This window comes from Planktotalea sp. (assembly GCF_050633725.1).
Taxonomy (GTDB): Bacteria; Pseudomonadota; Alphaproteobacteria; order Rhodobacterales; family Rhodobacteraceae; genus Planktotalea.
The window spans coordinates 114,020-205,658 of record NZ_JBOEHB010000009.1; the positions used below are offsets into that span (position 1 = coordinate 114,020).

Consider the following 91,639-nt stretch of genomic DNA (forward strand, 5'->3'; position numbering starts at 1 on the left):
CTTAGATATTTTAAAATTTGATCCCGCGAGCGATTTGGAATTTAATTTCGGCCCTAATCTTCCGGGCCACGCAAACGGAATGATTTTGATGGCGACAGATGCGCAAGGCGATGTGATCTTGCAAGAAACCTATTATTCTATCGGCGGTGGCTTTGTGATGACCGAGGCCGAATTGGCAAGCGGCAAAGACACGGACGAAGGTGCCCCCGTGCCGTTTCCATTTAAAACTGCGGCAGAAATGTTGGAAATGGCCCACGTTTCGGGCAAGACCATCGCACAAATGAAACGCGCCAACGAGATATCGCGCTCGGGGCAAGAAAACCTGCGCTCTGGAACCGCGCGGATATGGCAAGTAATGCGCGACTGCATTGATCGCGGACTTTCTATCGACGGCACTTTGCCGGGCGGTCTTAATGTAAAGCGTCGCGCCAAAGCCATTCACGATGCACTGCTCGCTGAGCGCGGTATGAACCTAAGCGCGCCGCACACGATCAATGATTGGATGAGCGTTTATGCAATGGCGGTCAACGAGGAGAATGCAGCGGGCGGTCAGGTTGTTACGGCACCGACAAATGGCGCAGCTGGCGTCGTTCCAGCAACCATCCGCTACTTTCTGGATCACGTGCCGGGAGCCTCAGAGACCAAAGTCGAGGAATTCCTCCTAACGGCAGCTGCAATCGGTGGCCTTGTCAAATTCAACGCATCTATTTCTGGTGCCGAAGCGGGGTGCCAAGCGGAAGTCGGTAGCGCCGCGGCAATGGCCGCCGCGGGTCTGTGTGCGGTCATGGGTGGCAGCGCGGAGCAAGTCGAAAACGCCGCTGAAATCGCGCTGGAACATCACCTCGGTATGACATGCGATCCGGTGAAAGGGCTGGTGCAAGTGCCGTGCATCGAGCGCAATGGTTTAGGCGCGATAAAAGCAGTGAGCGCTGCATCTCTCGCGCTACGCGGGGATGGCACGCATCTTGTGCCCCTCGATGCCTGTATCGAGACAATGCGGCAAACGGGGGCCGACATGAGCGAAAAGTACAAAGAAACATCCCTTGGTGGCTTGGCTGTAAACATTCCCAATTGCTAACGCGCTTACGGCCTCGTGCACGCAATTTGTGATTGTATTTTTCTAAAAACAGCCAATTTGCTTGAAATCTAAGGGCGCTTTTGATTGTTGTACCCTCAGCAGGGAATTCTTTTTTGAGCAACGACATTTGACCCAAAACTAAAACGAACTCCCCTGAACTAGTAACAATTTTGAACAAGAGCGGAGTTTTTCATGCCAACCTACACCTACAATGGCGTTTCAGGCGATTTGATTTTAGATGCGGCTTCTGGATTTGATGTTTTTGACCCGGACGGGAATACTAATTTTTGGGGCTTTTCATACGGTATAACCGTTGATGTATCTGGCATTACCAGCTTTTTGTCCCCATTTGAATTTTCGCTCGGCGGCGGCGACAACACTTTTATCGGTTCAGGGCTCGCGGACAACGTAAGCGCATATGACGGCGACGACACGATATCAACCGGCGGTGGAAACGACACTATTGATGCCGGTGGCGGACGCGATGTCATCGATGCCGGCAGCGGTGATGATCTTATTCTGATTGGCGATTGGGATGGCCAGATCAACACGATACAAGGCGGGCTAGGCACTGACACCGTATTCGTTGGGTTTAATAGCTTAGAGGGACTAAACCTTGGCGCCGGAACGGGTGTTGAGCAACTGGATAGCGAAGAAGGCTGGGAGCCAGGTACTGGGTATATTTCAGGCACTTCTGGTCACGACGAATTCGACGTTTCAGGTGTTCTGACCTACCTCAAAGAGATCGAGTTTCATCTTTATTATGGAGATGACAGTTTTCTTGGATCAAACAACGTCGATTTTGTTAGCGGTGGCAGCGGTGACGACACAATAGATGGTGGTCGTGGAAACGATGTTCTTTTTGGCGGCAATGGCGACGATATGTTGTTCGGTGGTCGCGGCGATGACGAACTGCACGGCGAAGATGGCAATGACTTTATTGATGCGGGGCGCGGCGACGACACAATCCATTCAAGCAACGATCCTGCGTCAGACACTATTTTAGGCGGATCAGGCACCGACACGTTGTACATAAGCGGAAGCCAATTTGAGAACCTGATCTTAGATGCGGCTGCAAGTGTCGAAATTATCGAGTCTTACGGCTACATCTCCGGCACGAGCGACGCCAACACGATTGATTTTTCTGGCGTGCAAACATTCGATATGCTTGATGAATTTAGCTTTGACATGCAAGTTTCCTTGGAACTTGGCGCGGATACATTCGTAGGATCGCAAAATGCGGAAGAGGTACATGGCGGCGCGCAAGCTGATACGCTTTCTGGTAATGACGGTGCCGATACGCTCTATGGAGGTACTGGTCGCGACCTATTAAATGGCGGCGCTGGCAAGGATAACTTGGAAGGCGAATCTGGTCGCGATACGATAAATGGCGGCAAAGGCGACGACTGGCTCTTTGGCGGGACTGGTAGAGACAACCTAAGCGGTGACAAAGGTGACGACATCCTAAATGGCGGATTGGGAAAAGATATCCTGACAGGTGGTGGTGGCAAAGACACCTTCGAGTTCTGGGATCAATTCGGCAATGACACGATCACTGACTTCAGTGACTTGGACGGTGAAAAAATTGATCTATCTTTCCTCTTCGACATTTCGGACTTTAACGATCTTATCACCAACCATCTGAGCGATAGTGGTGGAAATGCACTGATTTCCTCATATGGCGGAACAATCTTGTTGCAAGGAATTACCGTTGCCGAAATTGGTGTCGGGCTTGATTACTCTGGCAGCGATTTCATCCTTTAAGTCCAACGATGAACCTAACTGTGAACGCCCGCTGAAATTTTCGGCGGGCGTTTTTTTTGCGATCTCTAACGCCCGCGACGCCTGTTAGGCTCACAGAGTCAATTTCGCCAATTGCAATTCCTTTGCGCCCTGCCTAGCCTCGCTCAATGGCAGCTGATCGTCCCCTTCTTGGCATCCTTTTAATGCTTGGTTTTTGTGTACTTGCCCCAGTCGGCGACGCACTTGCCAAGATTATCGGGCAGACCGTGCCGCTCGGGATTCTTTTGCTGGTCCGTTTTGCGGTTCAGGCACTAATTTTGATACCAATTGTCCTTGTCGCTAAGCGAAAGTGGCGCATGTCAAAACGGGTTCAACGGCTCGCGTGGCTTCGAACATTGCTTCATATCATTGGAATTGGTGCAATGTTTACAGCGTTGCGTTTTCTTCCGCTTGCCGACGCAGTGGCCATCGCCTTTGTTATGCCCTTTATCATGCTCGTGTTGGGGCACTATGTTCTTGGCGAAGAAATTGGCATCCGCCGTATCATCGCCTGCGCGGTGGGGTTTGCCGGCACGCTGTTGGTCATTCAACCTGCCTTTGACACTGTCGGCTGGCCTGCACTGTTGCCATTGGTCGTTGCAGTGGTGTTTTCACTGTTCATGCTGGTCACGCGCCAGATCGCCAAAGAGACGGACCCGATAACCTTACAGGCCGTAAACGGCGTCATGGCTGTGATCATTTTGACCCCGCTAATGGTGCTTTTTGGCAAGACCGGCCTTGATCTATTTGCACTGGCAATACCGAATGGAACGGAAGCGTTTATGCTATTCTCTATCGGCGTGCTTGGCACTCTGGCCCATTTGCTTATGACATGGTCATTGCGCTTTGCCCCGTCAGCGACACTTGCGCCAATGCAATATCTGGAAATTCCCTTTGCCACCTTTATTGGCTGGTTGATCTTTTCCGAATTGCCCAACGGCTTGGCCTCAGTCGGAATTGCAATCACGATATCGGCTGGTCTCTACATCATTCTTCGTGAGCGGGCCATAAATGCGAAGTCTCCGACAGCGCACTAAACACGCTTTCAAATGTGCTCTTTGGCAGGATGCACAGCATGCCAGCGGCGCTCATTTCAAGGGTCACAGTCCCCATTGCCATATTCGATGTACCGATCCGCTGGCCCGGCGCAAAATCCAGCGAAGGAAATGACCACTGCAAACCTGTGGCAGCCCCCGTCACCGAAGCAAGAGGGAACAAGGATAGCGGTGTTTCGGCGTTTAAGCGCAAAGTGATTTCGGGCGGGCACAGAAACACCAGTTCCTCTGCCCCCAACAAAACACAAGGCTGATGCGCAAAGCGCAAAAGCGCATGGAATGCCGCCAGTTGATGATCTAAGCGACCACCGAGAAAGCCTAGGCCCACGATCAACGGCGACTCTATTCGAAGCAGACACTTTTCAAAATCTGTGCTGTCTTGCTCACGTATATGATGAATGGTCTCTCGGTTCAGGCTTGCCATTAATTCGCCCGAAAGCGAGTCCATATCTCCGATTACGGCATCTATTGAATGCCCAAATCGTTGCGCATGAACCGCGCCGCCATCTGCTGCGACACAGGCAGGCGCCAGTGAAATCGCTCTTTCAAACTCTTCCCGACGGACTTCAGCCCCGCCCAGCAAAGTAATAGGTTCCGATTTGAGGACAATTTTATCAATCACTCTAGATTAACACCTTTTTGGGAAACAGATCACATTTGAGCCATGAAATGATACGCTCTTAGTCACAGATTCGGGCCTCTTTGGTCTCTACATGGAAGTTATTAACGGCGCAGTAACGAAGTAAAGCGAGTAGATCATGGTAAATACTAGCAAAGTCCTCACCGTCTCATACGGTACTTTCTCCTGCACGTTAGAGGGGTTTGACGACTCGTTTGAAACGATGAAGGCGATTGCAGAATATTTTCGCGATCTCGCGTCGGACGATCGCTATTTTGGTGCCGAGCCCCCCACTCCAGATGCAGAAATGTTAGCACGCATCGCCGAGCGTGAAGTCGCGCGCCGTGTTGAGGCCCATAATGATGGTGGCAACATTGTCCTGCGCACCACGTTGCCTGAAGAAAATGCTAAAGCCGCCCCTGCTGCTCTACTAACTGAGACAGACACTTCTGAAGCAGACGCCAAGGCGCAAGCCGAAGCAGACGCGGTGAAAGCTGCGCAAGAAGCAAAAGCCGCTGAGCAAGCACGCCTCGCGCAAGAGCAAGCCGAAGAAGACGCGCGCCTGGAAGCAGAGCGCATCGCAAGCGAACAAGAAGCGGCAACCCGCGCAAAACAGCGCGCCGCACGACGCGCCCGTATTGCCGAGCAGAAAGCCGCGGAAGAAGCAAAAATGGAAGCTGAGCGCGCTGCCAAATTGGCATCGCAAGAAGCGGAAAAAGAGGCCGAAGCCAAGCGTGAAGCAGAGGCGCGCGCTGAAGCGGAAGCAAAAGCCGCAGCGGAGGCAAAGGCCGATGCAGAAGCAAAGGCCGCAGCGGAGGCGAAAGCTGCGGCGGAAGCTGAAGCAGAAGCAGCGCGGATTGCGGCGCAAGAGAAAGCAGAAGCGGAAGCCAAGCTCGACGCCGAGCAAAAGGCGCTGGCAGAGCAACAAAAAGCCGAAGAAGACAGCGATTCCGTTGCAGCAAAGCTTGCACGCATTCGCGCGGTTGTTGGTCAACCGAAAGAAACAGGAAAAACACCTGATTTTTCCGAAGATGAACACGCAGAAGATATCATGCAAGGTCGCCCCGGCGATACAGATCTGGAAGATTTGATCGAAACGGACGCCTCTGCTGAAAACGCTTCAGAAGACACAATTTCGGGCGTCATGTCGCGACTTGCACAAGACACCGTAGAGCCGAACACAGCGGCTGAAATGCCCGAAGCCGAAGCTGCGCCGAAGGCCCCTATTCGTGCGCGCGTTATCAAAATGAAACGCGAAGAATTCGAAGCGGCCATCGCCAGCGGTGACATTGAAGAAGATATCGAAGGCGACGCCGATCCTGCAGGGCAAACGGCAAGTGACGATAGCAGCCTGTCTGATCAACAAGAGGATGAGCTTGCGCGCGAACTAGCGGCAGTCGAAGCCGAACTTGCGAGTCTTCCAGCTGAAACTGTGGACGCGGTTGAGACCATCGACGAGGATCAATTCGAAGACGAGATCTCAGAAGTTGTTCAACCCGCGGCAAACGCGCGTCAGGTCGACGAATTGGCAAGCGCTCCAGACGTTGAAATGGATCGCTTGATGGATCAAGCCAGCTCCGAACTGGAAGAACCTGATGGTAAGAAACGCCGCAATGCTCTTGGACATCTGCGCGCAGCGGTTGCCTCCGCCCGCGCCGACAAAAAATCGTCCAAGAACCAAGAGCCCGTTGATGAAACGTTAGAATATCGCGGTGACCTTGATAGCGCCGTTCAGCCACGTCGCCCTGTGCGCAGATTGACAACGCAAAACGACGCGCCGCAAGACTCTGCCGCTCGCCCACCACTTAAACTGGTCGCAGAGCAGCGCGTCGATGCTCCTGAAGCCGCTGCGCTCGATACCGCTGCTTCGGCAAGCGCAGCCCCACAACCTGTGCGCCCACGCCGGGTAAAGGCGGGCGAAACGCCGCCCCCTGCCCCAGCTCCGGCGGCACAACCAGTGCTGGACAGCGCCGTTGCGCCAGAAGGCGGCGATTTTAACGAATTCGCTGAGGAAATGGGTGCAACTGAACTCCCAGATTTGCTCGAAGCTGCGGCTGCCTACATGGCTTATGTTGAAGGCAGGGACCAGTTCTCGCGCCCTCAACTAATGACCAAGGTGCGCATGGTTCAAGAAGAAAACTTTTCGCGGGAGGATGGTCTGCGCTCGTTCGGCCAACTTCTGCGACAGGGCAAAATTGAAAAGATCAGCGGTGGACGTTTCACCGTATCAGATCGGATCAGTTTCAAGCCCGACACGCGAGCCGCCGGCTAAGTTTGGTGCAGTAGCGAGTGATGCGGCGGCTCTCTGTCAGGAGCCGCCGTTTTTATTTAGACATCGTCGTTTGCGTCTGGGTCGGCTTGACCGATCCCCATAAACACGCGTTTGAATGGGAAAATCCAGATAACCCCGAGCAAGACATAAATCGCGAACTCAACCCAGATTGGGGGGCGTCCCAAATAGGTAAAGGCGATCGCGACCGCCCCAATCATAAAGATGATATAGAGCGGCATCCCCACCAACAAAATGAGCAAGGCCCAGCGCCGACGTGCTTTATGGGAAAGTGCCATCAGTCTTCAAACGGGTCGGTGACAAGGATTGTGTCTTCACGCTCTGGCGAAGTTGAGAGCATTGCGACAGGGCAACCAATCAATTCTTCAATCCGGCGCACATATTTGATCGCATTCGCAGGCAGTTCCGCCCAAGAGCGCGCGCCTTCGGTGCTATCTGACCAACCGGGCATTTCTTCGTAAACTGGCGTGCAGCGCGCTTGGTGATCTGCGGCAGTTGGCAAATAGTCGATCAACTCACCATCAAGCATATAGCCCGTACAAATTTTAAGTGTCTCAAACCCGTCCAAAACATCTAGTTTTGTCAAAGAAATACCAGTGACTCCAGAGGTCGCACAGGTTTGACGAACCAACGCCGCATCGAACCAACCGCAGCGGCGCTTGCGCCCTGTTGTCGTTCCGAATTCATGCCCACGCTCGCCAAGGCGTTGGCCATCTGCATCGTCAAGCTCGGTCGGGAATGGCCCTTCGCCGACGCGGGTCGTGTAAGCCTTCACAATACCAAGCACATAGTCAATCGAGCCCGGCCCAACGCCAACACCTGTCGCCGCTTGCCCTGCAATCACATTGGATGAAGTCACGAATGGGTAGGTGCCGAAATCAATATCCAAAAGAGCGCCCTGCGCGCCTTCAAACAAAATGCGCTCGCCCTTTTTCTTGCGCTCGTTCAGAACTTTCCAAACTGGCGCTGCATATTGAAGGATCTGCGGTGCGATCTCACGCAGTTTGGCAATAAGCGCATCGCGGTCCACAGCTTCGATGCCAAGACCTTTGCGCAGTGGATCATGGTGCTGCAAGGCACGATCAACGCGCGCTTCCAATGTCGCCTCATCCGCCAAATCAGCAACCCGCACCGAGCGACGCCCAACTTTGTCTTCGTAAGCGGGACCGATACCACGCCCAGTTGTTCCGATTTTCGTGCCTTTAGATGCCGCTTCCTCGCGCGCGCGATCAAGCTCGCCGTGAATTGGCAGAATAAGCGGGGTGTTTTCTGCAATCATCAGGCTTTCGGCCGTGATGCTGACGCCCTGCGCACGGATAGTTTCGATTTCACTGACGAGGTGCCAAGGGTCCAAAACCACGCCATTGCCGATCACGGATAGCTTGCCACCGCGCACAACGCCCGAGGGCAGCGCATGTAATTTGTAAACCTTGCCGTCAATGACAAGCGTATGGCCTGCGTTATGGCCACCTTGAAAACGAGCAATGACATCCGCCCGCTCTGACAACCAATCGACAATCTTGCCTTTACCTTCGTCGCCCCACTGAGCGCCAACGACTACTACATTTGCCATACGAGGGACCTTTTCCATTGCGTCAAACCCGCGCCCGTATAGTGCGCGCAGGGCCTAAGCGAAACACCTATTTCGCCGCAGCAAAGCTTAATTCCCGCGCAATCTGCAAAATCACCTCATCTTACCGATCTGCACGCACCCGCAGCGCAATCGCTGGACAAGCCAAGCGCCTTGAGCAAAACCTATGCTTTAAAGGAGTGCTCATTATGATCCGTATCGCCATTCGCTGGCTCATTGCCTTCATTTTATTGACTGCGACGTACAATCCAACAGATTACAATTGGATTCGCTGGTCGCTGCAAAACGCAGGTGAGCAACTGCCCCTCATCGTTCTGAGCGGACTAATTCTGCTTATCGGCTACATAATTTTCCTACGCGCAACTCTTAGATCAATTGGCCCGTTTGGCATGGGATTGGTGCTGGCACTGGTCGCAGCATTGCTCTGGGTGCTTTATGACTTCGGATGGCTGTCGCTTACGAATCAAGCGATGAATCTTTGGTTGGGCCTTATTGCGCTAAGCTTTGTATTGGGAATTGGCCTCAGTTGGTCGCACATTCGACGCGCAATTTCCGGCCAAGCGGATATGGATGACGTTGACGAATAAGCTGGCGCATTCACGTACAAATTTTCTGCGAACGCTCAGCCAAATTCGCCTAAGCAATCAGCGCCCGTCGATTTGAAAAGGATCGCGAAGATTGACGGGTTGCACGAAGCGCTTTGATTGCCTAGATAGCACGCTGTACCACTAACGCGCAGGCACCCATGGAAAACGTCGTTCTGATCATTCACCTCCTTTTGGCTTTGTCATTGATCGGCGTCGTTCTGATGCAACGTTCCGAAGGGGGCGGCCTTGGCATGGGCGGCGGTGGCGGTGGCGGCGCTATGACAGGGCGCGCAGCGGCGACAGCGCTTGGCAAGGTGACTTGGATTTTGGCGATCGCCTTTATTATCACGTCGATCACGCTAACAATCATTGCCGCGCAAAAATCTGCGGGTAGCTCGGTTCTGGACCGTTTGGGCGACGCCCCGGCGGCAGCAGAAGAAAGCGCACCAGCAAGCGATCTTGGAACGGGTAGCGATCTTTTGCCACCTTCAGCGGACGACAACGCGCCACTGGTTCCACGCGCCGACTAACTTTACCACCTTTTGAGACATCACAGGCTTCCGCAACATCATGTAGCGGTTGCCTTGCGAATCTCACACGAATCCTGTAACGCTCAAATCCCGTGAGTATCGGCATTTGAACGATGACGATCACTTGGAATTTGACCTCTTTAGCAGCCCAAAGTCGGCGCAAATTGGTCCTCACGGGGGAGGCGCAAGCCACATGGCCAGATTTATTTTCATTACAGGCGGCGTTGTTTCTTCGCTCGGAAAAGGTCTCGCATCTGCTGCATTGGGCTCGTTGCTACAAGCACGCGGTTTTTCGGTTCGCCTTCGCAAGCTTGATCCCTACCTCAATGTTGATCCCGGCACGATGAGCCCATTTGAACACGGCGAAGTCTTTGTGACCGACGATGGCGCAGAGACCGATCTCGACTTAGGTCACTATGAACGATTCACTGGCGTGCCCGCACGCAAGACCGATTCCATTTCATCCGGGCGCATCTACACAAACGTCTTGGAAAAGGAACGTCGCGGCGACTACCTCGGCAAAACCATCCAAGTCATTCCGCATGTGACAAATGAAATTAAAGATTTCATCGCCATTGGCGAAGATGAAGTTGATTTCATGCTATGCGAAATTGGCGGTACCGTGGGCGATATCGAGGGTCTGCCCTTCTTTGAAGCGATCCGTCAATTCAGTCATGACCGCCCGCGCGGACAATGCATCTACATGCACCTCACGCTGTTGCCCTACCTTGCCGCATCTGGCGAGCTGAAAACCAAACCGACGCAACACTCGGTTAAAGAAATGCAGAGCATCGGCCTTGCGCCCGATATTCTGGTCTGCCGCTCGGAACAGCCGATCCCAGAAAAAGAGCGCGAGAAAATTGCACTTTTCTGTAACGTACGCAAAGAAAGCGTTGTTGCGGCCTACGATTTGCAGTCCATCTATGAAGCCCCCCTCGCCTATCATAACCAAGGTTTGGATCAGGCCGTTCTGGACGCGTTTGAGATCAACCCAGCGCCAAAGCCAGATTTGCGTGTTTGGGAAGATGTGGCCGATCGCATTCACAACACCGACGGCGAAGTGAACGTCGCAATTGTTGGCAAATACACTCAACTTGAGGATGCGTATAAATCCTTCAAGGAAGCTCTGACACATGGCGGCATGGCAAATCGGGTGCGTGTGAATGTCTCTTGGGTCGATGCCGAAGTCTTTGATAGCGAAGACGCAGCGCCCCATCTTGAAGGCTACCACGCGATCCTTGTTCCCGGCGGCTTTGGCGAGCGTGGCACAGAAGGCAAAATTCGCGCAGCGCAATATGCGCGTGAAAACAAAATCCCGTACTTTGGGATTTGCCTTGGCATGCAAATGGCTGTGATCGAAGCGGCTCGTAACGTGGCAGGTGTGACGGCAGCAGGGTCGGAAGAATTCGACCACGAATCTGGCAAAAAGCGCTTTGAGCCTGTCGTGTATCACCTGAAAGAATGGGTGCAGGGCAATGCCAAAGTCAGCCGCTCAGCGGATGACAATAAAGGCGGAACCATGCGTCTGGGTGCCTATGACGCGGCCCTTCAAAGCGGGTCAAAAGTCGCGGAAATTTACGGCTCTAACGCAATCGAAGAACGTCACCGCCATCGCTATGAAGTAGATATCGCCTACAAAGACAAGCTAGAGAACGCAGGCATGAGATTTTCTGGCATGTCACCAGATGGACGTTTGCCAGAAATTGTTGAATGGTCCGATCACCCTTGGTTCATCGGCGTTCAGTTCCATCCCGAGCTGAAATCCAAGCCATTTGATCCGCATCCACTGTTCAAAGATTTCGTGCGCGCGGCGAAAGAAAACTCTCGTCTCGTTTAAGCGCTATCGCCGCGCGTTACACAATCTGCGTTAGTTTTTGCCGCAAATTGGAAAACGTGCTATACACGCGACATGCAGCGTTTTGTTTGGCCTTTGGTTCTATTCTTCGCATCGCCTCTCGCGGCGCAAGAAACCTGCAGCCGAGCAATCTGCCAAGTGCCCCATGACAGCCTGAATTTCACGAAGCTGATTGATTTTGACGACGTGATGTCTTCTATCGGAATTGGCAGCCGCATTGATGATGTTCTGGTAAAAGACGGTGCCGTATTTGGCGAACGATTTGCAGGGCAGCAGCGCAAGGCCAGCGGTGATTATGATGTCATTAGCGGCGCGCCCCTGCTCCCCCTGACCATCCTTGATGGTGGGCCGGGTCAAACGCTCGGGGCGATGCATTTGCCTGGCACAATTGTGCTCCACGGCCACGGCCATCGCACGTACCCGCGCGTTGAAGCAATTGGCGAAGGCTCTGTTGCTGTGCTCTTTGATCGTGACCAACCCGCGCTTTCGTTTGACATCAGAGGCGGCGAGCAAGGCTATGCCTCTGTTCAATTCATCCGCCGCAACGGCACGGTGATCGACACGCTCACCCTTGGCCCGTTAGCTGAAGATAGTTTCGGTTTTATGCGCCAGGACATGGAACCTGACATTGCAGGTTTCTTGTTACTGAATACCGATCCTCAGGGCGTCGCTTTAGATAATTTGCGCTTTGAAAGCTTCGATTTGATGGGATAGCCTTCGACCGAAACAAGGGAGAAATCTATGCCCAAGGGTTATTGGATTGGCCATGTCACTATTGATGACGCGGAAACATACAAGCTTTACCAGCAGGCAAACGCTGGCCCGTTTAAAGAATATGGCGCCAAATTCCTTGTAAGAGGTGGCGCACAGACTGTGCGCGAGGGCGAGGCTCGTCCGCGCTCGGTCGTTCTAGAGTTTCCAACCCTTGAAGCCGCTATTGCCTGCTATGAAAGCGATGGCTATCAAACGGCGAAAGCCATCCGTAGCGCGGTCAGCACTGGTGATATGGTGATCGTTGAGGGTTACGAGGGCTAGAACATCCCAGTTTAGAACCTTATATCACGTCTCATGTTCGCAGAATTTCTCAAACGGCTGACGCAGCCCGAGCCCGACCCGCTAGACGATGGCGATGCCCGCCTCGCCTTGACCGCCCTTCTTGTGCGCATTGCGCGCTCGGATGGAGAGTTTGCTCCTGAAGAACGTCGCCAGATCGAAGCCGTCATCACGACGCGGTATATTTTGGATGCAGAGGGTGCCGCGCAGCTTATCGCAGATGCCTCGGCTTTAGAAACCGAAGCGCCTGACACCGTGCGCTTTACCCGCGCAATCAAAGACGCTGTTCCTTACGAAGACAGGCTCAGTGTGATCGAAGCGCTTTGGTCTGTGGTGCTTGCAGACGGGGTGCGAGAGCAAGAAGAAGATGCGCTTTTGCGATTGGTGTCGAACCTGCTTGGTGTGAATGACAAAGACAGCGCGATGGCCCGTCAGCGCGTCGCAGCGGCGCTTTAATCACCTTACCCGCCGTCACCTATGACGCAAACCACGTTTGAATGCCGCTTTGGCGATTGCCAAAGCGCTGAATTTCCGCCCTACTAGGCAGCGGGGACAAACTAGAGACGCTCACGTGAATCAAACAGATACTGTTATTGAACTGCGTAACCTTCACAAAGCTTATGGTGATTTGGAGGTTATCAAAGGCGTTTCCATTTCAGCCAAGCGCGGCGATGTGGTTTCCCTAATTGGCTCATCAGGATCGGGAAAATCTACGCTGCTGCGGTGCGCAAACCTGCTCGAAGACAGTCAGCAAGGCGACGTTCTGTTTAAGGGCGAGCCGGTGAAATGGGCTGGCAGTGGTCACGGGCGTCGCCCCGCCGACGCCGCGCAAGTCATCCGTATTCGCACCAACCTGTCGATGGTTTTCCAGCAATTCAATCTGTGGTCCCATATGACAATCTTGCAGAATGTCATGGAAGCCCCCGTTACAGTTCTCGGACGCGATAAGGCGGAGGTTGAAAAATCAGCGCGCGCTTATCTAGATAAAGTTGGCATTGGCGACAAGTGCGACGTCTACCCTGCCCAGCTATCAGGCGGGCAACAGCAGCGCGCTGCGATCGCGCGGGGACTGTGCATGGAGCCCGAAGCGCTTTTGTTTGATGAACCAACCTCTGCCCTTGATCCAGAGCTTGAGCAAGAAGTCGTGAAGGTTATCAAAGACCTCGCTACCGAAGGTCGCACGATGCTTATCGTCACCCACGACATGAAATTGGCCGCCGATGTTTCGGATCACGTTGTGTTCCTGCATCAAGGTCTCATCGAAGAAGAAGGCGCGCCAGCGACGCTCTTTGGCGCGCCCAAATCGACCCGCCTACAGCAGTTCCTATCAAGTACTGCCTAGGCATACATCAAAACCAAAAAACCATTCTTGGGAGATACCAAAATGAAAAATCTAATCCTGACAGCTTCCGCATTGGCGCTTACAGCAGGCTTTGCAATGGCCGACACAGTTCGTCTTGGCACCGAAGGCGCCTACCCTCCCTACAACTTCCTCAATGATAACGGTGAAGTTGACGGGTTTGAGCGCGAAGTCGGCGACGAACTCTGCAAGCGCGCGGAGCTGACCTGCGAGTGGGTCACCAACGAGTGGGACAGCATCATCCCGAACCTCGTGTCTGGCAACTATGACGTGATTATCGCGGGCATGTCGATCACAGCAGAGCGCGATGAAGTCATTGATTTCACACAGAACTACACTCAACCTGATCCATCTGGTTATATCGCGATGAGCGCCGATGTGGATCTGGCAGGCGGCGTGATCGCCGCACAAACAGGCACCATTCAAGCGTCTCACATTGCTTCAACTGGTGCGACATTGGTAGAATTCGCAACGCCAGAAGAAACAGTCGCAGCCGTGCGCAACGGCGAGGCGGACGCGGTTTTGGCGGATAAAACCTATCTCAAGCCAATCGCAGACGAAGATGACAGCCTGATGCTGATCGAGCAGGAAGAACTCCTTGGTGGCGGCATCGGTCTTGGCCTTCGTGAAAGCGATGGTGAGTTGAAAGCAAAGCTAGACGCAGCGATTCAGTCTATGAAGGACGATGGCTCGCTAAACGCGTTGATCGCAAAATGGGAAATCGGCGCTGGCTTCTAAGCCATTCGTCAATGAAAATTGAAACGGCGGCCTACGATGTGGGCCGCCGTTTTCATCTATGCGTTTAGGTGGAAAAGCGAGTTGGCCTAAAGGGCGAAAGCCAGCAGTTGCTTGCCGCGCTAGGTCCGCCTGTCATTTCCTGGGCGATCAGCTCGCCAATGAGCGGTGCCAAAGTAATCCCTGAATGCAACGTCGCAACGAACAGCCCGTCAGCAACAGCCCCAACAGCCGGGAAACCATCCTGTGGGACAGGGCGATGGGCCAGTTTCATGCTTGCCAAATCTATCGACAATTGCGGAAACAACGCGCGCAATCGCGACATTGCAGTTTCCGCCGCCGCGAGTGGGTCAGCCCCGATATCTTCAGAGGTATCGCCTTGATGACCGATCGCAGCAGGCGTCAAAAGCGCACCGCAGGGCAACTGGCGAACCTCGCCAAAGTCTGTCGCCAACACATGCGAAAGCTGCGCGCGAATGGGCCGTGTTTTTAACACCAGCGCAGGGCGATGCAACATTGGTAACGCAATGCCCAACGTCGCGAGCAAAGCCTGTGTTCCCGTCCCAGCAGCAAGTAAAACCTGATCTGCCTGAAAGACGCCGTCCTTTGTTTGTACGCCTTTGATCGCACCGCCGCTCTGCACGAAATTTGTCACCTGAAACCCTTGCGCGACTCGCGCACCCAACGATTGCGCTCTGCCGAGCAAACGTTCGGTCAGCTCTGATGATTCTACCGCCGCCTCAGATGTGAAATGGATTGCGCGTGCAGGAGGCGTGCCGAGCGCAGGCTCTAGCGCTGCAATCTCGGCTCGGGTCAGGATGCGGCTGGGATAGCCCTGCGCCTGCAACCCATTGAAATACGTGTCAAACTCATCGCCTTTGAATTCCCAACTTAAACTGCCATTCCACGAGATCGGTACGTCAATACGCTTCTGCAAACGTTTATAGGCCTTGATCCCCTCGACGCGCAGCGCGAAATACGCTTGCGTTTCAAAGAAAGAAGCGTTGACCCATCCGAAACTCGCGTCCGTCGCGCGTGCGCGACCAGCATCCAGAACAAGCACATCCGCGCCCGCTGATTGCAATTCATACGCAGCAATAGCACCGATGATGCCAGCGCCGACAACGATGATCTTTTGCTTGGCGATGCTCATGCTCTTATGTCCCGCAATGGTTCCTTGACTGACACGCAGTTTGCCCCAATACGCCGCAATCACAACGATGAACTTCCTCGCTTTCAAAGCTTCCGCCAAGGAAACGAGGCGCAATTTCCACAAAAAGTGACGTTTCAGCCTTGGCCTCGCCCGCGTATTCCTGCAACATTTCAGAGACCTGAAAGAAAGCCCGATGTTCAGTTTTTGCACCGACCCTTCAACTCTAGACGGCCTGAGCTGGCTGTCATGCTACCTGACAACGGGCAAGCACATGGGGTTTTATGTCTCTTTTGGGACCGTTTTGTTGCTGCTTGCAATTACTGCGCCAACGGCACTGGCCTTCGGCTTCTTTGGAGCCTCGGCTGCGCGCTCACACATCGCGCCGCTGCGCTGGGTCGGAAAAGGCTATATTGCGGTCGTTCGCGGCGTCCCTGACATCGCATTCTTTTTGTTCTTTATCATCGCCTTGGATCAAGGCATCGAATATCTGCGCCACAAGGTAAAATGCCCAGATTGGGATCAAGCCATCAGGCAAGGCAACGACTTTCTCGTCTGCGACGCTGCCAAAATGCCCCTCGGCTCAGCGCCGCAATGGGTCCATGAAAGTTATGGCTTTACCCTCGCCGTACTAACTTTCGCGATCGTGTTTGGCGCATTTGCCGCCAATGTGCTCTTTGGCGCGATGCGCGCCGTTCCGCATGCACAAATCGAAACCGCTGAGGCCTACGGCATGACCCGCCGCCAAAGCTTTTGGCGTATCCTCGTGCCGCAAATGTGGGTCTACGCCCTGCCCGGGCTGTCCAACCTCTGGATGGTCTTGATCAAAGCGACGCCACTCTTGTTCCTACTTGGCGTGGAGGACATCGTTTATTGGGCGCGCGAACTTGGCGGCACAAAAACACCGCGTTTTACAGACTATCCGCACGGCGACTGGCGCATGTGGTATTTCCTGTTTTTACTGGTGTTTTATCTAGCCTTCACCAAGTTTTCCGAGATCGCACTTGAGCGGCTCATGTCCCGCCTCACCTATGGCCAAGCCACGACTGGCGGCGAAGCACAAAGGAAGCAGGCATGAGTTGTTGGGACACGATTGCAGACTATGGGCTGCGTTCTATCGGTATTGGTCAGCGCCTTTTGCCCAAAGAAGATTTCACTCTATGCCAGCAGATCACGTTGATCGGATCGGGTATGATCTGGAACGTGTATTTTGGGATTTTAGCGCTCGCTTTCGGCTTTCTCGCCGCGACTGGGCTGGCTGTTTCAAAGGCCGCGAAGAATCCACTGATCCGAAAACCTGCGGAGTGGTTTATCTTCCTCTTTCGCGGCTCACCTCTCTTCATACAGTTCTTCTTTGCTTATTTCCTGTTCCTATCGCTCAAAAACGTCAGCCCGATCTTTAGCCCTTTCACCGCAGCATGGCTTGGTGCCCTTATCGTTCTATTTTGCAACACCGCAGCCTATTCAGGAGAAATTTTCTATGGCGCGCTGCGATCTATTCCAAAAGGCGATGTCGAGGCAGCAGATGCATATGGGCTAACGGGCTGGCCGCGCTTCAAACGCATCATTTGGCCGACAATGTTGCGCCTGGCATGGCCCGCGTACACCAACGAAGCGATCTTCCTTTTTCACGCAACGACGCTTGTCTTTTTCACTGGGTTTCCTGCCTGGCAACAGCGTGGCGATGCGCTCTATTATGCGAACTACTTCGCAGATAAGACATTCAATCCGTTCATTCCCTACCCAATTCTGGCAGGCTTCTTCATCCTTTTGACCTTGGTGGTCATAGGATTTTTTGGGCTGGTCAATCGCCACCTAAACAAGCATCTTCCACAACAACAAAGACGCAAATTTCGTCTTCGACCAAACCTTATTCGGTAGGAAGATATCCTTGTGGAAAACTGGCTTTCTCAACACCCAGACGTGCGCTCTATCCGCGTTGCAGCTTGTGACCTAAACGGGCAAGCACGGGGCAAGCGTGTCCCGACCCGATTTGCAGGCAAAGTTACTGATGAGGGCGGACGATTTCCTTTCTCGGTTTTGAACCTCGATATTTGGGGCGAGGACATTGCTGACAGCCCATTGGTGTTTGACAGCGGCGACGCGGACGGCGTTGTTTTACCCACAGAGCGCGGGTATTTGCCAATGCCTTGGCTTGGGACGCCAACGGCGCTTTTGCCAGTATGGATGTTCCATGAAGACGGCCGCCCCTTTGACGGTGATCCACGACAAGCCCTTGCCCGCGTGAAAGAGCGTTATTCTGCGATGGGATTGAACGCGGTTGTTGCGACCGAGATGGAGTTTTATCTGATTGACGACAGTGGTCGTATGCCGCGGATGGTTCCTTCCCCGCATACGGGCAAACGGCGCACCGGCTCAGAAACACTGGGGCTGCGGGCCTTAGATGCGTTCGATGAATTTTTCACGGATCTCTACGACGCCTGCGAGGAAATGGATATTCCCGCAGACGCTGCGATCTCTGAAGCGGGCCTTGGACAGTTTGAAATAAACTTGATGCATGTGGATGACATGCTGAAAGCGGCGGATGACGCGTGGCTGTTCAAGCTGCTGGTACGCGGCCTTGCGCGCAAACATGGCTTTGCGGCGAGCTTTATGGCCAAACCCTATGCCGATTATTCGGGCAATGGTATGCATATGCATTTCTCTGTTTTGGATCGCGATGGAAACAACATCTTTGACGATGGCGGCCCGAAGGGATCGGAGCGGTTACAAAACGCCATAGCGGGATGTTTGAACGCAATGCCTGGATCGATGCTGGTACTTGCACCTCACGCAAATAGTTATGATCGCCTTGTCCCCGGCGCGCATGCCCCAACGAAACTGTGCTGGGGCTATGAAAACCGCACGGTTGCCATTCGCGTTCCGGGTGGAAATCACAAGGCACGCCGTATCGAGCATCGCGTTGCGGGCGGTGATGTGAACCCCTATCTGTTGCTAACAGCGGTTCTCGGCGCTGCGCTTGATGGGATCGAGCAAGGTATGACGCCGCCCGCCCCCGTGAGCGGCAATGCATATGAACTGGATACGCCAGAATTGCCTGCGACATGGCAAGACGCGCTTGAGCGTTTTGAAACAGATGACTCCATTGCGCGCATTTTTCCCAAAGCGCTGATCCAGAATTTCGCTCTGACAAAACGACAAGAAATTGGCGAGGTAGCAACCCTCTCCGAAGAAGAGCGGATTGCGCTCTATTTGGAGTTCCTCTAGCGTTTCTCGAAACCCAAAGGTGAGACATGAAGATCGGTATTCTACAAGCTGGCCACATCGCCCCAGCCGTAAAGGACGCAGTGGGCGACTATCCAGCGATGTATGCGGAAATGCTCGCGGGCAATGAATTTACGTTTCAGACGTGGAACGTTGTAGACATGGAATTTCCGAGCGACCCTGATGATGCTGATGGCTGGCTCATTTCAGGCTCTAAACACGGAGCCTACGAAGATCTGCCATTTATCGCCCCTCTGGAAGCTCTTGTTCGCGACATAACCGCTTCGGGCAAGCCATTGGTTGGTGTTTGTTTTGGCCATCAAATCATTGCCCAAGCTCTCGGCGGAACGGTTGAAAAATTTGACGGCGGCTGGGCTGTTGGACATCATGAATACACATTGCAGGGCAAAAACTATCACTTGAATGCGTGGCACCAAGATCAGGTCACACAGCTGCCAGATGGTGCCCAGAATATCGGCTCTAGCCCGTTTTGCGAAAATGCGATGCTTTACTATGAGGGCAAGGCGCTGACGATCCAGCCGCATCCCGAATTTGGGCCCCGTGCAGTGGACATACTTCTGGACACACGGGCCAAAGGCGTCGTGCCAGATGATTTGCAAGAGGCCGCGCGCGCGCGTCTGTCGCTACCAGATGATAACAACGCGATGGGCACGCAGCTCGCGCATTTCCTGAAAACAAAGAGTTTGTCATGAGTGATTGGAAGAGCGCCCTACCTGAAACGGCCAACGCCTATATCGACGGGCGCAAACTCGATGAGGTCGAGTGCATAATCTCTGACTTGCCAGGCATCGCGCGCGGTAAAGCGGTCCCTGCCACCAAGTTCGCCAAGCAAACTCAATTTTTTCTCCCTGATTCAATCTTTTATCAAACGATAACGGGCGATTGGGGCGAGGCTGCCGGTGATGAAGGTTTTATTGAAAAGGACATGATCCTAAGACCTGATATGAGCACGGCAACCGCAGCGCCTTGGACCGCCGACTGGACGCTCCAGATCATCCACGACGCATATGATCGCAAAGATGAGCCGGTGATGTTCAGCCCGCGCAACGTGTTAAAACACGTGGTGCAACAATATCGCGATCGCGGACTCGAACCTGTCGTTGCTCCGGAAATGGAGTTCTTTCTCGTCGCGCGCAACATTGATCCAGCCAAACCGATTGAGCCCATGATGGGGCGCTCGGGGCGCCCTGCAGCTGCGCGGCAGGCCTATTCTATGACCGCAGTTGATGAATTTGGCCCTGTCATCGACGACATTTACGATTTTGCCGAGGCGCAAGGATTTGAGATAGATGGCATCACACAGGAGGGCGGCGCAGGGCAACTTGAGATCAATCTCCAACATGGTGATCCCGTAAAGCTTGCTGACGAGGTGTTCTTTTTCAAAAGAATGATCCGTGAAGCTGCATTGCGCCATGACTGCTTTGCGACCTTTATGGCAAAACCAATCGAGGATGAGCCAGGCAGTGCTATGCACATCCATCACTCGGTTTTGGACATCGAGACGGGCCAGAATATCTTTTCCGGTCCTCAGGGCGGTGAAACAGACGCATTTTTCCACTACATTGCTGGCCTGCAAAACCACTTGCCGTCTGCGATTGCTGTTCTTGCCCCATACGTGAACAGCTACCGTCGATACGTCAAAGATCACGCTGCGCCGATAAATCTGGAATGGGCGCGTGACAACCGCACAACAGGCATCCGCATTCCGCTTTCCGATCCAAACGCGCGGCGCGTAGAGAACCGTCTCGCGGGCATGGATTGCAATCCCTATCTCGGTATCGCGGCCTCTTTGGCCTGCGGATTGCTTGGGCTGATCGAAGAAGAACGCCCCGACAAGCAATTCAAAGGCGACGCTTATGATGGGGACGAAGGCATTCCGCGCACGCTCGGCGAGGCTTTAAACCTGTTTGAAGACGCGACAGATCTGCATGGAATCCTTCACCCTGAGTTCGCACGCGTCTACGCCATTGTTAAACGCGCAGAGTATGACGAATTTTTGCAGGTCATCTCTCCTTGGGAGCGCGAGCATCTGCTTTTAAACGTATGAACCTTCTGTTTTCAAACGATAAACGCGGCGTTTATCCACCAAGTTGGTATGCCGCAACGGCCAAGCCCTTAGAGCCCTTCGCTCCGCTACGCGGCGAAAGACACGCTGATGTGTGCATCATTGGAGGCGGGTACACTGGTTTATCCGCCGCCTTGCATCTGGCTGAGCTTGGTTTTGATGTTGCGCTACTCGAAGCACATCGCGTTGGCTTTGGAGCATCAGGGCGCAACGGTGGCCAGCTCGGGTCAGGGCAGCGCATGGATCAAGATGGCTTGCACAGCCTACTTGGCCGCGACATGGCGCATCAGCTTTGGGACATGGCCGAGGAGGCAAAAGCTCTTGTCAAAGGGCTAATCGCAAAGCATCAAATCGATTGTCACCTAAAACCAGGTGTTGCCGAGTTAGGGTTTGGCAACCGCGATGTCGCCGAACTGCAAGAATATGCGCATATGTTGCAGGACGATTATGGCTATGAACAGGCCGAAGCGCTTGATCACGAAGGCGCGCAGGCGCTGTGCCCTTCCCCCGCGTATAAAGGCGGAATGATGGATTGGGGCGCGGCCCATTTGCATCCTTTGTCTTTTGCCTTTGGGCTGGCAAAAGCCGCAAGTCACGCAGGCGCGCAACTCTATGAAATGAGCCACGTGCATCATATCTCCGAAGGCCCAAAAGCGGTGGTTCAAACGGACAAGGGCCGTGTTCTCGCGGATCATGTGATCCTCGCCGCCAACGGATATCTTGGAAACCTGAACCGCAAAGTCTCGGCCCGGGTCATGCCGATTAACAACTACATCGTTGCAACCGAACCTCTAGGCGATGCTGCCGCGCAGGTATTGCGTGAAGATATCGCCGTGGCTGACACCAAATTTGTCGTGAATTATTTCAGGCTCAGCCACGACAATCGCCTGCTGTTTGGCGGCGGAGAAAGCTATGGGTATCGCTTTCCAGATGACATCCGCGCCAAAGTACGCAAGCCAATGAGCGCAATTTTCCCCCATTTGAAAGACGTAAAACTTGACTATGCTTGGGGCGGAACGCTGGGAATTACGATGAAACGAATGCCCTATGTGGCGAGGGTAGCGCCGAACGTTCTGAGCGCGTCAGGTTATTCAGGCCATGGCGTTGGCAATGCCGTTCAAGCGGGCAAACTCATGGCCGATGCGATCAATGGGCAAACGCAAGGCTTTGATACAATGAGCGCTGTTCCTACCCCCAACTTCCCCGGCTCAGGCGCGCTTCGCACCCCGTTACTCGGCCTTGCGATGAGCTGGTATGCCTTGCGCGACAAGCTCGGCATATAACCACCGCGCAGCTGACAAAACTTAGCTAATTCAGAGATGTCACATTTTGTTTTCGCGCGCCATGCAGTATGAGCAAGCAAACTTTCGAGGAAGAGATCATGCCAGCGTCAAGCATCCCAAATGTCTACCATGCCGAAGCGATTCCAGATGCGGCGCGTGAGGAAATTGACCGCCTTTTACAAACAGGTGACTTGTTTCGATATACGGCGGCTCAAGACGCGCCTGTAACACTGCTGGAAAGCGAGTTTGCAGAGATGCTCGGCAGCAAATACGCACTCGCCGTTTCAAGCTGTTCAGCCGCTCTGTTTTTGTCACTCAAAGCACTGGGTTTACCACGCGATTCAAAAGTTTTGATTCCCGCGTTTACCTTTGCAGCGGTGCCTTCTTCCATCGTTCACGCAGATTGCATACCCGTCCTTTGCGAAGTGGGTGACAACTATCGCATTGATATGGAAGACTTTGCATCCCAATTGGATGATACAATTGGCGCAGTGATTATCAGTCACATGCGAGGCCACACCTCTGACATGGATGCAATTCTTCAGCTTTGCGATGCAAAAAACGTACCCGTTATTGAGGATGCAGCCCACTCGCTTGGGACAACTTGGCACGGCAAGAACATCGGAACGCTTGGCAAGATCGGATGTTTTTCGTTTCAGTCTTACAAATTGCTCAATGGTGGCGAAGGCGGGATATTGGTTTCGGACGATCCTGACTTGATCGCGCAGGCCGTCATTATGTCGGGCGCATACGAGCATAACTGGAACAAACACACCGTTCTCAAGGATGCATTTGCAAAGTGGCAAAACAAGCTGCCTCTTTATAATCTTCGAATGAGCAACTTGTCTGCCGCAGTTGTGCGCCCTCAGATTGGCGAAATCTCAAGACGTGTAGAGAATGGTCGCGCCAACCATGATCATGCTGCTGCCCTTTTGAATGCTCAGCCATGGTTTGAAGTTCCCGAAAAGCTTGAACCCGAATTACGCGCACCGGATTCTCTTCAATTCAACCTTGTCGATATGAGCGACGAACAGGTTGCAAGCTTTTCCAAAGCTGCTGCGGAACTGGGGATGCCTGTTCAGATATTTGGGTTGTCAAAAGACAATGCGCGCGCGTTTTGGAACTGGCAGTTCCTCGGCGACGTTCCTGAACTACCACAAACGCGCAAGATGCTGATGCGTGCATGTGACGTGCGTTTGCCTGCGCGCCTTACTCGCGAAGACGTAGAGAAAATTACCCAAATCTTGATCGACGCCGCAAAATCCGTGATGCCTGTTCGTTCATAGCGAACAGGTTATTTCCCTAATTTAGAGAGCTTGTCCTGAAGGTCAGCAAGCTGAGACTTGATCGCGTCCAGATCTTCTTTTGGCTCATTAACCTCTGGCTCTGGCTCAGATGCTGCGGTTGGCTGTGCCCATGTGCCACCTGTCATCGCTTTGAAGAACGCCTCTTGCTGAGAGCGAAACGCTTCCATTCCCGGCATTTGAGCCATGGGATTGGCCTTGGCCATGTTATCCACAACTGTGTTTTGGCTTTCACGCAGCATCTCAAAGGACATTGATAAAAACTGCGGTACAACACTGCTCGCTTGGCTGGTGTAGCTGCGCACAAGGTCGGTTAAAACGGCGACGGGCAAAACGCTTTCGCCTTTGCTTTCGCGCTCGGCAACGATTTGCAAGAGATACTGACGAGTTAGATCATCGCCTGTCTTAAGGTCGATGATCTTCACATCACGACCCTCGCTGATGAAGCCAGAGATATCCTCAAGCGTAACGTAATCGCTTGTCTCCGTATTATACAGCCGACGGCTCGCGTAGCGCTTGATTAGCAAGGGTGTCTTTGCGTCGGTCACTTTACGGTCCTTCCCAATATGCAGCAGTGCAGAAAACCCTATGCGAGTGCAAAAGAAATGGGAAGCCATAAAGAAAGGGGCCGATCCGAAGATCAGCCCCGTCATTTAGCACTAGTTTGGGAGGAGTCAGTGCAAATGTTCTTGTTCGCTTAAGCGAAGCTTACTTTGCAGCAGCTTTTTTCACAGAAGCTGTTGCTTCGGATGTCGCTTTTTGTACAGCAGCTGTTGCTTCAGATGTTGCTTTCTGAACAGCAGCTTGTGCTTCTTCAGATGCGTCTTTGCCAGCAGCCATCAGCAACTCGGCTGTGTCCATCTGAACTTTTTTCGCGATCTCTGCGAAAGAAGCAACATTTTCGGAAGCCGCTTCAGCTGATGCTGTTGCGATGTCGGAAAGCGCTTTTGCGTAGTCTGCTGGCTCTGCTTTCGCTTTCGCGAAGTCAGCGAATTTCGCCAATACGTCTTTTGTCCAAGCTGCAGAAAGCTCTGCAGATTTTTCAGCAGCTGTAACGGAAACTGCAGCGAGCTTCTCGTTCAGTGTTGCTGTTGTTTTGAACGCGTTGTCCATTGCAGTTGTGTCAACTGGGAATGCGCCCATCATGTCTTTCATGATCGCGGAGAAATCTTGTGTTTTAGCCATTGTGATAATCCTTTTGCCTATCTCGCGGGCCAGCCCCGCTGTCTTCGACAAGAGAATATATAGGTGCTGCACTGCAGCAAAGCAAGGAATTTTTTGCTGCAGTGCAGCACATTGCTTTTATAGATTAAAATCAACCCCTTGCATTGAGTTTCACATAAGTACCCGGCGCATCACACAACTCTGGGTGGGTGGAATCTCCTGGGTTTCTTGCAGGAACTTGCTTGCCAGAGCGCTTTTTCAACCATGATTCCCAGCGCGGCCACCATGACCCATTTGTGAATTCAGCTTCCTCCAACCACTTCTCGGGATCGAGGCTTAGGTCTTCATTGGTATAGTGTCCGTATTTATCGCGGCTTGGAGGATTTACAATTCCAGCGATATGCCCCGATTGCGTCACAATAAACGTTTTGGAACGGCTCCCCATTTGCTGCACTCCGCGATAGCAGTTTTTCCAAGCCGCGATATGATCTGTCTCACAGGCAATAGAGCAAAGCGGAACATCAACATCTTTCAGATTGAGCGTTTCGCCCATCAATTCAAAACCGCCTTCTGCAAACTCGTTTCGCTGGCACAGGCCGCGCAAATACTGAACGGCCATTTTACCCGGCAAGTTTGCACCGTCACCGTTCCAAAACAGCAAATCAAATGCAGGAGGCGCTTCTCCCATCATGTAGCTCTTGATGGCAGGCGTGTAGACCAGATCGTTGGAACGCAAAAAGCTAAACGTGCGCGCCATGATGTAGGATTGCAGATAGCCCTTTTTGTTCACCTCATCTTCAATTCCATCGATGAAGTCGTTTTGTAAGAACGGAGTAAATTCGCCCTGATCAGAGAAATCGGTAAGCGCTGTAAAGAATGTTGCGGACTTGATGCTCTTGTCACCGCGCTTCTTTAACAAAGAGAGCGTCAGGCTTAGGGTCGTGCCAGCAATGCAATAGCCAATACAGTTCACCTGCTTTTGATTGGTGATCTCTTTGACTTCGCGAATAGACGCCAAATACCCGTCTTCTATATAGCGCTCTAGTCCCACATCAGCGTAGCTCGCATCCGGGTTAATCCAAGAGACGACGAACAACGTGTACCCTTGCTCTGTGATCCACTTGATCAGACTGTTTTGCTTTTTCAGGTCAAGAATGTAGAATTTGTTGATCCATGGTGGAAACATTATAATTGGCGTTTCGTGTACAGTATCCGTCGTTGGCGCATACTGGATAAGCTCAATCATATCGTTGCGATAAATAACTTTTCCCGGCGTTGTCGCGATGTTCTCGCCAAGCTGGAAGGCTTTTTCATCTGCCAGCTTTACAATCAACTCGCCTTCATTCGCTTCAAGATCGGAAACCAGGTTTTCCAGACCATCGAGCAAACTTTGCCCTTCGGTAGCCACTGCTTTTTCCAACGCATCAGGGTTAGTGCCTAAAAAGTTGGTCGGTGCCATCATATCAATGATCTGTTGAGAGAAATAGCGCAGCCGCGTCTTTTCAATCGGCTCCAGATCTTCAACGTCTTCAACAGCCTGAGAAATCGCTTCAGCATTGATCAAATATTGCTGTTTCACATAGTTAAAGTATGGGTTCGTATTCCAAAGAGGATTTGAAAAACGCCGGTCCTTGGTAAACGAGTCCGCTGGCGCTTCGAGCTTTCCTTTGGCGAGCACCTGCTGCGCTTCAACATAGTGCTTTACCGACTTCCCCCAAAAAGCCGTTTGGTGCTCAAACACTTTGGCAGGGTTATCCATCATAGCCTTCCAATAGGAAGATACTGCGTTTGCGAACAACTCCTGATTCGGTGCGCTAATGGCCGGATTCGCAGCTGGTTTTCCCGAGACAACCTTTATCAAGCGTTCTGACAATGCTTCGATTTTCGCTAAATTTTCTTCCATCAGTTGAGAATTCGAGCCTGCGGCATTGTCGTTTGTTGTCATCTTAAGAATTCCACCCTATCTTCGCTGCTGCGCAGCATTTCGCCGTGCATCGTAATACGATTTACTATAGCCTCGCATTTACCTAGGGGCAAAGCGACGATTTGAACCGCCCGAATAGATGGCTCGAACTGGTAAGGATAACCGATGAAATACATGGCGACCTATGACTTGATGGAGTCTATGCGGAACACCAATCAGTGGCTTGGTGCGACAGCTAAATCCTTGGCGGCATATCCTATGTTTTCGCTTGTACCAAACCCTGCGCTTCAGTGGCTTGGCGCTTGGGGCGAAGTGACCGAACGCAGCTTTGAGCGCATGGTTGCGAAACCAGATTGGGGCCTGGATAGCTTTACGTGCGAAGATGGCCGCGATCACCTGATCAATGTAAAGACAGTCGTCGAGCGCCCGTTTGGCGATCTTATCCATTTTGAAGTTCAGGGCCGCGAAACCAAAAAACGCCAGATCCTGCTGGTGGCACCTATGTCTGGCCACTACGCAACGCTGCTGCGCTCAACTGTTAAATCGCTTGTAAGCGATGCAGAAGTCTACATCACGGACTGGCACAACGCGCGCGACATTCCTGTGTCCGAAGGCAAATTCGATATCGAAGACTACACGTTGTATCTGGTTGATTTCATGCGTGAACTTGGCCCCGACACGCATGTTATTGCGGTCTGCCAGCCCGCGCCTCTCACGCTCGCAGCGACTGCGTATTTGGCAGAGCAAGACCCCGACGCGCAACCTCGATCGTTGACGCTTATCGGTGGTCCGATTGATCCAGATGCAACGCCAACAGATGTTACCGATTTCGGCAACCGCGTTACAATGAGCCAATTGGCAGAAACCGCGATCCAACAGGTCGGATTTAAATTCAAAGGCGTAGGCCGCATGGTTTACCCGGGCCTGTTGCAGCTTACCTCATTCATGTCGATGAACCAAGAACGCCACTCCCAAGCGTTTAGCGATCAGATCGTTCGCGCAAGCAAAGGCGAAGCCTCTGATCATGATGCGCACAACCGCTTTTATGATGAATATCTCGCCGTTATGGACATGCCCGCGGAATTCTACCTCTCCACCGTTGAGCGCATCTTTAAGAATGGTGAAATCGCTAAGAACGAATTCGTTGTTGATGGCCACAAAGTCGATATTGGAGCGATCACAACTGTTGCGGTGAAAACCGTGGAAGGCGAAAAGGACGATATTTCTGCCCCCGGCCAGTGTGTCGCTGCGCTAGATCTTTGCACAGGTCTTCCAGATTCGAAGAAAGCCAATCACCTTGAGCCAGGTGCAGGTCACTACGGCATCTTTGCTGGCAGCAGCTGGCGCAACAACATCCGCCCATTGGTTCTTGAATTCATCGATTCAAACAGCGGCGCACCCAAAAGCAAAGACAAGAAAGCAGCGGCGTCAAAGCCAGCAAACAAGAACGCAGCTGCGAAATAATTAGCGAAACTTACTCCTAAACAAAATAGGCCGCGCCTCAGATAGAGACGCGGCCTTTTTATTGTCACTGCGAAATCGACTATGCGCTTTCGAGCATGCCTTTTTCGCTGGCAATCGCGCGCATGCGTTCTTGTAATTTCTCAAACGCGCGTACCTCGATTTGACGGATGCGCTCACGGCTCACGTCATATTGCGAACTCAACTCCTCTAATGTGACCGGCTTGTCTGACAACCTACGCTGCACGAGAATGTCCTTCTCACGATCATTGAGAACCTCCATCGCCTCGCTCAGCATTTCGCGGCGCGCTTCGAGTTCATCCCGCGCCTCATAGTCTCCCGCTTGATCAGCGTCTTCGTCCTCTAGCCAATCCTGCCATTGCATCGTTCCTTCGCCTTCAGAACCGACCTGAGCATTGAGTGACGCATCCCCACCCGACATACGGCGGTTCATCGAAATGACTTCCGTTTCGGTCACGCCAAGGTCATGGGCGATGCGCGCTACGTTTTCAGGACGCAAATCGCCCTCTTCCAAGGCGCCAATACGCGACTTTGCTTTACGCAGATTGAAGAACAGCTTCTTTTGAGCAGACGTCGTTCCGAGCTTCACCAAAGACCAGCTACGAAGGATGTATTCCTGAATAGCCGCACGTATCCACCACATCGCATAGGTCGAAAGACGGAAACCCTTGTCCGGGTCGAACCGCTTGACCGCCTGCATCAGGCCAACGTTGGCTTCTGAAATGACTTCTGCTTGGGGCAACCCATAGCCGCGATATCCCATGGCGATTTTCGCCGCGAGACGCAGGTGAGATGTGACCATTTTATGCGCTGCAGAGGTGTCTTGCTTCTCCACCCAGCGCTTGGCCAGCATGAACTCTTCTTCTTTTTCCAACAAAGGAAACTTGCGGATTTCCTGCATATAGCGGTTTAATCCGCCTTCCGGCGTTGGTGCGGGTAAATTTGCGTAGTTGGCCATGTCCCTGCCCCTTTATGTTTATTCAATTAACATTCAGTTAAGCACCCCGATGTGGAGTTTCAAGCACCTCAGAACGCTATCGTGTTGCTACATACTTGGGCCCATCGTGCGATGGCTTCCAGTTTTATGACAGCGCGCTCACGCGCATGTGCTGTGCGCTGGGTTAAGAACGCAAATTTTGTAACAATTGAGCCATATCTTGAGGCAGATCAGCCTCAAATCGCAACATTTCTCCGCTCACCGGATGCTCAAACCCAAGCAATGCAGCGTGCAATGCTTGTCGCCCAAATGTCTTTGCTGCGTCTAAGCCGACCTCACTAAGTGCTTTTGCAGGCAGTTTACGACGCCCGCCGTAAGTCGGATCACCGAGCAAGCCATGCCCGACATGGGCCATATGCACACGAATTTGATGGGTGCGCCCTGTTTCAAGGCGGCATTCAACAAGGGCCAAACACTGAGGGTTTCCAAAGCGTTCCAAAGTTTTTGCCCGCGTCACTGCATGACGCCCGTTGTCAAAAAGCACCGCTTGGCGCTGACGATCATGTTTATGCCGCGCGAGTTGCGTTGTTATCTTGAGAACGCCCCCCGTCTCGAAACTAACACCGCGAACGCCACGAATACGAGGATCCGAAGCCTCTGGCACACCCTGCGTTACCGCCAAATAGGCACGCTCTGCAGTGTGGGCCGCGAATTGTGCTGCTAGGCCGTGATGGGCCGCGTCAGATTTCGCGACGACGAGCAATCCGCTGGTTTCTTTGTCGATCCGATGGACAATGCCGGGGCGCTTAGAACCACCAACGCCCGACAGCTCACCGCCAAAGTGATGCAATAAAGCGTTCACCAAAGTCCCTGACGGCGTACCTGGCGCGGGATGCACAACCATCCCCGCAGGCTTGTTCACCACGATCAGATCATCATCCTCGAAAATGACGTCTAGCGGTATATCCTCGGGCAGTATGTGGCTATCAACCGCCTCTTCCACCGTGATCTCAACCTGAACGCCGGCAGTGACCTTTGCCTTCGGATCGCGCTGCACGCTGCCATCAATCGTGACGGCCCCCGCTTCGAGCAGTTTGGCGATACGAGTACGAGAGAGCGACGCGCTCTCTGGAACATCACGCGAAAGCGCCTTATCAAGACGCTGCGGAGGATCTTCCTGAACCGCGAAAGTAATAATGGACGCGCTCATGCTGCCCCCTGAACAAGAAATTGAAGAACCCGCCCAATTGCGGTTCCTACGCCGTCTGGTAAGTGTTCTGACAGCGGTTATGATTGGCGGCGTTGTACTGATCATCGCCCTGCTTGTCATCCGCTTGAATGATAAACCTGCTTTGCTGCCTGAAATGGTTGTTCTCCCCGAAGGCGTAGAGGCAAAAGCCGTAACGTTAGGCGAGAGCTGGTATGCGGTGGTCACCGAAGGTGACGAGATCTTGATATTCAATCGCTTGAGCGGCAAGCTTCAACAACGGTTGCAGATCACACTTGAGCAGTGACGCCTTTGTTGAAGATGTTGCCCTCAATCCTCCATCTCTCTAATTGGTTGAAATTTAACTCGGTTCCATTTGATCCAGCCGTCTTTAACCGTTTAATGCGGTAGAGAACTCAAGCGGGATATAGGTATGACAACGTACACGTTAACTGGTTTTTCACTACTCTGGACAGACACTAACGGTGATGGCGAAGACGATCACGTCGCCGTCGGCAGCTCTCAGCTAGATATTGTCCTGCGCGACAATGACACAAGCTTTACTTACGATATTTTGGTCGTACCAGAAGACCCGAACGAGCTACCCAGCATCCAGATGCAGGACCATAACCCCTATCATGTCTTGATTAACGGCGTTCAATTGGGGCAAAACGCGCCTGCCTCTATCGGTGAAATCCATTGGAACCCGGACAATATCGGTCAGTTCCTATCCTTCTTCACACCAGATGGTTTGAACCATGTTTTCCACATGAATGGCGACGATCTGGATATTTCCACGCCAGAAGATCTTTTAGCGTTTGACGCCGTCGACACCTATCTTGGTGTTGTTCTTGAGGACGGATGGACAGAGGGAGATGAGATTGAATTCGCCGACCTTGCCGATGTATCGATCACCGAAGCTGATATGATCAATGGCGACGCGATCAACGACACTTTCTATGGTGGGCTTGGCAAGGATACAATTTCCGGCGGCAAGGGCAAAGACAAGCTATACGGCGGCAAGAAAGACGACATCTTGGCGGGCAACAAAGGCTACGACAAGCTATACGGCCAGAAAGGTGACGACCTGCTGGAAGGCGGCAAAGGTAAAGACACGCTTGACGGCGGCTTTGGCGATGACGTGATGACGGGCGGCACTGGGGATGACACGTTTATCTTCCGTGCCGAATACGGAAGTGACACGATCACCGACTTTGACAACAACAATGACACTCTACGCCTTGAAGCTGCGCTTTGGACTGGTGATTTGAGTGTCGCGGATGTGCTCAGCACTTTCGCAACGGATGTTACCGATGGCGACTTCGACGGTGTTTTGTTCGATTTCGGTGATGAACAGCTTTACGTCAACGGCATTGGCGTAAACGGTCTAAACAACGATCTGGAAATTATCTGATAGACTAAGCGTCTCGCAGTTTCTAAAGGCCGCGCAGGGTTCTTGCGTGGCCTTTTTCAGTCTACTTGCATTAACCATTTCACGATCTATTCATTGATTAACGAAAGTAAATCTAAGATGAATTAGGCATCCTAAAAGGCCTGCGGCAGAAGTCGCAACATTCCTCTCTCGCCTTCCTGCGCCCAATACTTGGCTATCGAAGGCACCCTATGAGACCCATTTTCTTAATCTTTTTGTCTAGTTCGATTCTGTCTGGATGCTCACATGACAAAGACCTGCATTTTGTCGCAGGCACCGCGACATACAACTATGTCGCAAACCACTCAAACAGCCCACTCAAAGGCTGCGCTGCGGCGCTCGCAAGCGGACTTGCCAAAGAGATTTACGACAGCCAATTCGGCGGAATAGTTGATCGTTATGATGCCTTCGCAACAGGTGCAGGCTGCATGTATACCATCCGGTTTTAGAGGCTCAGCCTTGGGTAGGAACGCGGCGCACCTAGAGATTCGCGTATCTTCAAGTGGCTTTTCAACTCAACGGACTCGCCCTCTTTGCGCTCTTCAACCAACGCGGTCAGCTTGATCGCAGCCAAGCGCCCCATCTCGCGGTGGGGAACGTGCATAGTCGTTATGGAAGGTGATACGATTTGCGCCAGTTCCATATCGTCAAACCCCGTAATCGAAACGTCCTCTGGAACCTGTAACCCCAATTCCTTTGCTCGAAGCAACGCACCCACGGCCAAAACGTCATTTCCGCAGATGAGTGCCGTGGTCTCAGGCGCTCTGGTTAGGAGCGTTTCGCAAGCGCGTTTTCCGCTTTCAATTTCGTTCGAGGTCTCTTCGATAGCCAGGCAAGAAATGTCGTGGCCAGCGTTCCTAAGTACGTCTTTCACCCCTTCGACACGCTGAAACGCCCGATCATTGTCCGCCGTGATACTCGCAATCATCCCGATCTTTGTATGCCCTTGGTTTAAAACTTCCTGAGCTATGCACCGCATTGAAGCGCGGTTATCAAAACCAACGGATGGATGTCTCTCGGCCTCTGAATAGGCCCAAGACACAAGGAACGGGACGTTCTGGCGCTCAAGATATTCGTGAATTGTTGGATCTCTTTCATACCCGATCAACAGCAATCCATCAGCGCCGCGCCCCACCAAGGTTCGAATTTGGTCTTTCTCCATCTCCGGCTTGTAGCCGGTGCTGGATACCAAAAGCGTGTAGCCGCGCGCATTTAGTTCTTCCTGAAAAGCCTGCAAACCTCTGGCAAATATAGCATTTTCCATTGTCGGAATAAGCGCGCCAATCGTGAACGTCCGCTTAGCTGCCATGACACGTGCGCCAAAGTTTGGTGTGTATCCAAGATCTTCAACAGCGACCAAGACCCGCTTTCTGGTCTTTTCCACGACAAGGTCGGGTGAATTCAAACACCGCGACACCGTTGCGGTGGATACACCAGCAAGTTTGGCGACGTCATCCAAAGTCGGGCTAGATTGTCTTGAACTCATATTGTGCCCTGCACCTAGAATAGCCCAACCAATAACACGCGGCGTCATGCGCGCAAAGAGCGGGGTAGTCCCCGGCCGTACTTACACGACGTCGCACGCAAACTGGCAGTGTCAAATACTAGGTTTCAAATGTAGGGAAATGGTACCGCCTCCCCGGCTCGAACGGGGGACCCCTGGTTCCACAAACCAGTGCTCTAACCAACTGAGCTAAGGCGGCACACTACGGGGATTTAGCTTTTGACTCGTTTGATTGCAAGGCTCTTTTCGTGACTAAAACGCGATTTCCCATTGTTGCTCAATCAGATCCACACCGAAGGACTTGACGGGCTTGGATGAAACACAAGACCAGCCAAATTTTGCGTAAAGCGCGCAGGCAGAGATGTGGCTCGCATGGGTCCAGAGCGTCATTCGTGCATAGCCTGCCTTCTTCGCATAGCTCATACATTCACGGAGCAATAACCTACCAACCCCCTGCCCTCTGGCCTCAGGAACCAGTAAAAACATCCTAAGCTTTGCGGTTTGCTCATCCAATCGGACACAAAAGATACTACCTAGTCGCCTGCTTCCCTTGCGAGCGATCCAACCTCTTTGCCCTTGACCTTCAGACGTGTTTTCAAACTCAGTCAATATTTGATCAACGAGCGGGCCAAATGTTTCATCAAATCCCTCATCTTGCGCATAAAGGGTCTGGTGCGCCTCAACGAGCCAACCATGATCCCCTGCGCAATATGGCGTTAATTCAATCGTGTTCATTGGCAAAGTCAAAGACACATCGCCTTGCAGAGCAAGCCGTTTTTCAGTAGCCGAGACAGACAACCGGCAAAGGATCTCAGCGATGGGCATTAACACAGAACGCGATATCGAAGCGAATATGCAAATCGGCCCAACAGATGCGGGCATGGTTCGTATCTTTATCGAAGGCGATGGCATCGAAATTCCGATGGATTTTGATCCAGAGGAAGCCGAAGAAATCGCAGAAGAAATTCGCGCAGCGGCCTCACGCGCACGAAATATCGCGGCAAAATAAACCGTTAGAGCCAGATCTTTTTGCGCGGATCGCGATAAGACTGCAATCTGCGGGCGGCATCTGTCGCAAACTTCTGGATCATCACCTTGCGCCGCGCAGGCGCGAGCTTGTCCTCTGGGGCCATGCGGATGATTTCCGCGTCATATGCGTCAGCGATAAGTAGGCCAGTTTCATCTGGCAATAGCTCTGTCGGGAACTCGGAATCGACCGCCCAAAAATAGCGATCGCACCACTCCAAATAGCCCTGCCATTTTTTGTCGGTTTGAAAGTCGGCAATGCTGGACTTGCACTCAATCACCCACAACTCGCCCTTGGGTCCCAACGCCAACACATCCACGCGCAGGCCGCGCTTTGGCACGAATTCCTCAAGCGTTACAAAGCCATGACTGGCCATATGCCGAGAAACGCCACGCGCCAAAAGCTGACCGGGCATCAGCTCTGTCTTTGGAAGTATGCTGGTATCGTTCATGCAGATGATTTATGAACAAAATGAGAACAAAATCAAGGGCGCTTAAATTTCTGCGCCCCTTGTAGCGCCACCGCAGACGCATTAGGTTAGTCCACGGCGGTTTCTGCCCTTCTTGTTTGTCGGTAGCATTCCAGTGGCCTTAAGCATTTCCTTGGGAGCTGGCTCTGTCTGGACCCTGGTTCATTTACCTGGCGCCCACCTGTACATACAGGTCCTCGGGAATCAAAACCAGAACGGTTGCGCGCGGTTCCGCCACTTTCCACCCTTTGTGATTGGGATTAGCGCTTGGCGCTGAACGGATCACGCGGGCGCGCTTCAACGCGAATTGGAATCAACTGGGGCTCACGCTGCAAGAGCCTCTGACGATGCCCGCCGCGTGGTTCATCGTCATCGTCATCTTTCATTCGCATGATCGAAATTGCGAACTGAACGCCTGCGAACACGATCCCATTGAACAGCCAGAGCATGAAGACTGCAAGAATGCCATCGGCCGAGTGAGTCACAAGATACCAAAGGTTCATCACGTTGAAATAGAGCAAGCCAGCCACGAAAACGCCAGAAATCATGAACCCAATCAACACCTGCGTGATGTAGTGTTTTATCAACTTTTCCATGAATCCCATCCCACTTTCTTACTCGTGACAAAGCGTAAGCTTCTGACGACCAGAGGCAAGGCGAATCTTAGAAAAACAGCGCAAAGACCGCAAATCGAGCGCTACAAACAGTTCATTGACTTAAATGGCGAAGCGCCTAGGCTGTTTGAACATATTTTGAAAGGGAATTTATGAAACATATCGTCTTAGCGGCTACTGCAATCGCCTTGTTCGTTGCCTCCCCATCGTATGCTCAGAACTTCAAACGCGTCACCAAAGAGGCCGATTTCCGTGCCATCTTTGTCGGCAAAAACCTGAGCTTTCCGGGAGGAACGGCAGTCATCCATGCCAATGGAAAAACCGACGGGAAACTGGACAAAAAGGGCAAGTACCACGGCGTTTGGGCATGGCAAAAACGTTTCTATTGCCGAAACCTTGTTATCGGCGGCAAAGAAACTGGCACCAATTGTCAGAAAATCGAGATCGACGGAAACACCGCGCGCTTTACACGCGACCAGGGAAAAGGCCGCGTAAGCGTTATCACGATAAACTAAGCGCGTGGTCTAAAACTGATCCGGTCGCGCCTCGCGCGCAATGTGATCCAGAACCGCGTTTACAAAGCGCGGTTCTTTTCCGTCAGGGAAGAATGCAGAGGCAATATCCACAAATTCCTTGATCACCACCTTTGGCGGCGTATCGCTCTGGGTCAGCTCCGCGCCAGCTGCGCGAAATAGGCCACGAAGGGTTGGATCAATACGGGCAATCGGCCATTTGGCGACCAAAGCACGGTCCGTCATTTGATCGATTTGCGCTTGGTGGTTCACCGCATCTTTGACAAGTGCGCGGAACAAATCGACATCGCCTTCTACAAATTCCATATCTTCATAGATCGCGCCAAAACGGTGATCCAGAAACTCGACGATCACCGAATCCGTCGTTTGACCTGACACTTCCATTTGATAGAGCGCCTGAACCGCGTAAAAACGCGACGCGGATTTCATCTTGCGCTTGGCATTGCCAGAAAGGGGTGTGTCGGTAGTCATGCGAGGTCTTTTCCTTTGCCAAACCCTGCCAGCTGATATTCATCCGACGCAGGTTTAAACCCTACCCCTTTACGCTGGCCGCCCCACTTACGAGCGAGCGCGATAAGATGCAAGGCCGCAGCCGCCGCACCGCCACCTTTGTTTTGATCCTTGGGATCAGCACGCACTTCCGCTTGAGTGCGATTTTCGACCGTAAGAATACCATTGCCAATGCAAAGCCCTTGCAAGCCAAGCAATTGCAGCGCGCGAGAGCTGTCGTTGCAAACCGTGTCGTAATGCGTTGTCTCGCCGCGAATAACGCAACCAAGCGCGACATACCCATCAAAGTTGCTGAGACGCTCTGCGATTCCCACAGCCGTTGGAATCTCCAAAGCTCCGGGCACTTCGGTTATCTCGTAAGTCCCGCCCGCCGCTTCGATTTCGGCCACAGCACCTGCGAGCATATTGTCTGCGATGTCTTTGTAATAAGGCGAAACAACGATCAGCAATTTCACGGGGCGATCGAACTCTGCACGCGGCAGAACATAATGCTTTTCACTTCCAGCCATGGTTTTTCCTCGCCTTACTCAGCAGTCTTTTGGGCATTGATCGGACGGGTACCAACAATGTTGAGACCATAGGCGTCCAAGCCAACGTAACGTGTTTGCGGGCTGTCGCTCAAAAGCTCCATGTCCGTTAAACCTAAACTCGACAGAATTTGAGCACCAAGGCCAATATTGCGAACAATACGTGGGCCTTCTTCGTCGTCATCGTCATTAAGTGATTTCCGCGGCTCGCGGAAGAGGCACACGACACCGCGCCCTTCATCAGCGATGATTTGCATTGCGCGCGGCAACTCATTCGCCGGTTTAGGCCCAAGCCCCAACACATCTTGCGCCTCTTTGAGCGCATGGGTTCGTACAAGAACGGGCGCATCGGAAGAGATATCACCTTTGATCAAGCACACATGGTCAATCCCATGTGTAAGATCGGTGAAAATGCGCATTTCCCAATCTCCGCCAAATTCTGAGGTGATTTTCTCTACGCTCGTTTCGCGCACCAAATTATCGTGACGACGACGATAAGCAATCAAGTCGCTTATCGTGCCGATTTTTAGCCCATGTTTTTTGCCAATCTCAACCAGTTCAGGCAAACGTGCCATGGTGCCATCTTCGTTCATGATCTCACAAATTACGCCCGATGGGTTTCGCCCAGCCAAGCGTGAAATATCGACAGCAGCTTCCGTGTGCCCCGCACGCACCAAGACCCCGCCATTGCGCGCGCGCAGCGGAAAAACATGCCCCGGCGTCGCAATCTCTGCAGGGCCATTGTTCGGATCAATGGCAGCCGCGACCGTAAGCGCGCGATCGCCTGCCGAAATCCCAGTACTCACGCCTTCGCGCGCTTCGATTGATACGGTAAAAGCAGTTTCATGACGCGAACTGTTGTGCATCGCCATCATGGGCAAGCCTAGCTGCTCGATGCGGCTCGCTTCCATAGGCAAACAAATCAAACCCCGGCCATATGTCGCCATGAAATTGATCGCGCTGGGATCACAGGCATCCGCCGGGATTACGAAATCACCCTCATTCTCGCGATCTTCATGATCGACAAGGATAAACATACGTCCGTTGCGCGCATCTTCAATGATGTCTTGCACAGGAGAGATCGCATCTCGCCAATTTTCCTCAACGGGACCGGGTTTTTCAAAACTCATGGCTATCGCCTTTTACTTGTGTTGCTTTGCAAATAGCCCATGGGGCGTGCCATTGCTAGCGCAGTGCGAGGGCAAACTAGCGCGGCAAGCTCGCATAAAGCGCAACTGCCGCCGCGTTAGAAACGTTGAGAGAGCCAAACGCACCGGCAAATTCAATCTTGACCAAAGCATCGACAGTTTCTTTTGTTTTGTCGCGCAAGCCCGGGCCTTCAGCACCAAGAACCAAAGCAATCGGGCGATCCCTCCTGCCTTCCAGAGCGGTTTCAATTGTTTGCTCTGCTTCACCATCAAGGCCCAGCACAAAGTAACCCATCTTTTGCAGCGCCTCGATGCTTTCCGCGAGGTTTCGTATCCGCAAATAGGGTTGTCGCTCTAGCGCGCCGCTCGCTGTCTTCGCCAAAGCCCCTGTTTCTGGAGCCGAACCACGGTGCGTGCCGATAACGGCGCTCGCGCCAAACACTTCAGCAGATCGAAGAATCGCCCCGACGTTATGCGGATCAGTCACGCGATCGAGCAAGATAGCGCGCGGAACTGCGGCGCTGCCGCCAACACAAACATCTTCCAAGCGCCCCCACTTAAGCGGCTTAACTTCTAAAGCTGCGCCTTGATGAACCGATTGCGGATCAAGCGGCGCGTTGAATTTGCGCGGCTCGCACATTTCTGGCTCCATACCAGAAAACGCTATCGCTTCGGCCAACTTATCCATCGCATTTCGGGTTACGACCAATTTTAGCTTTTGGCGCTCAGGATTCATCAGCGCATCACGCACCGCATGCAGACCAAAAAGCCACAAAGTCTCAGCATTGGACGCTTTTTTGTCCTGCTCTTTTTTCACGACCCACTTAGGTTTTTTCATCTTTGGCTCCTTTGGCGCGTGGCCTCGCAACGCATTGCCTTGAATGAGTTGGCTTCGCAAGAGTTTTTCGGGTTGACGGCTATTTGCCCCGCTTGTAATCACCCGCTCACGCACTGGGTTTCGGCCCATGCAGTGGGCGACAGGCCGCAAGGTGTGGCAGGGGACTGTAACTCCCTCGCGGAGACGCACGCCTGGTTCGATTCCAGGGTCGCCCACCACTCTAAACCAAGCTTACCTTTATACCAACGCAGACCGCATTCTTGGGCGTTTCCACGCATCCAGCTTCGATACATCATTCCAAATCTACGAAGGCGCGTCGCACCGCTCAAACTACTCGCACCGTGAATTTGCGGCTCGCAGCTAGCGCTTCACACTTCTGTTGTGTACGAATTAACAAACATTGCTGGCGAGGCCGAAATGAACATTCTTTTCATTATGTACGACCAATTGCGTTTTGATTACCTGAGTTGTGCAGGGCATCCGCATCTACACACGCCTAACTTTGATCGCGTGGCGAACATGGGTGTGCGCTTTACCAATGCGTACGTACAATCGCCTGTCTGTGGCGGATCTCGCATGTGTTATTATACGGGACGATATGCTTCATCACATGGGGCGCACTGGAACGGATTTCCACTGCGTGTTGGCGAAATGACTTTAGGTGATCATTTGCGCGATGCGGGCATGGAGAGCTGGCTCATAGGCAAGACCCATATGAAAGCCGACGCGGCCGGAATGGCGCGCTTGGGCCTCTCGCCTGACAGTGAAATCGGCGCACGCCAAGCCGAGTGCGGCTTTGACACATGGATCAGAGACGATGGTCTTTGGGGGCAAGGGCCAGATGGGTTTTATGATGAAAAACGCTCGCCTTATAACGAGTATCTCAAAGGCAAGGGCTACCCCTCTGAAAACCCTTGGGCGGATTTCGCCAATGCGGGCATTGACGAAGGCGGCGACATGGCGTCGGGTTGGATATTCAAGAATGCGGACAAGGCCGCCAACGTGCGCGAACAAGATAGCGAAACGCCTTGGTTGACCACCAAAACCATCGAATTCATTGAGGAAAAGAAAGGGCCGTGGATGGCCCATGTCAGCTATATCAAACCTCATTGGCCCTACATCGTCCCTGCCCCTTATCACAATATGTTCGGAGCAAATCATGTGCCCGCAGCCACGCGCCACGAGGTAGAGCGGGACGATCCACAGCCTGTCTTTGGCGCGTATATGGAAAACAAAATCGCGACCGCGTTTCAGCAAGACGAAGTACGTCAAAAAGTTATCCCCGCTTATATGGGGTTGATCAAGCAATGCGATGACCAACTGGGCCGCTTGCTGGATCACCTCGAAAAGACCGATGCGTTAAAAGAGACGATGATCGTGCTGACATCGGACCACGGTGATTATCTTGGGGATCATTGGCTTGGCGAAAAAGACCTCTTTCATGAGCAATCGGTAAAAGTCCCGATGATCATTTACGATCCGCGCAAAGAGGCGAGCGCAACGCGCGGTACGACGTGTGACGCGCTGGTGGAAAGCATTGATCTCGCGCCAACCTTTGTCGAAGCCGCAGGGGGAAAGATCGCCGATCATATTCTAGAAGGCCGCGCCCTTACGCCTTGGCTGCATGGAGAAACGCCAGAATGGCGCGAATTCGCGATTAGCGAATATGATTACTCTGTCACACCGCAAGCCGCGCGTCTCGGGTTGGAGCCACGCGATGCGCGGCTCTTTATGGTATTTGATGGTCGCTTTAAACTAATGCACGCTGAAGGCGGGTTCCGCCCGATGTTGTTCGATCTTGAAACCGACCCAGAAGAATTTCACGATCTTGCGAAAGGCGACGAACATAAGGATGAGATCGACCGACTTTATGGCTATCTCTTCCAATGGGCACGCCGTATGTCGCAGCGCGTAACCAAATCAGAGGATGATATCAAAGCCATGCGCGGCAAGTCTATCAGACGCGGGATTTTGCCTTTCCTTGCCGATGGGAGCGAAGTGCCCGAAGAGCTCACGCAGCACTATCGCGGGAAAGCCCCGGAAGACTTCCGCGATAGCTAGGCGATTAAACCCTCGTTACAGAATGAAGTCGCTCTGATCTAGCCCAAGCGTATTTGTCACAAAGATGCGCATCTCGGCGGAGCCGTTGCCATCGATATCGACATACGCCAGCGTATTGCCTGCGGCCGTCTCGTTTAGGCGCAGTTCTGCCGTACCCGTGCCGCTAAATGAACCAGTGCCAATGAAATCAAGCGTACCTGCAAAGACCTGAGAGACATCAATCAAATCGGATTGATCGAACTGTTGAATCTCATCGCGGTTTGATGAGTTCGGGCTTGCTCCGGTAGAGCCAAATACAAACACATCTGCGCCAGAGCCACCAATCAACAGATCCTGGCCCAAGCCTCCATTCAGCGTGTCATCGCCGGACCCGCCGATGAGCGTGTCATTGCCTGCGTTGCCTTCCAGCAGATCATCGCCCGCCTTGCCGAGCAGCATATCAGCGCCGTCGCCCCCCGCGAGCGTATCACTGCCCTCACCGCCGCGCAGCGTATCATCACCGCCGCCGCCGTCCAGATCATCGCTGCCAGTGCCGCCACGCAAAAGATCAGCGCCCTTGCCGCCCTCCAACGTGTCAGCCCCCTCGCCGCCGCGCAACGTATCGCCACCCGCGCCGCCAAACAGTTGATCGTCGTCGTTGCCGCCTTTTAGCACATCGTTATCTTCATCGCCGCTCAACGTGTCTTCACCCGCGCCGCCAAGCAGTGTGTCATTGCCAAGCCCCCCTTCAAAACGGTCCTCATAGAGGGCGCCGACAATCAAATCACCGCTTAACCCGCCAAAAAGCGTACCAGTGATGTGGCCTTCGCCGCGCGCCTTGTAGATGTCACCGTAATCGCCAAGAATGACATTGCCGAGCACCTCGCCCGAATTGGTAAAGCTATTGGCGTCATCACCAGCCAAATTGACGCCCCCGCTCAGCGTGCCAGAGTTCGTAAGGAAGGTTGCACCAAGGCCGCCATCATAAGCCCAAACGCTCCCGACAATGAGACCTGTATTCACGATCGTTGCCGTCTCTGCGACGCCTAGCCCCGAAGCGTCAATACCAACATCGTCGCCATCCAGTGTTCCAGAATTCTCAATGTTCCCTGATCCCGACATCTCAATCGCGCTGGTAGAGTTTGAAAAAATCACCCCAGCGTTGTTGATCTGCGCGCCTTCACCGTCCAAGTTCAACGCGCCTTGACCTGTACCGACAAAGGGAACCCCAATATATCCGAAATTACTGATAACAGTGCCAGCCCCGTCGGAATCTATCGGGCCGCCTGTAATCGTGCCATAGTTAACGATAACATTGTCATCGCCAAAGCCTGAAAAAGCAAAATATTCGTCGTGGCTCGTGACGCTGCCACCTTGGGAGATCGTGACGTAGATGTCATCGTTTCCACCAAATTCAATCGCCCTGTAGGTGAGTGAAGCAAGGTGTCCCGATATAAGAATCTGGGATCCGGAGTTCGCGTTCACGGCAGTGCCAGATTGTGAATAATGAGAAATGCCCGGAAGCAGAAAGTAATCCTCTCCGCTTATTAGCGTGATGTTTCCCGATAAATTGGTGTCAACGATCTGGACCATTTTGAATTTCCTTGCGTGAAATTACGCCGACTGGCGCGAAAAACGAAAGCCTACTCAAAAAGGTTGCTCGAGATCAAGCCTCACGCTTCGCGGAAGGCCTTATTAAAGTAATCCATCAAAGGCTTCATCAAATAGCTAAGCGGAGAGCGATCTGCTGTTTTGATGAAAGCTTCCACCGGCATACCAGGCACCAATTGCTGGCCTTCAAGTTTGACCAGCTCGCCCTCATTCGGCAAAAGCTCGGCCTGGTAAAAGGAAATGCCAGACACCTCATCGGTAAACACATCCGCCGATAGACGCGTCACAGAGCCGAAAATTTCGGGCGTTGTACGCTGATCGAACGCGACGAAACGCAGCGTTGCCGCCTGCCCCTCATGGACTTGGTCAATATGGATTGCTTCGACGCGTGCGGAAACGATCAGGGCTTGATCCTGAGGGATCACATACATGATCGGCGCGGCGGGTGAGATCACCGATTGCAAAGCAAACACCGTGTTACCATAGATCACACCAGACACAGGCGAGCGCACTTCCATTTTTGACAGCGTATCGCGAGCAGACAAAGCCCGTTCCACCAGCTCGTTCTCTTGGAACTGTAAGTCGCGCAGAGTGCTGATCGCCTCTTCGCGGCGCAATGTGCTTAGGCGCAAAATTTCGATATTGAGACGCGCAATGTCACCTTTGAGCTGAGCAACACCAGCAGTGTATTGACCAATCGCACCGTTAAGGCGCGCTTCTTCTCGGCGCAAAGCGGATACGCGCGACGCCTGAGCCAGCCCTTTATCAAGCAGCGTTTTTGCGTCTTCGAGCTCAGAGATAATGAGCTTTGCTTGCCCCTCACTTGCGAGAAGTTGCGCTTCGCCTCCTCTGATCTGATCGTGCGTTTGCTCGATCTGGTTCTTAAGCTGCTCCGTCTCTTGCTCAAGCGCGATCAAGCGTGTTTGGAATAGACGTTTTTGTCCCTCGATGAGGGAAGCAACATCAGGGTCTTGCGCAGCAATTGCGAGGATCTCGTCACCAAAAACAATCTCTTTTGCGTCGTCACGTTCAGCGCTCAACCGGCCTTTTCGAGCGCGAATTTCATTCAGTTGGGCGTTGATGATTGCCAGCTCAGAGCGCAGCAGAGTGTCATCAAGACGCAAAACCACGTCTCCTGCTTTGACGCGATCACCGTCGCGCACAAAGAGTTCACCGACAACGCCGCCTTGAGGGTGTTGCACCACTTGGCGGTTGTTCTCGACTTGGATCATGCCCGACGCAATGACTGCGCCAGCGATGCGTGCTTGCACACTCCAAACACCAATCACGCCAAGCAGTACTGCAAGCGCGGCATACCCAACAAACAAGGGCTTTCCAGCTTTGGCAATCGACTTTCGGGGGGCGTTATTTTCAGGCGTCATTAGGCTTATCCCCTGTAATCTCACGCGTTACTTGACCCGAGTTTTGAACCATCGCTTTTAGCACCTCATCGCGTGGCCCATTGGCCTTTACCCGCCCTTTGTCCATAACGATAAGGCGGTCGCATTCTGAAATGGCTTGGGGGCGGTGGGTCATAATTACAACTGCACGCTCAGAGCCTTTGAATTCGCGAACAGTGCGGTTCAATGCATCCGTCCCAACGCTATCGAGCGCCGAATTTGGCTCGTCCAGCACCAACATGACAGGGTCTTGATACAGCGCGCGCGCCAGAGCGAGACGTTGCTTTTGGCCTCCTGACAGGAGGTTATCGTTGCCATGAAGAACCGTTTTATATCCATCAGGTAGCGCCAAAATCATGTCATGCGCGTTTGCGCGTTTGGCGGCATCAAAGACTTTCTCTTCATCCACATCAATTGACATGCGGGCAATGTTTTCAGCGACGGTGCCACTAAATAGCGTCACGTTTTGCGGCAGATATCCAATGAGAGAGCCTAGTTGATCAGGATCATACTGATCTAACGTCGCGCCGCCAAATCGGATCTCACCCGCCGCTGCTGGCATCAACCCCACAAGAGCTTTGGCTAAGGTCGATTTTCCCGTACCACTGTTACCGATGACGCCAAGCACCTGCCCCGGCTCAATCGTGAAACTTACGCCCGCAAGGATCGGCGTGCGCGTAACTGGCGCAACAACCGCGACCCCTTGGAAAGACATATGCGCAGGAGGCGTCGGCAGCTTGATGGTTTCGTCATCTTCCGGGATCGCTTGCAACAAACGAGCGATGCCGCGCCACCCTTCTACGGCGCGCTGAATCAAGGCCCATTGACCAACCGATTGCTCAATCGGAGCAAGCGCACGTCCTAGCAGGATAGAACCCGCGATCATCGCGCCTGCCGTTAATTCCCCCTCAAGCGTCAACCATGCGCCCAGAGCCAGCATCGCGGATTGCAAGAAGAGTCGAAACGCTTTGGTGAGCGCGGTAAAACTGCCCGTCCAATCGCTCGCACCAACGGTTTGTACCAAGGCTTCATTCTGAACGCCCTGCCAGCGCGCTTGCATGGCTTTACTCATACCTTGCGAGCGAACGATTTCGCTCGAATTACGAGTCTGATCCGCAAATCCATGCGCTGCGGTAGATTTTTGCTGTGCCTCAAGCGTTTTGCGATTGGTCAGCAGGCTGTTTAGGACCGCGACCAAGATCAATATCGCGCCGCCAGCTACGGCAAGCCAGCCCAGAAGCGGGTGGAAGATAAAAATCGCAGCGATGAACAGCGGAGTCCAGGGGATGTCGAAAATCGCGAGCATCACAGGAGAGATGAAAAAGGTCTGCACTGCATCAAGCTGGCGCAGCCCAACCGCAGGCTGCGAGCGCGCATCGGGCATCAGCGAGTGGCGCAGGCTTGCATCAAAGACGCGCGCATCCAGCTTCTCGCGAAACCGAACGGCAAAACGCGCAAGTAAGCGACCACGTGCGTAATCTAACAGACCCATCAACAAATAGAGAGCGGCAACAAGCGCGAATAAAGCCACCAGCGTTTCTTCAGAACGCGATCCAAGCACACGGTCATAGACCTGCAACATGAACAGCGGGCCAGTCAGCATCAAAAGGTTTACAAAAATTGAAAACGTGAAAACGGAGCCAAGCAAGCTAGCCCCAGCGCGGCGCGCGGCGCGGAGTTCAGCTTTTCCTGTGGGTCGTTGTTTGGCCATATTAGGGTCGCCCTAAACATTTGTTAAAAATCAAAAGAAATCCAACGCGCAATCTGCGTTGCGCGTTAGTAAACTTGACAAGACAATATGTTACAACCGTTTAAACACCCTTGAGTGATTTGGTTTACTGTTTTGGCACCAGCGCCATAGCCCGAATAGGTGATCCCGTGCCGTTTTCAATTTTTAACGGCGCGGCAATCAGGATGGCACCCTTTGGCGGCAGTTGATCAAGATTGCACAAGCTGGCCAGACCGAAACAATTGTCGCGGTGCAAATAATTATGCGCAGGATATGGCGGGCTGAATTTTCCAGCCATGCCAGCGTCCGTTCCAATACACTGCGTGCCCCAGCCGACGATGCCTTTACCGAGCAAATAGTCGATGCAATCGGTTGTCGGGCCCGGACTATGACTGCCGTCTTCATGCGGATCAGGGTCATCATTCAAAAACAACGCAACATCATGGGCACGTTTATCCCAATCAGTGCGCATAACCACCCACTCCCCCGGATTGATGTCACCATGCTCGCGCTCCCACGCTTTCACATGTTCTGCGGTCAGCAAGAAATCGTTGTCAGCCTCAGACTCGGCCGAGCAATCGATCACGTTTACGGGCGCGATTGTACGCTGCATATCGAGAGTATCGGTATAACCGTCTTCATGGTCTTTGCCTGAAATCCAATGATGCGGCGCATCGAAATGCGTGCCAGAATGCTCGCCTAGCTTTAGCCAATTCCATGCAAAGAACGGACCATCTGCATCGTACTCGCTGATTTTATGAATTTCGACCTGAGGTGTGTTGACCGCGAAATCTTCTGGCAAATGTATAATCGGCGTTTCTGGGCCAAGCTGCGCGGTGCAATCGACAATTTTGATATCACCGCTCAAGAGCATACCGCCCAAAGCACCAAGAACATCGCTTGAAGACATTTCGCTTCCCTTCATTGTCACATTGGATAAATTGCTCCGCCCCGCAAAACGGCGACGGCGGCGAGTCATGACTTCTTCCGTAAGATCAAAAACATCATCAATCGTTTCTTTCGCGGTTACATTTCCGGGGGAAAGACGCAACAACTGGCCCCTGAAATCGACCGATAACCCTTCAACACCAAGCGCCCCAGTGACCGCCGCGGCCTCAGCTTTGTCAGGGAAACGCAGCATAACAGAGCCGCCACGCCGATCGACTTCGCGCGGGGAATGCAGCGGCAAGTTCAAAGCATCGGCCCTCTTTATTATCAAGTCGACAAGTTCGCGGTTCCAAGAGGCAAGTTCAAAGTGGTTTTGCGCTGCGTGCCATTTAAGGGCAGGAAGCGAGGCAAGCGCAGCAACAGATCCAGGCGTGCCGCTGTCAAACCGCCTTATGTCGGGCGCGTATTCGAATTTATCCAAATCCCAAGAAAACGGGTTGTTCTGCGAAAACCAGCCCCGCGCTTCAGGCTGCAACTCAAGTGCGAGCGCTTTATCAACGTAGAGAATTCCTGCCCCTGGCGTTCCGCACATCCACTTAAGCGAGGTCGAGAGGGTAAAATCCACCTTTGGGTTCATCGCATCAAACGGGATCAGGCCAGCGGCTTGTGTGATATCAACACCGATCATGCTGCCCATCTCGCGCCCATGGGCAACGAGCGGTTCGAGATCAACACGGGCTGAGGCAGTGGAGGTCACCCAAGTGAGCAGAGCAAGGCCAACATCCCTGCCCCAGCTTTCCATGAAGTCGTCAGGCTCAACCCACGATGCCCCGTCGCGCTTTGGCACTGTGTCCAGCGTGAAACCCATCTTCGGAGCAAGGCCAGCCAGCAAGAAATGCATCGACGGAAAGCAATCCTCTGACACCAGCACACGCTTGCCGCGCAATTGCCCGTCTGGCAACGCGCGCATGAGCTTGTGCATCCCGTCCGTCACGCTCTCGCAAGTGGTCAACGAGCCTTTGGGCACATTGATAATACGTCGCCAATAATCAATGAAGTCCTGCCGCTTGAGCAAAACATAGCCCCATTGCTTGTCATCAGGGGCTGCCCAGATTTGCGCGAACTCTGCCGTCGCAGCTGCGAGTTCTTCTTCTTTGCCAGGATACATCCCGATTGAATGGTACAAAAAGTAACCAGCATGAGGTGAATTGGGGCGCATCGAATTGATCCAATCTCGTCCTGAAAAGGAAAAAAAGCCCCAGCAATGCCGGGGCTTTTCCAAGTCCAAATAACGCGTTTAGCGGTACTGAACTGTTTCGAACTTTTCGTCTTTAACGATGATCTGACGGTAGTTGCCCGCAGATTCGCCGTTACCGATCATTTCAACCGAAGACGCGCCAACATAGTCGATCTCACCGCCGTCTTTGAGGATCTGAAGGCCCTTTGCCAACTCGCCAGGGTAGATTTTCTCACCTGGTGCGTTTGCTACGTCAAAGATTTTGTCTTTGATGTCCGCGCTTGCGGAAGAACCTGCTGCCTGCATTGCAAACATCAAAAGCGCCGCGGCGTCATAGCTTTCTGGCGTGTAAGGCGATGTTCCGTCAAAGCCAGCTTCGGTTGCCATTGCCGAGAACGTCTCGATGCCTGTGCCTTCTGTACCCGCGATTTGACCGATAGAACCGTTAAGGCCATCACCAATTGTCAGAATATTGTCACCGATCATGCCGCCTGGAAGGACGAAACGATCCCAAGCACCTGAGTCAAGCGAACCTTCGATGATGCCGCGTCCACCTTGGTCAAGGTAACCTGCAACAACCAGAATATCGCCGCCCGCAGAGGCAAGTGTACCAACCTCGGAAGAGTAGTCCGCTTTGCCATCTTCGTGGCTGATGTTGACTGTGATAGAACCGCCCGCTGCTTCAAATGCAGAAACGAACGCGTCAGCCAAACCTTTGCCGTAGTCGTTGTTTGTATAGGTCAAAGCAACAGACTTGATGCCTTCTTCCATGAGGATATCGGTCATTACCTGACCTTCACGTGCATCAGATGGGGATGTACGGAAGAAGAGACCATCGTCTTCAGCAGTTGAAAGCGCCGGGGACGTCGCGGAGGGTGAAATCATCACAACACCGTTCGCACGAGCAACGTTCTGCAAAATCGCACCTGTTACGCCAGAGCAGTCTGCGCCAACGATTGCGTTTACTTTGTCAGCCGTCACAAGACGCTCTGCTGCCGCTGTCGCCGCCGCAGAATCGATGCATGTTGAGTCAGCGCGCACGGATGTAACCGAAGAGCCATCCAGAAGAAGGCCAGAATCGGTGACTTCTTTCATTGCAAGCTCTGCGCCTGAGGCCATTGGACCTGTCAGCGATTCAATCGGTCCAGTGAAGCCGAAAATCACGCCAAGTTTGATGTCTTCTGCAAAAGCCGCAGAACACATGAGCGCGGATACAGCCGTTGCTGTCATTAGTTTTTTCATTTTTTTCTCCCTAGGTAGTCGTTGTAACCGCACCATGCCCTCAGCTTTGATAAGTGGCAAGCATTCTCACTAAATCTGCTGCGCACCCGGGAAAAATAGCAAAACAAAAGCAACTCCAGCGAGAACTCCGTGGCTTGTAATTGTAGCCGACAATCAAGCCAGAAAGGTTCAGATTAGACAAACGACGCGACCAAAAGCGTCAATGCCCATTCGAAAACCATGGGACCGGATCAATGAGCAGCAGTTACACAAGTCACATTTCTTTACGCAATCGCAGGGATAACCCCCTAATCTGCGTTGACTTTTCCTGAGCCAGCATCGAATTTACGGCCAATTCCTTAGAAGGCTCTGAATATGACTCGTTTTTTAGTTTGTTGTGCCATTCTCATGAGCTTATCGGCCTGTGGTGGCGATGGAACGAATCCTTTCGACGATGAGACCGAAGAGGAAACAACGGCAACCACAACTACGACGACGGATGCTGGTGACGACACCGGAACCGACACTCAAACCGACGATACCAGCGCTGTAAGCGATACAGATACTAGCGCAGATGAAGAAGATGAGGACGACGGCGAGCCAATTGATTCAGACAGCGCGGTTTTGCCCGGTACGGTGAACCCGACCGCTGGAAATGCGATCTTTCGCCGTGAAGCAACTTCTGACGGGTCTGGCAACGGATATGCGGAAGGCTTTAGCTACGACAGCGAAAACGACACGTTCACCGTAGACAACCTCGCGTTTGACGGGGACAGCCCATACACCGTTGTTCTCGATGAGAACGGCGATCGTTTTGGCATGGGCCCCTTCAGCGTGTTTGAAGCCGAAGCGATTGCAGTGGACAACCTGACCTCTGCCGAGATCGAACAATTGACCTACCGCGCGCTCTATGCGGTTGCTCCTGATGGCAATTCTTCCATCGCGATTGTGCGCACGGCGGCTTACGTCAATTACGGATTTGGCGGGTTCATCTATCAAAGAGAGGGCGGTGTAACGCTACCGACGACCGGTCAGGCTTTCTATACAGGCACAAACAACTACGGCGGTTTGCGTGATTTCGAAGGCCAAGGCGGCCTTGAATATGTACGTGGAGACGCAGAAGTTTCGATTGATTTCGACGATTTCAACTCTGGAGATGCCGTTCGCGGAACTATCAGCAACCGCCGCATTTTTGATCTGGCCGGTGACGAAGTGACCGCAGATATTATTGATGCATTTGACAACGACGAGCTGACTGTCCTTCCCGAACTTCGCTTCTTGATCAACGGCGGTGGCGTCATTGATGCCAATGGCGAGCTCACAGGCCAAGTTGGTTCACAACTCGGTGGTAATTTCTCTGGTAACTACTATGCGGTCCTGTCGGGCGAAAATGCTCAAACGATCACAGGGATTATCGTTGTCACAGGTGCAGACCCGCGCGGTGATTTTACAGTGCGCGAAACCGGTGGATTTTTTGCTGTAAGGCAGTAGGTTTTGAAGGCAGCGGATGTGTTGCTTGGGAGCAAACGTATGACGCGACTAGTCTTGATTTGTCAGATTGTTTTGGTGTGTTTTGCTCTTTTCAGCGCGGCGCAACCAGCTTTGGCTCAGAGCAACTCAAAAGTTCAACTTACACCGAATGAAATGCGCGTGTTTGCGGCGGACGCTGTTATCAAAGGTCAGCCAAAGCTTGGGTATCAGATTGCCAGCGCCCTCCTTCAACGCAATCCAAATGACACAGAAGCTCTGATTATTCGCGCGCGCGCAGCTCGCGACTTGGGGCTTTTGCCCGAAGCCGTCGCGACAGCGCGGCGCGCCTGGGGATTGGCCCGCACTTCCTCCGAGAGATTTGGTGCGTCAATGGTTATGGCTCAATCTCTGTCGACGTCTGGTGCGAAAACACGCGCTCAAAACTGGCTACGCCGCGCGGCACAAAACGCACCTAGCGAAGAGTTTAAAAACGTTGCAATCCGAGATTTCCGCTATGTTCGGCGCACCAATCCATGGGCAACAGAATTTAGCTTTTCCGTTTCTCCGAATTCAAACATCAACAACGGCAGCAAACATAGCTCGACCCGTCTATTTGATCTTCCTCTCGAATTTGAACTAACGGGTGCCGCGCGCGCGCTCGCTGGTTTGGAATATACGTCTGGCCTCGCAACGCGCTATCGCCTGTTTGAAAGCCAACGTAGTCAACATGACCTGGTCCTTCGGCTTGATCACAAAACCTATACGATGACCGACGACGCCAAGCGGCTATCGCCGACTTCGAAAGGGTCGGATTTTGCCTTTTCCTCCGCGTCTCTTAGCTACATCAAGCGCGGTTTCAGCGGATCTGGAAACGAGCTACCGCATCAATTTGAACTTACGGCTGGACGCACTTGGTATGGTAACGCGCCCTTCATGCAATATTTGCGTTTCGGCTTCACGCAAAACATGATCGTTGCTCCCGGTCGATTGATGTTTGCTGGCCTCACGCACGAGCATCAACGTTCGATGTCAAATCGCCAAGATGTTGATATCTGGGGAGGCAGCGCAGGACTGCGTTTGAAAATGGCAAACCAAGACAATTTGTCGATGAGCCTGCACCTTAAAAAAAGCAGCTCGCTCGATCCAAGTCTGGATTACCTGCAATTGTCGCTGCGTACGCGCTATGCGTTGGCGAAACCAATCGCAGGTGTTTCCATTGATTTTGGGGTATCTTTTAGCCAGAAGAACCACGATTTGTCACGGTATTCCCGCTTTGGCCGAACGGACAAAACCCTGTCCATCGATGCGACAGGCGTGATCAGTCGCATCGAATATTTTGGCTTTTCGCCTTCTGTAACTGTGAGCGCGAGCAAAACCGACTCTTCGATTAACCTCTTTGACAGCGAATCTCTTGGTCTGCGCGTCGGCATTCAGTCTTCGTTCTAAAAGCGCATTTTCGCAGTTTCTTGCGCCTTCCCCCTCGACAGTTAGAAATCCCCCGCTACTCTTTTTGTTAGCAAAAGGAGAGCGGCATGGGATTAAAATATTTGCACACAATGGTCCGTGTTAAGGATCTAGAGGCGTCGATGGCCTTCTATAAATTGCTTGGGCTAGAAGAAACCCGAAGAATGGACAGCGAAGCAGGGCGTTTTTCACTGATTTTCATGGCCCCACCTGATCAACCCGAATGTCCGATTGAGCTGACTTATAATTGGGACGGTGATGCCGAACTGCCCACAGATGGACGTCACTTTGGCCATTTAGCCTATGCTGTCGATAACATTTACGAAATGTGTACGCACCTTATGGATAAAGGCGTAACGCTTAATCGCCCCCCTCGCGACGGGCGGATGGCATTCGTGCGCTCGCCTGACAATATCTCGATTGAACTATTGCAAGACGGGGAACCCCTTGAAGTCGCGGAACCTTGGGCAAGCATGGAAAGCATTGGGCATTGGTAAAGGTAAACGCTGCAAAGCTCGCGTTAATGCTATCGGCGCTTGTTTTCGCTGACCAGGCACAGGCGTCCTGTCGCCTTGCACTTTTGCTTGCGATTGACGTTTCCTCTTCGGTCTCGCCAGAGGAATACGCGCTGCAGCAAGACGGTTTAGCGGCCGCTCTTATGTCAGATGATGTTTCTCGCGCTATTCTGAATTCCAGCGGTGGCGAAGTTAGCTTTGCGGTTTATGAATGGAGCGGACGCTATCAACAAAGCGTCGTTGTCGACTGGACAACGCTCAACACCAAAGCAAGCATTGAACACGCTGCGGCGAAGATTTCGACCCACAAGCGCCGATTTGCACGCTACCCCACATCAATGGGATTCTCTTTAGGCTATGGTGCAAAGCTCTTTGAAAACGCGCCGACATGCTCGCGCAAGGTGATGGACGTCTCAGGGGATGGCATAAACAACGATGGTTTTGGCCCACGTATGGCGTATCATCATTTCCCTTTCGAGGATGTCACCGTGAACGGCTTGGTGATTGAAGGCAGCGATCCAGACGTGGAGTGGTTCTATGAAAGCAATGTCTTGTGGGGGCACGGCGCCTTTCTTGAGGTTGCACAAGGCTTTGAAGACTTCGAGCGCACGATGACTCGGAAACTATATCGTGAAATCAGCAACATAATGATCGGCCAAGCTCCCCCCCAGCCTCGCTCTAGTGACGCTTCATTGCCAAGGCTGTGACTCCTCGGGCTTCCCCAATCTTGATGCCGTGTAGCCCCTATCTTGCCTGTATGATCTCAGCCCGAAAACTGACCAGTGACTTCGCTTAAGATAAATGCACCATTTTACATCGGCGTCCTTTTTCGGCAGCGCAACAGCCCAAAAACTACGCTTATGGCTTTGAATGCCAAGGCGGGTTAATCTAACCCGCCATAGGCTTTGAGCGCGTGATGTCTCCGAACCATCGCCTAGAATTGAGGAACGTTACCTAATTCTAGCCAGGCACTAAGATCAATAAATATAGCGAATTTGATCGGTCCAATAACGTTCCATCCGCTTCAAAGAACCTGTGATGTCGATCAGCCCTTCAGGACCGAGCACACCTTTACTTTGGAGCCCGTCTGCGTGGCGCGCGAAGAGTTTGGCCACTACATCGCGCACACCGCGCCCTTTTGGCGTCAATTTCACTCGGACAGAGCGGCGATCAATTTCGCAACGCTGGTGGTGCATGTAGCCCATTTCCACCAGTTTCTTTAGGTTATAGCTGACGTTCGAACCTTGGTAATATCCCCGAGATTTCAGCTCGCCCGCCGTTACTTCATTGTCACCGATGTTGAACAATAGCAGCGCCTGCACCGCATTGATTTCAAGCACATTTACCCGCTCAAACTCATCCTTGATCACATCCAGCAAAAGCCGATGCAACCGCTCTACAAGCGCGAGCGCCTCTAGGTAATCTGAAATAAAGCCACCATCCGATCCTATGTTGTCGTCTGTGTGGACTACGCTGTGTATGCTCATTCTTATCTCCGACTTTCTGCTCGCCGGTCACAATGAGGTACAAATACAAATATTCAGTTAAGTCGAATTTATTGTTATTTTTGAAAGGTTTGTGAGATTTCAGAAAGCAGCTCCTGAAACTGCGCTGGCGAGGGTGTTTGCCCTGTCACCCACGAATACAAATCCTGATCGTTCTCATCGAGCAATGAATCATAGAGCGTAATTTGCTCTTCGCTCATGCTGGGCAGCGTCGCATCTGCGTAAGCGGACAAAATGATATCCATCTCTTTAATGCCACGTCGCATAGAGCGCATTTTCAAACGCTTGATCCGGTTTTGAGGTGTTTCGCTCATCCGCTTTCCTTCAATACTGATTGCAAACGCTTCTCCAATCGCGCCAATTGGTCGGCTGATTGGCTCATCGTTACGCGCAAGTCTCGCATATCGCGTAAAATGGCCGCGACGCCAACATCCATTGGCGCGTCTTCAGCGATAGGCGCTTCTAGCCCCTCACCTTCACCATTTATCAGCCACATCATTGAAACGTTCAATAATCCCGCCATCATCGACAGGCGATTGGCGCGCGGCTCTGACAAATCTTGCTCCCACGAACGTAAGGTCGTGGACTTCACCCCGAGACGGCGCGCCATTTGTGCTTGGCTCATCTGAGCGTTTTCGCGCGCAGCAGCGAGGCGATCACCAAAGGTTGCCGCATCAGGCCCATACCACTCTTCAGCGGGCATATCTTCCGTCGTCATTGGCTTGGCATTCAATGCATCAATGTCATCCATAGTGCTATCTCCTGTTCGCGGCTCGCAGAACGCTTGATTACGCGCTGGTCGCACCCTAAGAGGGTCGTGGCCTTAATACAATTCGGAGCGCCCAATGACCTTCCTTTCTGCGACACTTACGCGCGTCAAGCCGTCACCCACCATTGCGGTCACGACCAAAGCCCAAGAACTGAAAGCCGCGGGACGCGATGTAATCGGCCTTGGTGCGGGTGAGCCTGATTTTGACACACCTCAAAACATCAAAGACGCCGCTGTCGCAGCGATCGCCGCAGGTAAAACGAAATACACAGCGCCTGACGGGATCATCGAGCTCAAGCAAGCGATTTGCGCCAAGCTTTTGCGCGATAACGAGTTGAGCTATGAAACCAACCAAGTGTCTGTCGGAACGGGTGGCAAGCAGATCCTATATAACGCGCTCATGGCAACACTAAACCCTGGCGACGAAGTACTGATCCCTGCACCGTACTGGGTGAGCTACCCTGATATGGTTCTACTTGCTGGCGGCGAGCCGGTTTTTGCGCCCGCGACAGCCGACGCCAACTACAAATTGTCCGCCGAGCAGCTTGAAGCCGCGATCACGCCAAAAACCAAATGGTTCATTTTCAACTCTCCCTCAAACCCAACGGGTGCGGGGTATACGCATGACGAATTGAAGGCGCTCACGGACGTTCTGGTGCGTCATCCGCATGTTTGGATCATGACGGATGATATGTATGAGCACCTAAATTACGACGACTTTGAGTTCGCAACCCCTGCGCAGGTCGAACCTTCGCTCTATGATCGCACTCTTACCTGCAACGGCGTTTCCAAAGCCTATGCGATGACGGGTTGGCGTATCGGATACGCGGCAGGGCCAAAAGCCTTGATCGATGCGATGCGCAAAATTCAATCGCAAAGCACGTCGAATCCTTGCACAATTAGTCAATGGGCGGCGGTTGAAGCGCTCAATGGACCGCAAGATTTTCTTGCAGAAAACAACAAGGTTTTCGTGCGCCGCCGCGATCTTGTTGTCGAAATGCTCAGTGCGATTGACGGAATAAGCTGCCCTGTTCCTGAAGGTGCATTCTATGTTTACCCATCGATTGAAGGTCTTATCGGCAAAAAGACACCAGAGGGCGTTGTCATTGAAAACGATGAGGTCTTCGCAACGCAGCTTCTTGAACACTCTGGCGTTGCTGTGGTGTTCGGAGCGGCCTTCGGGCTATCGCCAAACTTCCGAGTAAGCTACGCTACATCGGATGAAGCTCTAAAAGAAGCGTGCACGCGCATTCAGGCATTCTGTGCTTCACTAACCTAAGCCACGTCAAGACAAGGGGCATTCATGTCGGGTCAATTGCCAGATTACTACTTTCGAGTGCGCGAAAACGGCGCGCTCGTCTTTCGTGTGGACACGGAAAACCGGCAACGCCGCATCGAAATGGATCAAATCGCCGCGGTGAATATTCGCAACGGCGAGATCAAGCCCCAAGGTGATCGCGTCTTAAGCGACCTTGACTTGGAAACGATTCAAAACTGGATGGCAGAGCGAAGCGAAATTTTAGCAGAGCGTGACATCGACGATATCCACCGCGCAGTTGATTATCTAAACCTCACAACGCAATGGGCACAGGCAAAAGCCACCGATGCGCAGCTAGAAGCAGTCACTGACGATTTGCTTTTGGCGATGCATGACTTGCGCTCTGTTTTGGTACGAAAGAAAGCGGACCGCTTGCTAAAAGATCGCGATTAAGCGCCCCTTGCAACGATCTCGGGTCCAATTCGCCAAAAGCGCTTTGTCATCAAAACTGACGCGACCGCAAGGCCAATCGCAAGCCCACCCCAGATACCAGCGCCTCCAAACCCGAAGGTGAAGCCTAGAGCATAGCTGCATGGCACGCCAATGATCCAATAACTGAAAGCAGCATAGATCATCGGGACTTTCGTATCGCGCAAACCACGCAAGAGCCCCAAGGCCATGACTTGCAAGGCATCAACAAGCTGGAACAGACCTGCCATCAGTAGCAAAATGCCCCCAGCACGCAGAATTGCGTCTTTGTTCGGCTCATTGCGATCTAAGAACAGGGCAATCAACTGCTCTGGGAACACCACAAAAGCGGCAATCGTGAGCAACGCGATACCGAGCGACATTGCCATGACAACCTTGGCACCTCGCGCCAGGTGGGCCACATCTCTGCGGCCAAGCGCATTGCCAGCGCGCACTGTCGCAGCATTCGCGAGCCCCAAATGAACCATAAACGTCGCGCTGGCCAATTGTAGCGCGATCCCATGCGCGGCCAGCGGAATCGTCCCAAGCCAACCCATCATAAGAGTTGCGGCAGCGAATAGCCCAACCTCTGCCAGCATTGTAAAACCAATCGGCACGCCAATGCGGCCTACCAAATAAAACGCATCCCAGTCGGGGCGCCAAATCCGAGCAAAAATTTGCTGCTCCGGCAACGCGCGCAGCACATATCCCGCGATCACGGCCAAAGAGAGAATTTGAACAAACAGCGACGCAATCGCAGAGCCCCGCAGCCCAAGCTCTGGCGCGCCCCAGTTGCCAAAAATCAGCGCATAGTTGGCGATGGCATTCACAACAGCAGCAATCAACGTCACCCAAAGCACAACCTGCGTTCGCTCTAATGCCGCGAGGTATGACTTTAGAACCATGACCCCAAGCGCTGGAATGATGCCCCACCCTGCGATACGTAAATAGGACTGTGCTTGCACTGCAATCTCTTCGGTCTGCCCCAAGGCGCGCAGAACTGGCGCTGCAAAGATAAACAGCGGCAAGACGGCCAAAGCAAAAACAAAAGACATCCAAAGCCCCATACGGGTGGTTCGGCGCATTTGTACATCGTCGCCTTCAGCGTACTGGCTTGCAACCAACGGCATGACAGCCTGCGCAAAGCCTGATCCAAAGATAAACAGAACAAAGAAAAACGTGCTCGCAAGCGTGACCGCCGCCAAGCCTTCAATGGAATACCAGCCCAGCATAATTGTATCGGTTAGACCAATCGCAAACTGCGCTAAATGCCCACCGATCAACGGCAGGCCCAGCGCCAGAATTGCGCGCACATGTCCTAGATTGCTCATGGTGGGGGTTTGGGAAGATTTACTCATAAGGCGACAGTGGCTCAAGCATGTCAGCGCGGCAAGCCTCATTCGCGCCTTTGCCGTGCAGTCACGCTCTGGCGAGTATCCTCAAGCAAAAAGAATGAAGGACGGCCAGCTCAAATAGGGTAAGAACAATGCGAGCAATGTGATCAAATCAAAGGTGCCCCATGGCCGACGACTTTACGAAATTCATCCCCGAAGCACGCGCCTTTTTAAGCGAACTCGCACTCAACAATAAGAGGGAGTGGTTTCATGATAACAAAAGTCGCTTTGATGCACAGATCAAAACACCCGCGAAACACTTGTTAAATGTCATTGCCCCGCAATTGTCAGAAAAACTCGACGTTCCTGTTACGACAAAACTTTTTCGTGCCAATCGAGATGTACGGTTTTCCAAGGACAAAACCCCCTACACTTTGCACGTTCATATGCTCTGGACAGCGCAAGGCGCGACTGCACAGCCTAGTTACTTCTTTGGCATTGCGAAGGAATATGTAACTGCGGGCGCAGGCATCATGGGGTTTGACAAAACACAACAAAGCGCTTGGCGCGCTTGGGTGAGCGAACGCGAAGGCGATCACCTGCAAGCCCGCATTGATGCCGCTCTTTCGCAAGGAGCAACCCTGCGCGAGGCAGAGTTAAAACGCGTTCCTGCACCGTTTGGCAAAGATCACCCGCGCGGCGATCTGCTAAGACGCAAATCCATGACGCTCTGGAAAGACATTGAAAGCGACGCGGCCAGCGATCTGCCAGCCGCGATATTAAGCGCCTTCAAGCTGTTCGATCCAGTTATGGATGATCTCAGAGCCTTTCTCTAACGCTTGCGCTGATCAGGGTGCAGGGACGCGCCCAAGATATGGCTAGAGCCATGAATGACATGAGCCGCGCCGCCCACGATCTGGGGATCAGGTCCGTTGATCAACGCCTCATCCTTGCCAGGGTAGTCCAGCGAACTTAGGAAATGCAGCATGCAATTGATCCGGGCGCGTTTCTTGTCGTTTGATTTCACCACAGTCCACGGCGCATCCGCAGTATCCGTGTAGAAGAACATCGCCTCTTTCGCTTCAGTGTAGTCGTCCCATTTGCTGAGCGAAGCCTTATCAATTGGCGAGAGCTTCCAACGTTTCAAAGGATCAGTCGCGCGGCTGTCAAAACGGGCCTTTTGCTCTTCCTGAGTGACGGAGAACCAATATTTATAAAGGCGAATGCCAGAGCGGGTGAGCATACGCTCTAGCTCAGGTGTTTCGCGCATAAACTCTAGGTATTCACCTGCTTCACAAAAGCCCATGACTCGCTCAACACCCGCGCGGTTATACCAGCTGCGGTCATAGAGAACCATTTCGCCAGATGTTGGCAAGTGGTTGATATAACGCTGGTAATACCACTGCCCTTGCTCTTCTTCCGTTGGCTTGTTTAGCGCAACAACGCGCGCGGCGCGCGGGTTCAAATGCTCTGTAAATCGCTTGATTGTTCCGCCCTTGCCAGCGGCATCACGACCTTCAAACAACAGAACGAATTTCTGACCTGTTTCCTGCGCCCAGTGCTGCACTTTCAATAACTCAGCTTGCAGCGCTGCTTTCGTCTTTTCATATTCTTTACGCGGCATCTTATCTTTGTACGGATATGCCCCTTGCTCAAATGCGCGGCGCGCATCACCAGCGCTTTGTGAGACGCCATTCTGCGATGGCGCGGGAACCTCGACGGGCTTCAATTGCTCTTTCAAATCCACTTTTTCACTATCCTTCATACTTGTCTCCTTAGATGCCTTTGGGCGCAGGCTGACATACTGCCGCTGCGTAGTCCTTGATCCGCGTCAAACCTGCGCCATTGTTAATTCACAAAAAATAATAGGGAGTTGATGAAATGAGACATGCACTTGCGAGCGCGACTTTGGCGCTTATGGTAACACCAGCAATGGCCGAAAACCGCATTGATACGATCCGCCCTGATGCCCCAATGTTGGCCGCATACGGCGAACACGTGGTTGGCGTGAAAACATTCGAGATTAGCAATCCCGATCAAATTGATATTGTAAATACAACTGCTGAAAATGCACCGCGCTACGACCGACCGTTGACAGTTGAGGTCTGGTATCCCGCGGCTGAAGGCACCCAATCAGGCGGCACGTATGAAGGGGTCAACCTGCGCGCTGCTTCGATTCAGGTAGCGCTAGAGGGGCAAGCGGTCCGTGACGCCGCTCCTACCATGCAAGGAAAGTTCCCGCTTATCGTGATTTCCCATGGCTATCCGGGCAATCGTTTCTTGATGGCGCATTTGGGCGAGAACCTCGCTTCCAAAGGTTATGTCACAGTTTCTATTGATCACACCGACAGCACCTATGCGGATCAAAACGCCTTTGGTTCTACACTCTTGAACCGTCCGCTCGATCAGGACTTCGTTGTTGAAACATTTGCAGATTTCTCCGCCACCTCGCCAGAACTCGCCGCGATCATCGACGGCGATACGGTCGGCGTCATCGGTTATTCCATGGGCGGTTACGGCGCGTTGATCTATGGCGGCGCGGGCGTTACGCAAGCTTCGACTGAATACCCTTGGGGCACCCCAAACGGGCTATTGCAACGCCACCTCGCGGGATCAGGCAGCCATGCGGACATGCCCAATGACAAGGTCAAAGCGATCATCTCCATCGCGCCATGGGGCAAGAACACAGGTTTCTGGGATGCGGACGGGCTTGCTGGCTTTGAAAAACCGCTGATGCTTATGGCGGGCTCTGTCGATGATGTTTCTGTGTATGCCGCCTTGCGCGCAATTTTCGAAGAAACCACTGGCACCAAACGCCACTTGCTGACCTTTGAAAATGCCAATCACAACGCAGGCGCACCGATGCCCTCACCTGCCGAGGGATATCAAATGGTGGAAGGCTTGGACTTCGCACCCTTCGAGCATTACGCGGATGCGGTCTGGGACAATGTTCGCATGAACAACATCGCACAGCACTTCGCGACCGCCTTTATGGATTTGCACCTCAAAGGCGATGAAGGCAAAGCGGCCTACCTTGATCTCGTCGTAAACGCAGCCGATGGGGTTCACAAGCTGGGGGACGACGGCAAACCCGCGCCTGAGCACACCTATTGGGAAGGCTTCCCCGCGCGCACTGCGGCAGGCCTGAAGTTCGAAACCCTAGAGCAAGGCAACTAAAGATGGAGTGCCCCATGAAAGAGCGTTGGTTCACGTTGAACGGTCACCACTTCTTCGCGCGCACATGGGGCGATCCTGCCCTACCGCCCATGCTCATGCTGCATGGTTTTCCTGAATATTCAGGCGCTTGGGAAGAGGTCGCGCAGGAGCTGAGCGATCAATTCTACTGCGTCGCCCCCGATCAACGCGGCTATGGGCAGAGCTATTGCCCGAGCGGCGTTGAAAACTACCGCACCGGCCTGCTCGCCGCTGATATGGCCGCGCTGATCGAAGAGTTAGGCGCGCCTGTAACCGTCTTCGGCCACGACTGGGGCGCAGCGGTTGCCTATGGCCTCGCAATGTTCTTCCCCCATCTCGTCTCGCGCCTGATCATCGCGAACGGCGTGCATCCCGTGCCCTTTCAGCGCGCCATGGCCGCTGGCGGCGCGCAATCGGAAGCTTCACAATACATCAACGCCCTGCGCCGCGAGGGGTCAGAGGACTATCTGGCAAAAGATGACTTCGGCAAACTCTTGCAACTCTTCTCCGCCAACATGGATTTGAGCTGGCTCACAGGCGACAAGCTCTCTGAGTACAAACGCGAATGGGGCCGCGAGGGGCGCATGAAAGCCATGATCAACTGGTACCGCGCCTCGACCCTCGTCGTCGCAGACCCCGGCAAACCTGTCACCGACCTGCCCGAGATGGACCCCACCCGCCTGCAAATTAAGTGCCCACACCTGCTGATATGGGGTATGAACGACACCGCCTTGCTACCTGAAAGCCGTGAAGGGTTAGAGGATTTCGCGCGCGATTTGGCGATCAAAGAAATTGCAGGCGCAGATCACTGGTTACATCATCAAAAGCCGAATGAGGTTGCGAAAGCAGTTTTCGACTGGATGGCTTAAACCGATAGAGCCGCTACCCGACTCACGTAAGTCAGCGATTTGCCAGACTGTTCCATCCACTCGTTAAAGGCGTCCTGCGTAGCTCGCAGCGCTTTCTTCGAAGTTGGCGTTTTCTCAATCACCCCTTCGGCGACCAAACGTGCAACCACGTCCTTAGAAAGAATAAAGCTGTCCTTGCCCAGCAAACGCAGCCCATATTGCCCCGTGGTCCCGCCCAAACGGTTGCCTTTAGCCTTCATCAAAGCAAGCAAGCCAATGAAATCCGTCGCAGGCCAGCCACCAATAACCTGCCCCGCGCCACCTTGTTCGCGCAGGTCCATCAAAAACACTGCATTGTCACGAACCGCCTGAATCTTCGCTCCGTAGCGCACGATCCGTGTATCGCGCAGCAACTCATCAAGCCATTCGTCATCCATAAAGGCACAGCGTCCGACATCAAAACCGTAGAAAGCCGCCTCAAAACCCTCCCACTTGGCATCAATCACCTTCCAATTAAAACCAGCGCAAAAAACCATGCGTGTGAACATGGAAAGCCAGCGGTCCTCAGGGATTTCGAGCAAAGGTGCTTGATCGGGAGAATTGCCGATTTTTTCGGTGAGCGCATCGCCGTGACGCGCATGAGCAATATCATAAAGCTCCTCAAAAGTACGCATCTTAGTCCCTTACTTGTGGTTCCAATCATCAGGATCATCCGAGTTGTTCGGCGACAGCCCGATGATATCCCCATCCGTATTCACCCCGAGCCCTAACACTGTGCGGTTGGCATAGCAGAAATACGAGGTCACTTGGTTGATCTCCAAAATCTCGCCATCCTCAAACCCTGCCTCGCGCAGCGCCTCTATATCCGTCTCCGCCATATCAGACGGCGAAACCGTCAACTTCCGCGCATAGACCATTCCCGCGATCTCGCGCGCATCGAGGGGGGCATTCGCCACCTCATCCGCTTCAATCGCCGCCCTTAGCGCGCGCGAACGCGTCTCGTCATCCACCAGACGCCGCATGCCTTGATAGTGATGCTCCACGCAATAGGAACAGCTATTCAGGAAGGACACATAGACCCCGATGCACTCCAGATACCATTTGTGCAGCGTGTTGCCCGTATGATGCAGGCAGTACTTATACATCGCCATATGCCCCTCCATCGAATGGGGACGCAGGGAGTGGGACATCATGATGTTATCAACGTTGTTATCAGGCCCCTTCACGCGGTCATATAGTTTGCGAAGTTTACCAACGGCCTCTTCGTAACTCACAGTTTTGATCCACGTCATCGCAGGCCCTTTCCTCAGATTAGCCACATCGTTTCACCCAGCCTTGACCAAGCGCGCGGCATTTTCAACCCAACGGCACTTTGCTTTGACGTGCAAATCTTTGTGCTCACGGCTTTACTCGCACTGACAACTGGCTCAAGCTTTTGCAAAACGAGGAAAGCACCGTGACGCATTCAAACGCCCCCTACCGCTCTCGCATTGCAGGTCTGCGCGCGCTCAGCATTGACGCGAGACTTGACGCTATCGCGACCTCTTCCGGGCTTGCGGCAGAGCAGCTAACAGCCCTTTCAATGGCGAAAGCGCTGCCCGCTCAAACCGTGGATGGAATGATCGAGAACGTCATCGGAACCTTCGAATTGCCCCTTGGCGTTGCTGCGAATTTTGTTGTGAACGGCAAAGATTACCTGATCCCAATGGCCGTTGAGGAACCATCAGTCGTCGCTGCGGCCTCTTATATGGCAAAGATTGTTGGCGAGAACGGCGGTTTTCAAGCAACTGCCAGTGACCCAATCATGCGGGCACAAATTCAATTGCTGCGGGTTGAAGACCCTGGGGCGGCCAAACACGCCTTGTTAGCCGCCAAGTCCGAAATCATTGCACTCGCCAATTCAAAAGACAAAACGCTTATCGATCTTGGCGGCGGGTGCCGTGATATCGAAGTCCACATCTTTGAGAACACCCGAATAGGGCATATGGTCGTTTTGCATTTGCTCGTTGATGTGCGTGATGCGATGGGTGCGAATACGGTTAACACGATGGCTGAAATGGTCGCCCCGCTTGCGGAAAGGATTGCGGCCGGCGAAGCGCGTTTGCGGATCCTGTCAAATTTGGCAGACCTAAGAACCGTCAAAGTGCACATCAAAGTCGCGCCTAACACCTTAGCTACGAAGAACGTTTCTGGCGACGAATACGTTGATGGCATTGTCGAGGCGTGCGCCTTGGCAGAGATCGATCCCTACCGCGCCGCCACGCATAACAAAGGCATTATGAATGGGATCGACCCCGTTGTAATTGCAACTGGGAACGACTGGCGCGCGGTCGAGGCAGGCGCACATGCATGGGCCGCAAGAAAGGGCCATTACACATCGCTCACCCGTTGGGACAAAGACGGCGACGGCAATCTTGAAGGCACCATCGAGCTACCGATGCCTGTCGGATTGGTTGGCGGCGCAACCAAGACCCACCCAAGCGCAGGCGCGGCGCTTGAACTGATGCGGATTACCTCTGCGGCAGAGCTCGGCATGGTCATCGCCGCTGTTGGATTGGCGCAAAATATGGCCGCACTTCGCGCGCTGGCGACCGAAGGCATCCAAAAGGGGCATATGGCGCTGCATGCGCGCAACATAGCTATCGTCGCGGGAGCAACAGGGCCAGAGATCGAAACGGTTGCAAAGGCACTGGTCCACTCGGGCGACATAACGACCGATAACGCGCAAAGGTTGTTGCAAACCCAGCGCGCGGCAAAAAGTAAGCCCGAAACCTAAGAAGCGACGATCGCGAACGCGCGCTACATAATTGCCGCGCTAAACCGCAACGCACCTTCCCCCTGCCCTCTCGCTCTGCCATAATAAACGCAAACACGTCTACAAAATAAGAGCAGCGACACATGACCGACCTTTTGTCAGGCCAAGAAGCGACCGACTATGATGCCTCCTCGATTGAGGTCCTTGAGGGCTTAGAACCCGTGCGCAAACGACCGGGCATNNCGGCGGCACCGACGAGCGCGCGTTGCATCACCTTGTAGCCGAAGTTCTCGACAACTCGATGGACGAAGCCGTCGCAGGTCATGCCAGCCGCATTGAAGTCGAATTGCTCTCTGACTATTCCATCATGATCCGCGACAACGGCCGCGGCATCCCGATCGATCCGCACCCGAAATTCCCCGACAAATCCGCGCTTGAAGTCATCCTCTGCACGCTCCATGCGGGCGGAAAATTCTCAGGCGATGCCTATGAGACTTCTGGCGGTTTGCACGGCGTGGGTGCTTCTGTGGTTAACGCGCTGTCCGATTCCATGGTGGTGCAAGTCGCGCGCAACAAAGAACTCTTCGAGCAACGTTTCTCGCGCGGCATTCCGCTTGGCCCCGTTGAAAAGGTCGGCGCGGCCCCGAACCGTCGGGGCACGACTGTGACCTTCCACGCGGACGAGCAGATCTTCGGCAAGCACCGCTTCAAACCTGCGCGCCTGTTCAAGTCCATCCGCTCCAAAGCCTACCTGTTCTCAGGTGTCGAAATTCGCTGGAAGTCCGAAATCGACGACGGCGAAACGCCAACGACTGCGACGTTCCACTTCCCCGGCGGCCTTGCAGACTACCTCACGGAAAGCCTTGGCAAAGCCTCGACCTACGCTGAAAATCCCTTTTCGGGCACTGTGGATTTTCGCGACAAATTCAACGCGCCCGGCAAAGTCGAATGGGCGATCAACTGGACGCCCTCGCGCGACGGGTTCATCCAGTCCTACTGTAACACCGTCCCGACGCCAGAGGGCGGCACCCATGAGGCTGGTTTTTGGGCTGCGATCCTCAAAGGCATCCGTGCGTACGGCGAGCTGTCTAACAACAAAAAGGCCGCGCAGATCACCCGCGATGACCTGATCACAGGCGGTTGCGCGCTGGTCTCCTGCTTCATCCGCGAACCTGAATTCGTAGGTCAAACAAAGGACCGCCTTGCCACCGTCGAGGCGCAAAAATTCGTCGAAGGCGCGGTGCGCGATCACTTTGACAACTGGCTCGCGGCCGATACCAAATCCGCGGGCGCGATCCTCGATTTCCTTGTGCTGCGCGCCGAAGAACGCCTGCGCCGCCGCCAGGAAAAGGAAACCGCGCGCAAATCAGCGACCAAGAAACTGCGCTTGCCCGGCAAGCTGGTGGATTGCTCCAACTCGAACCGCGAGGGCACGGAACTCTTCATCGTGGAGGGCGATTCTGCGGGGGGCAGCGCCAAGATGGGGCGCAATCGCAAAACCCAAGCGCTCTTACCGCTGAAGGGTAAAATCCTGAACGTGCTCGGTGCCGCCTCTGGCAAGATCGGCACGAACCAAGAGATCAACGACCTCACCCAAGCGCTCGGCGTGGGGCTGGGCACGAAATTCAACGTCGATGATCTGCGTTACGAGAAGGTCATCATCATGACCGACGCGGACGTCGACGGCGCGCATATCGCGGCGCTGTTGATGACCTTCTTCTTCACCCAAATGCGCCCGATGATCGACGCGGGGCACCTGTATCTGGCCTGCCCGCCGCTGTTTCGCCTCACGCAAGGGGCCAAGCGGGTCTATTGCCTCGATGAGGCGGAAAAGAACATGCATCTTGAAAAGGGTCTGGGCGGTCGCGGCAAGATCGACGTGTCCCGCTTTAAGGGTCTGGGCGAGATGGACGCGAAGGATTTGAAGGACACCACGATGAACCCCGAAACGCGCAAGTTGATTAGGGTGACGATTGACGAGGATGAACCGGGCGAAACAGGTGATCTGGTCGAGCGGTTGATGGGTAAGAAGCCTGAGAAACGGTTTGAGTATATTCAGGAGAACGCGCAGTTTGTTGAGGAGTTGGATGTTTGAGGGAAGGCTAATTTGGCTGACGCACCCTAGGCTTAGCACTAAGACTTTTCCAAGTATTTTGAATGTCTTTGTCTACATCAACCTCTTCTAGCGAGTGAATGCACTTCAATCCATACCCTAAAACCTTGCCATTTTCGTCAGCGCCAAAACGAGATTGTAGCTCAACGATGTATCTGGCTTCAGGAATGTTAAAGTTGTTTCCCGTCTTATTGACACATTGGTAAACCGCATGAGCGGCAAGGTCTGCGAACTTGAGAAGATCTTCCTCGTCCTTCGCTCGCTCCACAAATCCAAATGGATTAAAACATTCCAAAAACTGCGCTCTCGGGTTTAGTGGTTTTTCTTTGACGCTGCCGATAAATCTACGAAGGGTATCAAAATTATGATTTCTACCTTCAAAAATAACATCTGGATCCGATGAAAACAGCCCTTTCCCTTTCAGATATTGCCCAACGCATTCAAGAAGGTATTGTGTGCATTTGTTGTAAAACTTGTGCGAATCATGCTCAATTTGTTCTGAATACCCTTTCAAAGTGGACTTTTTAGATACCACGGCAAAAATTCTCATGTTCACAGTAGCAGCAGCACGACAAAAGAAAACAGTTTGCCTATGATTAAGGTCGGTTGCATGTTTCCAATTCTTTGGAATTTCATCCTGTACTTGTTTCAATAGCTTTCGTGCGACGATTTGAATTGCTGATGGCATAACCGCTGCAGCAAGGACAAAATAAGGACTTGCGCCCCTTTTTCCGTTTTCGCGAATTTTACCAATACCAGTCTCACCGCTTTCATCGATAAAAACTGTGCATTTCATTATTACGAACCTACTTTACAAAACGGAAACCTATCAAATTACTTAAGGTTGAATCTTCAGGAATACAATCTGAAGCTGGACCATGCCAAGCCTGTGGGCAGGCGCGCCACCGCATTGCAAACCACGCCGCCCCAAACGTAAGGTGCGTGATATCACGCACCCTACTTTAAAGGCCGTTCTTTATGACCCCCACAGACGCGCAAGCCTATCTTGATCAATTCTTTGCCCCTTGGGTGCGGGCCTTGGACTTTACCTTCACGGACATCGAGCAGGGCAAGGTCACGGCCACAATTCCAATCACGGACGATCTGCTCCGCGTCGGTGGCATCATGTCGGGCCAAGCGCTCGCTACGATGGCCGATACGCTCATGGCCTTTGCCTGCTTTTCTCACTTCGGCGAAGTACGCCCTGTGGCCACAACCAACCTCGACACGCAATTTCTGCGCCCCGGCGTGGGAACCCATGTCAGATGCGAAGCGGAAATTGTGCGCGCGGGAAAGGCGATGATTTTTACGCGCGCGGTGATGCTTGCAGAACCATCACAGAAAGAGATTGCGGTCGCCACTGCGACTTTCTTCGTGCCCTAGCAGATTTGCCAAACGCTAGGCGCGTGAGCCAATTGTTGGAAACTTCGCTTTCAGAGCCAGCGTTGTCCGCCCAAAACAAGTCAGCCTCTTCTTTTAACTGTTCGGCGCATTGTCGTGCCTGACGTTCCCGCAAGACCATATCTCGTTCAACGTCCATCTGAGCCAAGTATTTGGCTAGGTCGCACGACATTTCTGAATCCCGGTTCTCGCAATCAGATATTGTGGCCATTCCCGTTCCCCCGAACTCGTTAAACACCTACCCAAGCCTATTTGCACAACCAAGGTATGAATCAACGCTACCACAAAACACGCAAAACCGTTATGGGGAATTTCGCCGTGATCACCTCGCCCCCCGTGATCGCATTGAATATGATTACAAAAAGGGCGTTAGCTGCCTTGCCCTTGCAGGCTCTCAAGGTAGTTTGCCAATGCAACGAGAGGCTGAGGTGTCGGCGTGACAACGCCTTCGCCCGTTTCCAGAATCACGTCTTCACCAAGTAACTTCACTCCGAACTCCGGCATGGCACCGCTAAAATGCTCGCCTCGCGCATATCCGTCCATGGTGGAAATCACATAATTTCGCGGGAACGTGCCGCCGTTGTTTTCCGAAAGCACCGTCAGGTCGGAGGGCGGCATGAACAGATTTTCAGCAAATGGCCCATCACCCTGCCCCTTTTCGCCATGACAGGCCGCACAATTCTCAGCAAAAAGCCGTTTGCCGCTGACGGGCGCTTCTTTCACACATCCGGAAACTGCAGTGGCCACTAAGGCCATTCCCCAAATCAATCGCATGTCCAACCCCCTGTTTTTCTCATAAGCAACCTTGCACCTAGCGCGCGCTCGTGCCTTGATCTGACGCAAATACATCTTTGAGAGGATGCGCATTATGCCAACTTCGAGTTACGCTTTCGTGATGCTTTGCGCAGGCATCGGCATTCCTATCCTTGCAGCACTCAATGCTGCGCTTGGCAGCAGGATCGGCTCACCGGTTGCGGCGTCGGTTATGTTGTTCATGGTCGCTTTCACGTGCTCTTTGGCCGTGTTCTTCATTGGAGGCTTCAAACCCACATCAAGCATTGCAGAAGCGCCTAAACATCTCTTCCTCGCAGGGGTGTTGATTGCATTTTATGTTCTATCCATCACGTTCATCGCGCCCAAGTTCGGGCTTGGGAACGCGGTGTTCTTTATTTTGCTAGGACAATTGATCAGCGCGGCAGCAATTGACCATTTCGGCCTCTTTGGCGCACAGATAAGCCCGCTCTCAGCGGCAAGAGCGGGCGGAATCGCAATGATGGCCTTTGGTGTGTATCTAACTCAGTTGGCTTAGTTCAGAGACAGGTTAGAAATCGCGCCGCGCACCGCGCTATTTGTGTCGTCACTGTCTGCGGAAACCGCCAGCCCGACAACGGCACCTGCAGTACCGCCAAATGCGCGTTTGTAATCACTCGCAAGATTTACGCTCTCTGAGTGACTACCTGTACCAGCACTGCGCAAAATGACATTTTTGCCGCGCGACCCTAGATAGGGGCTGCTTAACTGTTTGCCCCGCCCATGTGAGCCGCCCCAAATGTAAACCAACACACGCGCGGCATCAGAGCTTAGCAATTTGCGAATGCCAGCACCTTTTAGCTTTTGCGCGTCGGCTTCGGGCAGAAACACCACGTAGAGAGAAAGGTTGCGATCATCACCGCCCTTTTTGCTCAAATCCGTGGCTGGAACAGATTGATCAACGCTCCAGCGCCAAGTAGCGCTTCGGCTTCCCCAAAGGCTTTCGGGAATTGCGCGATAGGCCATCGAAACAGACCCGTCCGATTGCACCCCAAGGCTTGCGCCTTTGAAGCTATATTTGTTTTTTGAAAAGAGCGAAAACTTTTGCTCTTTCCAAGCTTTATCGAATGAGATTTGTCCCGCAGTGACAGCGGAAGTGCTCAGCAGTGTGGCGGCAATCACCAAAGTAAGAATATTTTTCATACTTATTTCTGGCGCACCCTGAGATGACTTTCACTACACGTCTGCGTGAGAAGGACCGTTTGCTAGCGACGTCATCAAGTCCCATAGCGCGTCGGGCACTTGCACAGCCTCTAGCAACTGTTTGTTCTGCCCGGGCATACGCGTCCCCACATCTTCGATCGCGGCGGCGCCTAGCGCTTCGAGGCGCTCGTAAAACGCGGGGCTGGCTGCGGGGTCAATCAGCATAAAGAACTGTCCAAGTCCGTGTGGTGCGCCTTCAGGGGCCTTTAGTGGCTTAACATCACGGCTTGCCAAACCGCCCGTCATGCCAGCGGCCAATAGTTCGACCATCAAACCCAGTCCCCAACCTTTGTATCCGCTCTCCATCCCGCCCAAAGATGTTAACGAGCCTTTCAAGGCCGCCTCTGGATCGGTTGTCGGCTTACCATCTGCGTCCACAGCCCAGCCCTCTGGAATAGTTTCGCCGGCGGCTTTGGCCATCGTGATGCGCCCTAGTGCAACCGTAGTTGTTGATTGATCAAACGACATCGCAACGCCGCCTTTTCCATCAGGAACCGCAAAGGACATAGGGTTGGTTCCAATCACCCGGCTCTTACCGCCAGGAGGCGCAACAATGGGTGACGCATTGGTCATACCCATCGCAATCAGGCCCTGTTTTGCAGCTTTTTCAGTGAAATAGCCAAGCGCTGTGCAGGTATGCGCACGATGGATTGCAACGGAAACTGTGCCAGTTTCCTTTGCTGCATCAACCGCCGTTCCTAACGCGCGCTCGAACGCTGTTTGCGCAAAACCATTGCAGGCATCCACTTCGATGCGCGACGCCAAAGGCCGTGTTACCTGCGGTGTAGCGGTGCCATCAACGCGTCCCGTGACAAGCTGTTGGCAGTAACTTTCAACATAATAGAGACCACAAATGCGATTGCTGCGTGCTTCTGCCCAAGCCACAGCCTGAGCCATTTCTGCCGCGATCCAATCTTGCGCGCCATGCGCTTCAAGCGCGTCGCGCGTGACGCGTTCTATCTCATTGACTGTGATCTTTGGCATGCTGTTTTCTCCCGCTTATTAGGCCGGAACGTGATCAATCACCGTCGTTGCGTCAAGAGCGGAAACGCCCTTTAGCACTAGCTTGCGCGTACATCGACAAAGCTAATAAGCGCCTCATCCAATTCTTCGCTCACGCCCTCAAGTTCAATCTGGCTGCCGTCAGAAAATTCTAGAATCAAACCATCAGACGCAATCCTTTGATCGCTCAAGGTCGGCGGTGTGTCATCCTCATGTTGCACCACGATCACGTCTTCTGCTGCGTCGAAATCCGTCACCAAGGCACGTGACGTTAGCGTGCTAAGCGAGATAAACGTATCAGCGCCTTCGCCACCCGTCGCGACATCATCATTCTCCAGATTCAACTGATCCGCACCTTCACCGCCACTTAGTGTGTCAATCGCACCGTCGTCAGGGCCGCCAACCAAACCACCATAGAGAATATCTGCGCCGAGCCCGCCTTCGATTGAATCTGCGCCTTCGCCGCCCGCAATCGTGTCATCGCCTTCGCGCCCGTCAACGACATCATCGCCTAGACCGGCATTGATTGTGTCGCCCAGCTCCGAGCCTGAAATTGTGTCCGCTTCGGGATCAACAATGGCATCGTCGCTATCATCGTCGGTATCTTGGCCTGTGTCCTCGCTATCGCCGTCTTCCGCGTTTTCTTCGTCAGCGCCGCTGGACTCGTCGGACGCTTCGACATCGGCTTCTGAATCATCTTGCGTCGTTGTCGCTTCTGTTAGGGGATTGCTACCCTCCGCGGCTGCATCACCCGAAGCGTCACCGGTATCGTCGCTGACAGAATCGCCCTCTTCGTCAACCACTTCTTCCGCAGGTTCCATCATCACCACTCCAAACATGGTGAGACCGCTGAGCAAAACTAACAACATAGCCGACATGGCAGAATCCTCGCTAAAACACTTTTCTCGCAACGGATACGAGAAAATTTTGTCCAAAATAGGACCAAAATTTATGGGTTATAGCGACACCAGTGTGCCATCTTCCAAACGCAACTGACGATCCATACGCGCCGCCAATTCCAAATTATGCGTCGCTATGACTGCCGAAAGCCCGGTGTCACGCACCAATTCCATAAGGGCGGCAAACACTTGATCCGATGTCGCAGGATCAAGATTGCCAGTCGGTTCATCCGCAAGCAATAAGCGCGGGCTATTCGCAAGAGCGCGGCAAAACGCAACGCGTTGTTGCTCGCCCCCAGACAGGGCCGCAGGGCGATGATCTGCGCGATGGGAAACGCCGACGCGGGTAAGCAAATCTTTTGCGCGCTCCTGTGCGGCTGTCGCAGAGACGCCATTCGCCAGTTGAGGCAACACAATATTTTCAAGCGCGGTGAACTCGGGCAGCAAATGATGGAACTGATAGACAAATCCCACATCTTCACGCCGAATTGCTGTGCGTTTGCGATCGCTTAGCCCGGTTACGGTTTGCCCTGCGATCTTAACGCTCCCGCTATCAGGTGCATCCAGCAAGCCCGCAATATGCAGCAGCGTCGATTTACCAGCGCCAGACGGAGCAACCAGCGCAACTATTTCTCCTGGCTCAACGTGCAAGTCTATCTGGCGCAGCACTGTGACTTCGTTCTCTCGGCCTTTGTTATAGGCTTTTGCGATGCCGCTTAACTCTAGCGTTAGATCACTCATAGCGAAGTGCCTCGACAGGGTTCATTCTCGCCGCGCGGCGAGCTGGAAAAATAGTCACAACGAAAGACAGACCAAGCGAAAGGATCACCGCTGACATCACATCCTCAAACCGCAATTCGGCAGGCAAGTTATAGATACCGCGCACCGCTGGATCCCAAACGCCGCCGCCCGCGAAGTAGTTCACTGCCGAAAAGATCGGATCAATATAAAGCGCGAAAAGGCACCCCAAAATCACGCCAATCGCAGTGCCGATAATTCCTGTGAACGCACCGCAAATGAAGAAAACACGCAGAACAGAGCCTTCACTCAATCCCATAGTGCGCAAAATACCGATGTCGCGCCCTTTGTTCTTAACCAACATGATCAAGCCTGAAACGATGTTCATCGCGGCGATCAAAACGAGGATGGAGAGGATGATAAACATCACATTGTCCTCCACTTCCAAGGCACGCAGAAACCCTCCAGACGCATCTGTCCAAGCCCACAGTTGCGTGCGCTCGCCCCCTGCTCGCAACAGGTCCAATTGCATTGGTTCGATTTCCTCTGGCTCTTCAACCATCACCTCGATTTCATCCACCGCACCTTCACGATTGAAAAAGCTCTGCGCCTCGGCCAGAGGCATGTAGACGCGCGTTTTATCAATGTCGTACCGCCCGGCGGTGAAAACGTAAGTTACTTCATATGCTTTCACGCGTGGGCTGGTTCCAAAGGCAGTTTTCACCCCGTTGGGTGAGATAATCTTGATCCGATCGCCCGTTGCTACGCCAAGCTCTCGCGCAACGCCTGATCCAATAGCAACGCCGCTTTCGAAACGGTTGATATCACCATAGAAAGATTCAGGATTGGCTACTTTGGGAATGGTCAGCAGGTTTTCCTTGGTAATCCCATAGACCTCGACGCCAGTATTACGCCCCGCCTTGTTGGCCATGACCTGCCCGCGCACCAAAGGCGCGGCACGCGTGACGCCGTCAACAGCAACAAGCCGAGCCGCCATTTCATCATAGTCGTATATTTTGCGATCTAAACGGCCATACTCATCTGCTTGGGCCGTTTTGTAGACCGTCACATGCGCATTCGCGCCAAGGATTGTCCCGACAAAATCCGTGCGAAAGCCAGACCGCACGGCGAGCGTAGCAATCAATGCAAAAACCGCGAGCGTAATACCGATAAGACTAATCCACGTCATCACACTCACGCCGCCCTCGGCGCGTTTAGCGCGCAGATAGCGCCATGCAATCATCAACTCAAAGCGGGCAAAGGGCATTGGGGTTTTGGACACGGCTCGAAGCTCCCTTTTGGGATTGTTTTACGGCTCAGAGGTGCGACGAAATAAGACAAAAGGCAAGCGCAGCAGCCAAATCAGCGCAGAAAACAGCGCGAGACCGCCTAGAAATCCGATAAAGGCAAAGATCGCGCCCTCAAAGGTTACGGGCATCGCTGGCTTATAGTTCTCCCAAACGCGCCCAGCGAGTTCGCTATCGGTAAAGCGCGCCGCATATTTCGCGCGGCTGAAAGGACCAAGGCCCTGCATTTCCTCAAGGTCCGCAGAAAAACGTGCGTGTCGGTCTATCGTTGCAACCATCGTATCAGCGCGCGCGGCTCCCATCTCTCCCCCCTTGGCCAAATCGACCAAAGCGGCTTCACGGGTGAGATCAAGGCTCGCTGCATCTGCGTCAAAGTCGTCCATGAAGCGAGCAAGCTCATCCACAGCGCCGCCAAGGCGCTGCACATATTGTTGCGAATACTCGGGAAACTGCGACACGCCAGCAGCACCAGACAAACCCATCACCAGAGCAAGAGCGCGCGCAATCACGGCTTAGAGACCTTCGTAGATCGCCGCGATCTTGGCAACGGCCTGCTCTGGCGTCATTTCTTCGCTCTCGCCTGTGCGGCGCGATGTAACTTCCACAACACCGTTTTTGAGGCCACGTGGACCAACAGTAATGCGCCACGGCAGACCGATCAAATCCATCGTTGCGAACTTGCCACCTGCGCGCTCTTTACGATCATCATAAAGCGGCTCAAGGCCCAGCGCAGTGAGGCTCTGATAGAGCGCATCGCAGGCTGCGTCCGCTTCTTCGTCGCCCTGCTTAAGGTTTACGATCCCGCAATGGAACGGCGTCACGCCTTCTGGCCAAATGATACCATTGTCATCATGGGATGCTTCAATGATCGCGCCCAAAAGACGCGAAACACCAATACCGTGGCTACCCATATGAAGCGGCACGCGTTGACCATCTTCATTTTGCACCATCGCACCCATCTTTTCGGAATACTCGGTGCCAAAGTAGAAAATCTGTCCAACTTCGATTCCGCGCGCCACGCGGCGACGCTCTTCCGGCACGTCATTGAAGACGGCTTCGTCATGGGTTTCATCCGTGCGCGCGTAGCGGCTGGTGAATTCTTCAAGCACGGACTGGCAGGCCGCTTTGTCGTCGAAATCAACCTCGCGATCGCCAAAACTAAGATCCGTGATCTCGCTGTCATAAAAGACTTCGCTCTCGCCTGTATCAGCCAGAACCAGAAACTCGTGCGTAAAGTCCCCGCCAATTGGGCCAGAATCCGCGCGCATCGGGATCGCTTGAAGGCCCATGCGCTCGTAAGTGCGCAGGTAGCTGACGAGGTGGCGATTGTAAGCGTGCAGCGCGTCTTCTTTGGTCAGATCGAAGTTATAGCCGTCTTTCATCAAAAACTCGCGTCCGCGCATCACACCAAAGCGTGGGCGGACTTCATCGCGGAATTTCCACTGGATATGGTACAACGTCAGGGGCAATGATTTATAGCTGCCAACAAAGTTCGCAACGATATCTGTGATCATCTCTTCGTTCGTGGGACCGTAGAGCATTTCACGATCATGACGATCCGTGATGCGCAGCATCTCAGGACCATAAGCATCATATCGCCCAGACTTGCGCCACAAATCGGCTGACTGCAACGTCGGCATGAGCATTGGAATATGCCCAGCGCGCTGTTGTTCTTCATGCACAATATTTTCAATTTTGCGCAAAACCTTAAAGCCCATCGGGAGCCAGGAATAGATGCCCGCTGAGGATTGCTTGATCATCCCCGCGCGCAGCATCAATCGATGGCTGACAATCTGCGCATCGGCAGGGTTCTCTTTCAAGATCGGCAAAAAGTAACGGCTCAGGCGCATGGTACGTCCCTTAGATTTAGCATGTGTTATGTTCCTTTAGGCTTTGCCAGCTCATCCAGCAAGACATGCCCTTTCATCTTTCAAAATAAACTCTACTCGAATTTTTGGGCGATAGAGCTGTTCCCGCGCCGTCACGCGCCTCTTGAAACCTAACTCTGCATGGGCGATGTCTGACGGACAGATATCAGTAAAAGGCAGATCATGGCCCATCCTGTTAAAGACCAGCTTAGATATTGGGGAATCGCGACGGTGATCTTCATGATTGCCCTATGGTATCTGGGCGATGTTATTTTACCTTTTGTCCTTGGCGGCGCAATTGCCTACTTCCTTGATCCTGTTGCAGACAAATTAGAGGACTGGGGCTGTAGTCGTGCGCTCGCGACGACGCTGATAACGCTAGCAGCGGTGTTGATTTTTATCGTCATGGTTTTGCTTGTGGTTCCAACATTGATCAACCAAGCGATTTCACTGTTCGATATCGCACCGCAGCTCTTCACTGATTTGCAAAACTTCCTCGCAGAGCGTTTTCCACAAGCGCTCGACGAAGGGTCAACGCTGCGCCAATCGATTGTTGGTATTGGCGAGACGATTCAATCAAAGGGCGGAGAGCTGCTCAGCTCGGTTCTATCGTCCGCCTCGTCCATCATTAATATCGTTGTTCTGTTCCTTATCGTCCCTGTGGTGGCGTTTTATCTACTGTTGGATTGGGACAATATGACGGCGCGCGTAGACACGCTTTTGCCCCGTGATCATGCGCCCACGATTCGGATGCTTGCATCGCAAATTGACCAAACTCTCGCGGCGTTCATTCGGGGAATGGGTACCGTCTGCCTGATCCTTGGCACCTATTATGCAATCGCACTTATGCTCGTTGGCCTCCAGTTCGGCCTCGTCGTTGGCTTCATTGCCGGCCTAATCACGTTCATTCCCTACGTTGGCGCATTGATCGGCGGCGCGCTCGCAATCGGGCTGGGCCTGTTTCAGTTCTGGGGGGATTGGGTATCAATTGGCCTCGTGGCCGGCATTTTTGTCATCGGGCAAGTGATGGAGGGCAATGTCCTGACACCCAAGCTCGTCGGTTCTTCCGTCGGATTGCACCCTGTCTGGCTCTTGCTTGCTTTGTCAGTCTTCGGTTCACTATTCGGCTTTGTCGGTATGCTCGTTGCGGTTCCCGTCGCCGCTGCGCTAGGCGTTGTAGCGCGGTTTTTAGTTGGCCAATACATGGGCAGCCGCCTCTACTTCGGCCTAGAAAAACCCAATCAAAGCGAAGATTGATAATGTCACAACAACTAAGCTTTGATCTGCCAATGCGTACCGCGCTTGGCAGGGATGACTTCTTCGTCTCTCCCTCTAATGCCCTCGCGGTCAGTCTCATAGACACTCCAGAAAGCTGGACCAACAACAAACTCGTGCTGGTCGGCCCAGAGGGATCAGGCAAAACTCACATCGCCCACGTTTGGGCGGCTCAAAGCGGCGCGACAATCGTTCCCGCGCTTGAGCTGAATGAAGATATGGTGCCTTCGCTTTTGCGATCCCCTGTGACCGTAGAAGATGCGGACCAAATTGCTGGAAACCGCGATTTAGAAACCACCTTGTTCCATTTGCATAATCTGGCCCAAGCAGAAGGCCAGCCCCTATTGATAACCGCCCGCAAGCCGCCACAACGTTGGGCAATTTCGCTTCCGGATCTCGCAAGCCGTCTGCAAGCCCTTCAAATCGCTCAAATCGAAGCACCGGACGATACGCTCTTGACCGTTTTGCTGATGAAGCTCTTCGCAGATCGTCAGCTCAACCCTGCGCCAGATGTTATCCCTTTCCTGGCGAAACGCATCGAGCGTTCGTTCACCGCCGCTCAAAGCATCGTATCCGCGCTCGACAAGGCAAGTTTGGAGCAAGGCCGCCCGCTCACCCGTGCTTTTGCTTCTGCAACGCTGGACAAAGCCCTCGCAGGCCACACATAGTCATTTTCTTCGAACCAACCGGACGCCTGAACATGCAAGCCGATTTTCTCAAAGCAGATTGCCCTGATCCAATTGAACTTGCCGAAGTGGACTTCACTGGCCCCGCGCGATTTGTGAACCGTGAATTAAGCTGGCTCAATTTCAACTGGCGCGTTCTGGAGGAAGCCGAAAACCCGCGCGTGCCTTTGCTTGAGCGCCTTCGGTTTCTGTCGATTTCGGCGACCAACCTAGATGAGTTTTATACTGTGCGCGTCGCGGGTCTGCGTGAGCTGGCGCAAGCAGGAAACACAACCCCCGCCGCTGACGGCCTCTCTCCCGCTGAGCAATTGGTTCTGATTAACGAAGACGCACGCAATTTGCTGAAAACGCAGCAGCGCGTGTTCGAGGTGCTGCGCTCAGAAATGCTCGACGCTGGGATTGCGATCACTGCGCGCGACGATCTAAGCGAGGCGGACAAAAACTTCGTTGCGGATGTTTTTTTGAACAAGGTTTTTCCTGTCCTATCCCCTCTGGCAATTGATCCTGCGCATCCATTTCCGTTCATTCCGAACACGGGCTATGCGCTGGCTTTGCAACTTGAACGTCAATCCGACAAACGCGAACTTCAGGCACTCTTGCCGATCCCAGCCCAAATTGATCGCTTCATCGCGTTGCCTGCGCCTGAAGGTCAGTTGCGCTATCTCCCACTCGAGGACGCCTTGGTCGAGAACTTGGGACGGCTGTTTCCCGGTTATAAAATGAAGGGCCATTTTGGCTTTCACGTGCTACGCGACAGCGATTTAGAGGTCGAAGACGAAGCCGAAGATCTGGTGCGCGAATTTGAGGTCGCGCTTAAGCGCCGTAAGCGCGGTGAAGTGGTTCGCCTTACCTATTCTGGCGACGCCCCAAACAAGCTAAAAAACCTCGTTATGCGCGAACTTGATGTTTCGGACGCAGAAACCGTTGAGCTGCAAGGAATGATTGGGATGGCTGATCTTTCTGAACTTGTGACAGACGCGCGCCCTGATCTGCTTTGGCCCCCCTTCATGCCGCGTGTTCCTGAGCGTGTTCAGGACCACGAAGGCGATATGTTCGCGGCAATCCGCAAGAAAGACATGCTGCTCCACCACCCCTATGAAACCTTCGACATGGTGGTGCGTTTCTTGACGCAGGCCGCGCGTGATCCGGATGTGGTGGCGATCAAGCAGACGTTGTATCGCACGTCCAAACGCTCCCCCATTGTTTCTGCGCTGTGCGAAGCGGCGGAAGATGGCAAGTCCGTCACCGCCTTGGTCGAGCTGAAAGCGCGTTTTGACGAAGCCGCCAATATCCGCCAATCACGTCGATTGGAACGTTCTGGCGCGCATGTGGTCTACGGCTTTCTTGACTTGAAAACCCATGCCAAGATTTCCACTGTGGTGCGCCGAGAAGGGGATCAATTGGTGACATACACACACTATGGCACTGGCAACTATCATCCAATCACCGCGCGTATCTACACTGACCTGTCTTTCTTTACCTGTGATGCAAAACTAGGGCGCGACGCAACCAAGGTATTCAACTACCTCTCTGGTTACGCCCCGCCTGATGCTCTCGATAACCTCGCTATTTCTCCGCTAACGCTAAAACCACGTTTGCTCGAATTGATCGCAAAAGAAGCGGAGTTTGCGAAAGCAGGCAAGCCGGCCGTGATTTGGGCAAAGATGAACTCGCTCATTGATCCGGAAGTGATCGACGCACTCTATGCCGCGTCGCAAGCGGGTGTGAAAATCGATCTGGTCATTCGCGGGATTTGCGGATTGCGCCCGGGCATCAAGGGCCTGAGCGAGACAATTCGCGTCAAATCAATTGTCGGGCGGTTCTTGGAACATTCGCGTATTGTGTGCTTTGGCAACGGCCAAGGCCTTCCCCACAAACGGGCACGCGTCTTTATCAGCTCCGCCGATTGGATGGGGCGCAATCTGAATCGACGCGTCGAAACCCTGGTTGAGATCAACAACGCGACTGTAAAAGCCCAGATCGTCAGTCAGATCATGGCAGCAAATCTGGCTGATGTTGCACAAAGCTGGATCATGCATCCAGACGGATCGTTTTCGCGCGAAAGCGTTCCAGAAGGGCAATTTGCCTTCAACTGTCACAAGTTCTTTATGGAAAATCCGTCACTCTCTGGGCGCGGCAGTGCCGGCGCGGCGGATGTTCCTAAACTCACGCATACAATTGATGAAAGCCCCGACGCCAATTTGCCTAGTTGACCCCTGTGCACGAATGCGCAATTGCTTCGGATAACAGACAAATGCTCGGATGATCTTATGACCGCTGACGTTCCAACCGACTCCCTTCAGAACGAAACAGCGAACTATGGCCCCTTTGGCCGCCCTCTCTTTGATGATCCATCTGTTCGAAAACTCTCGCGTATCGGTGTTGTTGATATCGGATCAAACTCTGTCCGTATGGTCGTCTTTGACGGCGCTGCACGAAGCCCTGCCTATTTCTACAACGAAAAAGTCATGTGCGCCCTGGGGGCAGGCATCGCGGAAACAGGCCATCTGAACCCGCGTGGACGCGAGCGCGCTTTAGAGGCCGTTACACGCTTTGAAGCAATCGCACAAAGCCTTGGCATCTCGCCGCTGACCGCGGTCGCAACCGCAGCCGTTCGCGACGCTACGGACGGACCCGATTTTTGCGCCGATGTTTTGCGCGAAACAGGCCTAAAGGTGCATGTTATCGACGGGCCTGAAGAAGCGCGTTTGTCAGCGCAAGGCGTATTGCTGGGATGGCCCGGGTCTTACGGATTGGTTTGCGATATTGGTGGTGCCTCGATGGAACTGGCCGAAATTCGCGACGGGCGCGTGGGAAAGTGCGTCACATCTTCGCTTGGGCCACTGAAATTGCAAAGCATGAAGGGCGGCTCAAAGGCGCGCAAAGCCTATGCCAAAGAGGTCATCGGCGAACTTTGCGAGCAAATGGGCGAGCAAAAGGATCGTTTGTTCCTTGTTGGCGGATCATGGCGAGCAATCGCACGTATTGACATGCATCGTCGCGGATACCCGCTGCATGTTCTACACGAATACCGAATGACCGCTAAATCCGTACGCGACACGGTTAAATTCATCGCCGAGTCCGACATTGATAAGCTGCGCAGTGCTTGTGATATTTCATCGGCGCGAATGGCGCTTGTCCCTATTGCGTCGGAAGTTCTCAAGCTGCTCATCAGCCGCGTAAAACCGAAAGACATCGCAGTTTCGAGCTACGGCATTCGAGAGGGCATGCTTTATGAGCAAATGCCGCAGAAATTGCGTGATCGCGATCCATTGGTTGAAGCCGCACGCTTTTCCGAAGCTAAAGACGCTCGAATGCCCGGATTTGGCAAAACGCTCTACCACTTCATCATGCCGCTCTTTAAATCCGCGCCTTTCGCGACCAAGCGGCTCGTAAAAGCTGCCAGTCTTTTGCACGATGTGACATGGCGCGCGCACCCAGATTTTCGCGCGGAAGTGTGTTTCGACAATTCCACACGGGCCAATCTGGGCGGCCTTAGCCACTCGGAGCGTATCTTTCTCGGCCTTGCCTTAATGCACCGCTATCGCAACAAACGCGAAGGAACGCGTTTTGACGACATGTTTGATTTGATCTCTGAGCAAGAGCAAAAGCAGGCGGAAATCCTTGGCAAAGCGATGCGGTTTGGCGCGATGCTTTGGATGGAAAAGGACGCCCAATTAGGTGAAATGCGCTGGTTCCCGAAGAAGAAAGAACTAGAGCTGCGGCTTCACCCCTCGGCAAAGCCGCTGTTTTCAGAAGTGGCTGAAGCACGTCTTGCATCGCTCGCCTCATCGCTCGATGCAGAAGTGATTGTAAAGTTTACGAAACCTTCAATGGCGGCTGATCCTTCATAGATCGACTTCGCCCTCTGGAGTGCTTGCCTCCTCATCGGGCTTTCGGCGGATAATTATATCGCCGTTTGGCAGTATTTCAGGTGGTTCGTATTTCGAAAAGTCCTCAACCTGCCCCAACAAGTCGCCCAAGGCCGGCCCCATATTCTCGACGAAACCGCGCAAGGCAGGCTCGAATTGCTCTGACAGCCCTTCCATTTCGCGCAAAGCCGGTTCGATCTCTTTCATCAACCCCTCAAACAGAAGGCGCGCGCCCTCTTCCAACAAACTGAAACCTTGCTCGTTTGATGTATCTTCAGCCTGCGCAGGCATAGCCAGTGCGAAAGCCAAAGCAGATGTAAGTGCAATCTGTCTCATGCGTCCAATATAGAAGCGATTTGCAACATTTTTAGATCAAATTTCGATATCTAACGTCACAGGGAAGTGATCAGAGGCCGTTAGCAGCGCCTCGCGCAGCTCCAGATCCGTCCAGCATTCGGGATCATCGAACGGATGCCAAATACGCCAAGCTTTTGCCTTTGCTCGCAAATTACCGCTCACCATGATGTAATCCAACAGCGCTTGCAAAAAGCGGTTCTCCTGTTTTAGAAAAAACCGGGATGTCGTTGGCACGCTGCCGATTTTTCGCTCAAGTGCGCGTGCCGCGTTGGGATCGTAAAGACACAGATCGCCCAGCTCGCCCAAAATAATCTCGACGGACGAGCGCCCAAACAGATTTTCAAATTCATCTAAACCCGGACCATCATTCAAATCACCAAGCACAATCAGATCGTCGCCCGCCTCTAAGTGTTCTGCGATCCGTGCACGCAGCCAAACAGCCTGCGCCAGTTGCTTGCGCCTATTGGCGATAGAATAACGCATCACCTCATCGCGGTTCTTTGCGCCGTGGGGCGCTTTGCTTTTAAGATGTGCGCCAATCATTCGCAGTTTCGTACCAGCGCTCGTTTCAATGGCCAGCTCAAACGGAGGCTTGGAGAAAGTCACGCTATCGGCGCGATTGTCGATATCCAGATCAAGTTTGTAAACGCCATCAAACCGAGGAGCTTCTTCTTCTGCGTCGCCCTTAGGGTCATGCTGTGCACTCAACTTGCTCGGATCATAAAGCAAAGCAATTTCTTGCTGAGTTGTGTTGGAAAACCCCAAAATCGCTTTGCTCGTTCGCAATCCGTATTTTTTGGCAAAGCTTTCGAGCGCGCGCGCACCCGAGCGCGCGCCGTGATCATCTGGCGCTTCGACAACCATTACCGCATCGGCGTCGATTTTTTTGAAAACCTTGCCCAAGGCGTCTGCTTGCGCTGCGCGCGTGACGTCACGCCGCCCGGACCAGCGATCATCGACGAGCATGGTGCCTTCGTCGTCAAACAAGCGATCAAACCATTCAACGTTATAGCAAGCGATCCGCATTATGCCGCGCGATCTTTTTGAATGTCTTCCCACGCGCGATTGATATCAACCATACGTTTTTCGGCCATCAGAATAGCCTCTTGCGGAACCCCGCGCGCGATCATGCGATCGGGATGGGTTTCACGCACCATCGCGCGCCAGGATTTGCGGATCTCATCCAGCGCAGCGTCTGGGCTGACACCCAGAACCGAATATGGATCGGGCATAGCATCGGGCACAAACCGAGCGCGCAACGCTCGAAACTCGCTGTCTGGCAGGCCAAATATTTGCGCGACTTGCTGCAAAAACTCATTCTCGCTCGGATGATAAAACCCGTCTGCCATCGCTATGTGAAAAAGCCCTTCCAGAAGATCACATAGGGTAGAGGGTTCTTCGCCAAACATATCGGCGATGCGCGATGCATAATCTTCAAAACCAGCAACGTCTTGACGCGCCATGTTGAAGACCCGCGCGGCGTTATCCTCATCCGCGCTGGCAATATGGAACACTTCGCGAAATGCCGTGACTTCGTCGCGCGTGACGTGCCCGTCCGCTTTGGCCATCTTTGCACCGAGCGCAATGACCGCAATTGTGAAGGCAACCGAACGTTCGGGCGGGCTTCGCAAATGATCGAAAACCACAGAAAGGCTTTCACCACTTGCGAGCGCAGCCAACGCTTCGGATATGCGAGTCCATAAGTTCATTGGGACAGTTTACGCCCCCAAGCGCTTAATGCCCATCCAACATACAGCTTTAACGAAGTATTTTTTGCATCAAAACCAAATCCATCCAACGGTCGAACTTGTAACCAACCTCTGGGAGACGCGCAATTTCAGTGAATCCAACCTTTTTGTGAAAGGCGACCCCACTCGGATTTTCACCGCTAATGCCCGCCCAAATACTGTGCACTTGCGCTTGTTTCGCATGCGCCTCAAGCGCAGCCATGAGAGCTTGCCCTGCCCCGCGCCCGCGCGCGTCAGGAGATAGATTGATCGAATGCTCCTTTGTATGTGCATATCCGGGGCCGCCCCGAAACGGAAAATATGTCGCAAAACCCAGAAGCCGATCCGCTTCTTCGCACACAAAGAACGCGCCGGCGCGGGCTTTGATGTCACTTAAAATGCTTTGTTCGGTCTTTAGATCGCTCGTAAACGTGGTCGCCGTGTTTTCGATCAAAGGATTCCAGATATCGCAAATTGCCTTAGCATCCGCGCAGACAGCTGATCGCACTATCATGCCAGAACACGCATACCATGAGGTGTTTCAAATTCAGAAATCAGCTCGACTGAACGAGACGTTTCAAACCGAACATTTGCACCATGAATTTCTCCAAGGCTCAAACGCAGCGCGTCGGCATCAGGATGTCTAATCGTCAATGCGACGAGCTTTGCGCCAGTAGGCTCTAGCATCGCCGTAGGATGTAGCGGACCTGACCATTCGATAAGCGGCGGGAAAAGCCCATCAAATGGCAAGACCCCGCTTTGCGGCACAGCCATTTGCCAACGTAACTCTGCGCGCCGTAGCGCGACAGGCCCGCCTGCTTCGGGCCACGTCTGACAGCTGCTTGCCAAGTCTTGGGTTGAACAAATCCAATTGCTCAAGCGCGGCGCACCCGCGAAGTTGTCCAAGTCGAACCATCTAGGCCGCGCCGGTTGCTCTGCATTAGGATCAATAGAAATCGCTTCCAAATAGAGCCCATCCGCAAGCCCCATAAGATGATTATGCGTGCCAAAGATTTCGTGAGCGCCCCCATCCTGCATTGGCAAACCAAGCGCATCTTCTATATGCGCCCGCGCGGCATCGCGGTTTTCGCCGCTAACGGCAAGATGATCCAAAGAAAGTTTCGTCATGGCAAAGAGTGTTACCCAAAGCAAATGCCTGTGCAAGGCACAACAAATTCAACAAAAACGATATGAAACATGCGGATACTTGTTGCATTTGCATCGAAGTCACCCCATTTGACCCGTCAACCCTACGCGCTTCGCGCGATGAAACACATGACAAATAACCCGAAAGTGAGCCATGTTCCTACGCGCAATTGATCGTTTCTTCAGTCACGAAGCCTCTGGTGGCATCCTGCTAATGCTCTCAGCGCTCGCCGCGATGATCGTCGCAAATTCCGGCCTTTCTGGCGTTTATGAAAGTGTTCTTGGTAGCTATCTCGCAGTTACCTTGAATGGTTCAGGTTTGGAAAAACCTCTGATCCTTTGGATCAACGACGGGCTGATGGCGATCTTTTTCTTTTTGATCGGCCTGGAGCTAAAACGCGAACTCCTTGAAGGCAAACTTAAGAACCCCCGCGATGTGCTGCTGCCTGGCATGGCGGCCCTAGGCGGCATGGCTTTTCCTGCGATGATCTTTGTTGCATTCAACTGGAACAGCCCTGAAACCCTAAGTGGCTGGGCTATTCCGGCAGCGACTGACATTGCATTTGCGCTCGGCATTTTGGCTCTTGTTGGGAGCCGCGCCCCGGTATCGTTGAAGGTTTTCTTGCTCACATTGGCAATCCTCGATGATCTGGGCGCGATCATCATTATCGCACTGTTTTATACAGCGGAGTTGAAGATTGATTACCTCTATTTGGCGTTACTCCCACTTATTGGCCTTATTTGGCTGAACCTAAAAGGCGCGCACCGCGTTGCGCCTGCGGTCTTGCTTGGGACAATTATGTGGTTCTTTGTGCTTAAATCCGGGGTCCATGCGACATTGGCTGGCGTTGTCACCGCGTTTCTCATTCCTCTTACAGACAAATGGGGTAAATCACCGCTCCACGCGCTAGAGCACGCGTTGACGCCTTATGTGCTTTATCTGATCATCCCAATCTTTGCTTTTGCAAATGCAGGCGTCGTCCTCACAGGACTTAGCGTCTCTGATCTTATTGCTCCCCTGCCGTTGGGCATCGCTTTGGGCTTGATTCTCGGAAAGCAAATCGGTGTGCTGGGGCTTACGTTGATCACTGTTAAGCTGGGCTTTGCCAAGCTTCCACATGGCGCAAGCTGGCTGCACATCTACGGCATTGCGTGTTTGGCAGGCGTTGGCTTTACCATGTCGTTGTTCATTGGCGGGCTTAGTTTTGATGATCCCGCGATGATGAACCAAGTGCGCTTGGGCGTGCTATCAGGGTCGATTCTATCAGGCTTGATCGGCTACACAGCACTAATGATCGCGAGCGCGAAGAGCGCTGAAAGCAGCGAAACAGCATAATTTGAGGTAACGGTGCGCCGCCTGTGCGGCGCGCTTGATTGCTCACGCAGAATGCGTGAGCGGAATGGGGCGCTGCCCCCAGTCGATCTAAGATCGACTTCCCCCGGGATATTTTAAGAGAGAGGAAGGGCACGGCGTTAGAAGCCGTGCCCTGTCTTGTTAAGACTGACGTGTCTCGCGAATGATCTGCAAAATATCTTGTGCCGCTTTAGGGATGTTTGTTCCCGGGCCAAAGATTGCTTTTACACCCGCGCTGTAGAGGAAGTCGTAGTCTTGCTGCGGAATTACGCCGCCGCAAATTACGATAATGTCTTCCGCGCCTTTGTCTTTAAGTGCTTTTACGAGCTGAGGCGCGAGAGTCTTGTGACCCGCAGCCTGGCTGGAAATGCCGATCACATGGACGTCGTTATCAACCGCATCTTGTGCGGCTTCGTCTGGCGTTTGGAACAATGGGCCCACATCGACGTCAAAGCCGATGTCAGCAAAGGCCGTTGCGATAACTTTCGCACCTCGGTCGTGGCCATCTTGCCCCATTTTCACCACAAGCATGCGAGGGCGGCGGCCCTCTTCTTCGGCAAAGTCTTCTACCGACTGCTGGATCGCGGCGAAGCCTTCATCGCCTTCATATGCTGCGCCATATACGCCTGCGAGCGTTTTGACCTCAGCGCGGTGGCGCCCGAATGCGTCTTCCATGGCCATGCTGATTTCTCCTACGCTAGCACGCGCGCGCGATGCTTCTACCGCAGCTTCAAGCAGATTACCGCCCTCTTTCGCACGGCGAGTTAGTTCAGCCAGTGCCGCATCGCAGGCTGCACTGTCACGTGAGGCACGGATGCTTTCGAGACGTGCAATTTGCGACGTGCGCACAGCATCATTGTCGATATCGAGAATGTCGATCGCATCTTCTTTGTCCAGACGGTACTTGTTCACGCCAACAATCACTTCATCGCCCTTGTCGATGTTTGCTTGGCGTTTGGCTGCCGCTTCTTCAATGCGCAGCTTTGGCATGCCAGTTGCCACCGCTTTGGTCATGCCGCCCATCTCTTCGACTTCTTCGATGAGTTTCCACGCCTCTTCCGCAAGCTGATTTGTCAGGCTTTCCACATAGTACGAACCTGCAAGCGGATCGACGACATTGGTAATACCTGTTTCTTCTTGCAAAATCAGCTGTGTGTTACGGGCAATGCGCGAACTGAATTCGGTCGGCAAAGCAATCGCTTCATCCAATGCATTTGTATGCAAAGACTGTGTACCGCCAAGCGCTGCTGCCATCGCCTCGTAGGCGGTGCGCACAACGTTGTTGTAGGGGTCTTGCTCTTGCAAGCTGACACCAGAAGTCTGGCAGTGGGTGCGTAGCATTTTGGAGCGCGGGTTTTGCGCGCCGAGGTCTGTCATAATGCGATGCCAGAGTAAACGCGCCGCGCGCAATTTGGCGGCTTCCATGAAGAAGTTCATGCCAATCGCAAAGAAAAACGACAAACGGCCCGCGAACTTGTCCACATCCATGCCGCGTTCCATCGCGGTCTTCACATACTCACGACCATCCGCAAGCGTATAGGCAAGTTCTTGAACCAGGTTCGCGCCCGCCTCTTGCATGTGATAGCCGGAAATCGAAATCGAATTGAACTTTGGCATTTCGTTCGACGTATATTCAATAATGTCGGCAATGATGCGAATGGATGGCTCTGGCGGGTAAACATAGGTGTTACGCACCATGAATTCTTTCAAGATGTCGTTCTGAATTGTACCCGCAAGTACAGAGCGATCATGGCCCTGCTCTTCACCCGTAACGATAAAGTTCGCAAGAATTGGGATCACTGCGCCGTTCATCGTCATCGAGACCGACACTTTATCGAGTGGAATTTGATCGAAAAGGATTTTCATATCCTCAACGCTGTCAATCGCCACGCCGGCCTTTCCAACATCGCCCTCTACACGTGGGTGATCGCTGTCATAGCCCCGGTGCGTGGCCAGATCGAATGCAACGGAAACGCCTTGCTGTCCTGCCGCCAGAGCTTTGCGGTAAAACGCGTTGCTTTCTTCTGCTGTTGAAAATCCAGCGTACTGGCGGATCGTCCAAGGGCGACCAGCGTACATTGTGGCTTTCACCCCGCGCGTGAAAGGCTCTGCACCGGGAATACCGCCCATATGTGGCAGGTCTGCTGTATCTTCCGCTGTATAAAGCGGCTTCACATCGATGCCTTCAAGAGTGTTCCACGTTAGATCGTCTACAGGGCGTCCGCGAAGCTCTTTTTCAGCCAGGGCGCGCCAATCGGTGTCTTTGGTCATGTGTCTGTCCTTTGTTCTCGAAGTGCAGCGGTGTGGGATATCCCATCTGTGTCGACTTCGGGTCTTCCAATAAATGTGCTAATCCGTCTGCCCCTGATCGAAGCCAAAACAGATCGTCTGCATAGGTTTCTTGCAGGGCCGCGCTTTGTGCTTGGGTAAACGGTTCCCATCGATCCCGATGGGTTTGAGAGAGCAATTGCGCTTGTTCCAGTTCTTGTAATGGCAACTGCAGTAGATCTTGCAATGACGGGCGCTGGTTTCTCCAGATCGGCGCTTGCGGAATGGGCGCTATTTCGCCCAGAAGATACGCCAAAATCCTGTGAGGCCGCGCTGCATGTTGCTCGAAGGTGCTGACGAAAAGGGGCAGGTTCGGCGCAGCGGCAGCAATGTCCATGATGACGTCGCGCCAGGAGCGTCGGCTTTGCGCTAACGCGCTCAAACGTGACATCGAGGGCACTTGGGCCCCACGTGGGATGCAATGGCTGAACGCGGATGGCCAATAGCTGCTCAAACACCGAATAGTCAGGTGAATGGCCCCAACTGCGCCGCCAAAGGCCGCAACATAGCGCGCTATTCTCTCGCCCGCGGCAGGATATAGCTGCTGCGCGGTGAAGTTGCGGCGCATAATGCCAAGCATGTTTTCGTCCGAAACCACGATTTGCTTTAGACCGCGATGATGGGCGCGCGCCATTTGCAGGCCGAGACGTCCCTGCGCGCGTGCAAAATCGAGCGGCCCAATCCCCAGCTCTGGCGCGGGGATGATGCCGTGAAACATGCCTTTGCGAAGCCGAAGCGGCCCCCAAAAACCGACCCCCATCTCGCCCAGTTCTGCGTTGTGTTGCCGAAGGTACATCTGAAAGCTGGTCGTCGCAGTGCGATGCGCACCAATTTGCAGAATTACGTCCACGGTTTTCACCTTTCAGATCAATGTTCTCGACGCTCAAACCGCGTCGGCATGATCTATGGTGATCGATGAGAAGTGTGTTTATTCCCTTAAAGGCGCAATTTTGCGTTGGCTCCTTTGCAACAGGCATCGCAATCGATGAATTAGCCCCTATATTGGGCACCAGAGGAGACACTATGAAGCCGCTCTTATCATCTGTTTTTGCGATCTTTTTCGCGTTTTCGCCTGTGTTTGCACAAGACGCCAGTGAACCCGAAGACCTGTCCGCCTGGAACACGATTTCGTCGCCACAAAGCGATAATTTGAATGATTTTCTTTGGCTCTCACGTCCAGTGATCGTGTTTGCAGATAGCGAGAACGATCCGCGATTTACCCAGCAAATGGCGCTGCTCGAAGCAGGAGCCGACGAATTAGCAGAGCGTGACGTTGTCGTGTTGACCGATACTGATCCTGACGCTGAGGGCGATCTTAGAAGCACCCTGCGTCCGCGCGGCTTTATGATTGCCCTGCTCGGGAAGGACGGCGGCGTAAAACTGCGCAAAGCATCGCCTTGGGATGTGCGCGAGCTGTCACGCGTGATCGACAAAATGCCCATGCGGCAGCGCGAAATACGCGAGCGCAGGCAGCCGTAGCCGCCTGCGCTGTTTATGTTTTCGTCAAAGCCCATCGGGCTTATTCGAACTCCATGATCACGTCGTCAACGGCAAGGCTATCGCCAGCGGCCGCGTTGATTTTGGAAACCACGCCTTTGCGTTCAGCGCGCAGGATGTTTTCCATTTTCATCGCTTCCACTGTGCAGAGCGCTTGGCCTTCTTGCACTTCCTGACCCTCTTCCACATCGACCTTAACGATCAGACCCGGCATTGGGCACAGCAACAGCTTGGACGTATCCGGTGCGACCTTTTCTGGCATCAAGCGCGCAAGCTCAGCCTGACGCGGCGTGCGCACGTGAACCGGCATATCAGCCCCGCGCGAGCGAATGCGGAAACCGCCGGACACTTTGCCAACTTTCATCACTAGCGGCGCACCATCCACAGTCATGTTTGCCAGCTTGTCGCCAGGCGTCCAGTCACCGCTTACGCGCAAAGTCGAGCCATCGTCGAAGGTTACTGTCGATCCGTCCTGATCCGCAGCAATCGTTACATCAAAGCCCTGCCCTTGCAGAGCAACGTTCCATGCTTCGCCCACGTGACGCTCGTGATTGTCCAAACGACCAGAAACACGCGCACGGCGGATTTCTGCGACGCGATTCATCGCGGCAGCAGCTGCTGCAATGCGCTTCAACTCGCCTGTCTCAAGCTCAACACCTTCAAAACCTTCAGGATACTGTTCTTCGATAAAGGCCGTTGTCATTTCGCCCGCGATAAAGATCGGGTGATCCATCACAGCCGCGACGAAGGGAAGGTTGTGACCGATGCCTTCGACTTCAAAACTGTCCAGCGCAACGCGCATAGCCTCAATCGCGGCCTCGCGGGTCGGACCCCATGTGCAAAGTTTTGCGATCATCGGATCGTAGTACATGGAAATCTCGCCGCCTTCATAGACGCCAGTATCGTTACGCACAGCAATCTCGCCAGAAGGCGCATCGCCCTGCCACTTGCCGTTGGTCAGCATCGGGCCTGCCGCCTGCTCCATTGGCGGACGGTAGCGCGTCAAACGACCAATTGACGGAAGGAAGCCACGGTATGGATCTTCTGCGTACAAACGGTTTTCAATCGCCCAACCCGTCAACGTTATGTCGTCCTGCGTGATGCTCAGCGCTTCGCCATTGGCAACGCGGATCATCTGCTCAACAAGGTCAACGCCTGTGATCAGCTCGGTTACAGGGTGTTCCACCTGCAAACGTGTGTTCATCTCAAGGAAGTAGAAGTTCTTGTCGCCATCGACGATGAATTCCACAGTACCGGCAGAGGCATAATCAACCGCCTGCGCCAATGCGACGGCTTGCTCACCCATCGCTTTGCGGGTTGCTTCATCAAGGAAGGGGCTAGGCGCTTCTTCAACAACTTTTTGCTGACGACGCTGAATAGAGCATTCGCGCTCGCCAAGGTAAATGCCGTTGCCGTGGCTGTCGCAGAGAACCTGAATTTCGATGTGACG

Annotated in this window: 90 protein-coding genes, 2 tRNA genes and 1 pseudogene (1 of these 93 only partly in view); 46 read left to right on the forward strand and 47 right to left on the reverse strand. The window is 53.2% G+C overall.

Annotated elements, in window-relative coordinates; genetic code table 11:
* The 3 genes from ACRBCU_RS09595 to ACRBCU_RS09605 all read left to right on the forward strand — a co-directional run.
* Nucleotides 1-1,078, forward strand: partial view of an L-serine ammonia-lyase gene (locus tag ACRBCU_RS09595; protein WP_431365164.1) — the 3' portion only. Its footprint begins 296 nt before the window's first position; only the last 1,078 of its 1,374 coding nucleotides appear in the window; its start codon lies off the left edge, out of view; the stop codon is at nt 1,076-1,078.
* 192 nt (nt 1,079-1,270) lie between these two features.
* Entirely contained in the window at nt 1,271-2,842 is a 1,572-nt protein-coding gene (locus tag ACRBCU_RS09600; RefSeq protein ID WP_431365165.1) for a calcium-binding protein, read from the forward strand.
* Nucleotides 2,843-2,988: 146 nt separating this feature from the next.
* Nucleotides 2,989-3,897 (forward strand): DMT family transporter, encoded by a 909-nt coding sequence (locus ACRBCU_RS09605; protein WP_431365166.1) that lies wholly within the window; start codon nt 2,989-2,991, stop codon nt 3,895-3,897.
* Here the strand turns inward: ACRBCU_RS09605 and ACRBCU_RS09610 are convergent.
* Nucleotides 3,848-4,537: a thiamine diphosphokinase gene (locus ACRBCU_RS09610; RefSeq protein ID WP_431365167.1), complete on the reverse strand. Its 690-nt coding sequence runs from the start codon at nt 4,535-4,537 to the stop codon at nt 3,848-3,850. The two genes, ACRBCU_RS09605 and ACRBCU_RS09610, sit on opposite strands and share 50 nt — an antisense overlap.
* A gap of 136 nt (nt 4,538-4,673) precedes the next feature.
* Between ACRBCU_RS09610 and ACRBCU_RS09615 the strand changes: the two genes are divergently transcribed.
* Nucleotides 4,674-6,806 carry a hypothetical protein gene (locus tag ACRBCU_RS09615; protein WP_431365168.1) on the forward strand — a complete coding sequence of 711 codons (2,133 nt, stop codon included), beginning with the start codon at nt 4,674-4,676 and terminating at the stop codon, nt 6,804-6,806.
* 56 nt (nt 6,807-6,862) lie between these two features.
* On the opposite strand, the gene ACRBCU_RS09620 is transcribed toward ACRBCU_RS09615, so the two are convergent.
* Together ACRBCU_RS09620 and ACRBCU_RS09625 are read right to left on the reverse strand one after the other, a co-directional pair.
* Nucleotides 6,863-7,102 carry a DUF2842 domain-containing protein gene (locus ACRBCU_RS09620; RefSeq protein WP_431365169.1) on the reverse strand — a complete coding sequence of 80 codons (240 nt, stop codon included), beginning with the start codon at nt 7,100-7,102 and terminating at the stop codon, nt 6,863-6,865.
* Nucleotides 7,102-8,397: an adenylosuccinate synthase gene (locus ACRBCU_RS09625; RefSeq protein WP_431365170.1), complete on the reverse strand. Its 1,296-nt coding sequence runs from the start codon at nt 8,395-8,397 to the stop codon at nt 7,102-7,104. The genes ACRBCU_RS09620 and ACRBCU_RS09625 overlap by 1 nt, the downstream gene beginning before the upstream one ends.
* 209 nt (nt 8,398-8,606) lie before the next feature.
* Between ACRBCU_RS09625 and ACRBCU_RS09630 the strand changes: the two genes are divergently transcribed.
* The 8 genes from ACRBCU_RS09630 (at nt 8,607) to ACRBCU_RS09665 (ending at nt 14,538) form a co-directional block, all read left to right on the forward strand.
* Nucleotides 8,607-9,002, forward strand: a complete 396-nt coding sequence (locus ACRBCU_RS09630; protein WP_431365254.1) for a DUF6524 family protein — start codon at nt 8,607-8,609, stop codon at nt 9,000-9,002.
* A 158-nt stretch (nt 9,003-9,160) separates the two neighbouring features.
* Entirely contained in the window at nt 9,161-9,532 is a 372-nt protein-coding gene (gene secG / locus ACRBCU_RS09635; protein ID WP_431365171.1) for a preprotein translocase subunit SecG, read from the forward strand.
* Nucleotides 9,533-9,725: 193 nt separating this feature from the next.
* Nucleotides 9,726-11,369 carry a CTP synthase gene (locus ACRBCU_RS09640; protein ID WP_431365172.1) on the forward strand — a complete coding sequence of 548 codons (1,644 nt, stop codon included), beginning with the start codon at nt 9,726-9,728 and terminating at the stop codon, nt 11,367-11,369.
* 72 nt (nt 11,370-11,441) lie between these two features.
* Nucleotides 11,442-12,101 carry a hypothetical protein gene (locus ACRBCU_RS09645; RefSeq protein ID WP_431365173.1) on the forward strand — a complete coding sequence of 220 codons (660 nt, stop codon included), beginning with the start codon at nt 11,442-11,444 and terminating at the stop codon, nt 12,099-12,101.
* Nucleotides 12,102-12,128: 27 nt separating this feature from the next.
* Nucleotides 12,129-12,422, forward strand: coding sequence for a DUF1330 domain-containing protein (locus tag ACRBCU_RS09650; RefSeq protein ID WP_431365174.1), 294 nt, complete (start codon nt 12,129-12,131; stop codon nt 12,420-12,422).
* A gap of 33 nt (nt 12,423-12,455) precedes the next feature.
* The gene (locus ACRBCU_RS09655) at nt 12,456-12,896 is read left to right on the forward strand and encodes a TerB family tellurite resistance protein (RefSeq protein ID WP_431365175.1); all 441 of its coding nucleotides are present in this window, start codon (nt 12,456-12,458) and stop codon (nt 12,894-12,896) included.
* A 115-nt stretch (nt 12,897-13,011) separates the two neighbouring features.
* On the forward strand, nt 13,012-13,782 hold the full coding sequence (locus tag ACRBCU_RS09660; RefSeq protein WP_431365176.1) for an ABC transporter ATP-binding protein: 771 nt from the start codon (nt 13,012-13,014) through the stop codon (nt 13,780-13,782).
* 42 nt (nt 13,783-13,824) lie between these two features.
* Complete coding sequence (locus tag ACRBCU_RS09665) at nt 13,825-14,538, forward strand: transporter substrate-binding domain-containing protein (protein ID WP_431365177.1); 714 nt, start codon at nt 13,825-13,827, stop codon at nt 14,536-14,538.
* A 64-nt stretch (nt 14,539-14,602) separates the two neighbouring features.
* Here the strand turns inward: ACRBCU_RS09665 and ACRBCU_RS09670 are convergent, their stop codons facing one another.
* Nucleotides 14,603-15,688 carry an NAD(P)/FAD-dependent oxidoreductase gene (locus ACRBCU_RS09670; RefSeq protein ID WP_431365178.1) on the reverse strand — a complete coding sequence of 362 codons (1,086 nt, stop codon included), beginning with the start codon at nt 15,686-15,688 and terminating at the stop codon, nt 14,603-14,605.
* A 193-nt stretch (nt 15,689-15,881) separates the two neighbouring features.
* Between ACRBCU_RS09670 and ACRBCU_RS09675 the strand changes: the two genes are divergently transcribed.
* The 7 genes from ACRBCU_RS09675 to ACRBCU_RS09705 all read left to right on the forward strand — a co-directional run bounded on the left by ACRBCU_RS09675 (nt 15,882) and on the right by ACRBCU_RS09705 (nt 23,565).
* Entirely contained in the window at nt 15,882-16,763 is an 882-nt protein-coding gene (locus ACRBCU_RS09675) for an ABC transporter permease (RefSeq protein ID WP_431365179.1), read from the forward strand.
* Nucleotides 16,760-17,566: an ABC transporter permease gene (locus ACRBCU_RS09680; protein ID WP_431365180.1), complete on the forward strand. Its 807-nt coding sequence runs from the start codon at nt 16,760-16,762 to the stop codon at nt 17,564-17,566. The genes ACRBCU_RS09675 and ACRBCU_RS09680 overlap by 4 nt, the downstream gene beginning before the upstream one ends.
* 12 nt (nt 17,567-17,578) lie before the next feature.
* On the forward strand, nt 17,579-18,913 hold the full coding sequence (locus ACRBCU_RS09685; RefSeq protein ID WP_431365181.1) for a glutamine synthetase family protein: 1,335 nt from the start codon (nt 17,579-17,581) through the stop codon (nt 18,911-18,913).
* A 26-nt stretch (nt 18,914-18,939) separates the two neighbouring features.
* Nucleotides 18,940-19,623, forward strand: coding sequence for a type 1 glutamine amidotransferase (locus ACRBCU_RS09690; RefSeq protein ID WP_431365182.1), 684 nt, complete (start codon nt 18,940-18,942; stop codon nt 19,621-19,623).
* Nucleotides 19,620-20,978, forward strand: a complete 1,359-nt coding sequence (locus ACRBCU_RS09695) for a glutamine synthetase family protein (RefSeq protein WP_431365183.1) — start codon at nt 19,620-19,622, stop codon at nt 20,976-20,978. Before ACRBCU_RS09690 ends, ACRBCU_RS09695 begins: the two co-directional genes overlap by 4 nt.
* Entirely contained in the window at nt 20,975-22,279 is a 1,305-nt protein-coding gene (locus ACRBCU_RS09700) for an FAD-dependent oxidoreductase (protein WP_431365184.1), read from the forward strand. Before ACRBCU_RS09695 ends, ACRBCU_RS09700 begins: the two co-directional genes overlap by 4 nt.
* A gap of 98 nt (nt 22,280-22,377) precedes the next feature.
* A complete protein-coding gene (locus ACRBCU_RS09705; protein ID WP_431365185.1) occupies nt 22,378-23,565 on the forward strand; it encodes a DegT/DnrJ/EryC1/StrS family aminotransferase in 1,188 nt (395 codons plus the stop codon).
* Nucleotides 23,566-23,573: 8 nt separating this feature from the next.
* Here the strand turns inward: ACRBCU_RS09705 and phaR are convergent, their stop codons facing one another.
* The 3 genes from phaR to phaC all read right to left on the reverse strand — a co-directional run bounded on the left by phaR (nt 23,574) and on the right by phaC (nt 26,692).
* Nucleotides 23,574-24,131 carry a polyhydroxyalkanoate synthesis repressor PhaR gene (gene phaR / locus ACRBCU_RS09710; RefSeq protein ID WP_431365186.1) on the reverse strand — a complete coding sequence of 186 codons (558 nt, stop codon included), beginning with the start codon at nt 24,129-24,131 and terminating at the stop codon, nt 23,574-23,576.
* A gap of 160 nt (nt 24,132-24,291) precedes the next feature.
* Nucleotides 24,292-24,768: a phasin, PhaP gene (locus ACRBCU_RS09715; RefSeq protein WP_431365187.1), complete on the reverse strand. Its 477-nt coding sequence runs from the start codon at nt 24,766-24,768 to the stop codon at nt 24,292-24,294.
* Between the two features lie 130 nt (nt 24,769-24,898).
* Nucleotides 24,899-26,692 carry a class I poly(R)-hydroxyalkanoic acid synthase gene (gene phaC / locus ACRBCU_RS09720; protein WP_431365188.1) on the reverse strand — a complete coding sequence of 598 codons (1,794 nt, stop codon included), beginning with the start codon at nt 26,690-26,692 and terminating at the stop codon, nt 24,899-24,901.
* 144 nt (nt 26,693-26,836) lie between these two features.
* Here phaC and phaZ point away from each other — a divergent pair, with 144 nt between their 5' ends.
* On the forward strand, nt 26,837-28,135 hold the full coding sequence (gene phaZ / locus ACRBCU_RS09725) for a polyhydroxyalkanoate depolymerase (RefSeq protein ID WP_431365189.1): 1,299 nt from the start codon (nt 26,837-26,839) through the stop codon (nt 28,133-28,135).
* A 79-nt stretch (nt 28,136-28,214) separates the two neighbouring features.
* On the opposite strand, the gene rpoH is transcribed toward phaZ, so the two are convergent.
* Complete coding sequence (rpoH, locus tag ACRBCU_RS09730) at nt 28,215-29,111, reverse strand: RNA polymerase sigma factor RpoH (RefSeq protein WP_431365190.1); 897 nt, start codon at nt 29,109-29,111, stop codon at nt 28,215-28,217.
* 163 nt (nt 29,112-29,274) lie between these two features.
* Complete coding sequence (locus ACRBCU_RS09735) at nt 29,275-30,300, reverse strand: RluA family pseudouridine synthase (protein WP_431365191.1); 1,026 nt, start codon at nt 30,298-30,300, stop codon at nt 29,275-29,277.
* Between ACRBCU_RS09735 and ACRBCU_RS09740 the strand changes: the two genes are divergently transcribed.
* The 3 genes from ACRBCU_RS09740 (at nt 30,299) to ACRBCU_RS09750 (ending at nt 32,178) form a co-directional block, all read left to right on the forward strand.
* Nucleotides 30,299-30,604 (forward strand): DUF6476 family protein, encoded by a 306-nt coding sequence (locus ACRBCU_RS09740; protein ID WP_431365192.1) that lies wholly within the window; start codon nt 30,299-30,301, stop codon nt 30,602-30,604. The two genes, ACRBCU_RS09735 and ACRBCU_RS09740, sit on opposite strands and share 2 nt — an antisense overlap.
* 126 nt (nt 30,605-30,730) lie before the next feature.
* The gene (locus ACRBCU_RS09745; protein ID WP_431365193.1) at nt 30,731-31,711 is read left to right on the forward strand and encodes a calcium-binding protein; all 981 of its coding nucleotides are present in this window, start codon (nt 30,731-30,733) and stop codon (nt 31,709-31,711) included.
* Nucleotides 31,712-31,920: 209 nt separating this feature from the next.
* Nucleotides 31,921-32,178 carry a hypothetical protein gene (locus tag ACRBCU_RS09750; RefSeq protein WP_431365194.1) on the forward strand — a complete coding sequence of 86 codons (258 nt, stop codon included), beginning with the start codon at nt 31,921-31,923 and terminating at the stop codon, nt 32,176-32,178.
* Here the strand turns inward: ACRBCU_RS09750 and ACRBCU_RS09755 are convergent.
* The 3 genes from ACRBCU_RS09755 to ACRBCU_RS09765 form a co-directional block, all read right to left on the reverse strand.
* Nucleotides 32,175-33,215, reverse strand: a complete 1,041-nt coding sequence (locus tag ACRBCU_RS09755) for a LacI family DNA-binding transcriptional regulator (protein WP_431365195.1) — start codon at nt 33,213-33,215, stop codon at nt 32,175-32,177. The genes ACRBCU_RS09750 and ACRBCU_RS09755 overlap by 4 nt on opposite strands.
* A 140-nt stretch (nt 33,216-33,355) precedes the next feature.
* Nucleotides 33,356-33,432, reverse strand: a tRNA-His gene (locus ACRBCU_RS09760).
* A 53-nt stretch (nt 33,433-33,485) separates the two neighbouring features.
* Nucleotides 33,486-33,968, reverse strand: a complete 483-nt coding sequence (locus ACRBCU_RS09765) for a GNAT family N-acetyltransferase (RefSeq protein ID WP_431365196.1) — start codon at nt 33,966-33,968, stop codon at nt 33,486-33,488.
* Between the two features lie 82 nt (nt 33,969-34,050).
* Between ACRBCU_RS09765 and ACRBCU_RS09770 the strand changes: the two genes are divergently transcribed.
* Nucleotides 34,051-34,242 (forward strand): DUF6324 family protein, encoded by a 192-nt coding sequence (locus ACRBCU_RS09770; protein WP_431365197.1) that lies wholly within the window; start codon nt 34,051-34,053, stop codon nt 34,240-34,242.
* A 4-nt stretch (nt 34,243-34,246) separates the two neighbouring features.
* On the opposite strand, the gene ACRBCU_RS09775 is transcribed toward ACRBCU_RS09770, so the two are convergent.
* Both ACRBCU_RS09775 and ACRBCU_RS09780 read right to left on the reverse strand, forming a co-directional pair.
* Complete coding sequence (locus ACRBCU_RS09775) at nt 34,247-34,711, reverse strand: MmcB family DNA repair protein (protein ID WP_431365198.1); 465 nt, start codon at nt 34,709-34,711, stop codon at nt 34,247-34,249.
* Nucleotides 34,712-34,989: 278 nt separating this feature from the next.
* Complete coding sequence (locus ACRBCU_RS09780; RefSeq protein ID WP_431365199.1) at nt 34,990-35,325, reverse strand: hypothetical protein; 336 nt, start codon at nt 35,323-35,325, stop codon at nt 34,990-34,992.
* A 170-nt stretch (nt 35,326-35,495) separates the two neighbouring features.
* On the opposite strand from ACRBCU_RS09780, the gene ACRBCU_RS09785 reads away from it, so the two are divergent.
* Entirely contained in the window at nt 35,496-35,858 is a 363-nt protein-coding gene (locus tag ACRBCU_RS09785) for a hypothetical protein (protein ID WP_431365200.1), read from the forward strand.
* Between the two features lie 9 nt (nt 35,859-35,867).
* Here the strand turns inward: ACRBCU_RS09785 and nusB are convergent, their stop codons facing one another.
* The 4 genes from nusB to rlmB form a co-directional block, all read right to left on the reverse strand.
* Nucleotides 35,868-36,347 (reverse strand): transcription antitermination factor NusB, encoded by a 480-nt coding sequence (nusB, locus tag ACRBCU_RS09790; protein ID WP_431365201.1) that lies wholly within the window; start codon nt 36,345-36,347, stop codon nt 35,868-35,870.
* Nucleotides 36,344-36,895 (reverse strand): 6,7-dimethyl-8-ribityllumazine synthase, encoded by a 552-nt coding sequence (locus ACRBCU_RS09795; RefSeq protein ID WP_431365202.1) that lies wholly within the window; start codon nt 36,893-36,895, stop codon nt 36,344-36,346. The genes nusB and ACRBCU_RS09795 overlap by 4 nt, the downstream gene beginning before the upstream one ends.
* Before the next feature lie 14 nt (nt 36,896-36,909).
* On the reverse strand, nt 36,910-38,043 hold the full coding sequence (gene ribB / locus ACRBCU_RS09800; protein WP_431365203.1) for a 3,4-dihydroxy-2-butanone-4-phosphate synthase: 1,134 nt from the start codon (nt 38,041-38,043) through the stop codon (nt 36,910-36,912).
* Between the two features lie 76 nt (nt 38,044-38,119).
* On the reverse strand, nt 38,120-38,899 hold the full coding sequence (gene rlmB, locus ACRBCU_RS09805; protein ID WP_431365204.1) for a 23S rRNA (guanosine(2251)-2'-O)-methyltransferase RlmB: 780 nt from the start codon (nt 38,897-38,899) through the stop codon (nt 38,120-38,122).
* Nucleotides 38,900-39,033: 134 nt separating this feature from the next.
* Here rlmB and ACRBCU_RS09810 point away from each other — a divergent pair.
* Together ACRBCU_RS09810 and ACRBCU_RS09815 are read left to right on the forward strand one after the other, a co-directional pair.
* Nucleotides 39,034-39,117 (forward strand) — tRNA-Tyr (locus ACRBCU_RS09810).
* A gap of 199 nt (nt 39,118-39,316) precedes the next feature.
* The gene (locus ACRBCU_RS09815; RefSeq protein ID WP_431365205.1) at nt 39,317-40,960 is read left to right on the forward strand and encodes a sulfatase-like hydrolase/transferase; all 1,644 of its coding nucleotides are present in this window, start codon (nt 39,317-39,319) and stop codon (nt 40,958-40,960) included.
* A 15-nt stretch (nt 40,961-40,975) separates the two neighbouring features.
* On the opposite strand, the gene ACRBCU_RS09820 is transcribed toward ACRBCU_RS09815, so the two are convergent.
* From ACRBCU_RS09820 to ACRBCU_RS09840, 5 genes are all read right to left on the reverse strand, one after another.
* Nucleotides 40,976-42,532, reverse strand: coding sequence for a calcium-binding protein (locus ACRBCU_RS09820; RefSeq protein WP_431365206.1), 1,557 nt, complete (start codon nt 42,530-42,532; stop codon nt 40,976-40,978).
* Between the two features lie 80 nt (nt 42,533-42,612).
* Nucleotides 42,613-43,932 (reverse strand): HlyD family type I secretion periplasmic adaptor subunit, encoded by a 1,320-nt coding sequence (locus ACRBCU_RS09825; RefSeq protein WP_431365207.1) that lies wholly within the window; start codon nt 43,930-43,932, stop codon nt 42,613-42,615.
* The gene (locus ACRBCU_RS09830; RefSeq protein WP_431365208.1) at nt 43,922-45,661 is read right to left on the reverse strand and encodes a type I secretion system permease/ATPase; all 1,740 of its coding nucleotides are present in this window, start codon (nt 45,659-45,661) and stop codon (nt 43,922-43,924) included. Before ACRBCU_RS09830 ends, ACRBCU_RS09825 begins: the two co-directional genes overlap by 11 nt.
* A gap of 124 nt (nt 45,662-45,785) precedes the next feature.
* On the reverse strand, nt 45,786-47,786 hold the full coding sequence (locus ACRBCU_RS09835; RefSeq protein WP_431365209.1) for an aminotransferase class V-fold PLP-dependent enzyme: 2,001 nt from the start codon (nt 47,784-47,786) through the stop codon (nt 45,786-45,788).
* 78 nt (nt 47,787-47,864) lie between these two features.
* Nucleotides 47,865-49,046, reverse strand: coding sequence for an ABC transporter substrate-binding protein (locus tag ACRBCU_RS09840; RefSeq protein WP_431365210.1), 1,182 nt, complete (start codon nt 49,044-49,046; stop codon nt 47,865-47,867).
* A gap of 354 nt (nt 49,047-49,400) precedes the next feature.
* On the opposite strand from ACRBCU_RS09840, the gene ACRBCU_RS09845 reads away from it, so the two are divergent.
* From ACRBCU_RS09845 to ACRBCU_RS09860, 4 genes are all read left to right on the forward strand, one after another.
* Nucleotides 49,401-50,516, forward strand: a complete 1,116-nt coding sequence (locus ACRBCU_RS09845) for a hypothetical protein (RefSeq protein ID WP_431365211.1) — start codon at nt 49,401-49,403, stop codon at nt 50,514-50,516.
* A 39-nt stretch (nt 50,517-50,555) separates the two neighbouring features.
* Nucleotides 50,556-51,941: a tetratricopeptide repeat protein gene (locus ACRBCU_RS09850; RefSeq protein WP_431365212.1), complete on the forward strand. Its 1,386-nt coding sequence runs from the start codon at nt 50,556-50,558 to the stop codon at nt 51,939-51,941.
* A gap of 86 nt (nt 51,942-52,027) precedes the next feature.
* A complete protein-coding gene (locus ACRBCU_RS09855; protein ID WP_431365213.1) occupies nt 52,028-52,456 on the forward strand; it encodes a VOC family protein in 429 nt (142 codons plus the stop codon).
* Complete coding sequence (locus tag ACRBCU_RS09860) at nt 52,450-53,181, forward strand: DUF1194 domain-containing protein (protein WP_431365214.1); 732 nt, start codon at nt 52,450-52,452, stop codon at nt 53,179-53,181. Before ACRBCU_RS09855 ends, ACRBCU_RS09860 begins: the two co-directional genes overlap by 7 nt.
* Before the next feature lie 270 nt (nt 53,182-53,451).
* Here ACRBCU_RS09860 and ACRBCU_RS09865 read toward each other — a convergent pair whose 3' ends face one another.
* The 3 genes from ACRBCU_RS09865 to ACRBCU_RS09875 all read right to left on the reverse strand — a co-directional run bounded on the left by ACRBCU_RS09865 (nt 53,452) and on the right by ACRBCU_RS09875 (nt 54,730).
* Nucleotides 53,452-53,961 carry a MarR family winged helix-turn-helix transcriptional regulator gene (locus tag ACRBCU_RS09865; RefSeq protein ID WP_431365215.1) on the reverse strand — a complete coding sequence of 170 codons (510 nt, stop codon included), beginning with the start codon at nt 53,959-53,961 and terminating at the stop codon, nt 53,452-53,454.
* Between the two features lie 74 nt (nt 53,962-54,035).
* On the reverse strand, nt 54,036-54,293 hold the full coding sequence (locus ACRBCU_RS09870) for a succinate dehydrogenase assembly factor 2 (RefSeq protein WP_431365216.1): 258 nt from the start codon (nt 54,291-54,293) through the stop codon (nt 54,036-54,038).
* Complete coding sequence (locus tag ACRBCU_RS09875) at nt 54,290-54,730, reverse strand: helix-turn-helix domain-containing protein (RefSeq protein ID WP_431365217.1); 441 nt, start codon at nt 54,728-54,730, stop codon at nt 54,290-54,292. The genes ACRBCU_RS09870 and ACRBCU_RS09875 overlap by 4 nt, the downstream gene beginning before the upstream one ends.
* 94 nt (nt 54,731-54,824) lie before the next feature.
* Between ACRBCU_RS09875 and ACRBCU_RS09880 the strand changes: the two genes are divergently transcribed.
* Nucleotides 54,825-56,027: a pyridoxal phosphate-dependent aminotransferase gene (locus ACRBCU_RS09880; RefSeq protein WP_431365218.1), complete on the forward strand. Its 1,203-nt coding sequence runs from the start codon at nt 54,825-54,827 to the stop codon at nt 56,025-56,027.
* A 24-nt stretch (nt 56,028-56,051) separates the two neighbouring features.
* On the forward strand, nt 56,052-56,459 hold the full coding sequence (locus ACRBCU_RS09885) for a hypothetical protein (RefSeq protein ID WP_431365219.1): 408 nt from the start codon (nt 56,052-56,054) through the stop codon (nt 56,457-56,459).
* Here ACRBCU_RS09885 and ACRBCU_RS09890 read toward each other — a convergent pair.
* Nucleotides 56,456-57,805, reverse strand: a complete 1,350-nt coding sequence (locus tag ACRBCU_RS09890; protein ID WP_431365220.1) for an MATE family efflux transporter — start codon at nt 57,803-57,805, stop codon at nt 56,456-56,458. The two genes, ACRBCU_RS09885 and ACRBCU_RS09890, sit on opposite strands and share 4 nt — an antisense overlap.
* Before the next feature lie 188 nt (nt 57,806-57,993).
* On the opposite strand from ACRBCU_RS09890, the gene ACRBCU_RS09895 reads away from it, so the two are divergent.
* On the forward strand, nt 57,994-58,644 hold the full coding sequence (locus ACRBCU_RS09895; protein WP_431365221.1) for a TIGR02453 family protein: 651 nt from the start codon (nt 57,994-57,996) through the stop codon (nt 58,642-58,644).
* On the opposite strand, the gene ppk2 is transcribed toward ACRBCU_RS09895, so the two are convergent.
* Nucleotides 58,641-59,573 carry a polyphosphate kinase 2 gene (ppk2, locus tag ACRBCU_RS09900; protein WP_431365222.1) on the reverse strand — a complete coding sequence of 311 codons (933 nt, stop codon included), beginning with the start codon at nt 59,571-59,573 and terminating at the stop codon, nt 58,641-58,643. The two genes, ACRBCU_RS09895 and ppk2, sit on opposite strands and share 4 nt — an antisense overlap.
* Before the next feature lie 116 nt (nt 59,574-59,689).
* Here ppk2 and ACRBCU_RS09905 point away from each other — a divergent pair, with 116 nt between their 5' ends.
* The gene (locus ACRBCU_RS09905; RefSeq protein ID WP_431365223.1) at nt 59,690-60,985 is read left to right on the forward strand and encodes an alpha/beta hydrolase family protein; all 1,296 of its coding nucleotides are present in this window, start codon (nt 59,690-59,692) and stop codon (nt 60,983-60,985) included.
* A gap of 14 nt (nt 60,986-60,999) precedes the next feature.
* A complete protein-coding gene (locus ACRBCU_RS09910) occupies nt 61,000-61,872 on the forward strand; it encodes an alpha/beta fold hydrolase (protein WP_431365224.1) in 873 nt (290 codons plus the stop codon).
* On the opposite strand, the gene ACRBCU_RS09915 is transcribed toward ACRBCU_RS09910, so the two are convergent.
* Both ACRBCU_RS09915 and ACRBCU_RS09920 read right to left on the reverse strand, forming a co-directional pair.
* Nucleotides 61,869-62,525 carry a DNA-3-methyladenine glycosylase I gene (locus tag ACRBCU_RS09915; RefSeq protein WP_431365225.1) on the reverse strand — a complete coding sequence of 219 codons (657 nt, stop codon included), beginning with the start codon at nt 62,523-62,525 and terminating at the stop codon, nt 61,869-61,871. The two genes, ACRBCU_RS09910 and ACRBCU_RS09915, sit on opposite strands and share 4 nt — an antisense overlap.
* A gap of 9 nt (nt 62,526-62,534) precedes the next feature.
* On the reverse strand, nt 62,535-63,143 hold the full coding sequence (locus ACRBCU_RS09920) for a carboxymuconolactone decarboxylase family protein (protein WP_431365226.1): 609 nt from the start codon (nt 63,141-63,143) through the stop codon (nt 62,535-62,537).
* Between the two features lie 164 nt (nt 63,144-63,307).
* Between ACRBCU_RS09920 and ACRBCU_RS09925 the strand changes: the two genes are divergently transcribed.
* Nucleotides 63,308-64,627 carry a hydroxymethylglutaryl-CoA reductase, degradative gene (locus ACRBCU_RS09925; protein ID WP_431365227.1) on the forward strand — a complete coding sequence of 440 codons (1,320 nt, stop codon included), beginning with the start codon at nt 63,308-63,310 and terminating at the stop codon, nt 64,625-64,627.
* Nucleotides 64,628-64,849: 222 nt separating this feature from the next.
* Nucleotides 64,850-66,701 (forward strand): annotated as a pseudogene (locus ACRBCU_RS09930) (DNA gyrase/topoisomerase IV subunit B); the annotation flags it as partial.
* 7 nt (nt 66,702-66,708) lie between these two features.
* On the opposite strand, the gene ACRBCU_RS09935 reads toward ACRBCU_RS09930, so the two are convergent.
* Nucleotides 66,709-67,515, reverse strand: a complete 807-nt coding sequence (locus tag ACRBCU_RS09935) for a DUF3800 domain-containing protein (RefSeq protein ID WP_431365228.1) — start codon at nt 67,513-67,515, stop codon at nt 66,709-66,711.
* Between the two features lie 182 nt (nt 67,516-67,697).
* Here ACRBCU_RS09935 and ACRBCU_RS09940 point away from each other — a divergent pair, with 182 nt between their 5' ends.
* Nucleotides 67,698-68,102: a PaaI family thioesterase gene (locus ACRBCU_RS09940; protein WP_431365229.1), complete on the forward strand. Its 405-nt coding sequence runs from the start codon at nt 67,698-67,700 to the stop codon at nt 68,100-68,102.
* Between the two features lie 387 nt (nt 68,103-68,489).
* On the opposite strand, the gene ACRBCU_RS09945 is transcribed toward ACRBCU_RS09940, so the two are convergent.
* Complete coding sequence (locus tag ACRBCU_RS09945) at nt 68,490-68,894, reverse strand: c-type cytochrome (RefSeq protein ID WP_431365230.1); 405 nt, start codon at nt 68,892-68,894, stop codon at nt 68,490-68,492.
* 94 nt (nt 68,895-68,988) lie between these two features.
* On the opposite strand from ACRBCU_RS09945, the gene ACRBCU_RS09950 reads away from it, so the two are divergent.
* Entirely contained in the window at nt 68,989-69,429 is a 441-nt protein-coding gene (locus ACRBCU_RS09950) for a DMT family transporter (RefSeq protein WP_431365231.1), read from the forward strand.
* Here the strand turns inward: ACRBCU_RS09950 and ACRBCU_RS09955 are convergent.
* From ACRBCU_RS09955 to proS, 7 genes are all read right to left on the reverse strand, one after another.
* Nucleotides 69,426-70,073 (reverse strand): DUF3047 domain-containing protein, encoded by a 648-nt coding sequence (locus tag ACRBCU_RS09955; RefSeq protein ID WP_431365232.1) that lies wholly within the window; start codon nt 70,071-70,073, stop codon nt 69,426-69,428. The two genes, ACRBCU_RS09950 and ACRBCU_RS09955, sit on opposite strands and share 4 nt — an antisense overlap.
* 33 nt (nt 70,074-70,106) lie before the next feature.
* Nucleotides 70,107-71,117 (reverse strand): Ldh family oxidoreductase, encoded by a 1,011-nt coding sequence (locus ACRBCU_RS09960; RefSeq protein WP_431365233.1) that lies wholly within the window; start codon nt 71,115-71,117, stop codon nt 70,107-70,109.
* Nucleotides 71,118-71,194: 77 nt separating this feature from the next.
* Nucleotides 71,195-72,013: a calcium-binding protein gene (locus ACRBCU_RS09965; protein ID WP_431365234.1), complete on the reverse strand. Its 819-nt coding sequence runs from the start codon at nt 72,011-72,013 to the stop codon at nt 71,195-71,197.
* Nucleotides 72,014-72,091: 78 nt separating this feature from the next.
* The gene (locus ACRBCU_RS09970) at nt 72,092-72,775 is read right to left on the reverse strand and encodes an ABC transporter ATP-binding protein (RefSeq protein WP_431365235.1); all 684 of its coding nucleotides are present in this window, start codon (nt 72,773-72,775) and stop codon (nt 72,092-72,094) included.
* Entirely contained in the window at nt 72,768-74,054 is a 1,287-nt protein-coding gene (locus ACRBCU_RS09975; RefSeq protein WP_431365236.1) for a lipoprotein-releasing ABC transporter permease subunit, read from the reverse strand. The genes ACRBCU_RS09970 and ACRBCU_RS09975 overlap by 8 nt, the downstream gene beginning before the upstream one ends.
* Nucleotides 74,055-74,081: 27 nt before the next feature.
* Complete coding sequence (locus ACRBCU_RS09980) at nt 74,082-74,588, reverse strand: DUF2937 family protein (protein WP_431365237.1); 507 nt, start codon at nt 74,586-74,588, stop codon at nt 74,082-74,084.
* 3 nt (nt 74,589-74,591) lie between these two features.
* The gene (gene proS / locus ACRBCU_RS09985; protein WP_431365238.1) at nt 74,592-75,929 is read right to left on the reverse strand and encodes a proline--tRNA ligase; all 1,338 of its coding nucleotides are present in this window, start codon (nt 75,927-75,929) and stop codon (nt 74,592-74,594) included.
* Between the two features lie 201 nt (nt 75,930-76,130).
* Between proS and ACRBCU_RS09990 the strand changes: the two genes are divergently transcribed.
* Genes ACRBCU_RS09990 through ACRBCU_RS10005 form a run of 4 tightly spaced genes read left to right on the forward strand, consistent with a single transcriptional unit; the run spans nt 76,131 to nt 81,762 of the window.
* The gene (locus tag ACRBCU_RS09990) at nt 76,131-77,204 is read left to right on the forward strand and encodes an AI-2E family transporter (RefSeq protein WP_431365239.1); all 1,074 of its coding nucleotides are present in this window, start codon (nt 76,131-76,133) and stop codon (nt 77,202-77,204) included.
* Nucleotides 77,205-77,206: 2 nt separating this feature from the next.
* On the forward strand, nt 77,207-77,890 hold the full coding sequence (locus tag ACRBCU_RS09995) for an HdaA/DnaA family protein (RefSeq protein ID WP_431365240.1): 684 nt from the start codon (nt 77,207-77,209) through the stop codon (nt 77,888-77,890).
* A gap of 32 nt (nt 77,891-77,922) precedes the next feature.
* Nucleotides 77,923-80,121: an RNA degradosome polyphosphate kinase gene (locus ACRBCU_RS10000; protein ID WP_431365241.1), complete on the forward strand. Its 2,199-nt coding sequence runs from the start codon at nt 77,923-77,925 to the stop codon at nt 80,119-80,121.
* 57 nt (nt 80,122-80,178) lie between these two features.
* Complete coding sequence (locus tag ACRBCU_RS10005; RefSeq protein WP_431365242.1) at nt 80,179-81,762, forward strand: Ppx/GppA family phosphatase; 1,584 nt, start codon at nt 80,179-80,181, stop codon at nt 81,760-81,762.
* Here ACRBCU_RS10005 and ACRBCU_RS10010 read toward each other — a convergent pair.
* The 5 genes from ACRBCU_RS10010 to ACRBCU_RS10030 are packed head-to-tail and all read right to left on the reverse strand — an operon-like array spanning nt 81,757 to nt 84,992.
* Complete coding sequence (locus tag ACRBCU_RS10010; RefSeq protein WP_431365243.1) at nt 81,757-82,116, reverse strand: hypothetical protein; 360 nt, start codon at nt 82,114-82,116, stop codon at nt 81,757-81,759. The genes ACRBCU_RS10005 and ACRBCU_RS10010 overlap by 6 nt on opposite strands.
* Before the next feature lie 36 nt (nt 82,117-82,152).
* The gene (locus ACRBCU_RS10015; protein WP_431365244.1) at nt 82,153-83,163 is read right to left on the reverse strand and encodes an endonuclease/exonuclease/phosphatase family protein; all 1,011 of its coding nucleotides are present in this window, start codon (nt 83,161-83,163) and stop codon (nt 82,153-82,155) included.
* Complete coding sequence (locus ACRBCU_RS10020) at nt 83,163-83,846, reverse strand: TerB family tellurite resistance protein (RefSeq protein ID WP_431365245.1); 684 nt, start codon at nt 83,844-83,846, stop codon at nt 83,163-83,165. The genes ACRBCU_RS10015 and ACRBCU_RS10020 overlap by 1 nt, the downstream gene beginning before the upstream one ends.
* A gap of 49 nt (nt 83,847-83,895) precedes the next feature.
* Entirely contained in the window at nt 83,896-84,378 is a 483-nt protein-coding gene (locus ACRBCU_RS10025; RefSeq protein ID WP_431365246.1) for an N-acetyltransferase family protein, read from the reverse strand.
* Nucleotides 84,375-84,992, reverse strand: coding sequence for a VOC family protein (locus ACRBCU_RS10030; RefSeq protein WP_431365247.1), 618 nt, complete (start codon nt 84,990-84,992; stop codon nt 84,375-84,377). Before ACRBCU_RS10030 ends, ACRBCU_RS10025 begins: the two co-directional genes overlap by 4 nt.
* 172 nt (nt 84,993-85,164) lie before the next feature.
* Between ACRBCU_RS10030 and nhaA the strand changes: the two genes are divergently transcribed.
* Nucleotides 85,165-86,346: a Na+/H+ antiporter NhaA gene (gene nhaA, locus ACRBCU_RS10035; protein ID WP_431365248.1), complete on the forward strand. Its 1,182-nt coding sequence runs from the start codon at nt 85,165-85,167 to the stop codon at nt 86,344-86,346.
* Nucleotides 86,347-86,505: 159 nt separating this feature from the next.
* Here the strand turns inward: nhaA and scpA are convergent, their stop codons facing one another.
* The gene (gene scpA, locus ACRBCU_RS10040; RefSeq protein WP_431365249.1) at nt 86,506-88,635 is read right to left on the reverse strand and encodes a methylmalonyl-CoA mutase; all 2,130 of its coding nucleotides are present in this window, start codon (nt 88,633-88,635) and stop codon (nt 86,506-86,508) included.
* A complete protein-coding gene (locus ACRBCU_RS10045; protein WP_431365250.1) occupies nt 88,601-89,542 on the reverse strand; it encodes a hypothetical protein in 942 nt (313 codons plus the stop codon). Before ACRBCU_RS10045 ends, scpA begins: the two co-directional genes overlap by 35 nt.
* Nucleotides 89,543-89,715: 173 nt before the next feature.
* Between ACRBCU_RS10045 and ACRBCU_RS10050 the strand changes: the two genes are divergently transcribed.
* Entirely contained in the window at nt 89,716-90,171 is a 456-nt protein-coding gene (locus ACRBCU_RS10050) for a DUF4174 domain-containing protein (RefSeq protein WP_431365251.1), read from the forward strand.
* A gap of 40 nt (nt 90,172-90,211) precedes the next feature.
* Here the strand turns inward: ACRBCU_RS10050 and ACRBCU_RS10055 are convergent.
* A partial coding sequence (locus ACRBCU_RS10055) for a biotin/lipoyl-containing protein (protein ID WP_431365252.1) occupies nt 90,212-91,639 on the reverse strand: 1,428 nt, incomplete at its 5' end.

What these genes read in the sequence shown, in the direction of transcription:
- ACRBCU_RS09600 (WP_431365165.1), top strand. Translation starts at nt 1,271, where the DNA reads ATGCCAACCTACACCTACAATGGCGTTTCAGGCGATTTGATTTTAGAT.
- ACRBCU_RS09605 (WP_431365166.1), top strand. Translation starts at nt 2,989, where the DNA reads ATGGCAGCTGATCGTCCCCTTCTTGGCATCCTTTTAATGCTTGGTTTT.
- ACRBCU_RS09615 (WP_431365168.1), top strand. Translation starts at nt 4,674, where the DNA reads ATGGTAAATACTAGCAAAGTCCTCACCGTCTCATACGGTACTTTCTCC.
- ACRBCU_RS09620 (WP_431365169.1), bottom strand. Translation starts at nt 7,102, where the DNA reads ATGGCACTTTCCCATAAAGCACGTCGGCGCTGGGCCTTGCTCATTTTG.
- ACRBCU_RS09625 (WP_431365170.1), bottom strand. Translation starts at nt 8,397, where the DNA reads ATGGCAAATGTAGTAGTCGTTGGCGCTCAGTGGGGCGACGAAGGTAAA.
- secG (WP_431365171.1), top strand. Translation starts at nt 9,161, where the DNA reads ATGGAAAACGTCGTTCTGATCATTCACCTCCTTTTGGCTTTGTCATTG.
- ACRBCU_RS09640 (WP_431365172.1), top strand. Translation starts at nt 9,726, where the DNA reads ATGGCCAGATTTATTTTCATTACAGGCGGCGTTGTTTCTTCGCTCGGA.
- ACRBCU_RS09645 (WP_431365173.1), top strand. Translation starts at nt 11,442, where the DNA reads ATGCAGCGTTTTGTTTGGCCTTTGGTTCTATTCTTCGCATCGCCTCTC.
- ACRBCU_RS09650 (WP_431365174.1), top strand. Translation starts at nt 12,129, where the DNA reads ATGCCCAAGGGTTATTGGATTGGCCATGTCACTATTGATGACGCGGAA.
- ACRBCU_RS09655 (WP_431365175.1), top strand. Translation starts at nt 12,456, where the DNA reads ATGTTCGCAGAATTTCTCAAACGGCTGACGCAGCCCGAGCCCGACCCG.
- ACRBCU_RS09665 (WP_431365177.1), top strand. Translation starts at nt 13,825, where the DNA reads ATGAAAAATCTAATCCTGACAGCTTCCGCATTGGCGCTTACAGCAGGC.
- ACRBCU_RS09670 (WP_431365178.1), bottom strand. Translation starts at nt 15,688, where the DNA reads ATGAGCATCGCCAAGCAAAAGATCATCGTTGTCGGCGCTGGCATCATC.
- ACRBCU_RS09675 (WP_431365179.1), top strand. Translation starts at nt 15,882, where the DNA reads ATGTTCAGTTTTTGCACCGACCCTTCAACTCTAGACGGCCTGAGCTGG.
- ACRBCU_RS09680 (WP_431365180.1), top strand. Translation starts at nt 16,760, where the DNA reads ATGAGTTGTTGGGACACGATTGCAGACTATGGGCTGCGTTCTATCGGT.
- ACRBCU_RS09690 (WP_431365182.1), top strand. Translation starts at nt 18,940, where the DNA reads ATGAAGATCGGTATTCTACAAGCTGGCCACATCGCCCCAGCCGTAAAG.
- ACRBCU_RS09695 (WP_431365183.1), top strand. Translation starts at nt 19,620, where the DNA reads ATGAGTGATTGGAAGAGCGCCCTACCTGAAACGGCCAACGCCTATATC.
- ACRBCU_RS09700 (WP_431365184.1), top strand. Translation starts at nt 20,975, where the DNA reads ATGAACCTTCTGTTTTCAAACGATAAACGCGGCGTTTATCCACCAAGT.
- ACRBCU_RS09705 (WP_431365185.1), top strand. Translation starts at nt 22,378, where the DNA reads ATGCCAGCGTCAAGCATCCCAAATGTCTACCATGCCGAAGCGATTCCA.
- ACRBCU_RS09715 (WP_431365187.1), bottom strand. Translation starts at nt 24,768, where the DNA reads ATGGCTAAAACACAAGATTTCTCCGCGATCATGAAAGACATGATGGGC.
- phaC (WP_431365188.1), bottom strand. Translation starts at nt 26,692, where the DNA reads ATGACAACAAACGACAATGCCGCAGGCTCGAATTCTCAACTGATGGAA.
- phaZ (WP_431365189.1), top strand. Translation starts at nt 26,837, where the DNA reads ATGAAATACATGGCGACCTATGACTTGATGGAGTCTATGCGGAACACC.
- rpoH (WP_431365190.1), bottom strand. Translation starts at nt 29,111, where the DNA reads ATGGCCAACTACGCAAATTTACCCGCACCAACGCCGGAAGGCGGATTA.
- ACRBCU_RS09740 (WP_431365192.1), top strand. Translation starts at nt 30,299, where the DNA reads ATGCTGCCCCCTGAACAAGAAATTGAAGAACCCGCCCAATTGCGGTTC.
- ACRBCU_RS09735 (WP_431365191.1), bottom strand. Translation starts at nt 30,300, where the DNA reads ATGAGCGCGTCCATTATTACTTTCGCGGTTCAGGAAGATCCTCCGCAG.
- ACRBCU_RS09745 (WP_431365193.1), top strand. Translation starts at nt 30,731, where the DNA reads ATGACAACGTACACGTTAACTGGTTTTTCACTACTCTGGACAGACACT.
- ACRBCU_RS09750 (WP_431365194.1), top strand. Translation starts at nt 31,921, where the DNA reads ATGAGACCCATTTTCTTAATCTTTTTGTCTAGTTCGATTCTGTCTGGA.
- ACRBCU_RS09755 (WP_431365195.1), bottom strand. Translation starts at nt 33,215, where the DNA reads ATGAGTTCAAGACAATCTAGCCCGACTTTGGATGACGTCGCCAAACTT.
- ACRBCU_RS09765 (WP_431365196.1), bottom strand. Translation starts at nt 33,968, where the DNA reads ATGAACACGATTGAATTAACGCCATATTGCGCAGGGGATCATGGTTGG.
- ACRBCU_RS09770 (WP_431365197.1), top strand. Translation starts at nt 34,051, where the DNA reads ATGGGCATTAACACAGAACGCGATATCGAAGCGAATATGCAAATCGGC.
- ACRBCU_RS09775 (WP_431365198.1), bottom strand. Translation starts at nt 34,711, where the DNA reads ATGAACGATACCAGCATACTTCCAAAGACAGAGCTGATGCCCGGTCAG.
- ACRBCU_RS09780 (WP_431365199.1), bottom strand. Translation starts at nt 35,325, where the DNA reads ATGGAAAAGTTGATAAAACACTACATCACGCAGGTGTTGATTGGGTTC.
- ACRBCU_RS09785 (WP_431365200.1), top strand. Translation starts at nt 35,496, where the DNA reads ATGAAACATATCGTCTTAGCGGCTACTGCAATCGCCTTGTTCGTTGCC.
- nusB (WP_431365201.1), bottom strand. Translation starts at nt 36,347, where the DNA reads ATGACTACCGACACACCCCTTTCTGGCAATGCCAAGCGCAAGATGAAA.
- ACRBCU_RS09795 (WP_431365202.1), bottom strand. Translation starts at nt 36,895, where the DNA reads ATGGCTGGAAGTGAAAAGCATTATGTTCTGCCGCGTGCAGAGTTCGAT.
- ribB (WP_431365203.1), bottom strand. Translation starts at nt 38,043, where the DNA reads ATGAGTTTTGAAAAACCCGGTCCCGTTGAGGAAAATTGGCGAGATGCG.
- rlmB (WP_431365204.1), bottom strand. Translation starts at nt 38,899, where the DNA reads ATGAAAAAACCTAAGTGGGTCGTGAAAAAAGAGCAGGACAAAAAAGCG.
- ACRBCU_RS09815 (WP_431365205.1), top strand. Translation starts at nt 39,317, where the DNA reads ATGAACATTCTTTTCATTATGTACGACCAATTGCGTTTTGATTACCTG.
- ACRBCU_RS09820 (WP_431365206.1), bottom strand. Translation starts at nt 42,532, where the DNA reads ATGGTCCAGATCGTTGACACCAATTTATCGGGAAACATCACGCTAATA.
- ACRBCU_RS09825 (WP_431365207.1), bottom strand. Translation starts at nt 43,932, where the DNA reads ATGACGCCTGAAAATAACGCCCCCCGAAAGTCGATTGCCAAAGCTGGA.
- ACRBCU_RS09830 (WP_431365208.1), bottom strand. Translation starts at nt 45,661, where the DNA reads ATGGCCAAACAACGACCCACAGGAAAAGCTGAACTCCGCGCCGCGCGC.
- ACRBCU_RS09835 (WP_431365209.1), bottom strand. Translation starts at nt 47,786, where the DNA reads ATGCGCCCCAATTCACCTCATGCTGGTTACTTTTTGTACCATTCAATC.
- ACRBCU_RS09840 (WP_431365210.1), bottom strand. Translation starts at nt 49,046, where the DNA reads ATGAAAAAACTAATGACAGCAACGGCTGTATCCGCGCTCATGTGTTCT.
- ACRBCU_RS09845 (WP_431365211.1), top strand. Translation starts at nt 49,401, where the DNA reads ATGACTCGTTTTTTAGTTTGTTGTGCCATTCTCATGAGCTTATCGGCC.
- ACRBCU_RS09850 (WP_431365212.1), top strand. Translation starts at nt 50,556, where the DNA reads ATGACGCGACTAGTCTTGATTTGTCAGATTGTTTTGGTGTGTTTTGCT.
- ACRBCU_RS09855 (WP_431365213.1), top strand. Translation starts at nt 52,028, where the DNA reads ATGGGATTAAAATATTTGCACACAATGGTCCGTGTTAAGGATCTAGAG.
- ACRBCU_RS09865 (WP_431365215.1), bottom strand. Translation starts at nt 53,961, where the DNA reads ATGAGCATACACAGCGTAGTCCACACAGACGACAACATAGGATCGGAT.
- ACRBCU_RS09870 (WP_431365216.1), bottom strand. Translation starts at nt 54,293, where the DNA reads ATGAGCGAAACACCTCAAAACCGGATCAAGCGTTTGAAAATGCGCTCT.
- ACRBCU_RS09875 (WP_431365217.1), bottom strand. Translation starts at nt 54,730, where the DNA reads ATGGATGACATTGATGCATTGAATGCCAAGCCAATGACGACGGAAGAT.
- ACRBCU_RS09880 (WP_431365218.1), top strand. Translation starts at nt 54,825, where the DNA reads ATGACCTTCCTTTCTGCGACACTTACGCGCGTCAAGCCGTCACCCACC.
- ACRBCU_RS09885 (WP_431365219.1), top strand. Translation starts at nt 56,052, where the DNA reads ATGTCGGGTCAATTGCCAGATTACTACTTTCGAGTGCGCGAAAACGGC.
- ACRBCU_RS09890 (WP_431365220.1), bottom strand. Translation starts at nt 57,805, where the DNA reads ATGAGCAATCTAGGACATGTGCGCGCAATTCTGGCGCTGGGCCTGCCG.
- ACRBCU_RS09895 (WP_431365221.1), top strand. Translation starts at nt 57,994, where the DNA reads ATGGCCGACGACTTTACGAAATTCATCCCCGAAGCACGCGCCTTTTTA.
- ppk2 (WP_431365222.1), bottom strand. Translation starts at nt 59,573, where the DNA reads ATGAAGGATAGTGAAAAAGTGGATTTGAAAGAGCAATTGAAGCCCGTC.
- ACRBCU_RS09905 (WP_431365223.1), top strand. Translation starts at nt 59,690, where the DNA reads ATGAGACATGCACTTGCGAGCGCGACTTTGGCGCTTATGGTAACACCA.
- ACRBCU_RS09910 (WP_431365224.1), top strand. Translation starts at nt 61,000, where the DNA reads ATGAAAGAGCGTTGGTTCACGTTGAACGGTCACCACTTCTTCGCGCGC.
- ACRBCU_RS09915 (WP_431365225.1), bottom strand. Translation starts at nt 62,525, where the DNA reads ATGCGTACTTTTGAGGAGCTTTATGATATTGCTCATGCGCGTCACGGC.
- ACRBCU_RS09920 (WP_431365226.1), bottom strand. Translation starts at nt 63,143, where the DNA reads ATGACGTGGATCAAAACTGTGAGTTACGAAGAGGCCGTTGGTAAACTT.
- ACRBCU_RS09935 (WP_431365228.1), bottom strand. Translation starts at nt 67,515, where the DNA reads ATGAAATGCACAGTTTTTATCGATGAAAGCGGTGAGACTGGTATTGGT.
- ACRBCU_RS09940 (WP_431365229.1), top strand. Translation starts at nt 67,698, where the DNA reads ATGACCCCCACAGACGCGCAAGCCTATCTTGATCAATTCTTTGCCCCT.
- ACRBCU_RS09945 (WP_431365230.1), bottom strand. Translation starts at nt 68,894, where the DNA reads ATGCGATTGATTTGGGGAATGGCCTTAGTGGCCACTGCAGTTTCCGGA.
- ACRBCU_RS09950 (WP_431365231.1), top strand. Translation starts at nt 68,989, where the DNA reads ATGCCAACTTCGAGTTACGCTTTCGTGATGCTTTGCGCAGGCATCGGC.
- ACRBCU_RS09955 (WP_431365232.1), bottom strand. Translation starts at nt 70,073, where the DNA reads ATGAAAAATATTCTTACTTTGGTGATTGCCGCCACACTGCTGAGCACT.
- ACRBCU_RS09960 (WP_431365233.1), bottom strand. Translation starts at nt 71,117, where the DNA reads ATGCCAAAGATCACAGTCAATGAGATAGAACGCGTCACGCGCGACGCG.
- ACRBCU_RS09965 (WP_431365234.1), bottom strand. Translation starts at nt 72,013, where the DNA reads ATGTCGGCTATGTTGTTAGTTTTGCTCAGCGGTCTCACCATGTTTGGA.
- ACRBCU_RS09970 (WP_431365235.1), bottom strand. Translation starts at nt 72,775, where the DNA reads ATGAGTGATCTAACGCTAGAGTTAAGCGGCATCGCAAAAGCCTATAAC.
- proS (WP_431365238.1), bottom strand. Translation starts at nt 75,929, where the DNA reads ATGCGCCTGAGCCGTTACTTTTTGCCGATCTTGAAAGAGAACCCTGCC.
- ACRBCU_RS09990 (WP_431365239.1), top strand. Translation starts at nt 76,131, where the DNA reads ATGGCCCATCCTGTTAAAGACCAGCTTAGATATTGGGGAATCGCGACG.
- ACRBCU_RS09995 (WP_431365240.1), top strand. Translation starts at nt 77,207, where the DNA reads ATGTCACAACAACTAAGCTTTGATCTGCCAATGCGTACCGCGCTTGGC.
- ACRBCU_RS10000 (WP_431365241.1), top strand. Translation starts at nt 77,923, where the DNA reads ATGCAAGCCGATTTTCTCAAAGCAGATTGCCCTGATCCAATTGAACTT.
- ACRBCU_RS10005 (WP_431365242.1), top strand. Translation starts at nt 80,179, where the DNA reads ATGACCGCTGACGTTCCAACCGACTCCCTTCAGAACGAAACAGCGAAC.
- ACRBCU_RS10010 (WP_431365243.1), bottom strand. Translation starts at nt 82,116, where the DNA reads ATGAGACAGATTGCACTTACATCTGCTTTGGCTTTCGCACTGGCTATG.
- ACRBCU_RS10015 (WP_431365244.1), bottom strand. Translation starts at nt 83,163, where the DNA reads ATGCGGATCGCTTGCTATAACGTTGAATGGTTTGATCGCTTGTTTGAC.
- ACRBCU_RS10020 (WP_431365245.1), bottom strand. Translation starts at nt 83,846, where the DNA reads ATGAACTTATGGACTCGCATATCCGAAGCGTTGGCTGCGCTCGCAAGT.
- ACRBCU_RS10025 (WP_431365246.1), bottom strand. Translation starts at nt 84,378, where the DNA reads ATGATAGTGCGATCAGCTGTCTGCGCGGATGCTAAGGCAATTTGCGAT.
- ACRBCU_RS10030 (WP_431365247.1), bottom strand. Translation starts at nt 84,992, where the DNA reads ATGACGAAACTTTCTTTGGATCATCTTGCCGTTAGCGGCGAAAACCGC.
- nhaA (WP_431365248.1), top strand. Translation starts at nt 85,165, where the DNA reads ATGTTCCTACGCGCAATTGATCGTTTCTTCAGTCACGAAGCCTCTGGT.
- scpA (WP_431365249.1), bottom strand. Translation starts at nt 88,635, where the DNA reads ATGACCAAAGACACCGATTGGCGCGCCCTGGCTGAAAAAGAGCTTCGC.
- ACRBCU_RS10050 (WP_431365251.1), top strand. Translation starts at nt 89,716, where the DNA reads ATGAAGCCGCTCTTATCATCTGTTTTTGCGATCTTTTTCGCGTTTTCG.